The organism is Sarcina ventriculi (assembly GCF_900456775.1).
In the GTDB taxonomy this organism is placed as follows: Bacteria; Bacillota; Clostridia; order Clostridiales; family Clostridiaceae; genus Sarcina; species Sarcina ventriculi.
The window spans coordinates 115,343-228,832 of the sequence record NZ_UAUL01000009.1 but is presented as its reverse complement, the minus strand read 5'-3'; the positions used below and the strand labels follow the sequence as shown (position 1 = coordinate 228,832).

General features: G+C 27.9%; 101 protein-coding genes, 1 other RNA gene and 1 pseudogene (1 of these 103 running past the window's edge). 14 read left to right on the top strand and 89 right to left on the bottom strand.

Annotation, left to right across the window (positions count from 1 at the left end):
- The 22 genes from DR020_RS09340 to hflX form a co-directional block, all read right to left on the bottom strand.
- A partial coding sequence (locus tag DR020_RS09340; RefSeq protein ID WP_112365790.1) for an MBL fold metallo-hydrolase occupies positions 1–574 on the bottom strand: 574 nt, incomplete at its 3' end.
- A 24-nt stretch (positions 575–598) separates the two neighbouring features.
- The gene (locus DR020_RS09335; RefSeq protein ID WP_112365789.1) at positions 599–2,812 is read right to left on the bottom strand and encodes a RelA/SpoT family protein; all 2,214 of its coding nucleotides are present in this window, start codon (positions 2,810–2,812) and stop codon (positions 599–601) included.
- Positions 2,813–2,935: 123 nt separating this feature from the next.
- Positions 2,936–3,454, bottom strand: coding sequence for an adenine phosphoribosyltransferase (locus DR020_RS09330; RefSeq protein ID WP_112365788.1), 519 nt, complete (start codon positions 3,452–3,454; stop codon positions 2,936–2,938).
- Between the two features lie 39 nt (positions 3,455–3,493).
- Entirely contained in the window at positions 3,494–4,345 is an 852-nt protein-coding gene (locus tag DR020_RS09325; protein ID WP_055259241.1) for a DHH family phosphoesterase, read from the bottom strand.
- Positions 4,346–4,532: 187 nt separating this feature from the next.
- Positions 4,533–5,405 (bottom strand): protein translocase subunit SecF, encoded by an 873-nt coding sequence (gene secF / locus DR020_RS09320; RefSeq protein ID WP_055259243.1) that lies wholly within the window; start codon positions 5,403–5,405, stop codon positions 4,533–4,535.
- Entirely contained in the window at positions 5,398–6,657 is a 1,260-nt protein-coding gene (secD, locus tag DR020_RS09315) for a protein translocase subunit SecD (RefSeq protein ID WP_112365787.1), read from the bottom strand. Before secD ends, secF begins: the two co-directional genes overlap by 8 nt.
- Before the next feature lie 121 nt (positions 6,658–6,778).
- Complete coding sequence (scfB, locus tag DR020_RS09310) at positions 6,779–8,140, bottom strand: thioether cross-link-forming SCIFF peptide maturase (RefSeq protein ID WP_112365786.1); 1,362 nt, start codon at positions 8,138–8,140, stop codon at positions 6,779–6,781.
- Between the two features lie 78 nt (positions 8,141–8,218).
- Positions 8,219–8,359: a six-cysteine ranthipeptide SCIFF gene (scfA, locus tag DR020_RS09305; protein WP_055259249.1), complete on the bottom strand. Its 141-nt coding sequence runs from the start codon at positions 8,357–8,359 to the stop codon at positions 8,219–8,221.
- A gap of 202 nt (positions 8,360–8,561) precedes the next feature.
- Entirely contained in the window at positions 8,562–8,825 is a 264-nt protein-coding gene (gene yajC / locus DR020_RS09300) for a preprotein translocase subunit YajC (RefSeq protein WP_055259251.1), read from the bottom strand.
- A gap of 32 nt (positions 8,826–8,857) precedes the next feature.
- Positions 8,858–10,000 (bottom strand): tRNA guanosine(34) transglycosylase Tgt, encoded by a 1,143-nt coding sequence (gene tgt / locus DR020_RS09295; RefSeq protein WP_055259253.1) that lies wholly within the window; start codon positions 9,998–10,000, stop codon positions 8,858–8,860.
- A 39-nt stretch (positions 10,001–10,039) separates the two neighbouring features.
- The gene (gene queA, locus DR020_RS09290; protein WP_055259255.1) at positions 10,040–11,065 is read right to left on the bottom strand and encodes a tRNA preQ1(34) S-adenosylmethionine ribosyltransferase-isomerase QueA; all 1,026 of its coding nucleotides are present in this window, start codon (positions 11,063–11,065) and stop codon (positions 10,040–10,042) included.
- 20 nt (positions 11,066–11,085) lie between these two features.
- A complete protein-coding gene (gene ruvB / locus DR020_RS09285) occupies positions 11,086–12,114 on the bottom strand; it encodes a Holliday junction branch migration DNA helicase RuvB (RefSeq protein ID WP_112365785.1) in 1,029 nt (342 codons plus the stop codon).
- Between the two features lie 11 nt (positions 12,115–12,125).
- Positions 12,126–12,725 (bottom strand): Holliday junction branch migration protein RuvA, encoded by a 600-nt coding sequence (ruvA, locus tag DR020_RS09280; protein WP_112365784.1) that lies wholly within the window; start codon positions 12,723–12,725, stop codon positions 12,126–12,128.
- A gap of 153 nt (positions 12,726–12,878) precedes the next feature.
- On the bottom strand, positions 12,879–13,469 hold the full coding sequence (locus tag DR020_RS09275; RefSeq protein WP_112365783.1) for a hypothetical protein: 591 nt from the start codon (positions 13,467–13,469) through the stop codon (positions 12,879–12,881).
- A 107-nt stretch (positions 13,470–13,576) separates the two neighbouring features.
- Complete coding sequence (locus DR020_RS09270) at positions 13,577–13,837, bottom strand: hypothetical protein (RefSeq protein ID WP_055259263.1); 261 nt, start codon at positions 13,835–13,837, stop codon at positions 13,577–13,579.
- A gap of 178 nt (positions 13,838–14,015) precedes the next feature.
- Positions 14,016–14,324: a hypothetical protein gene (locus tag DR020_RS09265; protein WP_112365782.1), complete on the bottom strand. Its 309-nt coding sequence runs from the start codon at positions 14,322–14,324 to the stop codon at positions 14,016–14,018.
- A 38-nt stretch (positions 14,325–14,362) separates the two neighbouring features.
- Positions 14,363–14,671, bottom strand: a complete 309-nt coding sequence (locus DR020_RS09260; RefSeq protein WP_112365781.1) for a hypothetical protein — start codon at positions 14,669–14,671, stop codon at positions 14,363–14,365.
- A 27-nt stretch (positions 14,672–14,698) separates the two neighbouring features.
- Positions 14,699–16,132 carry a ComEC/Rec2 family competence protein gene (locus DR020_RS09255; protein ID WP_112365780.1) on the bottom strand — a complete coding sequence of 478 codons (1,434 nt, stop codon included), beginning with the start codon at positions 16,130–16,132 and terminating at the stop codon, positions 14,699–14,701.
- 282 nt (positions 16,133–16,414) lie between these two features.
- Positions 16,415–17,155: a YebC/PmpR family DNA-binding transcriptional regulator gene (locus DR020_RS09250; RefSeq protein ID WP_055259267.1), complete on the bottom strand. Its 741-nt coding sequence runs from the start codon at positions 17,153–17,155 to the stop codon at positions 16,415–16,417.
- A gap of 104 nt (positions 17,156–17,259) precedes the next feature.
- Positions 17,260–17,910, bottom strand: a complete 651-nt coding sequence (locus DR020_RS09245) for a YigZ family protein (protein WP_112365779.1) — start codon at positions 17,908–17,910, stop codon at positions 17,260–17,262.
- Positions 17,910–19,322: an aminotransferase-like domain-containing protein gene (locus DR020_RS09240; protein ID WP_112365778.1), complete on the bottom strand. Its 1,413-nt coding sequence runs from the start codon at positions 19,320–19,322 to the stop codon at positions 17,910–17,912. The genes DR020_RS09245 and DR020_RS09240 overlap by 1 nt, the downstream gene beginning before the upstream one ends.
- Before the next feature lie 217 nt (positions 19,323–19,539).
- Positions 19,540–21,327 carry a GTPase HflX gene (gene hflX / locus DR020_RS09235; RefSeq protein ID WP_112365777.1) on the bottom strand — a complete coding sequence of 596 codons (1,788 nt, stop codon included), beginning with the start codon at positions 21,325–21,327 and terminating at the stop codon, positions 19,540–19,542.
- 109 nt (positions 21,328–21,436) lie between these two features.
- Here hflX and hpt point away from each other — a divergent pair, with 109 nt between their 5' ends.
- Positions 21,437–21,961: a hypoxanthine phosphoribosyltransferase gene (gene hpt, locus DR020_RS09230; protein ID WP_058992194.1), complete on the top strand. Its 525-nt coding sequence runs from the start codon at positions 21,437–21,439 to the stop codon at positions 21,959–21,961.
- Between the two features lie 76 nt (positions 21,962–22,037).
- Here the strand turns inward: hpt and yunB are convergent, their stop codons facing one another.
- The gene (gene yunB, locus DR020_RS09225) at positions 22,038–22,700 is read right to left on the bottom strand and encodes a sporulation protein YunB (RefSeq protein ID WP_112365776.1); all 663 of its coding nucleotides are present in this window, start codon (positions 22,698–22,700) and stop codon (positions 22,038–22,040) included.
- Between the two features lie 158 nt (positions 22,701–22,858).
- Between yunB and DR020_RS09220 the strand changes: the two genes are divergently transcribed.
- A complete protein-coding gene (locus DR020_RS09220; protein ID WP_058992198.1) occupies positions 22,859–25,006 on the top strand; it encodes a transglycosylase domain-containing protein in 2,148 nt (715 codons plus the stop codon).
- A 55-nt stretch (positions 25,007–25,061) separates the two neighbouring features.
- On the opposite strand, the gene DR020_RS09215 is transcribed toward DR020_RS09220, so the two are convergent.
- On the bottom strand, positions 25,062–25,454 hold the full coding sequence (locus DR020_RS09215; protein WP_112365775.1) for a hypothetical protein: 393 nt from the start codon (positions 25,452–25,454) through the stop codon (positions 25,062–25,064).
- Positions 25,455–25,492: 38 nt separating this feature from the next.
- The gene (locus DR020_RS09210; protein WP_055259282.1) at positions 25,493–26,581 is read right to left on the bottom strand and encodes a GNAT family N-acetyltransferase; all 1,089 of its coding nucleotides are present in this window, start codon (positions 26,579–26,581) and stop codon (positions 25,493–25,495) included.
- Between the two features lie 211 nt (positions 26,582–26,792).
- Here DR020_RS09210 and DR020_RS09205 point away from each other — a divergent pair, with 211 nt between their 5' ends.
- The 3 genes from DR020_RS09205 (at position 26,793) to DR020_RS09195 (ending at position 29,367) form a co-directional block, all read left to right on the top strand.
- A complete protein-coding gene (locus DR020_RS09205; RefSeq protein ID WP_058992204.1) occupies positions 26,793–27,332 on the top strand; it encodes a helix-turn-helix domain-containing protein in 540 nt (179 codons plus the stop codon).
- Positions 27,333–27,478: 146 nt separating this feature from the next.
- Complete coding sequence (locus DR020_RS09200) at positions 27,479–27,751, top strand: acylphosphatase (RefSeq protein WP_055259286.1); 273 nt, start codon at positions 27,479–27,481, stop codon at positions 27,749–27,751.
- A 248-nt stretch (positions 27,752–27,999) separates the two neighbouring features.
- The gene (locus DR020_RS09195) at positions 28,000–29,367 is read left to right on the top strand and encodes a D-alanyl-D-alanine carboxypeptidase family protein (RefSeq protein WP_082412338.1); all 1,368 of its coding nucleotides are present in this window, start codon (positions 28,000–28,002) and stop codon (positions 29,365–29,367) included.
- Between the two features lie 96 nt (positions 29,368–29,463).
- Here the strand turns inward: DR020_RS09195 and DR020_RS09190 are convergent, their stop codons facing one another.
- From DR020_RS09190 to polA, 7 genes are all read right to left on the bottom strand, one after another.
- Positions 29,464–31,671 (bottom strand): type IA DNA topoisomerase, encoded by a 2,208-nt coding sequence (locus DR020_RS09190; RefSeq protein WP_112365774.1) that lies wholly within the window; start codon positions 31,669–31,671, stop codon positions 29,464–29,466.
- Between the two features lie 114 nt (positions 31,672–31,785).
- The gene (locus DR020_RS09185; RefSeq protein WP_112365773.1) at positions 31,786–32,283 is read right to left on the bottom strand and encodes a TspO/MBR family protein; all 498 of its coding nucleotides are present in this window, start codon (positions 32,281–32,283) and stop codon (positions 31,786–31,788) included.
- A gap of 98 nt (positions 32,284–32,381) precedes the next feature.
- Positions 32,382–33,311, bottom strand: a complete 930-nt coding sequence (locus tag DR020_RS09180) for a tetratricopeptide repeat protein (protein WP_112365772.1) — start codon at positions 33,309–33,311, stop codon at positions 32,382–32,384.
- An 8-nt stretch (positions 33,312–33,319) separates the two neighbouring features.
- Positions 33,320–33,907, bottom strand: a complete 588-nt coding sequence (locus DR020_RS09175; RefSeq protein ID WP_055259293.1) for a hypothetical protein — start codon at positions 33,905–33,907, stop codon at positions 33,320–33,322.
- A 142-nt stretch (positions 33,908–34,049) separates the two neighbouring features.
- Positions 34,050–34,604 carry a lytic transglycosylase domain-containing protein gene (locus DR020_RS09170; RefSeq protein WP_055259295.1) on the bottom strand — a complete coding sequence of 185 codons (555 nt, stop codon included), beginning with the start codon at positions 34,602–34,604 and terminating at the stop codon, positions 34,050–34,052.
- Between the two features lie 9 nt (positions 34,605–34,613).
- A complete protein-coding gene (coaE, locus tag DR020_RS09165; protein ID WP_055259297.1) occupies positions 34,614–35,216 on the bottom strand; it encodes a dephospho-CoA kinase in 603 nt (200 codons plus the stop codon).
- 17 nt (positions 35,217–35,233) lie between these two features.
- The gene (gene polA / locus DR020_RS09160) at positions 35,234–37,846 is read right to left on the bottom strand and encodes a DNA polymerase I (RefSeq protein WP_112365771.1); all 2,613 of its coding nucleotides are present in this window, start codon (positions 37,844–37,846) and stop codon (positions 35,234–35,236) included.
- 203 nt (positions 37,847–38,049) lie between these two features.
- Between polA and DR020_RS09155 the strand changes: the two genes are divergently transcribed.
- Entirely contained in the window at positions 38,050–38,550 is a 501-nt protein-coding gene (locus DR020_RS09155) for a hypothetical protein (RefSeq protein ID WP_112365770.1), read from the top strand.
- Positions 38,551–38,706: 156 nt separating this feature from the next.
- Positions 38,707–39,939: an aminopeptidase gene (locus DR020_RS09150; RefSeq protein ID WP_112365769.1), complete on the top strand. Its 1,233-nt coding sequence runs from the start codon at positions 38,707–38,709 to the stop codon at positions 39,937–39,939.
- Positions 39,940–40,027: 88 nt separating this feature from the next.
- Here DR020_RS09150 and DR020_RS09145 read toward each other — a convergent pair whose 3' ends face one another.
- The 6 genes from DR020_RS09145 to dnaG all read right to left on the bottom strand — a co-directional run bounded on the left by DR020_RS09145 (position 40,028) and on the right by dnaG (position 46,203).
- On the bottom strand, positions 40,028–41,062 hold the full coding sequence (locus tag DR020_RS09145) for a hypothetical protein (protein ID WP_112365768.1): 1,035 nt from the start codon (positions 41,060–41,062) through the stop codon (positions 40,028–40,030).
- 171 nt (positions 41,063–41,233) lie between these two features.
- Positions 41,234–41,577: RNase P RNA component class A (gene rnpB / locus DR020_RS09140), an RNA gene on the bottom strand.
- Positions 41,578–41,721: 144 nt separating this feature from the next.
- Positions 41,722–42,519 carry a Nif3-like dinuclear metal center hexameric protein gene (locus DR020_RS09135; RefSeq protein ID WP_112365767.1) on the bottom strand — a complete coding sequence of 266 codons (798 nt, stop codon included), beginning with the start codon at positions 42,517–42,519 and terminating at the stop codon, positions 41,722–41,724.
- Positions 42,516–43,208 carry a tRNA (adenine(22)-N(1))-methyltransferase gene (locus tag DR020_RS09130; protein WP_058992722.1) on the bottom strand — a complete coding sequence of 231 codons (693 nt, stop codon included), beginning with the start codon at positions 43,206–43,208 and terminating at the stop codon, positions 42,516–42,518. Before DR020_RS09130 ends, DR020_RS09135 begins: the two co-directional genes overlap by 4 nt.
- A gap of 68 nt (positions 43,209–43,276) precedes the next feature.
- Positions 43,277–44,389 (bottom strand): RNA polymerase sigma factor RpoD, encoded by a 1,113-nt coding sequence (gene rpoD, locus DR020_RS09125; protein WP_055259618.1) that lies wholly within the window; start codon positions 44,387–44,389, stop codon positions 43,277–43,279.
- 26 nt (positions 44,390–44,415) lie between these two features.
- Complete coding sequence (gene dnaG / locus DR020_RS09120; RefSeq protein ID WP_055259310.1) at positions 44,416–46,203, bottom strand: DNA primase; 1,788 nt, start codon at positions 46,201–46,203, stop codon at positions 44,416–44,418.
- Positions 46,204–46,757: 554 nt separating this feature from the next.
- On the opposite strand from dnaG, the gene DR020_RS09115 reads away from it, so the two are divergent.
- The gene (locus tag DR020_RS09115) at positions 46,758–47,795 is read left to right on the top strand and encodes a CotS family spore coat protein (RefSeq protein WP_112365766.1); all 1,038 of its coding nucleotides are present in this window, start codon (positions 46,758–46,760) and stop codon (positions 47,793–47,795) included.
- Between the two features lie 36 nt (positions 47,796–47,831).
- Here DR020_RS09115 and cls read toward each other — a convergent pair whose 3' ends face one another.
- The 26 genes from cls to gpr form a co-directional block, all read right to left on the bottom strand.
- Complete coding sequence (cls, locus tag DR020_RS09110) at positions 47,832–49,376, bottom strand: cardiolipin synthase (RefSeq protein ID WP_082663261.1); 1,545 nt, start codon at positions 49,374–49,376, stop codon at positions 47,832–47,834.
- Positions 49,377–49,609: 233 nt separating this feature from the next.
- Complete coding sequence (gene ppdK / locus DR020_RS09105; RefSeq protein ID WP_112365765.1) at positions 49,610–52,240, bottom strand: pyruvate, phosphate dikinase; 2,631 nt, start codon at positions 52,238–52,240, stop codon at positions 49,610–49,612.
- A gap of 71 nt (positions 52,241–52,311) precedes the next feature.
- A complete protein-coding gene (locus tag DR020_RS09100) occupies positions 52,312–52,944 on the bottom strand; it encodes a helix-turn-helix transcriptional regulator (RefSeq protein WP_055259318.1) in 633 nt (210 codons plus the stop codon).
- 172 nt (positions 52,945–53,116) lie between these two features.
- Positions 53,117–53,761 (bottom strand): DUF4342 domain-containing protein, encoded by a 645-nt coding sequence (locus DR020_RS09095; RefSeq protein WP_055259319.1) that lies wholly within the window; start codon positions 53,759–53,761, stop codon positions 53,117–53,119.
- A gap of 5 nt (positions 53,762–53,766) precedes the next feature.
- Positions 53,767–54,507: a DNA repair protein RecO gene (gene recO / locus DR020_RS09090; protein WP_082412340.1), complete on the bottom strand. Its 741-nt coding sequence runs from the start codon at positions 54,505–54,507 to the stop codon at positions 53,767–53,769.
- Between the two features lie 14 nt (positions 54,508–54,521).
- Positions 54,522–55,406 (bottom strand): GTPase Era, encoded by an 885-nt coding sequence (era, locus tag DR020_RS09085; RefSeq protein ID WP_055259323.1) that lies wholly within the window; start codon positions 55,404–55,406, stop codon positions 54,522–54,524.
- A gap of 10 nt (positions 55,407–55,416) precedes the next feature.
- Positions 55,417–55,815: a cytidine deaminase gene (locus tag DR020_RS09080; protein ID WP_055259324.1), complete on the bottom strand. Its 399-nt coding sequence runs from the start codon at positions 55,813–55,815 to the stop codon at positions 55,417–55,419.
- Between the two features lie 72 nt (positions 55,816–55,887).
- Positions 55,888–56,589, bottom strand: coding sequence for a diacylglycerol kinase (locus DR020_RS09075; RefSeq protein WP_055259326.1), 702 nt, complete (start codon positions 56,587–56,589; stop codon positions 55,888–55,890).
- Between the two features lie 17 nt (positions 56,590–56,606).
- Positions 56,607–57,110, bottom strand: a complete 504-nt coding sequence (ybeY, locus tag DR020_RS09070) for an rRNA maturation RNase YbeY (protein ID WP_112365764.1) — start codon at positions 57,108–57,110, stop codon at positions 56,607–56,609.
- Between the two features lie 5 nt (positions 57,111–57,115).
- Positions 57,116–59,200: an HD family phosphohydrolase gene (locus DR020_RS09065; protein ID WP_055259620.1), complete on the bottom strand. Its 2,085-nt coding sequence runs from the start codon at positions 59,198–59,200 to the stop codon at positions 57,116–57,118.
- 37 nt (positions 59,201–59,237) lie between these two features.
- Positions 59,238–60,365 carry a sporulation protein YqfD gene (yqfD, locus tag DR020_RS09060; RefSeq protein ID WP_112365763.1) on the bottom strand — a complete coding sequence of 376 codons (1,128 nt, stop codon included), beginning with the start codon at positions 60,363–60,365 and terminating at the stop codon, positions 59,238–59,240.
- Between the two features lies 1 nt (position 60,366).
- Positions 60,367–60,639 (bottom strand): sporulation protein YqfC, encoded by a 273-nt coding sequence (gene yqfC, locus DR020_RS09055; protein WP_070101196.1) that lies wholly within the window; start codon positions 60,637–60,639, stop codon positions 60,367–60,369.
- Between the two features lie 371 nt (positions 60,640–61,010).
- Entirely contained in the window at positions 61,011–61,187 is a 177-nt protein-coding gene (gene rpsU, locus DR020_RS09050) for a 30S ribosomal protein S21 (RefSeq protein ID WP_055259333.1), read from the bottom strand.
- A 153-nt stretch (positions 61,188–61,340) separates the two neighbouring features.
- Positions 61,341–61,685 carry a histidine triad nucleotide-binding protein gene (locus DR020_RS09045; RefSeq protein WP_055259335.1) on the bottom strand — a complete coding sequence of 115 codons (345 nt, stop codon included), beginning with the start codon at positions 61,683–61,685 and terminating at the stop codon, positions 61,341–61,343.
- A gap of 99 nt (positions 61,686–61,784) precedes the next feature.
- Positions 61,785–63,089: a tRNA (N(6)-L-threonylcarbamoyladenosine(37)-C(2))-methylthiotransferase MtaB gene (gene mtaB / locus DR020_RS09040; protein ID WP_112365762.1), complete on the bottom strand. Its 1,305-nt coding sequence runs from the start codon at positions 63,087–63,089 to the stop codon at positions 61,785–61,787.
- Positions 63,089–63,838, bottom strand: coding sequence for a 16S rRNA (uracil(1498)-N(3))-methyltransferase (locus DR020_RS09035; protein ID WP_055259339.1), 750 nt, complete (start codon positions 63,836–63,838; stop codon positions 63,089–63,091). The genes mtaB and DR020_RS09035 overlap by 1 nt, the downstream gene beginning before the upstream one ends.
- A gap of 23 nt (positions 63,839–63,861) precedes the next feature.
- A complete protein-coding gene (prmA, locus tag DR020_RS09030; protein WP_055259340.1) occupies positions 63,862–64,803 on the bottom strand; it encodes a 50S ribosomal protein L11 methyltransferase in 942 nt (313 codons plus the stop codon).
- A gap of 169 nt (positions 64,804–64,972) precedes the next feature.
- Positions 64,973–66,124, bottom strand: coding sequence for a molecular chaperone DnaJ (gene dnaJ, locus DR020_RS09025; RefSeq protein WP_055259342.1), 1,152 nt, complete (start codon positions 66,122–66,124; stop codon positions 64,973–64,975).
- 117 nt (positions 66,125–66,241) lie between these two features.
- A complete protein-coding gene (gene dnaK, locus DR020_RS09020) occupies positions 66,242–68,092 on the bottom strand; it encodes a molecular chaperone DnaK (protein ID WP_055259344.1) in 1,851 nt (616 codons plus the stop codon).
- A gap of 26 nt (positions 68,093–68,118) precedes the next feature.
- Positions 68,119–68,730, bottom strand: a complete 612-nt coding sequence (grpE, locus tag DR020_RS09015) for a nucleotide exchange factor GrpE (RefSeq protein WP_055259346.1) — start codon at positions 68,728–68,730, stop codon at positions 68,119–68,121.
- Positions 68,731–68,772: 42 nt separating this feature from the next.
- Complete coding sequence (gene hrcA, locus DR020_RS09010; RefSeq protein WP_112365793.1) at positions 68,773–69,795, bottom strand: heat-inducible transcriptional repressor HrcA; 1,023 nt, start codon at positions 69,793–69,795, stop codon at positions 68,773–68,775.
- A 175-nt stretch (positions 69,796–69,970) separates the two neighbouring features.
- On the bottom strand, positions 69,971–71,104 hold the full coding sequence (gene hemW, locus DR020_RS09005; protein ID WP_112365761.1) for a radical SAM family heme chaperone HemW: 1,134 nt from the start codon (positions 71,102–71,104) through the stop codon (positions 69,971–69,973).
- Positions 71,105–71,246: 142 nt separating this feature from the next.
- On the bottom strand, positions 71,247–73,046 hold the full coding sequence (lepA, locus tag DR020_RS09000) for a translation elongation factor 4 (protein ID WP_055259350.1): 1,800 nt from the start codon (positions 73,044–73,046) through the stop codon (positions 71,247–71,249).
- 129 nt (positions 73,047–73,175) lie between these two features.
- Positions 73,176–73,529 carry a hypothetical protein gene (locus DR020_RS08995; protein ID WP_055259352.1) on the bottom strand — a complete coding sequence of 118 codons (354 nt, stop codon included), beginning with the start codon at positions 73,527–73,529 and terminating at the stop codon, positions 73,176–73,178.
- 75 nt (positions 73,530–73,604) lie between these two features.
- Positions 73,605–74,663, bottom strand: a complete 1,059-nt coding sequence (locus DR020_RS08990) for a stage II sporulation protein P (protein ID WP_055259354.1) — start codon at positions 74,661–74,663, stop codon at positions 73,605–73,607.
- 56 nt (positions 74,664–74,719) lie between these two features.
- Positions 74,720–75,694, bottom strand: a complete 975-nt coding sequence (gpr, locus tag DR020_RS08985) for a GPR endopeptidase (RefSeq protein WP_055259356.1) — start codon at positions 75,692–75,694, stop codon at positions 74,720–74,722.
- A gap of 202 nt (positions 75,695–75,896) precedes the next feature.
- Between gpr and rpsT the strand changes: the two genes are divergently transcribed.
- Positions 75,897–76,151, top strand: coding sequence for a 30S ribosomal protein S20 (rpsT, locus tag DR020_RS08980; protein WP_112365760.1), 255 nt, complete (start codon positions 75,897–75,899; stop codon positions 76,149–76,151).
- Positions 76,152–76,189: 38 nt separating this feature from the next.
- On the opposite strand, the gene holA is transcribed toward rpsT, so the two are convergent.
- The 10 genes from holA to deoC all read right to left on the bottom strand — a co-directional run bounded on the left by holA (position 76,190) and on the right by deoC (position 85,569).
- A complete protein-coding gene (gene holA / locus DR020_RS08975; protein ID WP_055259359.1) occupies positions 76,190–77,233 on the bottom strand; it encodes a DNA polymerase III subunit delta in 1,044 nt (347 codons plus the stop codon).
- Between the two features lie 70 nt (positions 77,234–77,303).
- Complete coding sequence (locus tag DR020_RS08970; protein ID WP_207655894.1) at positions 77,304–78,515, bottom strand: ComEC/Rec2 family competence protein; 1,212 nt, start codon at positions 78,513–78,515, stop codon at positions 77,304–77,306.
- Between the two features lie 229 nt (positions 78,516–78,744).
- Complete coding sequence (gene spoVAE, locus DR020_RS08965) at positions 78,745–79,104, bottom strand: stage V sporulation protein AE (protein ID WP_055259362.1); 360 nt, start codon at positions 79,102–79,104, stop codon at positions 78,745–78,747.
- 18 nt (positions 79,105–79,122) lie between these two features.
- Positions 79,123–80,142 carry a stage V sporulation protein AD gene (gene spoVAD / locus DR020_RS08960; RefSeq protein ID WP_112365758.1) on the bottom strand — a complete coding sequence of 340 codons (1,020 nt, stop codon included), beginning with the start codon at positions 80,140–80,142 and terminating at the stop codon, positions 79,123–79,125.
- Positions 80,143–80,146: 4 nt separating this feature from the next.
- Positions 80,147–80,620 (bottom strand): stage V sporulation protein AC, encoded by a 474-nt coding sequence (gene spoVAC, locus DR020_RS08955; protein WP_058992697.1) that lies wholly within the window; start codon positions 80,618–80,620, stop codon positions 80,147–80,149.
- Positions 80,621–80,784: 164 nt separating this feature from the next.
- A complete protein-coding gene (gene sigF / locus DR020_RS08950; protein WP_207745303.1) occupies positions 80,785–81,534 on the bottom strand; it encodes an RNA polymerase sporulation sigma factor SigF in 750 nt (249 codons plus the stop codon).
- A 27-nt stretch (positions 81,535–81,561) separates the two neighbouring features.
- Positions 81,562–81,984 carry an anti-sigma F factor gene (spoIIAB, locus tag DR020_RS08945; RefSeq protein WP_055259369.1) on the bottom strand — a complete coding sequence of 141 codons (423 nt, stop codon included), beginning with the start codon at positions 81,982–81,984 and terminating at the stop codon, positions 81,562–81,564.
- 13 nt (positions 81,985–81,997) lie between these two features.
- On the bottom strand, positions 81,998–82,333 hold the full coding sequence (gene spoIIAA / locus DR020_RS08940) for an anti-sigma F factor antagonist (protein ID WP_055259371.1): 336 nt from the start codon (positions 82,331–82,333) through the stop codon (positions 81,998–82,000).
- Positions 82,334–82,448: 115 nt separating this feature from the next.
- Complete coding sequence (locus DR020_RS08935) at positions 82,449–84,731, bottom strand: AAA family ATPase (RefSeq protein WP_112365757.1); 2,283 nt, start codon at positions 84,729–84,731, stop codon at positions 82,449–82,451.
- Between the two features lie 181 nt (positions 84,732–84,912).
- On the bottom strand, positions 84,913–85,569 hold the full coding sequence (deoC, locus tag DR020_RS08930; RefSeq protein WP_112365756.1) for a deoxyribose-phosphate aldolase: 657 nt from the start codon (positions 85,567–85,569) through the stop codon (positions 84,913–84,915).
- A 204-nt stretch (positions 85,570–85,773) separates the two neighbouring features.
- On the opposite strand from deoC, the gene DR020_RS08925 reads away from it, so the two are divergent.
- Positions 85,774–86,181, top strand: a complete 408-nt coding sequence (locus DR020_RS08925) for a hypothetical protein (protein WP_055259377.1) — start codon at positions 85,774–85,776, stop codon at positions 86,179–86,181.
- A gap of 61 nt (positions 86,182–86,242) precedes the next feature.
- Here DR020_RS08925 and DR020_RS08920 read toward each other — a convergent pair whose 3' ends face one another.
- Complete coding sequence (locus DR020_RS08920) at positions 86,243–88,792, bottom strand: calcium-translocating P-type ATPase, SERCA-type (RefSeq protein ID WP_082412343.1); 2,550 nt, start codon at positions 88,790–88,792, stop codon at positions 86,243–86,245.
- A 309-nt stretch (positions 88,793–89,101) separates the two neighbouring features.
- Here DR020_RS08920 and DR020_RS08915 point away from each other — a divergent pair, with 309 nt between their 5' ends.
- Positions 89,102–90,751, top strand: coding sequence for a putative manganese-dependent inorganic diphosphatase (locus DR020_RS08915; RefSeq protein WP_055259381.1), 1,650 nt, complete (start codon positions 89,102–89,104; stop codon positions 90,749–90,751).
- A 45-nt stretch (positions 90,752–90,796) separates the two neighbouring features.
- Here DR020_RS08915 and DR020_RS08910 read toward each other — a convergent pair whose 3' ends face one another.
- The 11 genes and pseudogenes from DR020_RS08910 to DR020_RS08860 form a co-directional block, all read right to left on the bottom strand.
- Complete coding sequence (locus DR020_RS08910; protein WP_055259383.1) at positions 90,797–91,438, bottom strand: HAD-IB family hydrolase; 642 nt, start codon at positions 91,436–91,438, stop codon at positions 90,797–90,799.
- 53 nt (positions 91,439–91,491) lie between these two features.
- Entirely contained in the window at positions 91,492–91,851 is a 360-nt protein-coding gene (locus DR020_RS08905; protein WP_055259384.1) for a DUF1292 domain-containing protein, read from the bottom strand.
- 253 nt (positions 91,852–92,104) lie between these two features.
- On the bottom strand, positions 92,105–95,629 hold the full coding sequence (gene nifJ / locus DR020_RS08900) for a pyruvate:ferredoxin (flavodoxin) oxidoreductase (RefSeq protein ID WP_055259386.1): 3,525 nt from the start codon (positions 95,627–95,629) through the stop codon (positions 92,105–92,107).
- 167 nt (positions 95,630–95,796) lie between these two features.
- Positions 95,797–96,225: a flavodoxin gene (locus tag DR020_RS08895; RefSeq protein WP_112365755.1), complete on the bottom strand. Its 429-nt coding sequence runs from the start codon at positions 96,223–96,225 to the stop codon at positions 95,797–95,799.
- A 167-nt stretch (positions 96,226–96,392) separates the two neighbouring features.
- On the bottom strand, positions 96,393–97,466 hold the full coding sequence (locus DR020_RS08890; protein ID WP_055259390.1) for an undecaprenyldiphospho-muramoylpentapeptide beta-N-acetylglucosaminyltransferase: 1,074 nt from the start codon (positions 97,464–97,466) through the stop codon (positions 96,393–96,395).
- Between the two features lie 24 nt (positions 97,467–97,490).
- Positions 97,491–99,259, bottom strand: a pseudogene (gene recJ, locus DR020_RS08885) (single-stranded-DNA-specific exonuclease RecJ).
- Between the two features lie 13 nt (positions 99,260–99,272).
- On the bottom strand, positions 99,273–100,499 hold the full coding sequence (locus DR020_RS08880) for a M16 family metallopeptidase (protein WP_112365754.1): 1,227 nt from the start codon (positions 100,497–100,499) through the stop codon (positions 99,273–99,275).
- A 112-nt stretch (positions 100,500–100,611) separates the two neighbouring features.
- Complete coding sequence (locus tag DR020_RS08875; protein ID WP_055259396.1) at positions 100,612–101,172, bottom strand: DJ-1 family glyoxalase III; 561 nt, start codon at positions 101,170–101,172, stop codon at positions 100,612–100,614.
- Between the two features lie 11 nt (positions 101,173–101,183).
- Positions 101,184–104,120 carry a DNA topoisomerase IV subunit A gene (locus DR020_RS08870; RefSeq protein ID WP_112365753.1) on the bottom strand — a complete coding sequence of 979 codons (2,937 nt, stop codon included), beginning with the start codon at positions 104,118–104,120 and terminating at the stop codon, positions 101,184–101,186.
- 18 nt (positions 104,121–104,138) lie between these two features.
- Positions 104,139–106,088, bottom strand: a complete 1,950-nt coding sequence (locus tag DR020_RS08865) for a DNA gyrase/topoisomerase IV subunit B (RefSeq protein ID WP_112365752.1) — start codon at positions 106,086–106,088, stop codon at positions 104,139–104,141.
- Between the two features lie 210 nt (positions 106,089–106,298).
- Positions 106,299–107,699, bottom strand: a complete 1,401-nt coding sequence (locus DR020_RS08860; RefSeq protein ID WP_112365751.1) for a glycosyltransferase family 2 protein — start codon at positions 107,697–107,699, stop codon at positions 106,299–106,301.
- 479 nt (positions 107,700–108,178) lie between these two features.
- On the opposite strand from DR020_RS08860, the gene ytaF reads away from it, so the two are divergent.
- The gene (gene ytaF / locus DR020_RS08855) at positions 108,179–108,796 is read left to right on the top strand and encodes a sporulation membrane protein YtaF (protein ID WP_055259404.1); all 618 of its coding nucleotides are present in this window, start codon (positions 108,179–108,181) and stop codon (positions 108,794–108,796) included.
- 223 nt (positions 108,797–109,019) lie between these two features.
- On the top strand, positions 109,020–109,778 hold the full coding sequence (locus DR020_RS08850; protein WP_112365750.1) for an exodeoxyribonuclease III: 759 nt from the start codon (positions 109,020–109,022) through the stop codon (positions 109,776–109,778).
- A 137-nt stretch (positions 109,779–109,915) separates the two neighbouring features.
- On the opposite strand, the gene DR020_RS08845 is transcribed toward DR020_RS08850, so the two are convergent.
- Both DR020_RS08845 and DR020_RS08840 read right to left on the bottom strand, forming a co-directional pair.
- Positions 109,916–110,686, bottom strand: coding sequence for a hypothetical protein (locus DR020_RS08845; protein WP_055259408.1), 771 nt, complete (start codon positions 110,684–110,686; stop codon positions 109,916–109,918).
- The gene (locus DR020_RS08840) at positions 110,683–111,558 is read right to left on the bottom strand and encodes a hypothetical protein (protein ID WP_112365749.1); all 876 of its coding nucleotides are present in this window, start codon (positions 111,556–111,558) and stop codon (positions 110,683–110,685) included. The genes DR020_RS08845 and DR020_RS08840 overlap by 4 nt, the downstream gene beginning before the upstream one ends.
- A gap of 214 nt (positions 111,559–111,772) precedes the next feature.
- Between DR020_RS08840 and DR020_RS08835 the strand changes: the two genes are divergently transcribed.
- Positions 111,773–113,110, top strand: coding sequence for a lipid II:glycine glycyltransferase FemX (locus DR020_RS08835; RefSeq protein WP_112365748.1), 1,338 nt, complete (start codon positions 111,773–111,775; stop codon positions 113,108–113,110).
- Positions 113,111–113,206: 96 nt separating this feature from the next.
- Here DR020_RS08835 and DR020_RS08830 read toward each other — a convergent pair whose 3' ends face one another.
- Positions 113,207–113,490: the 3' end of a MutS-related protein gene (locus DR020_RS08830; RefSeq protein ID WP_112365747.1), read on the bottom strand. It continues 1,276 nt past the right edge of the window; the window shows 284 of its 1,560 coding nt (coding positions 1,277–1,560); the start codon falls outside the window, past its right edge — the gene reads right to left on this strand; it ends in the stop codon at positions 113,207–113,209.

The following is a 113,490-nucleotide window of genomic DNA, read 5'->3' as shown; positions in this document are numbered from 1 at the left end:
TTTCGTGTCCTATAGTTGAAGACGCATTATGTCCTGGATAAACAACTACATCATCTGGTAAAATCATAAGCTTAGTTTTTATTCCATTCACAAGTTGGCTAAAACTTCCACCTGGAAAATCACTTCTTCCTATAGATTCTCTAAACAATGTATCTCCTGAAAACAAATTTTTTTCTATAAGAAAGCACATTCCACCTGGAGTATGACCTGGTGTTTTTATAGCTTTTATCTCTATATTTCCTATCTTAAACATATCATTATCATGAATATATCCATCACTTTTTTCTAATGGTCCAAAAGCTGATTCCTTTTTATCTATCATTTTTTCATCATCTTCTGATATAAATGATTTTATACCATATTTCCCTTTAAGCTCATCTACTGCTCCTACATGGTCAAAGTGTCCATGAGTCAATAATATAAATTTAGGATTTGCCCCCATTTTTTCTATGGCGTCTACTATTTTATCAAAATTTCCACCCGGATCCATAATTACTGCTTCTTTTGTCTCTTCATCCATCGCTATATAACAATTTTCATCATATACTCCAGCTATAACTGTTTTTATTATCATAATTTAACCTCCTAAGCTATTTATTTAATTATTTACTCTATAAACATCCAATATTCCTTTTAAAGCTTTTATTTTCTTTATCAAAATTCTTAACTGCTCTATATCATCAATTTTTACTTGAAGATTAATACTTGCTGTATTATTTTTTTCTGTTTTAGCATTTAAAGAAACTAACGGAAGTCCTGCTTGAGTTATTATGACCATAACATCTGATAAAAGTCCCAATTTATCTTCAGCTCTTACCTGAAGCTCTGCCACATATGCTGTACCCTCAGCTTTCCCCCAACTAACTTCAACAACTTTTTCCTTTTGCTTTTCAATTATGCTTTTAAAATTGCTACAATCTTTCCTATGAATTGAAACTCCTCTTCCTTTTGTAACATATCCTACTATCTCATCTCCAGGAACAGGGTTGCAACACCTTGCAAATCTAACCATTATATTACTAAGACCTTTTACTGTTACACCATTATTCATAGTTTTATTACTAGCATTATTTTTTTCTGTTTTTGATATTTGTTCCTCAATATCTTTGTTAGTTTTTTCGTTTTGTAATATTTTATCTTGAGATGCATTCTCTCCTCTAAGCCTTAATATTATTACTGAAGCTGTTATAATGCCTTCTCCAACATTTGCATATAAATCTTCTAAAGAATTTAAATGATATTTTTTACATAATTTTTCATACTCTATCCCTTTACATATATCTGAAAAATTAACTGACTGTCTTTTACATTCTTTCTCTATAACATCTTTTCCTTTTTCAATATTCTCTTCTCTTTTAGCCTTTTTGAACCATTGTTTTATTTTAGATCTAGCTTGATTACTCTTTGCAATTCCAAGCCAATCCATACTAGGCCCTTTAGGAGTTGATGTCGTTAATATTTCTACTATATCTCCAGTTTTTAATTTATAATCTAAAGTAACCATCTTTCCATTAGCTTTAGCACCAATGCATCTATTACCTATATCAGTATGTATCTTATATGCAAAATCTATTGGTGTCGCTCCTGCTGGAAGACTTAATACAACCCCTTTAGGAGTAAACACAAATATCTCATCTGAAAATAGATCTAATTTAAATCCTTCCATAAATTCTTCTGCATCAGAGGCTTCCTTTTGCCATTCTAATATTTCTTTTAACCAACTTAATTTATTAGCTATTGTTACTTCTTTTCCTTGCCCTTTTTCCTCTTTATCATTAGAATTTACACCTTGTTTATACTTCCAATGAGCTGCAATACCATACTCTGCTGTTTCATGCATTTCAAAAGTTCTTATTTGTATTTCAAAAGTCTTTCCTTGTTTACCTATTACAGTTGTATGAAGTGATTGATACATATTAGGCTTAGGCATAGCTATATAATCTTTAAACCTACCTGGTATTGGTTTGTATATTGTATGCACTATTCCTAAAGCCTCATAACAATCCCTTACTGTATCAACTAATATTCTCACAGCTGTTAAATCAAAAATCTGCTCTATACTTTTATTTTTATCTATCATTTTTCTGTATATGCTATAAAAATGTTTAGGTCTTCCCTCTATATCACATTCTATATTAGCAGACTTTAATTTTTGCTTAAGTTCCTCTATAATGTATGAAATATACTTTTCCCTCTCGACTCGCTTTTCTGCAATGTCTTTAACCAAATTATAATACTCATCTGGATGCAAATATCTTAAACATAAATCCTCAAGTTCCCATTTAACCTTTGACATACCAAGTCTATGCGCAATAGGAGCATAAATGTCTAAAGTTTCTTGGGCTTTTTGCTTTTGTTTCTCAGGAGACATAAATTTTAATGTCCTCATATTATGAAGCCTATCTGCAAGTTTTATTATTATAACCCTTATGTCTTGAGCCATAGCTAAAAGCATTTTTCTTACATTATCAGCTTGTTGTTCTTCCTTAGTTTTGTATCTTATTTTATTTATCTTTGTTACTCCATCTACTAAATTTGCTATTTCTCTATTAAATATTTTAGCAATATCATCATAGGTATAATCTGTATCTTCAATAACATCATGGAGTAATCCTGCAACAATAGTATTGGTATCCATACCCATTTCAGTTAAAATAATAGCCACACTAACTGGGTGAATTATATATGGCTCTCCTGATTCTCTCTTTTGATCTTTATGGGCCTCAAAAGCTAAGTTATAAGCCTTTTTTATCATATCAACATCTGCATTATTGCCACTAGTTTTTATTTTAGATATCAAATTTTCCAGCATTTAGATGATTCTCCCTTTTCAATATTTTTATCTTTATTTTAGCATTTAATAAAGCCAATGGCTGGTTATTTAACCAGCCATTTTATCTAATTATATTATAATAATTTTATATTTTCAACAATATTAAACATCATATTTTAATAATGACATAACATCGTAGTCTTTAAGCTTTTCTCTTCCTTTTAATTTTTCAAGTTCTATAGCAAAAGATAGTCCTACAACTTCTCCTCCAACTTGCTCAACAAGCTTAGTTACAGCAGCAATTGTTCCACCAGTAGCAAGTAAATCATCAACTATAGCAACTCTTAAACCTGGCTTTATTGCATCTTTATGTATTTCTAAGATATCACTACCATATTCTAAATCATATTCAACCTTTACAGTATCAGCTGGAAGCTTTCCAGGTTTTCTAACTGGAACAAAACCAGCTCCAAGAGCATATGCAACTGGAACACCAAAAATAAATCCTCTAGCTTCTGGTCCAACTACAAGATCTATATTTTTATCTTTAAAAAACTCTGCCATTTTATCTACAGCTTCCTTTAAAGCTTCTCCATCACTTATTAAAGTTGTAATATCTTTAAAGCTTATACCTTCCTTTGGAAAATCTTCTATAACTCTAACCTTTTCTCTTAAATCCATTTTTAACCTCCAAAACATATAGACTTTATCTATAAAAATCTATCTTTTTTTTTCATTATAAAGATATTTAGTTATTTGTTCTGCTCTATCCTCATCATTTGTAGTTAAAAGTTCTACTATTATTTTAGCATTGTCCTTTTTACAAACTACACTATCTGCAGGAGTTATTTCTTCTATTATTTTATTAATGTTTTCTTTTTTTAATTCTTTAATTCCATGAAAAGATTTTATAGCTCTTAATCCTACACTATTTGTATTCTCAAGGTACTTTGTACCTTCCTTTAGTATTACTTTATTCTCTCCCACATCATTAACATTTTCTGACATACTACCTATTAATATTAAGTCTAAGTACTTATTTATACTTTTCATATTATAATATATGGCTATTCCTTGCATAAGCTTAAAAATAACACCACTTTTAGATAAATCTTTATACCTATAAAAACAATTCTTTTCACTTGGATTTATATATACAGAATCATAAATTGATTTTACTTTTTTATTTTCTGTTATGATTAAATCTATACCTAAACTATTACAAAGGAGTTCTTGCTCTTTTCCAATTAGTCCACACCCTACTGTAATTAAAACTTGAGCTCCTAAAAAAGATATATAATTTTTTATTATATTATCATCTATATCATAACTATCTCCAACTTTATAGCTAACACAATATTCTACATCAGCATTCAAATATTTTAATATTAATAATAGGGATGATATGCCACATATTGAATCTACATCACATCCACCATATATAACAATTTTTTCTCTGTTATTTATGGCAGTAACTAATCGTTCTATGGCTTTATTCATATTTTTTAAGTTAAATGGATTGTATCCCGATATGTAATTTGGGCAATAAATACTCTCCCAAGCCTTTCGCATGATTAACCCCTCCATAAATTTTAGAAAACACATATATTATAATTTAAAACTAAATATTTTACAAATATTTTTACAAAATTATATCTTTTTATCTTATAATCTATTATTTTTACTCATTTTTTTATATAAATTACTAACTTTAATTAAAAAAATCACCTTTTAAATCAATAAAAGGTGACTTTTTTCACTAAGCTTTTTTTATCTTTTTAGCTGATTTTCTGTTTTTAATTACACACCATACAGGAGTTGCTATAAATATTGATGAACATCCACCAGATACTATACCTATTATTAAAGGGAAAGCAAAATCTCTAATTGATGGCACAAAAATATACATAGCTACTATTGTTGTTAAAGTAGTAAGGGTTGTATTTATTGACCTTGACATAGTTTGAGATAAACTCTTATTAGCTATACTATCAAAACTTTCACCCTTCATTTTTTTTCTATTTTCACGTATTCTATCAAAAATAACTATTGTATCATTTACTGAATAACCAATTACAGTTAAGATAGCTGCAATAAATGGCGTATTAACTGGAATATTAAATATTGCATAAATACTTATTGTGATTAATGCATCATGTGCAAGAGCAATAATTGCTGATATTCCATATGCAAACTCAAATCTTATGGCAACATATATAAGCATACAAATAACAGCTATACTAAGAGCTATTATTGCGCCTTTTGTTAATTGTTGTCCAATTGATGGTCCTATTTCATTTTGAGAAACTAACGCATCACTTGATAGATTAAATGTACTTTCAATTTCCTTAATCATCTCATTAGTTTTTTCTGTTGAAAAATTTGTTGCCTTTATATCAAGTTCTGTTCCATTATTTGCTGTTGTTGTAATAGCATCTGGATTATATTTATAAATTATATTATCAACGTCTGCCTTATTAAACTCATGACCAAAGTTCATCGTTATTTCAGTTCCACCCTGAAAATCTATACCTATATTCAAGCCTCTTATTGATACAAATAAAAATCCAATTACTATTATTATTATAGATATTGAAAACCAAATTTTTTTATGCTCTATTATCTTAATCATTATTATCATCCCTCCTCTTTATTCTTCCGAACATTGAAGGTTTGTTAAATAATTTTGAATCCACAGCTAAATTCATAAAGAACCTAGTTATTATTATAGCTGTAAACATACTTATAAGAACACCTATTAATAATGTTAATGCAAATCCTTGTACTTCTCCTGAACCAAAATAATATAAAACTAAAGCTACAATGATAGTTGTTACATTTGAATCAATTATTGAACTTAATGCATTGTGAAATCCAAGTTTTACTGCAGCACTTACACTCCGTCCTTGCCTTAATTCTTCTTTTATCCTTTCAAATATTAAGACATTAGCATCAACTGCCATACCTATTGTTAAAAGAAGACCAGCTATTCCTGGAAGTGATAAAACAACACCTACACCAACATAAGCATAAAGAACTAATAATATAAATATACTAAGCGCCATAGATGATACAAATCCTGCCCATCTATAATTTAATATCATGAATAAGAATATTACTAAAACCCCTATTGCTCCTGCTTTCATAGCATTTGGAAGAGCTGATGCTCCAAGTTGCGCTCCTATAGTTTCTACTGAAACTACTTTAACTGGAACTGGAAGAGCACCTGCATTTATAATATCTGCTACCTTTTTTGCCTCTGCAAGTGATGAACTTCCTGTTATTGTTGCTTGACCATCACTTATAACTGATTGAACAGTTGGAGCTGTTAAAACTTCACCATCCATTTCAATTGCTATCTTTTTACCTAAGTAGGTCTTAGTTGCCTCTGCAAACTTTTCTGTACCACTTGAATTTAACTTAAGTGTTATTACTGGTTCACCATTGTTGTTTACATAAACACTAGCATTCCTTACATCAGATCCAGTTAATATAGTACTTCCATCTGGAGATACAAAGGTAAGCTGTCCTGTTGTGGTTAAAGTATCAAGAATAGAATTTGAATCATAATCTCCTGGAATATTAACTACAACTTTATTATTACCTTCTGTGGTAACTGATGTATTTGATACTCCAACTTTATTTACTCTAAGTGATAAAAGTTGTTGAGTTTGTTCAAGTTCCTTAGATGTTATATTGTCTCCTTCTAATTGCATTGTCACCGATACTCCACCTTGAAGATCTAACCCTTTTGTAATCATGTCATTAAAAGTTTTAAACTGATACCCATTTATCGTGAAACCTTTAAATCCTGCAAATGCTAAGAATACAATTATTGCTATGGAGATAATAAACACAGTAAAAGCTGTTACTTTTGTTTTCATCTTTCTCCCCCTCTGTAATTTATATACATATTATATCTTTTTTGTATATATTATGTATAGTGTAAATTATATTTTATTTGTTACCACATAGCAATATGTGGCAACAAAAATTATTTTTTAATTACATAGTTTTAGCTTTAAGAGCTATAGCACATTCTATTCTCTTCTTTTGCATTTCACATCCTATTTCATAAGGAACATGAATATCTCCATTAAAGTTAAAGTTATTTGCTTGACATCCTCCGCTACAATAGAACCTTGCCCAACATTCTTTACATTTTGGTTTATTGTATATGTGAGCATTTTTAAAGTCTTTAGATAAATTTTTATTTTTTATTCCAGAATTTATATTTCCAAGTAAAAACTCTTCATTACCTACAAATTGATGACATGGATAAATATCTCCATCTGGAGTTATAGCAACATATTCATGTCCTGCACCACATCCTGCTATTCTCTTATATACACATGGACCACCATTTAAATCTATATTAAAATGATAGAATTTAAATGGATTATCATTATTTTCTGCACGTCTTAACATTTCTTTATATAACATATCATATTGTTCATATATTTTAGGTAAATCTTCGCTTCTAATTGAAAGATTATGACTATCTGGAAGAACAACAGGTTCTATTGATATTTCGCTAAACCCTTCATTTGCAAGTGCCATAACATCCTCAAAGAAATCTGTATTTTCTCTTGTAAATGTTCCTCTAGCATAATATTGTTTTGATGGATCACGCCTATCAACCATTTTCTTTATATTAGGAAGAATTCTATCATAACAACCTGAACCATCAACCCTTATTCTAACATTATCATTAACCTCTTTTCTTCCATCTATAGATAAAATTATATTTCCCATATTTTTATCTATATAATCTATGATTTCATCATTTAATAATGTTGCATTAGTGGTCATAGTAAATCTTATATTTTTATTATATAGTTTATCTTTTTCTTTAGCATAATCAACTATTTCTTTAATAGTATCAAATACCATTAAAGGTTCTCCACCAAATAAATCTACTTCTATATTTTTTATATTTCCTGAGTTTTCTAAGACATAATCTATTGCTCTTTTACCCACTTCAGCACTCATAGGTTTTCTACAACCCTTATATTCTCCTTCATCAGCAAAACAATATTTACATCTTAAATTACAATCATGGACAACATTTAAGCAAAGAGCTTTTATGTAAGATTCTGATTCATCTCCCGCCATAGCTATCTCTTCATATAAATCTTTTGAATAAAGTACTTCTTCCTTCACAAGGTCTAATAACTCTTCATAAGCCTCTTCTATTTCCTCTTTAGACCATTTATCTTTAAGATTGTTTATAACATCTTCCTTATCTAGTAACTCATCTTCTCCTACCATATTATAAATAAGTTCATCTATAATATGAACACTTCCTGAATTTACATCAATTAAATAATAATCTCCATCTTGAATAAATTTATGAACTAAAGCCACCGCTTTTTCCTCCTAAATTAAAACTATGGCAGCAACTATAAGTTGCTGCCAACATTTAAATATTATTTTTATTTATAATTAATTTTCACAAGCTAAGTTTGCTACTGTAGCTGATGTTTTACATGCTGATTGGCATGAGTTAGCACATTCTCTACAGTCTGCTGGCTTACATAAGCTTTTCTTTAAACTTGACTTGTTTATTGTTTTTATACGTTTCATTAGACATTCCTCCATTTCCTAACTATACTTAAACATTATAGCATGTACTATATTTTTTTCAAAGTTTTTTTTCATAACATCAATTACAATATACATATAACTTTTTATTGAAAATTATTCCAATTAAATAACATTAATACTTCATATTATTTAAAATACTTATAAAAAAAGCCTTCTTTTTAATAAAGAAGACTTTAAAACATTATTTTTCTACTCTTGTACCAATTGCTTGTTTTGTTATTTCTAATTTTGTTCTATCTGAACTTGTTTCGATAACTACACTTTCGTCAGTCACCTTTATAATTTTACCGATTATACCACCTCTAGTTATAATCTTATCATTAGCTTGTAATTCATTTAACATTTCGCCGTATTTCTTTTTTCTCTTTTTTTCTGGAACTATTAAGATAAAATAGAATACAACAAACATAAGTATAAAAGGCCCTATTGTTTCTAGTATGCTCATTCTGCTCCTCCTTAAAATATTTATAAAATATGTTAAGCTCTTCTACTCCACTCTTCTAACTTCTTAGCCTTAAATTCTTCAAAATAATCACCGTCTATAGCAGCTCTTATATCTTCCATTAGCTTATTGTAAAAGTATAGATTATGAAGAACACATAACCTCATAGCTAACATTTCTTTAGCTTTAAATAAATGTCTTATATATGCCCTTGTATAATTTTTACATGCAGGACATTGACATCCCTCATCTATTGGGCTTTTATCAAGCTCAAATTTTGCATTCATAAGATTTATTTTACCATGACTTGTGAACACATGTCCATGCCTTCCATTTCTTGCAGGTAAAACACAATCAAAAAAATCTACTCCTCTTGAAACTGCTTCTAATATGTTTTCTGGAGTTCCAACCCCCATTAAATATATAGGCTTATCCTCTGGAAGATGAGGCACTACTGCATCTATTATTCTATACATGTCTTCATGACTCTCACCAACTGCTAAACCACCAATAGCATAGCCATCCAAGTCCATTTTTGCAATTTCCTTAGCATGCTCTATTCTTATATCCTCATAAGTTCCACCTTGATTTATACCAAATAATAATTGCTCTTTATTTATAGTTGTATCTAAAGAGTTTAATCTATCCATTTCCTTTTTACATCTTTCAAGCCATCTTGTCGTTCTATTTACTGAATTTATCACATAATCTCTAGGTGCTGGATTTTCTATACATTCATCAAAAGCCATAGCTATGGTTGAAGCTAAATTACTTTGAATTTGCATACTTTCTTCAGGCCCCATAAATATTTTTCTACCATCTATGTGAGAATTAAAATAAACGCCCTCTTCTTTTATCTTTCTCATTGAAGCTAAAGAAAAAACTTGAAATCCACCTGAATCTGTAAGTATTGGTCTATCCCAATTCATAAATTCATGAAGACCTCCTAATTGTTTAACAACTTTATCTGTTGGTCTTAAATGAAGATGATATGTGTTAGACAACTCTACTTGACATCCTATCTCTTTTAAATCCATTGAGGAAACTGCGCCTTTTATTGCAGCTAGAGTACCTACATTCATAAACACAGGTGTTTGTATAGTTCCGTGAGGAGTTACAAACTGACCTCTTCTTGCTTTACCATCTTTTTTAAGAAGTGTGTATCTTTTTATTGCCACTTTAAATTCACGTCCTTTACTTTTATATTTATATTATTTTTATCTTATAAACATTGAATCACCAAAAGAGAAAAATCTATATTTTTCTTCAACTGCCTTTTTATAAGCATTCATTATATTTTCTTTTCCAGCTAATGCTGAGACTAACATAATAAGAGTTGATTCTGGCAGATGAAAATTTGTTATAAGCGCATCAACTATATTAAACTTATATCCTGGAAATATAAATATATTAGTCCATCCACTTTGTGCTCTAACTTCTCCATTTTCATTTCCTATAGTCTCTAAAGTTCTTGTAGATGTTGTTCCAACAGCAATAACTCTGTTTCCTCTTTTTTTAGTGTCATTTATTATTTTTGCATTTTCCTCATCTAATTCATAATACTCTGAATGCATTATATGTTCATCAATAGATTCAACCTTTACTGGTCTAAATGTTCCAAGACCAACATGAAGAGTTACAAATGCTATATTTACACCTTTTTCTCTTATTTTTTCTAAAAGATCCTCAGTAAAATGAAGTCCCGCAGTTGGTGCTGCTGCTGAGCCTTTTTCTTTTGAATAAACTGTTTGATATCTTTCTCTATCATCTAGTTTTTCATGAATATAAGGAGGAAGTGGCATTTGTCCAAGTTCATCTAATATCTCTTCAAAAATACCATTATAAATAAACTCAATTACTCTATTTCCTTCTAAACCTATCTCTCTAACCACAGCTTTAAGTTTTCCCTCGCCAAAGGTAAACATAGCTCCTACCTTCGCCTTTTTACCTGGCTTTGCAAGACACTCCCATTTATCTCCTTCAATTCTCTTTAAAAGAAGAAATTCAATTTTTCCACCAGTTTCTTCCTTTTCTCCAATTAATCTTGCTGGCATTACTCTAGTGTTATTTAAAACTAAAGTATCCCCTTTTTCTAAATAATCTATCACATCATGAAATACCTTATGTTCTATTTCACCAGTTTTTCTATCTACCACCATAAATCTTGAAGAATCTCTTTCCTTTAAAGGACATTGCGCAATTAACTCTTCTGGTAAATAAAAGTCAAAATCACTTACTTTCATAAAATTCACCTTCTCTATTATTATTCAAACAAACCCACTTGTTCTGAATTTCCTTTTCCCCTAGTTTTTCCTAAATGCTTATAAGCTTTATCAGTTGCAACTCTTCCTCTTGGAGTTCTTACAATAAAACCTTTCTGAAGAAGATATGGCTCATAAACATCTTCAATGGTATCTAATTCTTCGCCTACAAAGTAAGCTAAAGTTTCTAAGCCAACTGGACCACCATTAAAATTATCTATTATGGTTTCTAATATTTTATTATCTAATCTATCAAAACCTTCTCCATCTACTTCTAACATTTCTAAAGCCTTCTTAGAAGCTTCTAAACTTATTTTATTGTTAAACATTACCTCTGCATAATCTCTGACCCTTTTTAAAAGCCTATTAGCAATTCTTGGGGTTCCCCTAGACCTTTTTGCAATTTCAAATGCACCATCTTCGGTTATTTCACATCCCAAAATGGTAGCACTCCTAACTATTATTTCTTTTAGCTGTTCTTCTGTATAGTATTCCATAGAACAAAGAACACCAAATCTATCCCTAAGAGGAGAACTAAGCATTCCAACTCTGGTTGTTGCCCCTATTAAAGTAAACTTAGGTAAATCTAATCTTATAGACTTACTAGATGCTCCCTTTCCTATTATAATATCTAAAACATAATCCTCCATAGCAGGATATAATATTTCCTCAACACTTCTGTTTAACCTATGAATTTCATCTATAAATAAAACATCGTTATTGTTTAAAGTAGTCAAAATTGCTGCTAAATCACCAGCTCTTTCAATAGCTGGACCAGATGTTATTTTTAAATTTCCACCCATTTCATTAGCTATTATATTAGCTAACGTTGTTTTTCCAAGCCCTGGAGGACCATATAAAATTACATGGTCTAAAGCTTCTCCTCTATTTTGAGCAGCCTTTATAAATACATTTAATCTCTCTTTTATCTTATCTTGACCTATATATTCACCTAATTTTTCTGGTCTTAAACTATATTCATTAATAGAGTCAAAAACTGTTTCATTTGAGGTTACTATTCTTTCATCCATTAACTAACCTCCTATCCCATAAGTATCTTTAATGCTTCTTTAATGATACCCTCTAACGATAAAGTCTTATCAATATTTTTAAGGGCATTTTCTGCCTCTTTTTCAGTATAACCTAAAGCTAATAAAGCACCTAGCGCCTCAACCACATTGTTATTTACACTTACACCCTGTGAACTTATTTCACTCAATTCACCCTGTACAAGCTCATCTGATTTAAACTTATCTTTAAGCTCTAGTATAATTCTCTGAGCAGTTTTCTTTCCAATTCCAGGAGCTCTAGTTATATGCTTTTCATCTCCTATCATTATAGCGTATTTAAGATTATTTACACTACTTATTGATAACATAGATAGTGCAGCTTTAGAGCCCACTCCATTTATTGAAAGAAGCATTTTAAACATTTCTAATTCTTCTTTAGTTGTAAAACCATAAAGACCTAAAAAATCTTCTCTAACTATTTGCTCTAAATATACAAATACCTCTTCATCAACCTTTGGCATATTAGCCATGCTATTTCCAGAAGTAAATATTTTATATCCTATATTATTATTTTCTATAATTACATAATCTTTATTTATACCTTTAAAATAACCTTTAATATATTCGTACACACAAACTCTCCCACTTCATAAAATTTTTATTAAATAAATTATGAACATTTTAAAATCTATATTATACTTTAACACGAACATATTATATTATCAATAATCTATAAGTTAGATTTAAAACTTAAAAAAGGAAAGAATTTAAAATCCTTTCCAAAATCAACTTATAAAATTACTTAAAGCTTCCTCACATTCTTCTTTTGTATCAAAAACCATTTCATAATTTCTTATCATATTCTGATCTATCTCCATTAAAAGACTTATTTCCCTTTGAGTTATATCATCTTCGTTTTCTATAACAGGAATTCCATTTACATCACTTTTATAAATAGCAATATATCCATCTTTATCACCTATGTAATATTTATTAGGCTCTAAAGTTCCAACTGCTCTTTCAAAAATCATTTGATAATCATCAGTTGATGATACAGAATATCCCTTTTGTTTATAAAGTTCTACAACTTGTTCTACATTTAATTCTCTTACATCAAGTTCTTTTTTTATAGTTTTAACATCAAGATTATTTTCAACAATAATATCATCATCAACTGTTCTTTTAGTTAATACAATTTTATAACTATCCTTTAAAACTATTGATTGTTTTTCATTTTCAATCTCTGCATTTGCTTCATGTATTTTTTCTCTATTATAAAAGTAAGATACTGTATAGCTTCCCGCAAAAAATAATGCACCTAAAGCTATAGATAGTAACGCTATATTCTTTTTACTAAACTTAAACTTTAATTTCATAAAAATCACCTCTTACTGGTGATTATTGACACAAAAAAATATTTATATTCAATTAAAGATAAAACAAAAAGGACTTTAAATAAATCAAAGCCCTTATATATATTATTTTATTTAGATTTTTTTTCATGTTCCTCTAAAGATTCTTCACATTTTACTAAAAACATTTCAGCTTCATCATCAGTTATATAGTTTCCAAAAGCACGACTAATACCACTTAATATCTCCCCTAAAATCTTTTCATCAATTCTAAGCCTTTTATAATGCTCACTTCTATGCTTTGGATTTTCTGGGTCTAACCCTTCATTTCTCATATGATGATGAACCCTATCTCTAAATTTTTCAGCTCTTTCTTTAACATCCTTCTTCAAGTTACTATCACTCCAATCATAAATTTTGTTATCGCATACATATTTCTAAATAATATAATCCATATAATATACATTATTATATGGATTAATTGCTTTTCTTATTTAAAATGATATCATATATGGTATTTTTTATCAATAAAATCGGTTTGTATCTAAATTTCTAATTTAACTTACAATATTATTTACATGATAAATCATGCGCAATAACATTTAACACAAATCTTTTACTTTTTTGCCTTGTTATTAGATTTGTTATGAATATCATAAATATAAGATATATAATATAAATACTTTCGAATGGAATTACATTGAAGACAGTTAATAGTATATATATTATTAATAATGCTACAGTTGATATATTCATATCTCTACTTAATAGATAATCCCTATTAGAAATAAATATCATTTTATCATCCTTGTGCTTCTTATATATATTATACCAGTTTTTATTTTCATAATTACACTTTTCTTTTTTTTCATTAGGCATATTATCATATATATCCTTATATTTGTTCTCTACATCTTCTAATGTAAAACGAATATCCTTATATTTTTTAAGTTACTAAAAACAACTTGTCCTGGCAGTTTAAATTTCAAATTTACTATATACTTTTTAGTAGTACTATCAAAAATTGAATCCAGTATAAAAACAAAAACATATATTATTCCTGAAAATACTGATATACCTAATACTTTATTAACTATTTCTGCAGTACTACTTACCTCTGAAGTAATATTTAGGTTAAATCCACTTAACATACAAAATAAAATTAATATGTTAGCTATTATATACCATGTTAATTCTTTATTCCTATAATCCTTAATATTTTCCATATTACTCCCCCTAAACTTATAATATATTTACACCCTTGATTTTATATAAAAAATCTTTGTTATTTTTTTATTTCTATCTCTATTTTCTATAGTGCAACGTATCATATGTAATCCGTTATAAACTAAGTCTCTTTGTATTGTAGCCGAATACGCTATTTTATTTTCTTGTTTTTTTCCTATAGTATATATTTCCTGATGTTCTATGTCCTTGTATTTCCCATTATTAGATACTTCCCATGTTACATAAATATTTTCTTTAATAGGATTATCAGCTATTTTACATATATTCATAGCTGTAAAATTTAATGAACTACCCATTTGTACCTCATCACCATTTAAAATTTCCATTTCTATCTCATCTTTTTTTGCCTTACATATTAAATCAAAGTTTAACTCAGGCTCACTTTTGTAATTATAAAAATTAGAAGTAGTTACTCCTATCTGTCCATTTTCCTTGATAAATCCAACAAAACTAGCATCCATTTCTTTAGTGGTATAGACTTGATCATTACATGTATTTTTCCTATATATATTAAGGGCTTGTTTATTAGGATGATGGTATTGTTCATAATTTCCACATGATATTAATGTTATTACTGGATTTATATAAGATATACTTTCTAAATAAGTTGTCTCTGGATTGCTATATATATCAATTTCTTTATTACTTTCATCTGTAAAGAATGACCTTGATCCATGATGACTTGCTATTAATATATCTGATTTCAAGAAATTATTTTCCTTAAACTTAGGTACTATATAATCTTTCCACGATTTCCAATCTGAATCACCAGTTAATATTATTTTTTTCCCATTATAATCTAATAATAATACTATACAATTTGTATGCTGCTTTTTTAATTTATAAGACTCTGATAGCTCTTTCTGCTCATCATTATCTAAAATATTAAAATTATAAAAATTATTAGCATCATCATTAGTGAAATCTTCTTTTGAATTTAGACAATAAACATTAACTCCACCTATATTTATAAATGGATCATTTGCTGGCTCAATTTTAGGTACAGACCTTTCCCCATATTTTGATTTAATCTCTCTTTTTAAATACATATAATATTTATAATCCTCATTGTTACTAGAAGCTCCCGTCCCATATTGCCCTGAATCCCATATTGACTTTATTGTGAATCTACTATTAATACTTTTTAATCCCTTATAATGATCTTCGTCTCTATGTGAATTAACGAAAATATCTATCCATTGCTCTTCCTCTAATTGACCATTTTTTCTATATAGAATATACTTATTTAAATATTCTAGTATTTTCTCCTCAGTGTCATTTTTTATATAACAATCAAATAACATTGTTGTTTGATCAGGAAATATTAATAATATCATAAGTCCCTGCCCTACATTTATTATATGGAACTCTAGTATTCTATCCCATAAATCAATATAATGCTTTAATGGTTCTTTTTTTATACTATTATTAAATCTCATAATGCTTCCCTCCTAAATAAATTTAATTATTAACTAAGTTTTATTAACCATTATATATTTACAGTTATATACATTCACCTTACCATTATACTATCATCATATAAATAATTCCAATAAAGCCTTGTTCTGAAAATTAAATAAGTTTACTCACCTTTTTATATAGATATAATTTAACTCAATTCTTTAATATGTAAAATAAAAATCCACTTTTCAAAATATTTCTCTACTTTGAAAAGTGGATTTAAGTAATCTTATATAAATTTTAATTCCATTTTAATAGAATTATTCTTCCCATCCTTCAGGGAATTCTGCATTGTGGTAAACTTCTTGAACGTCATCATCATCATCAAGTAAGTTAAGCATTTTTTGGAATTTCTTAGCTGCTTCTTCATCTATTTCAGTGTAAGTGTCTGGTATCATTTTTACAGCTGCTTCTAAAAATTCTAGTCCGTTAGATTCTAAAGCTTCTCTAACAGAACCAAAGTCTTCTGGAGTAGTTGTTACAACAAATACTTCTTCTTCATCAGCGTTGAAATCTTCAGCACCAGCTTCAAGAGCCATCATCATTACTTCTTCTTCGTCTAAATCACCTTTTTCTATGATGATTTCACCTTTTTCTTGGAACATAAAGCTTACACAGCCTGTAGTTCCCATATTTCCGCCACCTTTAGTAAATGCTGCTCTAACATTACCTGCTGATCTGTTTTTGTTATCTGTTAATGTTTCAACTATAACAGCAACCCCTGATGGGCCGTATCCTTCATAAACTATTGATTCATAGTTTACAGAATCTGCTTCACCAGCACCTTTTTTTAATGCTCTTTGTATGTTATCATTTGGCATGTTTGCAGCTTTAGCTTTAGCAACAACGTCTCTTAATTTAGAGTTTGCTTCTAAATTAGCTCCACCTTGTTTTATTGCCATTGCTATTTCTTTACCTATTTTTGTAAAGATTTTTCCTCTTTTAGCATCTACTTTACCTTTTTTAGCTTGTATGTTATGCCACTTTGAATGTCCTGACATTTAAAATCCCTCCCAATTTTTATGTAAAATCACACAAAAAATATTTCTAAATTTAACGCTATTTATTATTATAACATAGTAATATCAAGGCTTCAACTTAAGGGTTAATCAATATTAAGATACAATCTATTCTCTTCTTTAAAGTAAATATTTTCTTCATCAAAACCTATAATAGCTTTTCCATTTGTTAATTCTATAATTTTTGATTTTATATCTTCTGCTTTTTCTTTTTCAGATAAAATATATACTTTTACCTTATCAGTAAACTCAGCATCTTCTATATGCCAATTGTTCTCACCACATATATATTGTATTTTTCCATAAAGGTCATAATCAACATCTATTGCAATTCTAAGTCCCAAGACCTTTTCAACCGTACCTGCTGCATTAATTGCAATAACAGCGCCCTTAGTATATGCTCTAGTAAGTCCTGATGCCCCTAAAAGTATTCCTCCAAAGTATCTAGTTACGACAACAGCGCAGTCTGTTAAATCATTTTTCTTTATAACCTCTAAAATTGGAATACCAGCTGTTCCTTGTGGCTCTCCATCATCACTATATCTTTGAATATTTTTATTTTGCCCAATTATATAAGCCCAGCAGTTATGCCTTGCATCTTTATGTTTAGATTTTATTTCAGTTATAAATTCCTTTGCCTCTTCTTCTGTTGTAACTCTTTTAATATATCCTATAAACTCAGATTTTTTCTCTTCAAAACTATCACTTGTAGTTAGTTTTACCGTCTTATAACTCATTAAAGCTTTCTCCTTTTTAAAATTTCATATATACTATCTATTCCCTTATCTATACTTTCATAATCTGTTTGTGAAAAACCTATTCTAAAGCTTTTTTCACCATCTTTAAAGTTATTATAAAAAACTTCCCCTGGGGTTATTATTATATTTCTATCCTTTAACTTATAAAACAATTCTCTAGATGTTATATTTACATCTTTTTTTATGTTTAAAAATATATTTAATCCTCCCTTTGGTTCATTAAAATCAACTAAACCACAAAGTTTTTCTTTTAAAAGACTAACTATATAGTTATATCTTTTAGAATATTCACTATTTAAACATTTTATATGTTCTAAAAAATATCCTGTAGATATATACTTTTCTAAAGCCCTTTGCATAAGGCTAGATGTCGCAATATCTGTATTCACCTTAGAATTTTGAATGGTTTCACAAAGATTCTTCGGTGCTATTAAATATCCAATTCTAACTCCTGGCAAAAAAGTTTTTGAGAAACTTTTTATATAAATAACCCTATCCTTATCTAACTTTCTATAAGGGCAATATTCTATATTTTCATCATAAACAAGCTCTGATAAATAATCATCCTCTATTATGTAAAAATCATATTTATAAGCAAGTTCTATTATCTTTATCTTTTTCTCTTTTGAATAACTAACACCTGTTGGATTTTGAAAATAACTCATAGTATAAAAACATTTTATTTTATTTTTTTTTAGAATTCTTTCAAAAGCATCTAAATCCGCACCATCATCTAAAAGAGGTACTTCTAAAATATTTGCTCTTCTTAATTTAAAAACTCCAAGCGCTCCCCCATGGGTTGGTTTTTCAACTAAAACACTATCATTTACATTAACTAAAGTTTTAGCCGTTATATCAATTCCTTGCTGAGCACCAGAAATAATTAATACTTCATCTGAGTTAATTTTATTATCCCAAAAGTTTAGACTTATACTCTCTCTTAAACTTTTATATCCTAAACTGTCATTATACATTAAAGCTTCTACACCATCACGATTTAAAACATCATTTAAAACATCTCTAAGTCTTTCAATTTTAAAAAAACTTGCACTTGTAATCTCTCCTGCAAAATCAATCCAGTCCTTTGAATTTGATGCTGTCATCCTTCTTAAAATCTCATTGTAATCTTTTTTAAAATTAAAAAGTACATGTCGCTTTTTAACATATGTTCCACTACCTTGAATTTGTCTTACATATCCTTCTTGTTCTAATTTTTTATAAGTATTTATTATAGTTATCTTATTAACTTCTAAATATTTTGATAAATCCCGTATAGTAGGTAACCTTTCTCCATCCTTTAATTTATCTTCATCAATGAGATTTTTAATTTTATTATAAATATCGATATATTTAAATCCATCCTCAGAAAATTCCAATCTATACTTTTCCATAAAAACCCCTTTATATGCTATATCAACTCTTCATACCTTAGAAACTTAAAGGCATTGATATTCCAAAGTTTAAATTCATCTAATATTTATATTATATTATTCTACACTTTAATGGACAACTCTATTCTTTACACTACTTTAAAAGACTTATTATGATTTTTTATGCTAAACATAAAACAAACAAGCCTAAAACAAAACTGTCCTAGGCTCATATTTTTTATATTTCAAACTCTTTACACTTATTTAAAACTTCATCATCTACATCGGCTTTTACATACGTTCCATTATCTCTATAATCCTCCTCTAAAACCTTAGCGTTTCTATGTAAAAATGCTACTGTTTGTTGAGCAGTATATGGAATTAAATATTCCACTGTTTTTAAAGTATATGGAAGTTCCTCAGATATTAATTTTAAAAGTTTATCTAAATTTATTCTTTCTCTTGCTGAAATTTCTAAAACTTTATATCTAGTTGAATATTTCTCTTTTATTTCATCTAAAATTTTTCTATCTACTAAATCAATCTTATTTAAAACTAACATTTTAGCCTTATCTAAAGCACCAAGTTCATCTAAAACTCCTTCAACAGATTCTATTTGTTCCTTAAAATGGCTAGATGATACATCAACTACATGACATAAAAGATCTGAAAAAATTACTTCTTCTAAAGTTGATTTAAAAGCCTCTACAAGTTCATGAGGAAGTTTATTAACAAATCCTACTGTATCTGTTAAAGTTATTTGTCTATTATCTAAAAGATTTATCGCTCTAGTTGTAGTATCTAATGTTGCAAAAAGCATATCAGCCTCAAACACATTTTCTTTTCCTTGAACATCCTTTGATGATGCTATATCACATAAAGTATTTCTAAGAGTTGATTTTCCTGCATTAGTATACCCAACTAAAGATACCTGAGGTATATTTTGCTTTGTTCTCTTTTCCCTTTGAACTTCCCTTGTTTTTTTAATTTTCTTTAATTGTTGTTGAAGATCATAAATTGTTTCTCTTATATGACGTCTATCAGTTTCTAACTTTTTCTCTCCAGGGCCTCTTGTACCTATTCCACCACCAGTTCTTGATAAAACAGTTCCAAGCCCCATAAGTCTTGATGATCTATATTTAAGCTGAGCAAGTTCAACCTGTATTTTAGATTCTCTTGTTTTTGCTCTCCTTGCAAATATCTCAAGAATTAAAGTAGTTCTATCTATAACTTTAACTCCAAGGGCAGCTTCTAAGTTTCTAACTTGAGAACCTGAAAGTTCATCATCAAAAATTACAAGATTTGCTCTTAATTTTTGTCTAAGATTTGCAATCTCTAAAACTTTTCCTCTCCCTATATAAAAGGCTGGATCTATTTTACTTCTATTTTGAAAAACAGTATCTAAAACTGGTATGTCACACGCTTTTGTAAGTTCTTTTAATTCAACCAAACTCTCCTGCGTATCTGTTCCAACTAAAATAGCCTTTTCACTATTATCTTCAACTACATCACTTTGTTTTATTAAGCTTTCTATATGTTGAATTTTATCTAATATGTTTAAAGATAAACTTTGCTCTATTGATAAATTTGAATATTCTTCTGCAACTAAAGTATTATCTTGAACATAACAAAATCCTAAAGAAGCATCTGTTATATTACCATCCATAATTGCAACTGCCATTATAGAATCTAACTTAAGTTTTAAAAGTGCTGATAAATCTAGAGCTGAAAGATTTGCAATTCCATTTGGATGAGTATGAATTATTCTAATACCTGATAATTTTTTTTCATTTATATTTATTATTGGTATTTCAACACTATTAGAATCACCAATTGCAACACTTACAACTTTTCCTTTTCTATCTATTCCAACGCTTACTTCTTTTTCTATATTAGAAGAAATCCTACTTATTATATTTATTATATCTAAAGTGCATACAGTATACTTTGGAACTATCATATCATATATATTTTCTAATTCTTTTAAAATACTGTCTTTTATTCCATCAACATTTCCATATATCACGAAAAATCACCTCATATCTATACTATATTATTCTTGACAATTTTCATTTAATTTTATACTATAAATACAATATTGTAAACAAGAGTGATACTTTCCTAAGGAGGACAAAATGGAAGATAAAAACAGAAATATTTTGCTTACTGAAGAACAAATAAAATCTGAAATAAGCAAAATAGGTGAAATATTAACTAATGACTATAAAGATAAAAACCTTTATGTGCTTTCTTTATTAAGAGGAAGTTTTATATTTGCAGCTGACTTAGTTAGAGCAATAGATACTAAAACTCAAATAGGTTTTATGACTACATCTAGCTATGGTGCTTCTGAAGAAAGTTCTGGAACTATAAAAATAATAAATGATATACCAGATAATATAGAAGGTTTAGATGTACTTATAGTTGATGATATTATGGATACAGGTTACACAATGGAATTTATAGTAAACCACGTTAAAAAACTTGGCGCAAAATCCGTAAAAACTTGTACTCTTTTAGACAAGCCATCTAGAAGAAAGGTTGATTTAACTCCTGATTATTGTTGCTTCACAATTGAAGATTTATTTGTGGTTGGATATGGATTAAATTATGGTGATTATTATAGAAACGTTCCATACATATTTAATTGGGAAAAATAATTTTCAAAGCTTGGTTGTACCATTTGCGTATAAAACATTATAGATATCTGTTTTATACGCAAATGGTACAACCTTCTTATTTATTACTTAAAACATCACTTCCTAAGATAGTCCTTGGAATTTCTCCAACTATTATAGTTTCACATACTGGAACATTATTTACAACTTCTAAATCACGACTTTCAAATGGTAGTATTATTTGCATAGTGCTTTTTACATTCATGTAAATTTTAAGTCTTGTTTGATTTATTCCTGCTGATTCAAAAACGGATTCATATGATACTTCAACTCTCCCTATTGGTCTCATCTTTACTATTATATCTGGTCCTAAATAACTTAAAATTGAAACTTTACTCACATATCCTAGTGGTATTTTAAACCCTACTTTACCCATTTTCTCTAATTCATCTTGGCCTTTTAAAGAAATTTTAGTAGCTAAAGTATTTAACCTTACAGTATCAGCCTTTACCATAACTATTTTATCATTGGAATCCTTCTCTACACTTACTAAATCAATATCCTTAAATTCTTCATCATATATTGTCTGTATATTTGTATTTATTATGTCTAGCGTTCTAGCCCTAAGTTCTGAATCAGCAACTGCAATAATAGCTGGACTTAAATTTTTATTAATTGAGTAAAAAATAAAAATAATTAAAGTACATATAATAATTATCAAAAATCTTATTTTTACCTTTTTTAAACTTTTTCTTTTCTTTATAGGAGTTCTGTTATACAACTTTCACCTCATATTTTAAAACTAAATTACTTTTGAGTTATGTAAAATTTTATTTACTCATATAATTATTATGCTATAATAGAATATATTATTATATATGGTTATTTTTATATTTTTTGTTAAGAGTATTTGTTGTATAACAAAACTTAGGAGGAATTATGTCTGAAAAAAATAGTACTTTTGTAAAAAAAGACTCAAAACTCAAGAAAATTTTTAAAAAAATTTTTTTAACGTTTCTAATTTTTATTGTTATTTTAATTACATCTGTTAGTGGCTACGCCTTTGCTGTTATTAAAAGTGCCCCTGACCTTGATGTAAATGCTATTTTAGAACCTAGCGAAACAACAACTCTATATGATGATAAAGGCAATTTTATTACTAATTATGTAACAACTAGTCAACGTTATGTTATTGATTCTTCTGAAATTCCTAAAAACCTAAAAAATGCTTATGTATCTATAGAAGATGAAAGATTCTACGAACACAAGGGAATTGATGTTAAAAGAATATTAGGTGCATTGGTTAATAACGTAAAAACTAAATTACAAGGTAAATCAACATTTCACGGCGGTTCTACTTTAACTCAACAATTAATAAAAAATACACTTTTAACTGATGAAAGTACGATTACAAGAAAAATTAAAGAAGCTTACCTTGCTTTAGGTCTTGAAAGGGAACTAAGTAAAGATGAAATTTTAACTACTTACTTAAATACTATACCTTTAGGTGGCTCTGTATACGGTGTCCAAGCTGCCTCAATTAGATTCTTTAGTAAGGATGTATCAGATTTAAACCTTATAGAATGTGCTTATATAGCTGGTATTACTCAGGCTCCAACCACTTATGATGCTTTATCTTCTGCAAATCAAGAAAATCCTGAGCGCTATATTAAAAGAACTAAAACTGTTTTAGGCAAGATGCTAGAGCTTGGATATATAAAGCAAGATGAATATACACAAGCAATATCTGATTTGGACAATGGATTGCTTAAATTTACTCCAAGTAGTGTTAATAGTGAGATGCAATATGAATGGTTTACTCGCCCTGCTATTAATCAAGTAAAAGAAACACTTATTGAAAAATTAAAATATACAGAAGAGGAAGCTAATCGTCTTATTACAGGCGGTGGTTTGAAAATATATACAACTATGGATACAGACCTTCAAAATAATGTACAAGAAATTTTAGATAATTCTTCAAACTATACTATAGCTTTTAAAGGTGGCGTTGAAACCGTAGATGAAAATGGTATACCTAAACTTCAAGCAGCTGCATCAATTATGGATTATAGAACTGGGGAAGTTAAAGCTTTAATTGGGGGACGTGGAAACCAACCTCAAATGTCTTTAAATAGAGCATATGATACTTTAAAATCAATAGGTTCTACTGCTAAGCCACTTACAGCTTATGCTCCTGCAATTGACCTTAAAATATTAGGAGCTAGCAGTATTATAAGTGATTCACCTTTAACATCTGATGAAATAAAAAAAGCTGGATATGAACGTGGCTTTCAACCTCAAAATGAAAGCAGAAGTTATAATGGTAATTTAACAGTTAGAGAAGCTCTTAGGATTTCTAGCAATCTAGTTGCTATAAAAACTATAACAAAAGTTGGATTAAATAATGCTATATCATATGGAGAAAAATTTGGTTTAATCTATGGTGAAAACTCTAGATTAAATGCCTCATCTGTTGCTCTAGGACAATTTACAAACGACCCTAAAGACCCAGATGGAAGCAATGTATTTACTTTAGCTGCTGCCTATGGAGCTTTTGGAAATAATGGAGTTAAAACCGATCCTATTCTTTATACTAAAGTTTTAGATAGAAACGGTAATGTCTTAATAGATAATACTGCAAAAACAACTCAAGTTCTATCTCCTGAAACTGCATATATTCTTTATGATATGTTAAAAGGACCGTTAACTTATTCTGCACAAGGCGCTAAGGTTGCTAATATGCCTACTGCTGGAAAAACTGGAACTACAACTAGCAATAAAGATTATTGGTTCGCAGGGCTTACACCATATTATTCTGCAGCAGTTTGGATTGGTTATGCTAATAATGATATTAGTATGAATGGTGGTGCTGGAAAAGTTGCTGCTCCTCTTTGGGGCAAAATAATGAATGTTGCTCATGAAGGATTGTCTTACAAAGAAATAACTGGTCCAAATAGCACTGTATCAGTTAAAGTTTGCGATGAATCTGGATTACTTCCTACATCATCTTGTCTTCCAAATGTTCATAGTGAAGTATTTTCATCTGGAAATGAGCCTACAACCTACTGCACGGATGAGCATAATTAAAATATTATAAAAAAATACTACACATTAAATTCTTATGTGTAGTATTTTTTATGTCTTATAAAATTCTCTCAAATGCAACACTTTTGGATATGGATAAACTCTCTTTATCTATAATTGTCTTATATATTTTAGGACATCCATTCTCTATCCATTTATTCATATATTTTGAATTTGCCTTATGAGTATAATAAAAGTTTTCATCATATTCGTCTGAAAATTCCAAAAATGCATTTAAGCTACTTTCACTTATATTTAAATATTCCTTAGGAAAATTATTTAAAAGGGGTAATAAAAATTTCATAGGGATATTATATAGAGATTCTTTCTTTAAAAATTTACTTTCCATAAGGATTCTTTTTATTATTTTATTTTCCTTTAATTCTTCATCTATTTTAGCTTTAAATATTATATTTCCTTTTTTATCATTTTCTAAAAAAATATATATCATTATATTTTACTCCCCCTAATATTTTAAAACGTATAGTCTTATACTCCTGATAATAATGCTTTATACATTCCCTCTCCACATAATCTTTTTATCAAATATAAACAACCAGATGTTATATCATCATTTCCATTAAACAATATTATTTTACCATTATCAACTATATTTTTATCACTTATTATAGATGATGATAAATATTCCTTTAATTTTTCTTCATATTTCTTTGGAAGTGATACCATAAGACCACTTAAAAGGTCTGTTAATATAAGTGGAATCACTCCTTCATTACAGGCTAAAATTATATCACATCTATCCACAATGTTATGTAAATTATCAAAAATTATTTCATCATTAAGAAAGTCCATATTGTTAGTAGATGGCATTATAAGAATCTGAAAATCTTGTTTAAAATCTTGTGTTAATATTTCTTTTACATTAAGGTTTACAATATCTAATTTATCTTTAAATTTCTCTTTAGTTCCAATTGTTGTTATTGAAAATATCTCTTTATTCAAAATTTTATTTATTTTATCAAATAAATTTATAACAGTTGTAACATTGCTTGTACTTACTCCATCATAAAGCATAATTCCAACTTTTCTAGTTTTTATAATACTTTTTGCTAAGTAATTTCTTTTTGATAATCTATAAATACTTTCAACCTTATTTTTACTTACAAATTTAAAACCTTCTTTTTCGATAAATTCTTTATATGTATCATCTTTTAAACTTTCTAATATATATTCTCCTCCAAATTCTTGAAAGAAATAGTCTAAAATTAAATCTAATGCCTCCTTACCGTATCCTTTTCCCCTAAATACATTTTCTATTCTTATATTTAATCTTGCAGTTTTAGTTGGAATATCATATCCATGAAATCCAACTTCTCCAATAGGAGTATTATCATGAGTATATACGAGGCAATAAAAATTTTTTCCATCTGTCGGATTAACACTTCTTTTATAAAAGGTTTCCCATTTATATCTTGGGAAATCTACAACTTTTCCCACATCAGCCATAGTATCTGTATCATTCCAAAGCCTTTGTGTGTAACTAAGTTCTATTAAGTCAGGTTTTTTTATATATATTTTTTTACCATCTCTCCTATAAAATATGTCATTAATATTCATGTTATCACACCATTCTTTTAATTTAATTCTAAAGCTTACTTAGATATTATACCAAAAACATAAGATAGTAAAACATTTCAATCTTTAATTAATCACTTGAAAAACATATTATAATAATATAATATAATTAAATATACCTCTACACTTAATGCAAATTATTTTAAAGACTATTTAGTGTATTGTAGAACTACTATATACAAGGGGGATACCCATGCAAATCGGTGAAAAAATTAAAAGGCTAAGAGTAGAAAAACAGCTAACTCAAGAGGAATTAGCTAATAGATGTGAACTTTCAAAAGGATTTATATCTCAATTAGAAAATGACCTTACCTCTCCTTCTATAGCTACATTAATAGACATTTTAGATATTTTAGGAACAAATCTTAATGAATTTTTTAGCGAAGCTTCTAACGAAAAGATTGTATTCTCAAAAAATGATATGTTTGAAACTGAAAATACAGAATTTAAATATAAACTTATGTGGCTAATTCCTAATGCACAAAAAAATCAAATGGAACCAATAATGATTAATATAGAGCCAGGAGGTCATTATATATTAGAAGAACCCCATGAAGGCGAAGAGTTTGGTTATGTACTAAATGGAAGTATTTATCTTCACTTAGGTGATAAAAAAAGTAAAGTAAAAAAAGGTGAAAGTTTCTACTTTAAGCCAAAAGCTGACCACTATATATCCAATTGTGGTAAAGTGAATGCTAAAGTTATTTGGATAAGTACTCCACCTTCATTTTAATTTTTAGCGTATCAATTATTTTTTTGATACGCTTATTTTGCTTATTTTTATATAATATATGTATTATTACTTAAAAATTTCAAATTAAGTTTTAAGTTGTTTAAAAAAATTTACATTGTTATAATTATATAAAAGGAGGGTTTTTATTGATAAGAAAACGATTTTTAGTACAAGGAAAAGTTCAAGGAGTTGGCTTTAGGTTTTTTTGCCAAATGACTGCTAAATCATTAAACAATTTAACTGGTTTTGCTAAAAATTTAGATAATGGAGATGTTTTAATAGAAGTTCAAGGATCTTACGAAAAAATTATTGAATTTCGTTATTTAATATCTAAAGGAAATAGGTTTTGTAGAGTATCTAACATATTTGAAGAAGAACTTACCCTAATACCTAAAGAGAAAAAATTTTTTATACAATAACACCTAACACATTCTATATATAAGTTTCTTTTAAATATTTTGTCTTTAACAAACTTCATTAATAGTTGATTTTAGATAAAAACTGAAAATATGTAAAATTAAAATTTTTAAAAATAATACTAATTATTAAAAGTTATCTAAAATCAACACTTAATTTAAAATAGAATTAAATTTAATAATTGTAGCTATAAAATATTGATGTTATAATAGTCTACGAAATAAATAACTAAGATTGGAAGTGATAAAAGTTGAAGTTTAGGATAAAAATAATATCTACATTTTTTGCTTTAATTATCAGTATTTTTTTCATTTATCCTACATCACTAGCTTACGCTACAACTTTAAACAATTCAACTACGTCTAGTGACACTAGTAATACAACTATAGCGTCCTCAAATAACAATATGGAAACTACATCTGATAGTTCAAATTCGGCAGAACCTAGTATTATTGGTAAATCTGCTATTGTTATAAATTATAATACTGGTGAAATACTATATTCTAAAAATATGGACGCAAAAGAATATCCTGCAAGTACTACTAAGATAATGACATCTATTTTATTTGCAGAAAATAAAAATCCTAATGATACAATTACATATACGAAATCTGCTTCAGAACAACCTGCAAACTCATTGCTTGTGAATTATAATTTGCTAAACGTTGGCGATACAATGCAAGCAGGGGAAGTTATGAAAGCTATGTTTTTAATATCAGCTAATGATTGCGCTTACATGGAAGCAGATTCAGTAGCTGGAAATAAAGATGCATTTGCAGATTTAATGAATGCAGAAGTAAAAAAACTAGGATTAAAAGGCACTCATTTTACCAATCCTAATGGATTATTTAATGTAGATAATTATTCAACTGCTTATGATATGTCTGTAATTGTTAGAAAAGCATTCTCAATTCCTTGGATTAGAGAAGCCATGGGTACTAAAGAAGCTACAATAACTGCTAGTACTGGTAAAAGTGTAGTCTTAACTAGCGATAATAAAAATTTAGGCATTGATGGATGTATAGGCGGAAAAACTGGATATTTGCCAGACCATGGACGTGATTTAGTTAATGTTTATGAAAGAAATGGTGAAACTCTTATAGGTGTAATTTACAATGATATCTGGGGTAAAAATGATACCGATGTATTTAATGATATGAAAAAGATAATAAATTATGCTTATAGTGAAAAACAAACACTATATAAAGCTAAAGGCACTGTTGTTGATGGTAAGGTAACTTACAAACTTTTTGGATTCTTTGGACCTACAAAAACTATAAATGTTCCTTTCACACTTAATGAGGATGTTTATTATTATGCAATTCCAATTAATCAAAAAGATTTTACCATAAAAGCAGATACAAGTGATACTAATGCTTGGACTCTTGCAACTAATCCATCATCTGCAAAAATATTAGTTTCTGATGGAAGACAATATAATCAAACATATGCCTCTACGGCTAATATAACATTGTGGCAGATAATATGTGCTAATCTTGTTATATATATAATTAGTGCTATAATAGCGATTATTATTATTCTTATAATATTAGCTCTTATAATTAGAACTATAAATAAATCAAGAAGAAAAAAAAGAAAAAATAAAAACAGAAAATAAAGAACAAAAGTGATTAGATTCATCATCTAATCACTTTTTAATTATTAATTAAAAATACACTTTCATTAAATATTTTAAAGTTATTTTTTCTAAATTTTAATTTATAAAATCTAATTTCCAGTTATAATATCCTGTATTTTCATCTTTAACATATCTTAAATATGCAGAGAAACTTGTTCCTTTTCTACTTCTAAGATTTCTAAAACCAACTCGTCCCTTCTCTAAAAGTATTTTTACCATCTCAAAAGATACTTGTTTTCCTAATGAATTTATAAATTTATCATTTTTCCAGATAGTAAACTTACAACCATTTCTCCAATTTACACAACCAAAATTTTTTTCATTTTCTATTATAGCATTTCCACATACGGGACATTTTCCAACAACCTTAGCTTCTTTAGGGGTATCTACCTTAAATTTATATAAAAGAGAGGTATCATTTTTTATTTTTTCAACTGAAGTCTTTGTAAAATCACATATTAATTTCAAAAAATCTTCTTTGTTAAACTTTCCTTTTTCTATATCAGCTAATGTCTTTTCTAAACGTCCAGTATATTCTAAATCCAAAAGCTCTTTTACAGGAAAAATCTCAACAATAGTTCTTCCAAGTTCTGTACATATTAAACTCTTTCCCTTTGCTTTTATATATCCTATATCATTTAATCTTTTTATGGTTTCTGCTCTTGTTGCAGGTGTTCCTATGCTAAAACCACTAAGTATTACTTTCATCATTTCTTCTGTGGCTTCTTGATTATCTAAACTATCATCTACTTCTTCATCATCTATTTTACTTGATTTATTACCCTTGAAATTTTTTCCGCATGTTTCCATAACACTTAAAAGAGTCTTTTCTGTATGATGCTTTGGCGGTTTTTTAGTAACTTTACTCACTTTTCCATCCGCACTATTTAAAACTTCATCTAAATTAACCAAAGGAAGTATTACATCTTTAGTTTCTATTTTTTCAACTTTTCTCCATCCTTCTATAAGTTTAACTCTCCCTTTTGCTCTAAATTCTCCCTTTATTTTATCATTAAAAACCTTAATAGTTATTTTAGTTTCTTCAAATTCTGCAACAGGCATAAATTGCATTATAAATCTATTTTTAACAGCTTGATAAACAATCTTTTCATCATCTGATAAATTAGTTGGCTTTATGTAAGTTGGTATTATAGCGCTATGACTTTCAACTTTAGAATTATCAAATACCCTCTTTGATTTTATAAACTTAATTTCTTCTTCGTAAGGAAGACCTATTTTTATTTTTTCTAAAACATTTTTAGCTCTATCTACTAAACTTTCCTCAAGAGCCATACTACCTGTTCTAGGATAAGTTATAAATTTTTTTTCATATAAGCTCTGTGCTACCTTTAATACCTTATCAGACGTCCATCCCTTATATTTACTTGTTATATATCCTTGCAGATTTGAAAGATTAAATAATGCCCCTGGATATTCTTTTTTCTTTTCTACTTCTTTATTTACAATTTTACCCGTATTTTCTTTAACTATATTTTTAATTTCCTCTAAATATTTTTTGTCCTCAAACTTTTCATTTTCCTCATAATAAATAGTTTCAAACTCACTATCATCTTTTGTTTTAAAGTTTTGAATATACTTATAATAACTTGTTTCTTTAAAGTTTTCTATTTCCTTATCTCTATCATAAATAATTTTTAAAGTTGGAAGTAATACTCTTCCTATGTTTATTATCTTATTTTCTTCAAAACCATAACGTAAAGTGGCAACAGATGTTAAATTTATTCCTATAATCCAATCTGCCAATTGTCTTCCTATTCCAGCATCTTGAAGTGCCTTCATTTCACTGTTTAACTTTAAATTTTCCATACCCTTTTTTACTTCATTTTCAGTCCACTCATTAAGTAAAATTCTATAAATTGGTTTTTTAACATTTAGATAAATAAAAAGTTCATCTGAAATAACCTGCCCTTCTCTATCATAATCCGTAGCTGAAATTACCGATTCTACATCATTTCTTTCTATTAGAGATTTTATTATGTTTAGTTGCTTTAAAGCCCCTTTATCAACTTCACCTCTTTTCATAGAATCTTGTTTTACTTTATATTTAAATTCACTAGGAATAAAGGGAAACTTATCAACTTTCCACGACTTCATACTCTCATCATAATCTTTAGCATCTAAAAGTTGAAGAAGGTGACCAAAAGCCCAAGTTATTAAGTAATTTTCTCCTTCAAAATATCCATCTCTTCTTGTCTTTATTTTAAAAGAATCAGCTATATTTTTAGCAACTGATGGTTTTTCTGCAATTATAACTTTTTTCAATACCTCATCTCCTAAAAGAACAAACTCACAGTAATAATTACTGCGAGTTTACGTTTTTTATATATTTAATTATAATACATTTTTTTAATTCTTAATACAAATTATTTTTTTATTTTACATTTCATTTAATATCCAAACAAAATAACTTAAAACACTTGCATACGTTAGCCAAAAAACATAAGGAAGCATAAGCCATCCTGCAATTTTATCAACTTTAAAAAACTTTTTAGTTGTTATAAAAACTAATATTAATAAAATTACTGCTTCTATAAAAGCTATCCCATATAATCTAAAATTAAAAAATATAAATGACCATAAAAAATTAAAAATAAGTTGAATATAAAATAAAGTTAACGAACTATAAGTTTTTTTCCCAAGCTTACTTATTTGCAATATCCTATAAAATGCTATTGCCATTAATATATATAAAATAGTCCAAACTATCGGAAACACATACCCAGGTGGGAAAAAAAATAGCTTGTTTAAAGTTTTATAAATAGGTACATAAGGTTTTATAAACAATCCAACAATAAAACCTCCTCCAACTGTTATAAGTAAACTTATAATTAAATCCCCCAAATTAAATTTTCTGTTAACCTTAAAAATATTCATAAATACACCTCCAAAACATTATACGTTCTAAAGTGTATACTTATGTTACTATATTTCTTTAAATCATCATATTTTTATGTATTATATGATTTTAAATCTTATAAACCATAATTACTTTTTACATATTCTTTAAACTTTAAACTCTCTCTAACCATTTCAAGTTCATTATCCTTTTTTATATAATCTATAAATTTAGGATACAACTCTACAGCTTTTATTAAATCATCTATCGCGCATCCTATTTCCCCTTTTAATGCATTAAAACAACTTCTATTATAAAATAGGAACTCACAATCTGGATTAAACTTGATTCCTCTTGATAAAATCTCTATCGCTTTATCTATTTTCCCTTCATCCTTATAAATAATCGCCAAATTCAAAAAACTGTATGGATATCCTAAATTTTTTTCTATTGCTCTTTCATAATAAACTTTTGATTTATCTAAAACATTTAATTTTTTATAAATAACCGCCATATTAAAAAGTGCCATATAATGATTCGGGTCTATTTCCAATGCTTTTGAAAATCTTCTATATGCTTTATCTAAAACATTTAATTCTTCATAAATAGAGCCAAGATTTATATGTGCCCAAAAATCCTTACTGCATATCTCTAACAATTTTTCATAATATATTATTGCCTCTTCCTTTTCCCCTATTATATCTAAATCATTAGCTAAATAAAATAACGCTCTATCATATACTGGATTTATCTCAATTGCCTTTTTATAATGCTCTATAGCCTGTGTAAAATTTTCTCTTTCATCATATATAACTCCTAACCCATAATGAGCCCTTGAATCAAACTCATTTATCCCTAAAGCCTCTTTATATTTTTTTTCAGCATTCTCACTCTCACCCATCTCATCTAAGACCAAAGCTATATTTATAATAAGGTCTAAATCTTTAACACCATTTAAAAGTTCTTCAGCCATTAAATAATAATTTAAACATTTTATCATATTTCCATTATCATAAGCTTGATCTCCTTTTTTTATATAGTTGTTTACCAAATATTCTTTATCCATTTTAAAACCTACTTTTCCTTTATTTCCTCTTTATAGTTATCAAATTTATATTTCCAATAAATATAATTTCTAATATTTTTCTTTTCAACATAGTTTAAAAAATAATCTAATGCTCCTCTTTTTTCAAGTCCCTTCATAAGATGTCTTGGATATGGTACTATTTTTTTATAATTATTTTTAGGATCTATTATTCTTATAGAATAATCCTTTTGAACAAATAAATCTTTGCACCTTATATCTAATCTCGTAAAATTTAACCTTTCAAACTCCTTAAGCATATCATATAATTCTTCGCAAATTCTATTATTTATAGCATTATCACTTAAATATTTATCTAATCTTACTCCATCTACATACTCTCTTATTATATACTTAGGTCCACTCTCATATATTTTAGGGAAAAATTTAGACCTATGAACTCTTTTTAATATATCACTTTCATCTTCCCAAGCTGTTATTTTCCTAAAAAATTTAACTATCTTTTTATCAGATAACATAAAAATAATTCCATTATGTCCTTGCCCTATATACTTTGCATTTCTTAATTCTTTCTCTAAAGATTTTGGTATATCAAGACTATAATCAAAATTTTTCAATTAACTTCTCTCTTTATCATTGCTCACTATTATTTATATTTTAATAAACTAAAAAAATTACTACATTACAAAAATTGTAAATAGTAATTTTTCTAGTTTTTTATGCACTACATACCTTTATTATATGCACACATAATTATATTTAATTATTATTTCCATATAATGCAGTATAAATTTTTTCAAACACATCTACTCTCTTCACGTATTTATCAGTTTCACCAAAAGGTATATAATTTAAATTCCCATTTTTAGAGTAGTCTCCGCTACTAAGCCACGAATCAACATTACCACGACCAGCATTATATGCCGCAATAACTAAATCCCAATTTCCATACTGCTGATAAAGATCTTCTAAATACCAACATCCAAATTCTACGCTAGTACGTGGATCTTTTAACATACTAGAATTAAAATTAGTAACTCCCATTTGTTTTGCTATCCATTCTCCAGTACTGTCTGTTATTTGCATAAGCCCTTTTGCTCCAACATCTGATTGAGCATTTGGATCAAAATTACTCTCCGTTTTCATAACAGCATAAACTAAATTCGGATCCAAATCATATTTTGCGCTATATTCTTGTACATATGTTGAATATTCTCTAGGAAAAAACACATTTTTTAAAATTACTGTACTTCCAAAAAAAATCAAATATATAGCAAGTAATGCTACTATTACACGTGTTAAAACTTTCCTCATTAAAATCTCCTACTTTTCATACAAGTTTAACAATTCTATTAAATCATCAACTTGTTCTTTTGTTTTATTTAAATTTCCACTATTATCTATTATAAAATTTGCATATTCCCTTTTTTTATCTAAACTAAGTTGAGAATTTATTCTATTTATTGCTTCACTTTGTGTCAAATTATCTCTAAATTTCATTCTCTGTATCTGTGCATTTTGGTTTAACCAAACCAAGATTATCATATCCATTTCTTTATCCATTTTATTTTCTATGATGGTTGCACCATCTAATATGGCAATCTTTTTTCCCATTTTTTCAAGAGCATCAAATTTTTCTTTAATTTCTCTTTTTATATAAGGCATTATTATATTTTCATATTTTATTCTCTCTCCTTGAAATCTAAATATATGATTTCCAAATTCATGTCTTCTAAATTCACCTCTCCAATCAAAAAAATGGCTTCCAAACTCTACCTTTACTCTTTCTAATATTTCAGGGTATTTAATTAATACTTCCTTTGCAATATTATCAGCATCTATTATACTAAAGCTTGCATCTTTTAGCAATTTAGATATGGTACTCTTGCCAGAACATATGCCTCCAGTAAGCCCTATTTTTATCATTTTTATCATTTCCCCCTTTATTTTGCATCATACCAAGTGTCTCCTAAATTAATATCAACTTCTAAAGGAATACTTAAATCTAATACATTCTCCATTTCAGTTTTTAATAAATCCTTTATAACATCTATTTCCTCTTTAGGAACATTTAATATTAGTTCATCATGAACTTGAAGAATTATTCTACTATTTAAACCTTTTTCTTTTATTTTGTTATAAACATTAACCATAGCAAGTTTTATAATATCTGCTGCACTTCCTTGTATTGGTGCATTCATGGCTAATCTTTCACCTAAAGCTTTTACTATCTTATTTGAAGAATTTATCTCTGGTATAAATCTTCTTCTATTTAACATAGTTTTTACACTACCAGTAGTTTTAGCCTCTTCAATGATATTTTTTATATAATCCTTAATTTTAGGATATCTTTCAAAATATATATCCATATATTCCTTAGCTTCTTTTCTTGTTATGTTTAAATCCTTAGCTAGACTAAAATCTCCTATACCATAAACAATTCCAAAATTAACTGCCTTAGCTCTACTTCTCATAAGCCTTGTAACTTCACTAGCATCTACTTTAAAAACTTCTGATGCAGTTTTTGTATGAATATCTGAATGATGCTTAAATCCATCTATCATATTTTCATCATTAGATATATGGGCTAAAACCCTAAGTTCTATTTGAGAATAGTCGGCAGAAATCAACACATCTGTATCTTTTCTTGGTATAAATACTTTTCTTATTTCTCTTCCCATTTCATATTTTATAGGTATATTTTGAAGATTAGGCTCTGTTGATGATAATCTTCCTGTTGATGTTACTGTTTGATTAAAGTTTGAATGAATACATCCATCCGTATCTATAACATTTTTTAATCCTTCTACATATGTTGAATATATTTTAGCTAATTGTCTATAATATGTTATTTTCTCTATTATAGGATGCTTATCCTTTAACTTTTCTAAAACTTCCGCATTAGTTGAATATCCAGTCTTGGTTTTCTTTATAACAGGAAGATCCAATTTTTCAAAAAGTATTTTTCCAAGTTGCTTTGGTGAATTTATATTAAACTCTTCTTCTGAAAGACTATAAATTTCTTTTTGAGTTTTATTTATTTCTTCCTTAAATTTTATGGATAATTCATCTAACATATCTTTATTAACTTTAAATCCAATAATCTCCATATGTGATAATACATTGGCTAATGGAAGTTCTAAATCATACATTAATGTTTCCATATCAGCTTCTTTTATTTTTGTTTCTAATGTTTTTGTTAATTTCTCTATAAAATTAATAGAAATTATATCTTTATTTAATTCAGTTATCTTTGGATACTCACCTAAATATTTATTTATTAAATCAATTAAAGGATATTCTCCCTTTGATGAATCTATAAGATATACTGCAATTTCAGTATCAAACTTTATATTATTAAATTCAATATCTAATTTCCTTAATGCTGTTATTGCATTTTTTACACTATAACTATATTTTTTTATATTATAGCTTTCAAATAATTCTCTTAAAATTTCTATGCAATTGCTATCGTTTATTAATTCTTTCATATTTAAGATATAATTTTTATTATTAATACTCATTAATATTTGTTCTATCTCTATAGTTGAATATTTCTCTGCATTTTTTAAATTAAATATTAAATATATACTATCTTTGATAGTACTATAAACTTCTTTTAATTTACAAAAATCTTTTATTTCTTCAAAATCTACTTTTAATTCTTCACCTTCTTCCTCTGCATTTCCTTCTAGCCCTTCTATTTTAGTTATTAATGTTTTCATTTCAAGATTTATAAAAAAGTTTTTAAGTCCTATTTTATCAAAATTTTCATTAGATTTTATACTTTCCAAATCAAATTCTATAGGTACATCTATTTTTATAGTTGCTAAATCCTTTGAAAATATCGCCTGTTCTCTATATTCTATAAGATTTTCTTTTAGTTTTTTACCGCTTATTTCATCTACATGATTTAATACATTTTCCATGCTTCCATATGTTTTTATAAGCTTAAAAGCTGTTTTTTCTCCAACCCCTGGTACTCCTGGTATGTTATCTGATTTATCTCCCATAAGACCTTTAACATCTATAAACTGATTTGGGGTTACACCAAATTCACTAACCATTCTATCATAGTCATAAACCTCTTTCTCGCTAACCCCTTTTTTAGTTATACATACTTTAATATTTTTATCAGCTAACTGAAGAATATCTTTATCTCCACTAACTATGTAAACCTCAATACCTTTTTCTTGAGCATACTTAGCTAAAGTTCCTATAATATCATCAGCTTCAAATCCATCTATTTCATACATATTTATAGATAATAAATTTAACATTTCTTTTACAAGAGGTATCTGACTTGCAAGCTCATCTGGCATCTTCTTTCTACCAGCTTTATAATTATCATATTTTTCATGTCTAAATGTAGGTGCTTTTCTATCAAAAGTTGCAACGATATAATCTGGTGCTATATCCTCTCTCATCCTAAAAAGCATATTGGAAAATCCATATATAGCATTTGTATATATGCCATCTTTATTGCTTAAAAGAGGTAGTGCATAATAAGCTCTATTTAATAAACTATTACCATCTAATATAAGTAATCTTTTCATATTTATCCTCCAAACCGATTAACTATTAGTATTTAACTATTATTTCAAAATTAATAAAATATATTATACTACTAAAAATACTTAATATATTATACTATATCGTAAAATTCATTAATTTCAAAATTAAAATATAAAAATCAATTCACTTTTAACACTTTTATAATAAAATATATTATTAACAAATATCTGTCAGTGAGTTTTTCATGGATAACTTGAATTTTGAAAAATTTAATAATAAGTCATCTATAAATTACTTTAAAAAAAATTTAATATTTTTAGGTGAAGGTATTTCACGATTAACTTTTGCCCTTAATGATTATCTAGTTTTAAAGGTTGCTAAAAGCCCTGATGGACTTATGCAAAACTTTATTGAGAATTATATTTATAATTCGTGTGGCAATAATTTTAGAAAATATCTATGTCCTGTTATATTTTGTAACAATAAATATTTAATAATGCTAAGAGCACTTCCATATATTAATATCTATAATAAAGAATTTATTGATATTAAGGATTTAAGAAATGATGAAAACCTAGAATCTAACATTATACTCTTTGCAAATACTTTTGATTTATTTAAAAATGATTTAAAAAAAACATCATCTTGGGGCATATTAAATAACGAATACTACTTAATAGATTATGGTTGCAATAATCCATCTTCTGATGAATTTTACAAGAATTTAATGTTAAATAATGCTTAAATATTTGTTCTTATTTAATAACTCTATTATAATTAAATATATTTATACTTAAGATGATATTTATTTTGGACAAATAAAATTAAATTTTTAATACTTTTCTAAAATAACAATTGCTTAAGAAAAAAATACAAATATATATTTAAAGAAGGTGTAATAATGAATAAAGAAAATTTATTAAAAAAATACGCAAAGCTTGCTATTTATCAAGGAGTTAATGTGCAAAAAAATCAAACTCTTGTAATATCTTCTCCAATAGAATGTGCCAAATTTACAAGAATGCTAGTTGAAGAGGCTTATATTAAAGGAGCAAAAGAAGTCGTTGTTCAATGGAATGATGAATTAACTGGAAAACTAAAATATAAATATTCTCCTATGGAAGTTTTTGAAACTGTTCCTGAATGGGTTAAAGAATCAAGATTAAGTTATGCTAAAGAGGGAGCATGTTTTTTAAGTATATCAGCATCAGACCCAGAACTTCTAAAAGATGTTGATCCTAAAAAAGTAGCCACATTTAGAAAAGCATCTAGCATAGCCTCTAGAGAGTTTAGTAGTAGACTTATGAGCAACGAAAATGCTTGGTCTATTGTATCTATTCCAACTGTTGGATGGGCTAAAAAGGTCTTTCCAAACGTTTCAGAAGATGAGGCTGTTGAAAAACTTTGGGATGCAATATTTAAAATAGTTAGAGTTGATTCCCAAGATCCTGTAAAAGCTTGGGAAGAGCATAAAAATACTTTAAAGAAAAATATGGATTTTTTAAATTCTAAAAGATTTAAATCCCTTCATTACACAAACTCCTTAGGAACTGACTTAATCATTCAACTTCCTGAAAAACATTTATGGGCTGGTGGAGCTGAATTTACTCAAGATGGAACAGAATTTATAGCAAACATGCCAACAGAAGAAATTTTCTCTATGCCTAAAAAAACAGGTGTTAACGGTAAAGTTGTAAGTTCTATGCCACTTAACTATGGTGGTAATTTAATAAACAATTTCTCTTTAACTTTTAAAGATGGAAAGGTTGTTGATTTCTCAGCTGAAGAGGGTTATGAAACACTTAAAAATCTTTTAGATACTGATGAAGGAGCGAAATACTTAGGCGAAGTAGCATTAGTTCCTTACAATTCCCCTATTTCAAATTCAAATATTATATTTTTTAACACATTATATGATGAAAATGCATCATGTCATTTAGCTTTTGGTAAAGCATACTCCCTATGCATCAAAGATGGTGAAAAGATGAGCGAAGAAGAACTTCTAAAAGAAGGGGCTAATGATTCATTAACTCATGTTGATTTTATGATAGGAACAAAAGATTTACAAATAACTGGTACTACATATGATAACGAAAAATTTGATATATTTGTTAATGGTAACTGGGCATTTTAATAACTTTCAAACCATTTATCCATTATTTTAGCAATCGAGTTAAATAAAAACCACAATATATTTAAATATATTGTGGTTTCACTTTTATCTACTTTTTAACATTATTAAAAGCTCTAATAAAAGCCTTTTCATATGATTCATTCCATTTTAATTCAATTAATTGATTATCAATTAAGATATCGCTATCATGTAAAAATAATTTAATTGTACTTATAAATGGTTCCTCTAAAGTTGTAATTTCTAAAACCTTATTATCTTCATCTATATTATTTACAAATTTATCAAAATTATATTTTAATAATTCTATCCTATCTTCAACCGTTTTTACATCATAAAATTTTACAAGCTTCACAAAAATATAAAGCATGTAATTCATAACTTCTTCTCTAGAATTTTTATTTATTAAATTTTCTATTATGTTATTTACTTTAGATTTATATAACCATGTTTCAATTTTTGCTCTAAGATTGTAAATCATTATAATTCTACGTAAATTTATATTACTTTCATCATCAAACACTTTCTTTACTTCTAAATTATTATAATAATCTAGCTTTTCAAATTTATATATATCAATTACTTTTACAGCTTCATGAATAAATATAGCCCCTTCTTTATCAAAAACATTTATAGAATTTTCTAAAGCTTTCTTTTTTGAATAAGGACTTACATATCCATTTGTTAATAATACAAATTTTATTTTAATTTCTTTAAATTTATCCCTGCATTCTAAAAATCTTTTTTGCCAATAATTAATTGATTCATTACAATCTTTTATATATGGAAACTCCTTAAAATTATTTATAGTCTCATTCATATCTTCTTCTGTAAGTGAACATTTATTAAAAGCATTTATATATCTTGTTTTTATCAAATGAACTTCTAAAATATCACTATTTTCATCGTTCATATAAATTCCACAAATCCCCTTATCGTTTTCTCCTTTAGTCATGCTTTTTATAGTTTCTTCATCAGTTAATTTTTTTTCTTTAATATTCGAATATTTTGCCAAATAAAAAAATGTTAAAGCATTTCTATCGCTAACTTCTATTTTATCACTATATGTATAGTTTAAATAATTTCTAACTATACTAATATAATCCATTAAAAGCTCATTATTCACATATCTCACCTCTCAATATTAAATTTTAATTTATGGCTTTATTTTAATGCTGAATTTAATATTATTTAAAACTATCCTAACTTATTTAATCATAATCATTATATTATAATATCTATTTATATAAATAAAAAAGCTTCGAATCGAAGAAATTTCAACGATTTTAGAAGCTTTTATACGAGACAAGTCTATAAGCCGAGTTCTGTATTTGATAATCATCTATCTAGGCCTAACGTTACCATTAGGCTCAAGCGGCATACCCGAGGACGGGACGGGCAATCCCTATATGTCCTTCTATTTAGCCTTGCTCCAGGTGGGGTTTACATAGCCATATAGTCACCTATATGCTGGTGAGCTCTTACCTCACCTTTCCACCCTTACCTAAAAAATTTAGGCGGTATATCTCTGTTGCACTATCCTTAAAGTCGCCTTCACTGGACGTTATCCAGCACCCTGCCCTATGGAGCTCGGACTTTCCTCTCCTAACTTAAGTTAGCAGCGATTATCTGGCTTACTCGCAAAATTAATATTATCACATAGTCATAAATTTTACAACATATTTTTATTAAAATTTATGTTCATTATAATCTTTACACTCTTAATATTATCCAAAACACATTAGTTTTATAGCTAAAAATTTGATGCTAATTTCATTAAAATTTTTAAATAAAATTATATGGATCTTTTGAAACTTTTGAATAATAAAATTTAATATCTTGATTTTTGTGCCTTATTTTTTTTTCTAATTCTTTAACTATCTTTACAAAAACTGGCCATTCTGAATTAAAGTGTCCTAAATCTATTATATCTATTCCCATTTCAGTATAATCAGATGTAAAATGATAAGTAGTATCCCCTGTCATTATCAATTCTGCTCCTAAATTCCTAGATATTTCAAAAAAATCTTGACCACTACCATTTATTATAGCCACTTTTGTTACTTTATCATTTAAGTTCCCTGTATATCTTAAATCTTTAATATCTAATTCACTTTTAAATAAATTTATTATATCTTCTAAAGTATTTTCATTTTTCAATTTCAAGAATCTACCTATCCCACACTCTTTATCTTCGGTAGATTCATCTATTATACTGCAAGTTTCATATTCTAAAATTTGTGCTATTGTATCATTTATTCCTCCCTTTGCACTATCTAAATTAGTATGAGCTGAATAAACATTTATATCTGATTTTATAAGTTCTATTATTTTAGCGCCTAAGAGAGTATTATCTGTTACAGAATTTATCTTTCTAAATATAAGCGGATGGTGAGTTAAAATCAAATCAGCATTTATAGATTTTGCTTCCTCTATAACTTTTTTTGTACAATCTAAAGCAACTAAAACATTTTTTATATTGCTTTTATCACTTCCTACAATTAAACCAACATTATCAAAATTTTCTTTTAAATTTATTGGTGCTATCTCTTCAACATATCCTATAATATCCTTTAATATCAAGAAATCATCTCCTTAAGCTTATCTATCTTTTCATTTAAAATATCTTTTTTCTTTTTAGCAAGACTTGTATCATCTTTTATATAACTTATTATATTTTCGTACTTTTTTATTTTTGATTTTATATAATCTTTTACTAAACTATTATTGCTTTCTAGCAAAATAGAGCTTATCTCATAAGATATTTCATCCTTAATATTTATTTTTTTAGCATTTTCATTATATTTCACTTTAAAGAGTTCATAAAACTTTCCATCATCTAATATCAAATCTTCATTTAATATCTCAAAATTATTATTATATAAAAATTCCCTTAAAACTTCTGGATTTTGGGCAGGTTGTAGTATTAAAAAGTCATATAATTTAACCTTTTCTATATCTTCTAAAATAATATCTCTTATTAAATTTCCTCCCATTCCAGCAATTATAACTCCATTTACTTCTCCTACTTTTAGAGGTTTAAGCCCTCCCCCTAAAAGGCATTTAATCTTCTCAGAAAGTCCTTCAAATCTTATATTAGTTGATGCTTTCTCTATCGGCCCCTTGTTTATATCACTAGCAATAGCACTATTACATTTATTATTTTTCACAAGATATATAGGTATATATCCATGGTCTGTTCCTATATCCGCTATGGCTTCACAATAATTTACATAACTTGCTATTTTCATTAATCTTTTGCTAAGTTCCATAATCTCTCTCTTTCTTAATGCGTTTTATTTTTTTATTATTAAAGGAAAAGCACCTTATATAAAGGTGCTTAATCCAAATAATCTTTTAGTTTTTTACTTCTACTTGGATGTCTCAATTTTCTAAGTGCTTTAGCTTCTATTTGTCTAATTCTTTCCCTTGTTACGTTAAATTCTTTACCAACTTCCTCTAATGTTCTTGCTCTTCCATCATCTAAGCCAAATCTTAATCTTAATACTTTTTCTTCCCTTGGAGTTAAAGTATCTAAGACATTTATAAGTTGTTCTTTAAGCATTGTAAATGCAGCTGCTTCTGCTGGAGCAGGTGCATCATCATCTGGTATAAAATCTCCAAGATGTGAATCTTCTTCTTCTCCTATTGGTGTTTCCAAAGAAACTGGTTCTTGAGCAATTTTTAATATCTCACGTACTTTATCAACAGGCATATCCATATGCTTAGATAATTCTTCTGGTAGAGGATCTCTTCCTAATTCTTGAAGCAATTGTCTTTGAATTCTTATAAGTTTATTTATAGTTTCAACCATATGAACTGGTATTCTTATAGTTCTTGCTTGATCGGCTATTGCTCTTGTTATCGCCTGTCTAATCCACCATGTAGCATAAGTTGAAAACTTAAATCCCTTTCTATAATCAAATTTTTCAACAGCTTTTATAAGCCCTAAATTACCCTCTTGTATAAGATCTAAAAATAACATACCTCTTCCTACATATCTTTTAGCTATACTTACAACAAGTCTAAGATTGGCTTCTGCTAATTTTTTCTTAGCATATTGATCACCATTTTCGATTCTATTTGCAAGTTCTATCTCTTCCTCTGATGATAATAGTGGAACTTTTCCTATTTCTTTTAAGTACATTCTTACAGGGTCATCTATAGCAATTCCTTCTGGAACACTTAAATCTAAATCTTCTTCAACACTTTCTTGTTCTATATCACTTATAACTTCGATTCCCATAGATTCTAATACTTCATATATTTTTTCTATTTGATCTGGACTTAAATCTATTTCATCTAATTCATCCATTATTTCTTTATAAGTTAATGCACCACTTTTTTTACCTTTTTCTATCAGTTTTTTAACTAAAACCATTTTTGTAGATTTATCTTTCATATCAGCCTTATTATTTTTGTTTCCTTCTTTGGCTGTTACTTTAGTTTTCATATTATTACCGCCTTCCACCATATATCTTATTTGCTCCTTTCTAGTTCCTTAAGTTTATCACTAATATCTTTTGATTTTTTAACCAATTCCATAGCTTTTGCTATATTACCTTCTCTTTCAAAAACACCTAAACTTTTCTTAATATTTTTGTTTTCTTGCTCTAATTTATATTTATTTATTCTATACTTATAATCTTTTATAAAAATATCTATATCTGAAAAATTATCTGAAAACTCTAGTTCTCTAATATTTAACCATTCTTTTAAAAGTTTTGGATTTTCACATTTTATTTCAATTTTTTTATTTAAATTTTCAAAATCTGTATCATTTAAGGTATCTAAAATTAAGTCCATAATTTCTTTATGTTCTTCATCAATAAAATCATCTTTTGTCAAAGTATTTCTAATATCAACATGCCATTTTTCTTTACATAAAAGCTTAAGCATATTTCTTTCCCATTTTATGTAAATAGGTTCTATATTTAATTTTGTTCCATATTCTTTTATATTATTCATTTTATATTCATTTTTATAATCTATCTTAAGATTTCTATTTAATAAATCAATTAAAGCTTGCTCTGAAAATTTTGTATCTTCAGAAACTTTCTTTATATAAATACTTCTCTCTAATGGATCTAAAAATTTAAATATATCAACCAATCTTTGAGAATATATATCCACATCTTTAAAATTGTTAAAGTTTAACCCTTCCTTAGCTCTTCTAAGTTTATAATCCATAAGGCTCTCTGAATTTTTTATAAGAGTTAAAAAAGCATCCTTTCCATTTGCTCTTATAAATTCATCTGGATCTTTTCCCATAGGAATATTTAAAACTGCAACTTCAAGACCTGCTTCTCTTAAAATATCAAGCCCCCTAAGAGTTGCCATCTGTCCTGCAACATCTGCATCATATGCTATTATAACTTTATCTACATATCTTTTTAAAAGTCTACTTTGTTTTTCTGTAAGTGCAGTTCCTAAAGATGCTACTGAATTGGTAATTCCACATTGATGTAATGATATACAATCCATATATCCCTCAACTATAATTATTTCTTTATTTGGAAGACCAGCTTTAACTGCAAAATTTAATCCATAAAGATTTGTTCCCTTTTGAAATAATATAGTTTCTGGAGAGTTTAAATATTTAGGCTTAGAATCATCTAATACACGCCCACCAAAACCAATCACTTTTCCATTATGATCAAAAACTGGAAACATAACTCTATTTCTAAATCTATCGTATATTCTACCCTTCTCACTTTTTACAACAAATCCAGTTTCAAGCATTAAATTTTCACTTATACCTAATTTTTTTAAATAATTTACTGAATTTTGCCATCCTTCAAGAGAATATCCAAGCCCAAATTTTCTTAATATATTCTCATTTATACCCCTTCTTAAAAAATACTCCATAGCAATTTTATTTTTCAATAGATTGCTATAATAATATCTTCCCATTATTCGATTTATTTTATATATATTTTCTTTCTTTTTTTGAATTACAGATAATTTTTTATCTTCAAATTCTAAAGTAATGTTTGCTCTATCCGCTAGATATCCTACTGCTTCTGGGAAAGTCATAGATTTATTTTTCATAACAAAGCTTATAACATTTCCTGTTTCACCACATCCAAAACATTTAAATATCTGCTTATCCTGAGAAACACTAAAAGATGGTGTCTTTTCATGATGAAAAGGACACAACCCACTATAATTTTTTCCAGTTCTTTTAAGCCTAACAACATCTGATATAACATCAACTATGTCATTTTCTTCCTTTACTTTTTCTATAATATGCTCTGGAATAGGCAAAAAATCCCACCTCTTTTTTATATTTTCATTATACCTAATTCGACATCAAATGATAAATCCCTTTTAAGATTTAATAATTTTTTCAATTTATTTATTTTTATATTTTATGTATAGAGTATTTTAAAAAAAATTATTGATTTTAAATTTTAATATTGATTCTAAATTTGTTACATAATATTTAAACATATTTTATAACTTGTCCTTATATTCCATAAACTTATGAATTTTATTTAAAAACAATATAATATACAATCACTAACATAATTTTTATTTTTTAATTTTTCATATATTTTCAAAACAATCACCCACCTATATTAAATTATTTTAAATATAAGTTTATTAAACAATGTTAAATACAATGTATAATAAAATGCAATCAATATTTTATTATACATCATATTTATATTATATCAAAGAATAATTATTTTAATATATTAAGTTTATAGTAATATTTTCATAAATTTTAAAGTCAATCTAAATTTTTAAAGTATAATATTAAAAAAAAATTAATATGTTTAACCGTACAATAATTTATTAATATAGGAGAATCAAAAATGCCTACAAATTATAATAACTTCAATTTTTCTTGCAATGATTCTTTTAATCTGATAAAAAACAACATATTACCCTTATATAACATACATTCCTGTAACATAGAGCAGATTAAAGTAAAAAATACGAATAAAGACAGAGCTGTTTTTAAAATAACTTGTAATAATAAGTCATTTTGCTTGAAAAAGGTGTATTATGATGAAGGTAAACTTTTATTTATTTATTCTGCCTTAGAATGGCTATATCGAAACAATATAAATGTGCCAACATTAATCCCTTCAATATCTAAAAATAGATTTGTTAAATATAAAAACTTTTTATTTATATTAACCCCTTGGATTTACGGTAAAAAATGTGATTTTGATAATTTAGATAATATTTATATTGCATCTAAAAACCTAGCACTTTTACACAAATGTAGCAATAATTTTTTCCCTATTAATGGTAGTTATACAAAAGAAAACTACGAAGATATTTATACATCCTTTAAAAGTCGAACAGAAAAACTTTTATATTATTACAATGAAGCTATGAAAAGACATGATTACTTTTCAGAAATTTTTATTTCATCTTTTAGTGAGAACTTTTATTTAGCCCAAAATGCTACCATTATAGCCTCAGGTATTAATAATTTAAGTAAAACCTTATGTCATGGAGATTATGTGAACAAAAATATAATTTTTAAAGATAACAATATGTGGTTAATCGACTTTGATAACTGCGCATTTGATTATGCTTCTCATGACATATCTCATTTCTTAAGGAGACTTCTAAAAAGAAATTCTATAAATTGGAATGTAGGTTTAACTAAATCCATTATTTCTATATATGATTCTATAAACCCTTTAACTAAAGACGATTTAAAATATATTTTATCTTATATATCATATCCACAAAAATATTTTAGAATAAGTAAAGATTATTACAGCAAAAAACCTAAATTTACAAAAGAGGAATCCATCATAGCATTAGAAAAATTATCATTGACTACAAAAACTCAAATAAATTTTATAAAAGATTTAGAAAGAATTTATTATTAAAAAAACTAGCTGTATTATTTAATACAGCTAGTTTTTTTACATAAGTGGTGCAAATATTCTAAGCACACTTCCAATTGCTTTTTGTTTCAACGGTTGTCTCTTACATTTTTCTAAAGTAATTTTTTCACACTTTTCCAAAGTATTTTTAAAATCTTCTTCTATTTTAGATATTACGCTATTTTTATAAAAAAATACTCCACATTCAAAATGAAGATATAAACTTCTAAAATCTAAGTTTATAGTACCAACTACTGCCTTATCGTTATCTGACACAAAGCATTTTGCGTGAACAAACCCTGGAGTGTATTCATAAATCTGAACTCCTGCTTCTATAAGTTCTTCATAATAAGTTTTAGCTACCCAAAAAGCATATGGTTTATCTGGAATATGAGGCATTATAATAATAATTTCAACTCCTCTTTTAGCTGCATGAGTTAAAGCTGTTATCATTTCATTATCTAATATAAGATATGGAGTCATTATATGCACATATTTTGTGGCCTGATGTATAATATCAAAATATACCTCTTCACTAAGATTTTCAAAATCTAAAGGACTGTCTCCATAAGGTATTACAAATCCATCTGACTTAACTGATACATTTTCTTTTGATAATATATACTTTTCATAATCTTCCTTTTTATTTTCTGTTATATTCCACATCTGTAAAAACATCATAGTAAAACTTTTAACAGCATCACCTTCTAAACACACGGCTATATCTTTCCAATGACCAAAACGTTCTTTCACATTTATATATTCATCAGCTAAATTTACTCCCCCCGTAAATGCTACCTTCCCATCTATGACCAATATTTTTCTATGGTCTCTATTGTTTTGATAGGTTGATAGGGCTGGCTTTATTGGAGAAAACATCTTACATTTTATGCCCATTTTTTTTAATGTTTCAGGATATTTATATGGAAGAAGAGCCAAACAGCATAACCCATCATACATAACCCGAACTTCAACACCTTCTTTTACTTTTCTCTTTAATATATCTAAAATAGTGTCCCACATTACGCCTTCTTCTATAATGAAATATTCCATAAATATAAAATCTTTAGCTTTTTCCAACTCTTTTATCATTTTTTTAAACTTATCTTCCCCTAGCGGAAAGTATTCTACATTAGTATTCTTATAAACAGGATATACTCCATAATTTGATATGTATTTACCTATAGATGCCACATGTTTATCCAAACTATCTAATTCTTTTAAAACATCATTATCTTGTTCTAAATAACATCTAGTTTCTTCTAACGATTTATCATATTTTTTAGCAATTAATCTTGTTTCAATCTGTAAATGTATAAATATGTATAATAACGTTCCAAAAATAGGCATAAGAGCCACTGGAATTATCCATGATATTTTATACATTGGGTTTGTCCTATTATTTATTATATACAAGAGAACTATAGCACTTAAAACAGTAGATGCACCTACAATATATGTGACATATTCCATTAAGAATACATATATCGAAAAAAGTACAGCTAATTGAATTAATACTATTGCAAGAACTATTAAAGTTCTTCCATAAACAACCTTAACTAAACTTTTTTTTCCTTTACTCAAAATTTTAACTCTCCCTTTAATCTTAAGTTTAATACATAATAAGTTTTAACTTTAAAGTTAAAACGTTAATAAATACTTTTATTAATTATATTATTATATTTTTACATACATAATCAAATTTGTAAACATCATTAACTATACTTCTTGTTTAAACTTAGATTTTTAAATACATTTCAATAAAAAACTCCTTGAAAATAAATTTTCAAAGAGTCTCTTAATATTAACATTTAAACTTATCTTTTATTTTTAACCTGTGCTTGTGCAGCTGCAAGCCTTGCAACAGGTACTCTAAAAGGTGAACAACTTACATAATCTAATCCTACATTATGGAAAAATTCAACTGATGATGGATCTCCACCATGTTCTCCACATACTCCAAGTTTTAAATTTGGTCTTGTAGATTTTGCTTTTTCTATTGCTACTTTTATAAGAGAACCTACTCCTTTTTGATCAAGTTTTGCAAATGGATCTTGTTCATATATCTTTTTATCATAATAATCCTTTAAAAATTTCCCAGCATCATCTCTTGAAAATCCAAAAGTCATTTGAGTTAAATCATTTGTTCCAAAAGAAAAGAATTCTGCTTCTTTCGCTATTTCATCTGCTGTTATTGCTGCTCTTGGTATTTCTATCATTGTACCTATTTTATATTCTAAATCAATTCCACTTTCTTCTATTATAGAAGTAGCCTCTTTAACTATTAAATCCTTAACATATTTTAATTCTTTTATCTCTCCAACCAATGGAATCATTATTTCAGGCTTTACATCGTAACCTTTTCCTTTTTTAACACATATAGCCGCTTCAATTATAGCTCTTGTTTGCATTTTAGCAATTTCAGGATAAGAAACATCTAAACGACACCCTCTATGTCCCATCATTGGATTAAATTCATGTAAATCATTGATTGTATTTCTTAAATCATCTACTTTTATATTCATTTCTTTAGCTAAAGCCACTATATCTTGCTCTTCCGTTGGTAAGAATTCATGTAACGGAGGATCTAACAACCTTATATTAGCTGGTTTTCCTTGAAGTTCTTCATACATTTTTATAAAATCTTCTCTTTGCATAGGAAGTATTTTATTTAAAGCTTTTTCTCTTTGTTCTAAACTCTTAGCCACTATCATTTCTCTAACTGCTGCTATTCTATCTTCTGCAAAGAACATATGCTCAGTTCTACAAAGCCCTATTCCTTCCGCTCCAAAATGAATTGCTTGTCTTGTATCTTTTGAAGTATCTGCATTTGTTCTAACACCTAATTTTCTAATTTCATCTGCCCATCCCATAAATGTTGCAAAATATCCTGTTATTTCGGGTAAAACTGTTTTAACTTCTCCTGAATAAACATTTCCTGTTGAACCATCTATAGATATATAATCGGTATCAGTTAATAGATTTCCATTTATCTCTAGAGTTCTATTGTTTTCGTTTACTTTAATAGAACTACATCCAGCAACACAACAAGTTCCCATTCCTCTAGCAACAACTGCTGCATGAGAAGTCATACCACCTCTAACTGTTAAAATCCCTTCTGATGCTATCATCCCCTCTATATCTTCTGGAGATGTTTCAAGTCTTACTAAAACAACTTTTTCTCCATTTCCATTTCTTTCTTTTGCTTCCTCAGCAGTAAATGCTATCTTGCCACATGCAGCTCCTGGAGATGCTGGAAGTCCTTTTGCAACAGCCTTAACTGTTTTTAAATTTTCCATATCAAAAGTTGGATGCAAAAGTGTATCTAGTTGTTTTGGTTCAACTTTTAATATAGCCTCTTCTTTTGATAACATATTTTCATTAACTAAATCAACAGCTATCTTAAGTGCTGCTTGTGCTGTTCTTTTCCCATTTCTAGTTTGAAGAAAATATAATACTCCATCTTCTATAGTAAACTCCATATCTTGCATATCTCTATAATGTTTTTCTAATTTATTTACTATATTTACAAATTGATTATATATCTTAGGATTTTGCTCTTCTAATTTAGATATAGGCTGTGGAGTCCTAATTCCTGCAACAACATCTTCACCTTGAGCATTCATCAAATATTCTCCATATATTTTATTTTCTCCAGTTGCTGGATTTCTTGAAAATGCAACTCCTGTTCCTGAAGTTTCGCCTTTATTTCCAAATACCATTTGTTGAACATTAACAGCTGTTCCCCATTCTCCTGGTATGTCATTAAGCCTTCTATAAACTATAGCTCTTGGATTATCCCATGACCTAAATACAGCAGTTATTGCTTCTATAAGTTGAACCTTTGGATCAGTTGGAAAATCCTCATTTTTCTCTTTTTTATAAAGATTTTTAAATTCTAAAACCAATTCTTTTAAATCATTAGCATCAAGATCTGTATCAAAATAAACACCTTTTTTTGCTTTCACCTTATCTATAATATTTTCAAAAAGTCTTTTTTCAACACCCATTACAACATCTGAAAACATCTGAATAAATCTTCTATAAGAATCATATGCGAATCTTTCGTTATTAGTAAGCTTTGCTAGTGCTTCTACTGAATCATCATTTAAACCTAAGTTTAAAATTGTATCCATCATTCCTGGCATCGAAACCCTAGCTCCAGATCTTACTGATACTAAAAGTGGATTAGTTACTGATCCAAATTTTTTACCTGTTTCTTCTTCAAGAACTTTTAATTTTTCATAAATCTCATTAATAATATCTTGTGATATTAGCTTTCTATCCTCATAATATTTATTGCAAGCCTCAGTAGTAACTGTAAAGCCCTGTGGTACTGGAATCCCCAAAGAAGTCATCTCTGCTAAATTTGCACCCTTGCCACCTAGCAAATTTTTCATACTTGCATTCCCCTCATTAAAAAGATAAACAAATTGTTTTTCTTTCATCTCAACACTCCTTCATTCCATACTATAAATTATTTATATATTCTAACAGGCAATTTATCCTGATAGCTAACCTAATAATTTCCTAGATTCACAAATAATCTTGTTATGTTAGTTTTTGAAATCTTACCAACTATTAATAATTTCTCTTTACCAAGATCATCTTTAAGCTTTCTAACTACTGGAACGGAATCTATCTCATGTTCTATAATTCTCTTTGCAACATTATAAGCCGTTTCATCCTCTAGTGCATATATTATATTTGGCATTCTAGTCATTATTATGCCAACTGGTACCTTATATATGTCTGTTCCACCTATTGCTATTTTCAAAAAATCTTTTCTAGAAACAGCTCCAACTAAAACACCCTTATTTTCAACAAACATTGTACCCACATCATTTAGAAATAAATGTACTATAGCATCATAAACCATAGTTTCCTCATTTACAGTTATTGGTTTTGACATTATATCTAAAACCTTTGAGTTCATAATTTCTTCATATAAAATATTTGTTTTATTTCCTTCACAATAAACATAGCCAACTTTTGGTCTAGCATCTAATATTCCTATCATTGTTAAAATAGCTAAATCTGGTCTAAGAGCAGCTCTAGTTACTCCAAGTTTCGTAGCTAATGTTTCTGATGTAACAGGTTCCCCTTCTTTAACAAGTTTAACAATTTCCTCTTGTCTAGGTGTTAATTTCATTTTAGTTATTCCTTTCTAGATAAAAAGGAATATTCTATAAAATTTGTTTCTCTAATACCTACTAACTATTTTACCGTCATATGGTTAAAAATAGTACAATAAAAATTAAGAAAATTTTAACAAATTAAATGAATATCCCTTTTTTTACCTTATTTTTCCCTATTTTCATTTATTATTCGTTGTCGTTGTCATCAAATCTAACAGTATAAGTATAGTTAGACTCATTATCCATTTTATAATCTGTGTTTTGTTTATCCATTGATATGTGATTTTTCTTTTCTGAAACCACATCTTTAATATCTTGTGCCCTCTCTTGTGCTATATCTTTTACATCCTCAGCTACAACTTTAACTTTTCTTGTAAAATCTTTAGCTACACTTTTAATTGCTTTATTAACAATTTCAACAGAACCATCTGTTTTTTGTATTTCTATTGTTAATTTTGTTGCAACAGCTGTAACAACACCTATCGCTAACAATTGTGGCATTAAAATAGCTATAACACCAGCTGCTAAGCCAGCATTAACTGGTACATCAACTAAAACTTTATCATCTCTTTTAATTTTAATTCTAGACACAGTGCCTTTTTTAATCAAATTCTTAATCCATTCTTTAAAATCACTTATGGTTTCTGATTCCACAGCAGCTTCTTCAAAAGAAATTTCTTCTTCATACTTTTTCTTTTGATTTTTTTCAATATAAATTAAAGCTTCTAAAACATCACCATTTGAATGTTCTAACGCTTCCTTAGCCTCTAAATAAGTTACAAAAGCTCTTTCTTTAACTAAATCAACTTTTTCTAATGTTATTTCATTCATATTTATCACTCCTTAATAAAATTTAGCATCTCTAGACTTTTAGGTTTTCTTGAATAAACAGATGAAATTATATAGTGAGTTATTTTATATATCTCACTTTTTGTATCATCACTTAAATGAAGTTTGTATACTTTATCTAAAGTGGTATTGTTTAAAAATTTTAAAGATGCAAAGGTAGCTTTATCTATATAAATACCTCTTTCCCTCCTACATTTTTCACATACACCACCAAAATAAGCTAAATCCAAATAATTAGAATTTTGTATCTTTTCTTTACACGACACACAATTATCTAAGTTTAACCCATAGCCAGTTGCTTTTAATATCTTAAGTTCAAAGGCTCTTATTAAGGTTTCATAATCTATTGCATCAGTATTTAAAAGATACAAACATGTTATACATTCTTTATAAAGATATGAATTTTTCTCATTATCTTCAATACATATATCTATAAGTTCGCATATATATGAGGCATAGGTTAATTTTTCTAAATTATCTAAAAAACTTTGAAAAGACTTTCTGATTTTCCCCTCTGACAAAGAATATAAATTTTTTCCTTTAAACACCAGATAATCTCCATAACAAAAAGGAGTAGTTACAGAAAATAATTTATTTTTACTTTTTTTAGCCCCTTTTGCAATTACCGATATTTTCCCTAATTCTTGAGTGAAAATCCATAAAAGTTTATCATTTTCTTTGTATTCTTGAGTTTTTATAACAACTCCATTAACTTTAGTAAGTGACAGATTAAACTCCTCCTTTATTTTTTATATCCTAATTCTTTAAGATATAAGGAATTATCTCTCCACTCTTTTCTAACCTTTACCCATATTTTTATATTAACTTTGTTTTTTAGAAATCTTTCGATTTCATATCTTGAAGTTTCTCCAATTTTTTTAAGAGTTTGACCATTTTTGCCTATTATTATACCCTTGTGTGAATCTTTTTCACATATTAAATCAACTTCTATATTGTATTTTCCACTCTTATCTTGTTTCATTTGTATTATATCTACCGCTATTCCATGAGGAACTTCTTGTGACAAGTTTCTTAAAGCCTTTTCTCTAACAATTTCTGCTATTACAAATCTTTCTTGTACATCAGTTATCATATCATCTGGATAATATTTAGGTCCCTCTGGTATATATTTTACCATAAGTTCTAATAATTTATCAGTATTTTTTCCCTTAATAGCCGATATAGGAATTATTTCATTAAAATTAATTTCTTTAGAATAATTCTCAAGTGTTTTAGCTACTCTATCTTGAGTATTTTCATCTATTTTATTTAATACAAAAAATATTGGAGCCTTTTGTTGTTTAAGCTGTTCTATTATAAATTTATCCCCTCTACCAACTTCCACATCAGGTGTTGTTAAAAACAATACTAAATCAACATCTTTTATTGAATTTTTAGCACTATCTACCATATATTCACCTAGCTTATGCTTAGGCTTATGTATGCCAGGAGTGTCTACAAAAACAATTTGATAATTATCCCCTGTCAATATTGTTTGAATATTGTTCCTTGTCGTCTGAGGTTTGTTAGAAACTATTGATAGTTTCTCCCCCATAAGTAAATTCAAAAGTGTTGATTTTCCAACATTTGGTCTACCAACTATAGTTACAAATCCTGATTTAAACATGTACCCTCCTCTATTTTACTAAATCCTTTTTAGTAAAAGAACCTGGTAAAATTTTTTCTAATGTTGTTTCTATATAATCATTTTCATTTTTTACTATAAATATTTTTATATCTTGACTTTCTGCAAACTCACTTATTACCTGTCTGCATATACCACATGGATAGGTATAATCATCTGTATCTCCAATAACAGCTAATGCTTTTATCTTTCTAAGCCCTTTAGATACCCCTTTAAATATAGCAGTTCTCTCAGCACAATTGGTTGCACCAAAAGATGCATTTTCTATATTACATCCTGAATATATATTATTATCTTCAAAAAGTACAGCTGCTCCAACTTTGAAATTAGAATATGGACAATACGCTTTTTCTCTAGCGTCTATAGCCTCTTTTATAAGTTTATTATACAAACCAATTCCCCCTTTAGTTACATAGTATAATTATTAAATTATATCACTATTTATATTATTTACAAATATATTTTAAAAACTAAATATTTTAAATATAAAAATAGTAACTAAAACTCCAAATACTCCGCCAACTACAACCTCTAAAATACTATGAACCTCTGAATCTACTCTACTTTGAGCTGTTATAAAAGCCATTATATAACTTAATATTATAACTGTATGATACTGAGATATCAAAGATATTGCAGTAGCTATTGCAAAGGATATTGCACTATGTCCAGATGGCATTCCTCCTTTTAAAGGAGTGCCTTCTCCTAAATATGCCTTTGCCGCAATAGTTAATATACAAACCATTATAAGCATTATCAATACAGTGTATGGCTCCCACGCTTTAACATCACTTACAACCCTATAAGTGATGTTGGATATTTTATCCCAAAATATAAAATACCCAACTAAAATTGCATTTATAGCAGTAACTAACACCGCTCCAGCCGCCGTATTTTTAGCTATTTTGGCCAATGGATGATAATAATTAGCCGTTAAATCTATTGCACTTTCTATTGCAGTATTAAAAAGTTCTGCTGAAATGACCATAGCTATACATATACTAAGTGCTATTATTTCAATTATGCTAACATGAAATATAAAACAAGCTGTTAAAACCACAATTGTTGCTAGAAAATGAATTCTCATATTTCTTTGTGTCCTTAAAGCATGTATTATACCATCTATAGCATAATTGAAACTATCTAATAGCTTTTTAACCTCCATAAACCCTCCCTTTACTTTTACTCTCTAGGAATATTTAATTTATTTAAAATATATTCTTCCCTATTTCTCATAGTTCTCTTTTCTATTTCCTCCATATGATCGTAACCTAGTAAATGTAAAACAGAATGTATTACTAAATAACTTGCTTCTCTAAAAAATGAATGATTGAATTCTATACTTTGTTCTAACGCTCTTTCTAAAGATATAACTATATCTCCTAAAACTAAATTACCATTATCAAAAAACATAGAATCAAAATTAAAATTTAAATACAAATCTTTATAGACTTTCCCTTTCTTATAATCTATCATAGGAAATGATAAAACATCTGTAACTTTATCAATATTTCTTGTTTCTCTGTTTATATTTCTAATCTCATCATTATTAACAAATACTAGTGATACTTCGCACTTTTCTTTTACTTGCTCTTCTTTTAAAACAAACTCTATGACTTTTTCAAGATGAGATATAAAACTATCACTTACATCTATCTCCTTTTGCCTATTATCAATAAATATCATTAAACTTATTTCACCGTCTTTCTTTCATCTTTTGGATATTCTATTCTTTCATGATATATTCCATTTAAGGTTTTTAAAAAACATTTTTTTATTTTTTTCACATCACTTATCGTAAGCTGAGAATCATCTAATTGTCCTGAACTTAATTTATCTTTAACTATATTATCAACCATATTTTCTATTTTTTCCTTTGTTGGATTATTTATAGATCTTACAGCAGCTTCTACTGAATCTGCAAGCATTAATATGCATTGTTCTTTAGTTTTTGGTTTTGGTCCTGGATACATATAATCCTCTTCCTTTATATCATCTGGATTTTCCGCATTATTTTTAGCTGTTAAATAAAAATATTTAACTAAAGTTTTGCCATGATGAGTTGGAATAAAATCTTGTATCACTTTTGGAAGCTTATATTCTCTTGCAAGCTCTAATCCATCTTTAACATGAGATATTATTAAAAGTTTACTAAGTTCTGGAGTTATATCATCATGAGGATTTTCTTTTCCTAATTGATTTTCCTTAAAAAAGTAAGGTTTTTTTGTTTTCCCTATATCATGATAATAAGCTCCTATTCTAGCTAAAAGAGCATTTCCGCCAACAGCTTCTGTTGCAACTTCTGCTAAATTAGCAACTATAACGCTGTGATGATAAGTTCCTGGAGCTTCCATTAAAAGCTTTTTAAGTAACGGATTATTAGGATTTGAAAGTTCTAATAGTTTAACATTTGTAACAATATCAAACATAGATTCAAAAAATGGTAACAACCCTGTAGATAAAATCCCCGATAGAAGCGATCCTACAAGTATAAAAGCTGTATCTAATAAAATCTCTTTTAAGTTACTAGTTACTAAAGCTGATATACTAAGTGTCATTACTCCGTTTAAAATAGCTATATAAATACATGAATATACTATATCATTTCTTTGTTGCATTTTTTTTAAGAATGTAGCACCTACTATAACCGATACAATAGCTAAAATAATTATTTCTGTATTAAAGCTTACAGCTACTGCCATTAAAATTATATTAGTTATACTTACAACTAAAGATATTCTATAATTTAATAAAAGTGTAAGAAGTATTGGCGTACATGCTAATGGAATTAAATACGGTGAAGCTATGCTAAATACTCTTGCAAAAACTATGGTCATTATAGTTATTATGTTTATCATAATAAGCTTTGAAGAATTATTATATATATCTTTATAGTATTTTTTTAAATATCTATTTTGTATATACATAACAATTATAACCATGATAGCTAAAGCTAAATACAACGATATATTAAACTTAGAATTATTTAAAAGTCCGAGCTCATCTAATGCTTGAATTTGAGCTTCCGTTATTGGTTTCCCTTCCTCAACTATTGTTTGATTTTTTTTATAAACAACAGGAGTAACATTTTTTGCTGCTTCTTGCTGTGCCTCTTCTGTTTTTTCATTATCATAAAATAAGTTTGGTTTAACTAAAACATTTATAATCTTATCTGAAATTGATATTATATGTTCATCATTATAATTATTATAAACTACATCTTGTGCTATTTGTATTGCCTTATTTAACGTTTCTGTACTATCCTCATTTATTGATATATTATATGCATCATTTATTGCATTTAATAAAACATCATACATTTTATTTATCTGTTCCTCATTTAGAGTTAACAAATACATCTCTTCACTAGTTGTTAAATCAAAAGGATTATCTTCATTTAATATCTCAAGTTGTAATTTAGATGTCGTATTTCCATTTGAACTTTCTGTATCTTTTGTTGTTATGGCCTCTTTCAAATTCAGAAAAAACTCTTCTAGTGTTATCTGACTATTTTTTTGTATATCAGTTTGAAGCGAATATTGTTTTCCAACCTTTTCTATCGCTTCAATCTTTTTCGCTTCAGTTTCAACAGTGTTTACTACTTCCCTCGAAGCTTTTATATCTGTAGTTGCTATTTCTCCAACTCGCAAATCATATTTTTTAGTAACTACTGATGTAGCTAGTGTGGCAAATATAATCATAAAAGTAATTATAAACACAACTATTCTTTTGTAATCGCCAAGAAAATTCAATATTCTCCCACTCTTTTTAATAATCAACTCTCTTCTCCTCTTTTAGTTTATCTAAGAATAATTAGTTTGATGCAATATCTTGTTCTACCACAAAAAGAACTTTTAATAAAATTTTACCATTTTCAATGCTTTCTTTTGATATAATTTTATCCACAATTTGAGCCTTTCTCGTAATCTCTTTTTTAGTACTATTATATAAACGCTCCACAGCTTCATTTACTATTTCTTCTTCCGTTTCTTCTATACTAGATGATTTCTTTTCATAATAAATATTCTTGTGAATATATTTACCATCTTCCTCTATTTTATCATAATTATTAAAGTTTTTTGTAGACTTTTTAAGATAAATTTTTTTATCTGCAATCTTTATATATATTTCTGAATCCATATTACCTGTTCTATATATTTTTTCTCCACTTATCTGAAGTTCTATAACTTTTTCATAAAAAGTATTAGCTAAAACACTTCCCCTCGCAGCTACATCATATTGATATTCTCCTGTTCCTTCATATGGATAAACAAGAATATCCCCAGCCTTTACAACATCTCCAGCTTTTACAGCTGCTGTTCCAGATGTTGTATATATTCTCTTTACTTCTCCGTCCATTTTTGCTACAACACCTAAATCATTATCTTTTTCAACTTCTAATGGTGGAGTTATCTTTTCTTCTATTGTAACTTTTAATGTAGAACCTTCCACTCTTATATTAGACCACATTATATCGCTGTTTAAATTTTGAAGCTTTTCTTCTAGTTCATAAACATCTATTGAAGATTTACTTACCCCTTCTAAAACTCCAAGTTCTTTTAATTGAGCTCTTATCTCGTATGGTGATATATACATTTTAGTTTGAATATCTATACTCCATATAAAATTAGATAAAACATACAAAAAAATTATAAAAGAAAAAAAACCTATGACAATTCCAACTTTTCTTTTTACTCTCCCTAAAAAGAATATACCTCCCTTTGAAGAAATTATAGAAACCTTTCCTTGAATTTTTTTTACTACTTCTTTTACCGCATTATAATCTTCATAGTTTATCTCCATAATTATTGTGGATTTATCTATCTTTTTTATATTATGTATCCTAATACCACTATTCCAAAGAATATTTAAAAATTGTTCACTATTAAATAATTTAACTTCTATTTTTATAATACCGTTTTTAAAGAATTTAGAATTCATTTTATTCCACCCCATACCCTAGGGATTTAAATTTTCCTGAAATAGTTATAGTACTACCCCCTATAAATACTATTTCTATTTCTTCCCCTTGTATATCTAAAATTCCTATTACGGTTTTTATTTTTGTGTTATCTCTATCAAAACTTAATATTCCTTTATGATTTTCTATTGTTATTTCATTATCCCCTATTATATTTATTTTAGGAAGATTATCTATAACTTCAATTGGCAAATCTAATTCTTTAGTTATTATACTTTTTATTTTATTATCCATAAATAAACACCCCATAAAAATAATTTAATAATAATTTCTATGAAAAATTTACTATAAATATACTTTTAGAAGGTATTTTATGAAAATTAAAAGAGTTCACAAATAATTGTGAACTCTTGCTTATTTAAAAGTTTATTTAATATTTTGACTGATTTAGGTTATTTTATATGTTTTAAAAGCATTTAAAATAATCTATTAATGTCTTATTAATGATGTTATATGCCCATGCATCAGCCGTATATATTGTTTAGTTTATTATTTTTTCACTTAACTGCTGAGGAAGGTAGTAATAATTATATAACTAATCTTACCTAATATTATCATTAAGCTTATTATACCTTAAATAAGTTTTAAACTTATCTATTTATATATTATTTGAACTTTCTCTTTCTAGCAGCTTCTGATTTTTTCTTTCTCTTAACGCTTGGCTTTTCATAGTGTTCTCTTTTTCTTACTTCAGAAAGAACTCCAGCTCTTGCGCATTGTCTTTTAAATCTTCTTAATGCTTGTTCTAATGATTCATTTTCTCTTACTCTGATTTCTGACATTCTTTATCCCTCCCTCCGCTAGCGTAAATTATTATTTTAATTCACAGCTGTGGGTCTAAATAACACACGCTATATTATACAATATTCTTTTTAAACATGTCAACAACTTTAACTTATATTGTTTAAATTTTATAGTTAAATTTAGCTTATTATTTAGCCTGGAGGCCACTTTAAATCTCTACCACCTAAAACATGAAAATGCATATGATTTACTGTTTGCCCTCCATCTTTTCCACAGTTATTAACTATTCTATAGCCTGTTTCATCTATCCCTAGTTCCTTTACTATCTTATTAATAATTCTAAAAATATGTGCAACTATTTCGCTATTTTTCTCTGAAATATCATTTACACTTTCTATATGTTCCTTAGGAATTATTAGAAAATGCACAGGAGCTTCTGGGCTTATATCATTAAAAGCTAACACTTTATCATCTTCATATACTTTTTTACTTGGTATTTCGCCTTTTATTATTTTACAAAAAATACAATCACTCATTTTCCCACCTCCTACTCTAGTTTATTTATTAAATATATTAATATTTACATATTTATTATAACTCACTCAATAAAAATTACTAATACAAAATAAAATTTATTAAATTTCTAAAGTTCCTTTTGCTATTTCTCCTTGTGCATTCTCTATTTTAACATTTAATATTTTACTTGAAATATCACAATCTGCCTTAGCTATAACTCTTATATAATTTTTAGTATATCCCACATAATAATTTTCTTCTTTAGAATATTTTTCTTCAAATAAAACATCTAAAGCTTTTCCTATGTAAGATTTTATGAAATTTTCTTCATTTACTTTGTTAAGTTCTATTAAAATTTTACTTCTCTTATCTTTAGCAGTTCCATCTACCTGATTTTCCATAGAATATGCTTTTGTACCAGTTCTTTGACTATATTTGAATATATGTGTCTTTGTAAGCTTTATTCTTTTTAAGAATTCATATGTTTCATTAAATTCTTCATCTGTTTCTCCTGGAAATCCTACAATTACATCTGTTGTTATTGATACATCTTTTATTTTATCTCTTAAAAGATTTACTATTTCTTCATACTTTTTTGAAGAATACCTTCTATTCATTCTCTTTAAAGTAGCATCACATCCACTTTGAAGTGATAAATGAAATTGTGGGCATAGCTTTTTAAGACACACTATTCTTTTAACCACATCTTCTGTAAAAAATGTTGGATCTATTGAGCCTATTCTAACCCTCTCTATCCCATCTATATTTTCTATGGCTTCTAAAATATCAACGACTGATACTTTTTCTTCTAAATCAACACCATAGGATGCTGTATGAATGCCTGATAATATAATCTCTTTAAATCCATGACTTGCTAAATCTTTAATTTCTTGCATTACCTTATTAAAATCTTTAGAACAAACTGCACCTCTTGTGTATGGTATTAAACAATATGCACAAAATCTATTACATCCATCTTGAATCTTTAAAAAAGCTCTAGTTTTATCTTGATAATCAGCTATGCTTAAATCTTCAAATTCTTTATTTTTCAAAACTTCTGCAACTTGTATTTGCTGCTTTTGCTCATCCCTTGCTTTATTTACATAATATACTATATCACCCTTGTTTCTTGTTCCTAAAACTACATCAACACCTTCTATAGCACTTACTTCATCTGGTGCTATTTGCGAATAGCATCCAACAGCTGCAATTATAGCCTCTTCATTTAATCTTCTAGCTTTTCCTATTATTTGTCTTGATTTTTTATCCCCCATATTAGTAACACTGCACGTATTTATTACATAAACATCTGCCTTTTCACTAAAGTCTACAATTTCATAACCTTCTCTAACAAACTTTTCTGCCATAGCTTCTGACTCATAAGTATTAACTCTGCATCCTAATGTTGAAAATGCAACTTTCATTAAATATTTCCTCCTACATCTCCAAGCTCATATTGTAATATAGCTATACATGTAAACCCAGCAGTTTCTGTTCTAAGTATTCTAGGTCCTAAGGTTACAATATTTGCTCCTTTTGATTTTAGTATCTCTATCTCTTCTTCCTCAAATCCACCCTCTGGCCCTACCATTATGCCTATGTTTTTAACATTAGATAAATCTAAAGTTTTTACCATTGATTTAATTCCAAATCCAGTAGCATTCTCATAAGGTACAACTACTAAATCTAAGTTTTCCATAGATTTTATTGCATCTTCAAACTCCATGACATTTTCAACCGTTGGAATTATAGTTCTTTTACTTTGTTTAGAAGCCTCTAAAGCAATTTTATTTAATCTATCTAACTTTTTAAAATCACCTTTAATTTTTATATCAACCCTATTAGTTATTGTTGGAATCACTTGTGATACTCCAAGTTCCACACATTTTTGAACTATTAAATCCATTTTTGAAGCCTTTGGAATTCCTTGAAACAACGTTATATTTAATTTGCTTTCATTGTTTATATCTAATTTTTTTAATATTTTTATTAAAACCTCTTGCTTATTTACATTCTCTACTTCACCTAAAAATTCTTCACCATTTAGGTTATTTATAACTACTTTCTCTCCTTGAGTAACTCTTAAGACTTTATATATATGCCTTACATCTTCCCCTATTATAGTTGCGTGAGTATCAGTAAAAAGCTCAATAGGCGTAAAAAATTTATGCATTTAAAATCCCCTTTAAAAATAAATTATTTTAATCTTGCAACAATACAATTCCATTCCCCATCTTTATTAACTTCTATTATTTCAAAATCTTCTTTCTCTAAAGCATCAATAACCATTTGACGTCTATCATGAATTATTCCTGATGTTATGAATACTCCACCCTTATTTAATACCTTTTTAGCATCATTTATTAATACACAAATTATTTCAGCTATTATATTTGCAACAACAATATCTGCTTTTCCTTCTACAACTTCAACTAAATTTCCATATAAAACTTCTATATTATCTAAATTGTTAAAGCTTATATTTTCTTTAGCAGAGTCTACTGCAACTGGATCTAAATCAACTCCAACTACTTTTTTAGCACCAAGTTTTGAAGCAACTATTGCAAGTATTCCAGAACCAGTTCCTATATCAAAAACAGTTGTATCTTTCTCTATATACTTATCTAAAGCTTTAATACACATACTTGTAGTTTCATGATCCCCTGTTCCAAAAGCCATTCCTGGGTCAAGCTCTACAATCATCTCTCCATCTTTTGCTGTATAATCTTCCCATATAGGTTTTATAACTATATGTTCACCTATATGTATTGGTTTATAATATTTTTTCCAATTGTTTGCCCAATCTTCCTCAAACATCTTTTTAGAAGTAACCATTCCTTCTCCAACATCTAAACCAGAATCTTTAAGTTCTTGCACTTTTTCTTTTATATATTCTAATACTTCCTCGATATTGTCCTCTTCCGCAAAATATCCTTTTACACAAGCAACTTTTCCTTTATGTTCTAATATATTTATATCTGCAAAATCCCAAGTTAATGGGCCTTGTTCTCTAGTTAATATGTCATTTGGATCTTCTATCGCTACGCCTTTGCAATCTAAACTATAAAATATTCCTGATATAGGTTCTAACGCTTCACTTTTAGTTATTACATTAACCTCAATCCAAGTTCCTTCCATTATTTATCATCCTTCCTAATTTCTATTTTGACTAATAATATATTTTACACTTCATAATTATATCTGTCTACATTATTGTCCTTTTTTAAATTTATAAGCATAAAACTAATTGAGAGTTAAATATAAAAAATTAAGGACTTTAAATAAAGTCCTTAATTTTTAAAATTCATTATTTTTTCTTAAAAAATGATTTTAAACCACTCTTTTCTTCATGGTGTCCTGATTCAACTTCTCCCATTGTTGCCATAAATGCTTTTAAGGCTGCTTCTTGTTCCTTATTTAAATTTTTAGGAACTTCAACAATTATATTTACATATTGGTCTCCTCTGCCTTGAGAATTAACTCTTGGAACACCTTTTCCCTTCAATCTAAATCTTGTACCTGGTTGTGTACCTGCTGGAACTTTATACTTAACATTTCCATCAATAGTTGGAACTATTATTTCTTCTCCTAAAGTAGCTTTACCTATTGATATTTTATAGTCATAGTATATATCTGCACCATTTCTCTTAAATACTTTAGATTGTTGAACATTTATTCTTATATATAAATCCCCAGCTGGTCCTCCATTTACACCATCTTCTCCTTGACCTCTTAAAGGTAATACATTTCCTGTATCAACTCCTGCTGGTATTTTAACAGTTATTTTTCTGTGTTTTCTAATTCTACCTTTTCCTTTACAATCTGGACATGCTTCTTCTATTATTTGACCTTTTCCTCCACACGCATCACAAGTAGTATTAGATACAAAGTTTCCTAAAGGAGTTTGTCTTTGAACTCTTATTTGACCTGATCCACCACATTTTGAACATGTTTTTGGAGATGTTCCAGGTTTTGCTCCTGTTCCATTGCAAGTTGTACATTTTTCATTTCTTGATATTGAAATCTCTTTTTCAACACCACTCATAGCTTCTTCAAAAGATATAGTTAAACTATACTCTAAATCTGAACCTCTTTGAGGAGCATTTCTTCTTCTAGCAGATGAACCGCCTCCAAATCCACCTCCAAAGAAACTTTCAAATATATCTCCAAAGCCACCCATTTCTGAGAAGTCAAATCCACCATCAAATCCGCCTTGACCACCAAAGCCTTGACCATCTACTCCAGCATGACCAAATTGATCGTATCTAGATTTTTTCTCTGGGTCACTTAAAACTTGGTAAGCTTCATTTAACTCTTTGAATTTTTCTTCTGCCTCTTTATTATCTGGATTTCTATCTGGATGATATTTTAATGCTAACTTTCTAAAAGCTCTTTTTATCTCATCATCTGAGGCACCCTTTTTAAGGCCTAATACCTCATAATAATCTTTCTTCGCCACTGTTTCTACACCACCTATTTTTAAATATCCTAAACTTCAACAAAAGGGAAGACTAATTGGCCTCCCCTTTTGAATTAATTTTATTTTATCAAAGGTCTAATATTTTTACTAGATAAATTATTTATCATCTTGTACTTCAAAGTCAGCATCAACAACATTATCATCATGAGGTGCTTGCTCTTGTCCTGCTCCACCCATATTGTTTGGATCAAATCCTTGACCTTGTGCTGCTCCATTTTGTTGATACATTTTAGATGATACAGCATAGAATGCTTGATTTAATTCATCCATAGCTTTCTTTATAGCTTCTAAATCTGTTCCATCTTTAACTTCTTTAAGTGCATTAACCTTACTTTCAATATTTTGTTTATCTTCTGCTGAAACTTTATCTCCAAGTTCTTGTAATGTTTTTTCAGTTTGATAAACAGTTTGTTCTGCTGTATTTTTAACTTCTATTGATTCTTTTCTCTTTTTATCTTCTTCAGCATACTTTTCTGCTTCTTTTACAGCCTTATCTATTTCATCATCTGAAAGATTTGTTGAAGCTGTTATTGTAATATTTGCTTCTTTTCCAGTTCCTTTATCAACTGCAGAAACTTTAACTAATCCATTAGCATCTATATCAAATGAAACTTCTATTTGAGGAATTCCTCTTGGAGCTGGAGCTATTCCTGATAATGTAAATCTTCCTAAAGTTTTATTATCAGCAGCCATTTGTCTTTCACCTTGAACTACATGAATTTCAACTGATGTTTGACCATCTGCAGCTGTTGAGAATATTTGGCTCTTTCTTGTTGGAATAGTTGTATTTCTTTCTATTAAAGGAGTTGCAATTCCACCTAAAGTTTCAATTCCAAGTGATAATGGAGTTACATCTAATAATAATACATCTTTAACTTCTCCAGTAAGTACACCTGCTTGTATTGCAGCACCCATAGCAACACATTCATCTGGGTTAACTCCCTTTGAAGGTTCTTTTCCTGTAAAGTTTTTAACTGCTTCTTGAACAGCTGGTATTCTAGTTGAACCACCAACTAAAAGTATTTTATCTACATCATTCATTGAAACATTTCCTGTTTTTAATGCTTCTTTCATGATTGTCATTGTTTTTTCTACTAAATCACTTGTTAATTCATTGAATTTAGCTCTAGTTAAAGTCATGTCAATGTGTTTTGGACCTGTAGCATCAGCTGTTATAAATGGTAAATTTATTATTGTTTGAGTTGATGATGATAATTCAATTTTAGCCTTTTCAGCTGCTTCTTTTAATCTTTGAAGAGCCATTTTATCTTGTTTTAAATCAACTCCATATTGTCCTTTAAAATCTTGTGCTATATAATCAATTATTCTTTGGTCAAAGTCATCTCCACCAAGTCTAGCATCACCATTTGTTGATACAACTTCAAATACTCCGTCTCCTAAATCTAAGATAGATACATCGAATGTACCACCACCTAAATCATATACTAATACCTTGTGAGCATCTTCCATTTTATCTATACCATAAGCTAAAGCTGCTGCTGTTGGCTCATTTATTATTCTTAAAACTTCTAATCCTGCTATTTTACCAGCATCTTTAGTTGCTTGTCTTTCAGCATCATTAAAATAAGCTGGAACTGTTATAACAGCTTGAGATACTGATTCACCTAAATAAGCTTCAGCATCTGCTTTTAATTTTTGAAGTATCATTGCTGATATTTCTTGTGGTGTATAATCTTTTCCTTCTATTGTAACTTTATGGTCTGTTCCCATTTCTCTTTTTATTGAAATTATAGTCTTATCTGGGTTTGTTATTGCCTGTCTTTTAGCAACTTGACCTACTAATCTTTCACCATTAGCTTGGAAAGATACTACTGATGGAGTAGTTCTTGCACCTTCTGAGTTAGTTATAACTACAGCTTCTCCACCTTCCATAACAGATACACATGAATTTGTTGTTCCTAAGTCAATTCCTATTATTTTACTCATAATATATTCCTCCAAAATTTAAATTATTAATTAACTACTCTTACCATAGTATGTCTTATGACTTTATCGCCTCTTTTATACCCTTTTTGAAATACTTCAGCCACTTGATTTGCACCAAATGCCTCATCTTCATTATGCATTACCGCTTGGTGAACATTTGGGTCAAACTCTCCAGTTGCATCAATTTCTACAACATCAAGCTTTTCTAAGGCATCTATAAACTGTCTGATAGTCATATCTATACCCTTTTTAATATCATCTAAATCTCCTTCAACCACAGCAGCTCTTTCTAAATTATCTAAAACTGGAAGTATTCTCTTTAAGATATCTTCGCAAGCATTTGTATAAATTCCTTCTTTTTCTTTATCAGTTCTTCTTCTATAGTTTTCATATTCAGAAGAAAGTCTAAGCAATCTATCTTTTAATGCTTCTAATTCATTTTCTAATTTTTTATTTTTATCTTTAAAAGTCATATTTTCTTCTTTTAATTTTTTAAATTCATCTAAATTAGAAACATTGTTTTCTTCTATATTTTCTTCTACATTAGATTGTTCAGAATTTAAAGTTTCTGAATCTTGACTATCTAATTCTACTTTTTCATTAATTATTTCTTCTTGATTATCGTTAATATTATCCATTGCTAGAACATACACCTCACTTAACTTATTGCTTATAAAAAATTATCTTTGCTCTAAGGCATCATTTAATTTTTTCATGACTCCTGTCATAACACTTATTACCCTTGAATAATTAATCCTTCTTGGTCCTATTAATGCAATAGAGCCAATTGGTTTATTATCTAAATAATAAGATGCCGAAATAACTGAACACTCCTTAGCCTCTGGAATAAAGTTTTCATCGCCTATTTTTATAGTTATATTCTCATCACTGTCTATAAGTTTCTCAATAGAGTCCTTATCATAGAGCAACGACAATATTTTTTTCGCCTTCTCTATATCACTATATTCTGGATAGTCTAATAAATTAGTTGTACCCTCCATAAACACTTTAGAAGATTCATCATCTTTCAAGCTTTCATATAAAGTTGGAATCAAAGCATTAAATATATTTTCATAGCCAACTAAATCATTTCTTAAATCATTTATAACTTGAAGATTAATTTGTTCTATTGTAAGATTTTTTAATCTTCTATTTAACACTTGACTTATATAATTTAATACTTCTAAACTTGGAATATTATTCACCTTAATAACATTATTTTTTATTACTCCACTATCAGTTAATAGAATGCATATTATATCATTCCCATCAATAGGGACAAGTTGTATTGATTTAATATAACTCTTTTGCATAGAAGGTGGTGTAACTAAACATGTAAGATTAGTTAATTCAGATAAAAGTGTACCTGCTTGTTTTAAAATCTTATCAATTTCATAAAGAGCACCATCTAAGACAGCTTTTGTTATCATAGATTCTTCATCTAAACTAAGCTTTTCATATTCCATTATTCTATCCACATAAAGTCTGTAGCCCTTACTTGACGGTATTCTACCTGATGAGCTATGAGGTTGTTCTAAAAATCCCATCTCCTCTAAATCAGCCATTTCATTTCTTATAGTTGCTGAACTTATACCAAGGTCATGTTTTTTAGCGATAGTCCTTGAACCAACAGGCTCTCCTGTATTTATATAGTCATTAACTATAGCCTGCAAAATTTTTAATTTTCTTTCATCTATCACTATCTCACCTCTTTTATTAGCACTCATTAATATCGAGTGCTAACGACTACTTTTTTAATATATCGCTTTTTTATTTTTTTGTCAATACTTAAATTTATTAAATTTTAATATTTAACTTCAAATAGTGATGTATATTTAATTTTTACTTATTTTATTTTTTACTATATCTGATTATATTTTAAATCAAGAAATCAGCCATAATAATATTTGATATTAACATTCCCTTCTCAGTTAAATATAATCTTCCCTTATTTCTAACTAAAAATTCTTCTTTCTCATATTTTTTAATTACATTTTTGTATATATCATCTAATTTTTTATTAAATCTTTTATAAAATTCCATTTCATTTATACCTTCTACTTTTCTAAGCCCCATAAACATAAATTCTTCAATATTATCATTTTCACTATTTTCTATTACCTCTTCATAACACATGTCATCATTATTTATTTTTTCTACATATGTCTTTATATCTGATATATTTTTAATTCTTTTACTATTTACATATGATGAGCTACTACTTCCAACACCTATCCATTCTTCCATATTCCAATACTTTAAGTTATGCTTACATTCCTTTCCTTTTAAACTGTAGTTTGATATTTCATATTGCTCATATCCATATTTCTTTAATATCTTTTTACCCTCGTTATACATATCCCTTTCTACATCCTCAGAAACCACATCCAACTTATTTTTTTCATAAAGCCTATAAAAAACCGTCCCCTCTTCTATAATCAAACTATAACTTGATATATGCTCTGGTTTCATTTTGCATACAATTTCTAAAGTTTCTTTAAACTCATCTAAACTCTGATTTGGGAGAGCAAATATTAAATCTACATTTATATTCTTAAAACCTACTTTTCTTGCCAATTCAAAAGTATTTTTAAAATCATTAAATGTATGTATTCTTCCTATCGATTTTAAAAGTTTTTCTTGAGTTGTTTGAAGACCTATACTTATTCTATTTACTCCATACTCTTTCATAGTTTTTAATTTTTTTTCGTTTAAACTTCCAGGATTACACTCCATAGAATATTCTACATCCAAAGATTTATTTAATTTATCTATTTCATTAAATAAAATTTTCATATTTTCAACACTTAAAATACTAGGTGTGCCACCACCTATAAATATAGTATCAATAATATATTCATCTATTTCTTTAAATGTTTTTCTAATTTCTTTGCATAATGCTTCTATATAATCATTTTGCATACTCTCTTTTCCAGCAAAAGATGCAAAATCACAATAATAACATTTTTGCTTACAAAATGGTATATGCACGTAAAGCCCTAAATGTTTCATATTTACCTCCAATTTTTAAATATAATTTATTATTAAAATATTATTTAAGCATATTTTCTATTAAAATACCAAAAAATTTAAAATAAAAGCTATACTTATTGAAATCAACAAATATAGCTTTACTAAATAATATTAATAAACTCTAATCAACTTTTAAAACTGCCATAAACGCTTCTTGTGGAACCTCGACAGAACCTAACTGTCTCATTCTCTTTTTACCTTCCTTTTGTTTTTCAAGAAGTTTCTTCTTTCTTGAGATATCTCCACCGTAACACTTAGCTAATACATCTTTTCTCATAGCTTTTACAGTTTCTCTAGCAATTATTTTAGAACCCACTGCTGCTTGAATTGGAACTTCAAACATATGTCTTGGGATTATTTCTTTAAGCTTTTCAGCAATCGCTCTTCCTCTATGATATGCTCTTGACTCTGGAACTATCATAGATAAAGCATCTACAGTTTCTCCATTTAAAAGTATATCAAGTTTCACAAGCTTAGATTGTTCATATCCTTTAAGTTCATAATCTAAAGATGCATATCCTCTAGTTTTTGATTTTAAAGTATCAAAGAAATCATAAACTATTTCATTTAAAGGAATATCGTAGTTTATAACAACCCTTGTTTCCTCTATATATTGCATATCAATATATTTTCCTCTTCTCTCTTGGCAAAGTTCCATAATAGCACCTGTATATTCTGTTGGAGCTATTATTGATGCCTTAACAACAGGTTCTTCCATATAATCTATTTCAGTCATTGGCGGAAGATTAGTTGGATTTGTAAGTTCTATTTTTTCTCCATCTGTCTTTATTACTTTATATATAACAGATGGTGCTGTTGTAATAATATCTAAGTTAAATTCTCTTTCTATTCTCTCTTGTATTATTTCCATATGAAGAAGTCCTAAAAAGCCACACCTAAATCCAAATCCTAATGCAACAGATGTCTCTGGTTCAAAAGCAAGCGCTGCATCATTTATTTGAAGCTTTTCTAAAGCTTCTTTAAGCTCTTCATATTTAGCTCCATCAACTGGATATATTCCTGAATAAACCATAGGTATTGCTGGCTTATATCCTGAAAGTGGTTCTTTTGTTGGATTATCTGCATAGGTTACGGTATCACCAACTCTAGCATCTCTAACATTTTTAATTGAAGCTGTTATATACCCAACTTCTCCTGCACTAAGTTCCTTAACTGGCATTAAAGCTGGAGTAAATACTCCTACCTCCGTTATTTCATAAACCTTACCAGTAGACATGAATTTTATTTTAGTCCCTGATTTAATTTTTCCATCCTTAAGTCTAATATAACAAACTACACCTTTATAGCTATCATAATAAGAATCAAATATTAAAGCCTTAAGCGGTGCTTCTTCATCTCCCTCAGGACTTGGAATATTCTCTACAATTGTTTCTAATACATCTTCTATATTAAGTCCTGTCTTTGCAGATATTAAAGGTGCATTTTCAGCCTCAATTCCTATAACATCCTCAATTTCTTGCTTTATTTCATCTGGTCTCGCACTAGGTAAGTCTATTTTATTTATAACTGGAACTATCTCTAAATCGTTATCTAAAGCTAGATAACAGTTTGCTAGTGTCTGTGCTTGTATCCCTTGTGTTGCATCCACAACAAGAACAGCACCTTCACAAGCTGCTAGGCTTCTTGAAACTTCATAAGTAAAATCTACATGTCCTGGAGTATCTATAAGATTTAATATATATTCCTGTCCATCAGCTCTCTTATATATAAGTCTTGCTGCTTGAGATTTTATAGTTATTCCTCTTTCCTTCTCAAGTTCCATAGTATCTAGAACTTGCTGTTCCATTTCTCTTTCTGTTAATGTTCCCGTTTTTTCTAACAGTCTATCTGCTAATGTTGATTTACCGTGATCTATATGTGCTACTATTGAAAAATTTCTTATATACTTTTTTTTATCCATATTTCAACCTGCATTTAAATCTTATTTTTTAAGATTTAAGCAGCATTCACCCCCATGTAAAATAAGTCATGTTAGATTATATCATAGTTTAAAACAAATTGTTAATAATTAATTTTATCAAACAGTGCTTTATACTATATTATTTATTAAATTATTAAAATTCATTATAATATTATCTATAGAATTTACAATTAGTAATATAATTTTTCCTATTATTAATTCATCTAAGTCTATATCTTTTTCATTAATAATCATTTTTGTAGAATCATTTTCTTTATATATTTTAATTATACTTTTATCTTCATTGAAAATACTTAAATCTATACCCGTTTTTTGTGATAATTCTTTACTACTAAGCGAAGAATCATCATCTGTGTAACCATTATTAAATATAGCCGTATTTTGCATATTTATATTAACAGTTCCCCATAACAAAATTGATATAAATAAAAAAAATGGTATAATTCTTATGATTTTTCTCAAAAAAAACACCCCCTAGACTATATCTATAAGGATGTTCAAAATAATCTTATTTATTCAATAAAGATACAAAAAATTTTATCTGTTAAGCTCCTCAGCTATAAGACGAGCTAAATATCTTGCTGTATTATTAGATTCTTGTGGAGTATTACAATTTGCTCCAATTTCTACCAAAAGAGAATTAGCACTTAAATCTTGATTAAAATAATTACTTCCTCGATTATAAGTCATAAGTTTCCCTCTCCAAAGCCCTGGAAACAATTCTTCTGATTTTTCAGTTAATCTAGTTGCTAAACTCACTGATGCATCATAATTGGGATTATTCTTAGTTACTACAAACATAAATCTAGCCAAATCTTCCCCATTTATATTAGTCGTAACAGCTGATTTACTAGATTCAGAAACTGCATCTCTATGAAGGTCTATTATAAGTTTAAAATTTCCATACTTAGCTAGATAAGATTGGACAGTTTCTCTAGATCTTTTATAACTATCATTATAAGATATCGAATGCATAGTTTTATCATGTATAACGGATATTCCGTAATTTTCTTCTAGTTCTTTTGCTAAAGTATCACCAACTCCTACAACATTTAAATTTTCATCTGTAGTATCATTAATTGAATACCCCTCAGCTGTATGTGTATGGTATATTAAAACTTCGGGTACTGATTGATCTAACTCTTTCTTTAAACTTGAATCATAAACTCCACTAGACGTATCAGTAGTAGCAACCTGCGTTTGTTCCTTCATATCTATACTTTGATCATTTAAACTAAAAGAAACTATATCAGATATTTTATTTATATAACCAGGCTTTTCCACAGTTGAAATCCTACTTAGTGCATCAAAATAAGGAACCTCATTTAAAACTATATCTATCGGATGAAAAGATTTTATATTTAAGGCTTCTAAAGCTAAACTTTTTATTGTTACGTTACTTTCAACATAAGCATCTTTATCGTAATATGTAGCTTCAATTAATGGCATTCCTTTATTTAACAACTGAACATAAGATAAATTTCCTATTACATTTTTCTCTAATGTTACTTGTATAAATCTAAACATAAATATTACTAAAAATATTAAGAAAATTCCAAGTTCTATGGGAATCTTCTTTCTGCTTTTCACCTGCACATTATTCGCCCCCTCATATTTAAATTTATATGTAGGGGCAAGAAATATTATGTTACCTAATTTAAAAATTTATTTATATCTTCCATATCTAAACTAGGTTGAAGTGCTAAATTTATACCATCTGATATTATTTTTGACACTGAATCTATAACATCATCTACTTCCTTAGGAGTCACCATTAAATCACCTACATATGGGGCTAAAAGGCTTTTTATTAAAGAGTTCTTTTCATTTCTATTCACCGATTTTAACATTTTATAAAATTCACTGCCTTTAGTTGATTGATTTATCATTTCGTCTAATACTAAATCCATAGCATCATTTGCAACCGTAGCCGCATCTACAACAGTTGGCACTCCAATAGAAATTACAGGAACACCTAAAACTGCTTGATTTATTTCCATTCTATTATTACCAACTCCAGCCCCAGGTGAAATTCCTGTATTACTTATTTGAATAGTTCTTGCAACTCTTTTTAACCTTCTAGAGGCTAAAGCATCCACGCATATTACAATATCTGGTTTTACTTTATCTACTAAAGATTTTATTATTTCACCTGTTTCTATTCCTGTTATCCCTAAAACTCCAGGTGCAATAGCACAAACTGGTCTTACAGAATCGTCTATTTTATCTGGCATAACCTTCTTTAAATGTCTTGTTATCATAATTTTTTCAACAACATCAGGGCCTAATGCGTCAGGCGTCACATTCCAATTTCCAAGTCCAACTACTAAAGCCAAACTATCCTTTCCTACCTCTATAATTTTGGATAATGTTTCTCCTAGAATATGAGCTATTTTGTCCTTTATATCACCATCATAATGAGTATATTCGGGCATTTCTAACGTTATATATTTGCCCTTAGGTTTTCCCATTATTTTCTCACCTTGCTCATCTACAATATCTACTGTGGTTATTTTTATATCATTAATTTCTTGCTCATCTACTACAAGTCCATCAACTTCCTTACCAAACTCGAATTTATACATCTCACGTGTTTCTAAAGCTAAGTCTGTTCTTACATTAATCATAACTAATCCTCTCTATTTATAAACAATATTTATTAAGTATTAGTTTATCCTAAATATCATGAATTATGTTTCTATAACATTTAAAAAACACTTGAACTTATATTTTTATGATGTTATAATAACCTTTGTTAAATATGAACTCGTACGCAGATTCCCCAAAAACTGCAGATACGCTATAAAAGTTGAAGGGGGTGAAATAAAAATGGCAAATATTAAATCAGCAAAAAAAAGAATTAAAATTACTGAAACTAAGACTTTAAGAAATAAAATGATTAAGTCTTCTTTAAAAACAGCTATAAAAAAATTCGAAGTTGCAACTACTAAGGAAGAAGCTACTGTTGCTTTCGCTGTTGCCGCTAGAGCTTTAGATATGTCTGTTTCTAAAGGTGTAATACACAAAAACATGGCTGCTAGAAAAAAATCTAGATTAGCTGCTAGATTAAATAAAATGGCTTAATTATACGGTGCTAGATATTACCTAGCACCATTTTCTTTTTACATAACAGTTTTTATTATCATAATTTCTAACTCACTTTTTGCATTAACATTAGTACTTTTTAAAATTTTTTCAGTATTTGCACAAAGCTTTATACATCTTGCTAACTGCTCTTCATTAAACTTCTTACTCTGAGTTATCATTTTTTCCACTACAAAATTAGGCAAATTTACTCTACTAACCATTAAAAATTCTTCTTTTATATCCTCTATTTTATATCCTTTTGAAATTTTTATTTTAACTCTATAAAGTTTTTGAAATTGCTCTCTTATTTGACTTAAAATAACTATTGGACTTTCTCCCCTATTTATTAAATCATTTATAAGATCTACCGCTCTATCCACTTTTTTTACCGATATAAATTCTACTAAATCAAAAATATCTTGTTCTCCTTTTCTAGGAAGAAGAGCCTCTATATCATCTTTTGTTATCTCTCTGCCATGTGTATAGTTTAAAAGTTTATCAATTTCTCTTTCTATGATATCCATATTATTATCTACCATATCACAAAAATATCTCAACTGTATTCGTCCAATTTTTACCCCTTTTGAAGTAAATTTTTCATATACCCTATTATAAAGTGCAGCACCTCTTAACTTCTCTATATTTACAATTGTTATATATTTATCTAAAGCCATAAGTTTTTTTAATTTGGTAATCTTTTCTCTCTTATCTCTCAGAAGAATATATCCTATTATTACACATTGCTTTGGAGTATTTTTTAAATACTCTTTAATTTCCTCATATATTTTTTTATTATCATTATCTAATTTTTCATTTAAAAACTGTATTCGATATATGATAACTACTCTTTTTTCTCCCATAAAAGGAAATGTTTCAAACGCATCTTTTAATTTCTCTGCACTTAAATCATCACCATAAAATTTACTTATATTTAAATTTTCTAGTCCATCATCAACGAAATTTTTACTCAGCTTATCTATCGTTTCCTTCATAAGCATTTCATCTAATCCACATAATATATAACAATTACTCTCTTTTTTTTCTTTTATATTTTTATTCAAAGTCCCTAAATCTATCATGCTATCTGCGATATCCTTTCATAGATTTTATTTATAATATAAACTTATTTAAGTATTTAGCTAAAACATATTATAACATAGTTATTTTTAGATAAAATGAAAATAAAATTACCAAAGGAATCATTGAATAAAATACTATATTAAACTTCTTAAAACCACTATACGACATGTATATACATATAAACATCATCATATAAAAAACTGCATAAGCACTATGTATATATACACTCTCTAAAGATACCTTGCTTAAAAAGATTAAAATTCCATTTAAAACTACAAATAAAATATTTATCGGTATATATAAAAAGCTCATACTTTTTATTGTTAACCAAGATATTATTGTTAAAAATCCCAAGGGTAACATTATACTTATAATTGGTGCTAAAAGAAATCCTGCTAATAAAAAATTCATAGAAAAACTATTGAATTTTAAAACCATATATGGATAAATAAATACTTGGGCTGCTAATGTTAATGATAAAAATTTATTGATATAATTAGGTAAGATATAAAATGCTTTACTGAAAATTTTAGCAAATAATACTATTCCAATAGTTGCTAAATACGACAAGATAAAACCACTTTCATAAAGAATATATGGCTTATAAATAATTAATATTATAGCAGATAAACAAAGTGCACTAATTGAATCATAGTTTCTAGAGATTTTCTTAGATAATATCATTAAAAAAATCATAATATAGGCTCTAACAGCTGATATAGGACATCCTATTGAAATTATGTAAAATAAACAAATAATTAAAGAAAATTTAGTATTTAAAAACTTATTAATACACATAAATAATAAGGATATATGAAATCCTGATACACATATAAGATGTATTACTCCTAAATTAGACAAATTATTTTTCTGACTGTAAGATAAAAAATCTTTGTTTCCGAAAACTAAAGCCGTAAGAAAAGCACTTTTATTCTCTCCTAAACTCGTTTTGATATAACAAAAATATTCCTCACTAAATCTATTTATATAATATTTGTACCCTTTTTTTATTTTAATTTGATCTTTTACAAACAAATGTCCAACTATTCCACTTTTAACATCTATACTCTTTTTAAACTTTCCTTTAAAAGTTAAAATTTCTCCTGTTTTTATATTACTATCTATATTATTTATATAAACCTTTCTCCCTCTAAAGTTTCCTACAACTTCATTTTTCTTTATACTGTCTATTCGCACTGTATATATGCTAGCTTTATTTTCATAAATGGAATAATAAAATAAACAAGATACAAAAGAAAATAGGAAAAAAACTAATAACATCCCCCTAAAATTTTTCTCTATAAGGATAAAAGCGCAAAAAATAATAGATGTAATAAAAACTATTACACCTATATAACTATTTCTAGAAATTAAGTATGTTATATTACCACTAATTACTGATATGATTATAAAAAGCAGTGGTTTTTTAATCAAAAGCTTAGGTGTATCTTTATAATTAATCATATTTTACCTCCGCCTTTAATTTTATCCATAAGTTTTTATTTTATTCTTATCCTTTAGGCTTAGGATTAAATATAATCGCCATTATATAGCCAAAAAATATAGCTGCTGCAATTCCTCCAGCTGCTCCTTTTATACCTCCTGTAAAAGCACCTAATATACCATTTTCTATAACTTCTTTTTTTACAGCCTTAGATAAAGAATATCCAAATCCAGGAAGAGGAACAGTCGCTCCAGCTCCTCCTATTTGAACTATCTTTTCATAAATTCCTAACGCTCCTAAAATAGTACCTATTGTTATAAACGTAACCAATATTTTGGCTGGTGTAAGCGTGGTTTTATCTATAAGTATTTGAGCTATAACACATATAATTCCACCAACTATAAATGCACCTATATAACTCCCCATAAAATTCACTTCCTTTCTTTACATATATTCTATAGAAACTGCATGAGCAATACCTGGTATTGATTCTCCCTGAAGTGATGATGTAGAACTCATAAGAGCTCCTGTTGAAACTAACAAAACTCTTTTTAATTTTTTTGCCATTAACTGTTTATATAAGTACCCACAAAATACAACTGCTGAACATCCACACCCACTTCCACCAGATTTTACATCATTATCATCATTATTAAATATTTCTACACCGCAATCCGTATAAACTCCGCGTATATCATACCCATAGTCTAAAATAAGATTTTCTGTAAGTGATTTACCTATTTTACCTAAATCACCAGTAACAATTATGTCATAATCTTTGGGTTCTCGTCCTGTATCCTTAAAATGTTTATATAACGTGTCCACGGCTGCTGGAGCCATTGCTGCTCCCATATTGTCTGATTCTTTTATTCCATAATCTTTAACAACACCCGTTGTTACATGAGTTAAATAAGGCAAATCCCCATATCTTCCTAAAAGTATAGCCCCAGCTCCTGTTACCGTCCATTGTGCTTGCTCCTTCCTTTGAGAACCATACTCTAAAGGAAATCTAAATTGTCTCTCAGCAGCACTAAAATTAGATGATGTAGCTGCAATTACATGATTAGCAAATCCCCCATCTAATATAAGCCCAGCAAGACTTAATGACTCCGCCATTGTAGAACATGCCCCATAAAGTCCAAAAAAGGGAATATTAAATTCTCTTGCCATAAAGCTAGTTGATGTTAACTGATTCAATAAATCTCCCCCAAAAAGATAATCAATATCCTCTTCTTTAAGATTACCTTTTTTTATTACATTGCTAATAGCTTTTATCATCATGCTTGTTTCTGCTTTTTCAAAGCTCTTTTTCCCATTTTGATCATCTTTTACTACATCATCAAAATAATCTCTTAAAGGTCCTTCACTTTCTTTTTTCCCAACAACACTATGAGTTGCAATTATTTTTGGTTTACTCTCTAATACTACCGTTTGCCTACCTAAACGTTTTTCCAATTTACTCATAATCCTATACTCCCATAACACCTATTAAAATTAAAATATAATATATAATTCCAATAACTATAGATGTACTTATACCATATACCAAAACAGGCCCTGCTATTGTAAACATTTTTGAACCAATTCCCATTACAAAACCTTCTTTTTTAAATTCCATAGCTGGAGATACTATAGAATTTGAAAATCCCGTTATAGGTACAATAGTTCCTGCTCCAGCAATAGCTGCTATTTTATCATATACACCTATTCCTGTTAAGAAGGCACCTATAAATATCATTATTATTGGTAACCATGTAGTTGCATCATCTTTAGGCACTCCAAACCTTATAAGCATATTTAATATAAACTGACCTATAACACAAATCAGCCCTCCTATAATAAATGCCCTTACACAGTTTTTAAAAACTTTTGGTTTAGGCTTCATCTTATTTGATAAAATTTCAAAATCTTTTTTTATTTCTTTATCTCCTTTATATTGCATCTTATACCATCCTTCTTATAATAAATATTATGATTTGTATTTATTATTTCTTTATTTGATTGTATATATACAATGATTAAAGGTATATAAAAATAAAAGTTGTTTAAAAAGATAATAATTTTATTATCTAAATTAAACAACTAAAAATTATATGATTATTAAACTTATTCATCTTCTAAATATTTCCTCATAAGAACTAAGACTTTTTTCTCTATCCTAGAAACTTGCACTTGACTTATACCAAGCATTTTAGCAACTTGAATTTGAGTCTTGTCCTTAAAATATCTAAGCATTATTATTTCCTTAGATTTTATATCTAAAGAATTTATGGCTTCTTTTAAAGCTATCTTATCTATCATATTATTATCTTCATCTGGACTTTCACTTAACTTATCTATTAAAAGTACAGGAGTTCCCTCATCTTGGTGTATTGTATCGTAAAGGTATTGCATATTATTAACCGATTCTAAAGCAAAAACTATATCCTCTTTATCTACATTTGAAAATGCTGCTAACTCATCAATAGTTGGTTCTCTATTTAACTCTTTAACTAGAGTTTCTTTATCATAATGAAGCTTTTTAGCCAAAATTTTAGTATTTCTACTAACCTTTATCATCCCATCATCTCTTAAAAACCTCTTAATTTCTCCTATTATCATAGGAACTGCATATGTTGAAAACTTTACATTAAAAGATGAATCAAAATTATTTATAGCCTTTACAAGCCCCATGGAACCTATCTGAAATATATCTTCATACTCATAACCTCTATTCATAAACTTTTTGCAAATAGAAGATACTAAAGGTGTATTCACTTCTACTAGTTTATTCATAGCTTCATCATTGCCACTTTTAGCTAACTTTATTAGTTCAGTGTTATCGTTATAATTAAAATCTTCTTTCCTTACCTTCATTATATCCACTAAAACATACCACCTTAACTATTGAAAGCTTTTTTTCATTACCACCTTAGTTCCCTTTCCAAATTCACTAAACACTTCTATAGAATTCATAAATGTTTCCATAACAGTAAAACCCATTCCTGAACGCTCAAGCTCTGGTTTTGATGTATATAGAGGCTCTCTAGCTTCCTCAATATCCTCTATTCCTTGCCCATTATCTTCAACAGTTATTATTACTTCTTTATTTTTTATTATGGTTTCTATTGAAACTATGCCATTTTCATCATTATCGTATCCATGTATTATTGAATTTGTAACAGCTTCTGAGACTGCTGTTTTTACATCATTTATTTCCTCTAAAGTTGGGTCTAACTGTGCTATAAAAGAAGCTACTGAAACTCTTGCAAAACTTTCATTTTCAGATTTAGCTAAAAATTCTACCTTCATTCTATTATGAAACATATTAATCCCTCCACTAACTAAAATTTAAAGCATCTTCTATTTTATCATAAGTTTTTATTATTCTAAAAATTCCTGAAAGTTCAAATACTCTTTTTATATTACTATTAATAGATGTAATTGCTATTTGTCCTTTTTTTGAATTCATTCTCTTGTACCTACCTATAATAACGCCGATACCCGAACTATCCATAAAGGTTACCCTTGAAAAATCTAACACTAAATTACTTATAGCATCTTTATCAATAATATCATCTATCTTATGCCTAACTTCTTGTGCACTATGGTGATCTAATTCTCCTAAAAGATGCACAATTAAATTAGAATCTATTTTTTCAAATTCAATATACATGAAATTCCTCCTATCTTCTTATCTCTTTTTCCATATTTTAACATATATTATGTAAATTTGTCAATTAATACTGATAAAGATGATTTGTATTTTACAAATCATCTTTATCTAAACATTAGTTTTTATACTTTTTAATCTCCCTATCAATAGAAGCTGCTATGTCCTCAAAACTAGTTTCATTATCGCCTAATAAAACCATTATTGCATCACTTATATTTTCCATTGTATATATAACAAAATCTCCATTATTTATAGCCTCTTCTACATTTGGATTTAAAATAACCTCATCTAAATTACTTTCTGGTATCAATACTCCCTTACCTTTATAAGTATCTATAGAATTACATACATTAAAAAATCCCTCTATTTTGTCATTGACTCCACCTATTGGTTGAACATCTCCAAATTGATTTATAGACCCTGTAACTGCTATATTTTGATTGACAGGTATTTTGCTTAAAGCTGAAATCATAGCTATTACTTCTGCAACTGAAGCGCTATCCCCTTCTACTTTTCCATACACCTGTTCAAAACTCAAATGAAAATCTATTGATGCTATTTCATAACTATTTAAAAACTTGCTTAAAAATCCTTTAAGTATACTTAAAGATTTATTGTGTATACTACCACTTAAATTACTTTCTCTTTGAGAGTCAACTATTCTACCCATGCCTTTTGAACAAACACAAGATATTCTAAGCGGCTTTCCAAAGCTTACATAACCTAAATCTATAACAGCAAGCCCATTTACACTTCCTACCACCTTATTTTTAACATCTACTATCATTTTATGTTTTTTATACATATCTATATACTCTTCTTCTACATTAGAAATAGTATATATGCTATTTCTAATTTCCTGTACATCTATAATTTTTTTCTTACCCTTAATGGCTAATCTTTCTGCTTTAATTAAAACTTTTTCAATTTCTGAAACATCCCAATATATTTTATTTTTATCTGATGCCTTTCTTGATAAGTATTTTCCTATTTCATTTATTCCATTTTGTGATAAATTCATTAGCTTATTTGTTTCTATTATTTCTCGTATAGTATTTAATAAAATTCCTTTAGTTTCATCATTTATGGTTTTATAAGGATTAAATTCTAATCTTATTTTGAACATATTCTTAAAATTTTCATCTTGATTATAAAGAATATCAAAACTTGCATAATCTCCTATTAATATAACTTTAGTATTTAAAGGTATTGGTTCTGGAGTTAAACCATTTAATGATAGTACTTCTAAATAACTTTTATTAAAATCATAGGTAACCTTTCCTGTAAATAAAGCTTTCATTAAATAGTAGTATACATTTACCCCATTAAACAAAGAATTAAGCCTTAAAATTAAACATCCCTCATTAGCCATGATTAATGAGCCAGCTTTAATTTGAGTAACATCTGTTACATATGTGTTACCTCTATTTTCATAATCTATACTTCCTAAAAGATTATTAATTGTTGGATCCTCTTCAAATATAACCCTTGGAGCTGTGTTTTCACTATTATCAACTAATATATTTACTACATACCTTGATAATATTTCAGAAATCTTATCTTCATCATCTTCAAAACTCATGGAATAATTATCTATTACAGAACTTTCTAAGTCATTAAACAAATCATCAAAACATTCTAAAACTTTATCTACACCATTAAAATTAAGATATAAATCATTTTTAAACTCACGTGTTTCCTCTTCAAGATAATCTTCTAATATTTTTTTTAATCTATCAACTGCTTTTATTTCCATGTTTTTTAAGTCTTCTAAAATTTTTTCAGCTTCCCTTTTAAGTTCATCAGCCTTTAAATTTATATTATCCTTAGACTCGCTTTCTAACAAATCATATTCATCTTCATCCACTGTTTTTCCATCTATTATAGGAATAAAAGCGAATCCCGCCGCTGTTGCTTTTAAATCAAATCCCTCATCTTTTGCTTTTTTTATTAACCCACTTATATAAGAGTTTCTCTTATCGTGAATATCATTTATTATCATTTCTTTTTCATTACTTACAGATGAATTATAAAAACTAAATATCTTATCATAATATAATTCTTTTATCTGCTCAACCTTTTCTTTTAAAACAATACCTGTACCATTTTCTATGACAACAGATTTGGGGCATTTAGGATTATCAGTTATAATATAGCATATATCTTTAGGTTTTTCTTTTTGAGAAAGAATCTTTTCTATATACTTAGTTATCTTATTTAACTTTTCTTTTGAAAATTCATCTACTAAATAAACATTGTATCCTTCTTTATTTATATTTAAAGCATCTTCAATAGAATTGCATATATCAGCATATTCTAATATATTATTTTTTTCCCCTCTAACCTTTGTAAAATCTTCTTTATATATTATTTCCTGTGGAGTTATTTGTTTTCTCATAAAACTAAATCTGCTTAAAATTTTTATAATTCTAAGCCTTATCCTCCTTTTACATACTTATTATATTAATATTCTAAAAATATTATTTTAACCATACTTTTTTATTTATTAATATAATTTTCTTCGACAAAAAAAGCCTATGACTCTTCATAGGCTCTTGATTTTTTTAATATTTATAACATTATTTTTCTGTACAAATTTTTATAGATGCTGATGCACCTATCCTATTTGCCCCATTTTTTATAAGCTCTTTGGCCTCCTCTGATGTCCTAACCCCACCTGATGCTTTAACACCCATATTTTCTCCCACAGTTTCTCTCATAAGTTTTACATCAAAAGGAGTTGCTCCACCTGTTGAAAATCCAGTTGATGTTTTTACAAAATCAGCCTTTGCTTCACTTGCAAGTTTACAAGCTATAACTTTTTCTTCATCAGTTAAAAGACATGTTTCTATTATAACTTTAATTAATGCCTTTCCTTTTACCTCATTTACCACAGCTTCTATATCTTTTTTTACATAGTCATAATCTTTATCCTTAATTCTTCCTATGTTTATCACCATATCAACTTCTGTTGCACCATTTTCTACGGCATCTTTAGCCTCTAAAACTTTAATTTTAGTTGTATTTGCACCTAAAGGGAAACCTATAACAGTACATACTTTAACTAAGCTTCCATTTAAAATTTTTGCTGCAAGCTCTACATTAGTAGGATTTACACAAACAGATGCAAAATTATATTCTAACGCTTCTTTACAAAGCTTTTTTATTTCTTCACTTGTTGCATCTTGTTTCAACAAAGTGTGATCTATCATCTTATATATATCTTTATATTCCATAAATTTCTCCTAAATCAATTATTTATATTGCATATAATTACTATATATTTTATTATATAAATTATTCATAAATATGTAAACATTACAAAACATTTAAAAATTTATTTTCATTAAATTCATTATATGCTATAATACATGTTAGCTTTACAAATAATATATTATCAATAATATATTATTTAATTATAAGGTGAAGGAGTTTTAATAATGGGAGTTAAAGACAAGTTATCAAAATATTATACAGACTCTTACTTAGAAAAATACGGCGATAGAATGGCTCAATTTCAAGGAAATATAATTTCTGTTAAAGTAGAAGAAAAATCAATACTTTGGTTATTTCATAAAATTATAGCTACTGTAATAATCAAACCTGATAGATCAAAAGCTGTAATAAAATGTGTTTATAAAAAAAATAAATGGTTTAAAAAGCCTCAATTTATTCAATTAAATAGAGGAAATACAGTTATTATTCAAGGTCTTAAATCAAACAAAGAAAATGAAAAAGAATACATTGAAATTAGCAATATTTTAAATCTAACAACTAAAAAAGATTTAATACCTGTTGATCATTCTCAAATCAAAAGAGTTCAACAACCAACTTATAGAAACAAATAATAAAAAAGCTATGGAAAATTCCATAGCCTTTTTTATTTTAAAAAATTTCAAAATCAAAATACTATTTTTTAACCTTTATAAAAAGATAAACACTATTTATAAAAAATATTACAGATGAACAGAATAAAACTAAAAGCCAATTATTTATTCCTAAAGCTGTTGTATGGAAAATTTGTCTTAAAAATGGCACATAAATTATTGATAGAAGCATAATAACAGATGATAATACTGCCAAAACCAAATATGGATTACTAAATAATTTTATTTCAAATATTGAGTGTCTCTCTGATCTACATTCAAATACATGAAATAATTGTGACATTACTAAAGTTGCAAGAGCCATAGTTCTGCATGTTTCTAAACTCATTCCGTAATACATTCCACCTATAAATGATAAAAGTGTACAAATTCCAATTAAGCATCCCCTAACTAGTATCTTCTCTGTAAGCCCCCTTGCAAATACACCTTCTTTTTTATCCCTTGGTTGTTGATTCATTATGTCCTTATCAGCTGGATCCACCCCAAGAGCAATTGCAGGAAGTCCATCAGTTGCTAAATTTACAAATAAAATTTGTATAGGAAGCATAGGAGTTGGAAGATAAAATAATGATGCTAAAAACATCGTTAAAACTTCTCCTAAATTACAAGATAATAAATATCTTATAAACTTTCTTATATTATCGTATATAGTTCTTCCTTCCTCTACTGCCGATACTATAGTACTGAAATTATCATCCATAAGTATCATAGCTGATGCTTCTTTTGTTACATCCGTTCCTGATATTCCCATAGCGATTCCAATATCAGCCTCCTTGATAGCTGGAGCATCATTTACGCCATCTCCAGTCATTGCAACAATATTGCCTGTTTGCTTAAATGCCCTTACAATTCTTAACTTATGTTTAGGTGTAACCCTTGCAAAAATTCGTATATTCTTAACTTTTTCTTTAAGCTCCTCATCATTTATTTTTTCAAGTTCCTCACCTGTTATAACTTGATCCTTTGAAGTTACAATATTTAAATCCTTCCCTATTGCATAAGCTGTATTTTTATGATCTCCCGTAATCATAACTGGTCTTATTCCAGCTAGCCTACATTTCTTAACAGCTTCTTTAACCTCTGGTCTTGGAGGATCTATAATACCTGCTATTCCAAGAAATATTAGATTATTTTCTAAAGTTTTTTCATCTCTAGTTAAATTGTTCTCTTTATAAGCTCCACCAATACACCTTAAAGCTCTATTACTCATATTCTCTACTGAATCTAGTATCTGAGTCTTTTTTTGATGAGTTAATGGTTTTATAGTTCCATCTTCATATATATGTGTACACTTGTTTATAAGACGTTCTGGAGCACCTTTTACATAACAAATTTCTTTACCATTTTCTTTAACAATTACAGACATCATTTTTCTTATCGAATCAAATGGTATATCAAAAACTCTGTCTATTGATGCTACTTTATTTTTTAATAAATTTACATCATTAAAATACAACTTTATTAAAGCTGTTTCTGTTGGATCTCCGTAAAGTGCCTCCTCTATATTTTCTTTAGAAAAATTATAATTGCAATCATTACAATATACAAAAGATTTCATTAGAGCATTATTTTCAGGAAGTTTTTCATCATCAATTTTATAAATTTTACCATTCATAAAAACTTCTTTTACTGTCATTTTGTTTTGAGTTAATGTACCAGTTTTATCACTACATATTACAGAAGTACATCCTAAAGTTTCAACAGCTGGAAGTTTCCTAACTAAAGCCTTTCTCTTAAGCATTCTAGACACTCCAAGAGCTAAAGAAACTGTAACTATCGCCGCTAATCCTTCCGGAATTGCAGCAACTGCTAAACTAACACCTAAAAGGAACATTTCTCCTAAATCATTTCCTCTTAAAACACCTAAAACTGTAACAAGAACACAAACAATAATGCATAGTACAACTAATATTTTCCCAAGACTATCTAATCTTTCTCTAAGCGGAGATTTTTCATCTTCTATATTCTGAAGGTCATCAGCTATTTCTCCCATTTTAGTTCCCATACCAACTTGTGTTACTCTAAAACTTCCTTTTCCTTTTAAAACAGTAGTTCCCATGAATATGTTTGAGCTATTCCCAATTAACCCCTTGTTCACCCCTACTGATTCACCTGTCAAAAGTGATTCATCCACCATAAGATTGTTGCATTCTATAATAGCTCCATCCGCTGGAACTCTATCTCCTGTTTCTAATATAATAACATCTCCTATAGTAACTTCTGAAGCATTTACAATTTTTATATTTCCATCCCTCAAAACTTTACATGTTGGAGCTGCTAATGATTTTAAAGCATCTAAAGATTTCTCTGTTTTAAATTCTTGAATAAAGCCTAAAAAAGCATTTATAACTACTATAATAGATATTGTTACGGCATCAGCAATATCACCCATAAACCCTGAAATTATTGTTGCACCAATAAGCACCCAAACCATAAAATCATTAAATTGCGCTAAAAATATCTTTATGGGAGATATTTTTTTCTTTTGCATAATTTCATTAGGTCCATATTTTTCAAGCCCTTTTTGAGCTTCACTTGAAGTTAAACCTCTAATAACTTCTTTTTCCTGTATCACTTTTCATCCTCCTTTTTACAAATATATTGTAATATATGTGCTAAGATATTAAATTTAGAACCTAATTTATATTATGTATACAAAAATAACCATAAAATTCTATTATTTTTTATTAATAATCAATACTTAAATTAATAAACTTTACTTTTGTTTATGTAACATTTAAAATAATTATTAGAGATATTACAACACTTTTTTTATTTTGTTATGAACATATTTTAGAATAAACATTATAAAAAATACTGTATATAAGAAAGTGAGGTGAATCGCTAAAAACATAAATTAAAGTTTTTAGCGGTAATTATTATGAAAGATATTATATATGTAACAGGTCATAAAAATCCTGATTCTGATTCTGTATGTGCTGCTATATCATATGCAGAATTTAAAAACAAAACTCAAAACACACCAGCTATACCTGTTGTTTTAGGAAAAGTTAATCAAGAAACTCAATATATTCTAGACTATTTTAACGTTTCAAACCCTAGATTATTAGAAACAGTAAAACTTAAAATAGAAGATTTAGATATTGATAGAATGAATCCTATAACTTCTGATGTTTCTTTAAGAAAAGCTTGGGCAATCATGAACGAAAAAAATCTTAAATCAATACCTGTAGCAAATTCAAAAAACCAATTAGTTGGTATGCTTTCAACATCAGATATAACAGGAACATACATGAACACATGGGAAAAATGTATTTTAGCTAAGAGCAATACTAGTTTAAAAAATATAGTTGAAACTCTAGATGCTAAAACTATTAATGTGAATAATGAAATAACAGTTTTCCCTGGAAACATAGTAGTAGGAGCAATGAGTTCTAGTTCTTTAATAAACTTTGTCTCTGAAGGAGATATTGCTATAGTTGGTAACAGAATTGAATCTCAAAAGAAGCTGTTAAATCTTAATATTTCTTTAATGGTAATAGCAGGAGGTCTTGATCCATCTGAAGAAGTTGTTACTTTAGCAAAAGAAAAAAATATTTCAGTTATAGTAACTCCTTATGATTCATTTACAACTTCTAGACTTATAGTTCAAAGCCTACCTGTTGAATTTGTAATGGCTAAAGAAAACATAATTTCATTTTCAACTGATGAACTTGTTGAAGATGTAAAAGTAAAAATGTCAGAAACTAGATATAGTAATTATCCAGTTATAGATGAACATAATAGAGTTATTGGAACTATTGCTAGATTCCATTTAATTTCTAATAACAAGAAAAAAGTTATACAAGTTGATCATAATGAAAGAGGTCAATCTGTAAATGGTCTTGAAGATGCTGAAATTTTAGAAATAATAGATCATCATAGAGTAGCTGATATACAAACTGGAAATCCAATATATTTTAGAAATGAACCTCTTGGAAGTACTTCAACTATAGTTGCTAAAAGATTTTTTGAAAATGGATTAACTCCATCTAGAGAAGTTGCTGGTCTTTTATGTGGAGCTATAATATCAGATACTTTATTATTTAAATCTCCAACTTGTACTCCAGAAGATATAGAAATGTGTAATAAATTAGCAGAAATAGCTGGAATAAACCCAGAAACATTTGCAAAAGAAATGTTTAAAGCTGGTACTTCACTTAAAGGAAAATCAGTTGAAGAAATATTCAACCAAGATTTTAAACCATTCACTATTGAAGGAGTTAAAATAGGTGTTGCTCAAGTAAACACAATGGATATCGAAGGATTTATGCCTTTAAAAGAAGATATGCTTAGTTATATGAAAGAAAAAGCTGAAAATATGGGACTATCAGTTATAATGTTATTACTTACAGATATTATAAATGAAGGCTCTCAACTTCTAGTTGCAGGAAACACTCCTCAAATAGCTGAAGAGGCATTTAAAGTTACTTTAGAAGATTCAACTGTATTCTTACCTGGAGTTTTATCTAGAAAGAAACAAGTTATCCCACCAGTAACAGCTACAATCATAGAAAGAATTAGCAAATAACAAAAATAAAGGTATCCTTAAAGTCTAAAGACTTTAGATACCTTTTTATTTCCATTTTAATATTTTATATTTTTCATGATTTTTTTTATAGTTTATAAGATAACCATTACCTACTAAATCTAAAAGTGGTGTATCTGATAAGGAATCTGAAAACATAAGTGAATTTTTAAAATCTACTCTTATATTTTTTTCTTTTAATACACTCATTAATCTTTTTACTTTTTCCTCACCCTTACAATTTGCTCCTAGCATTTTTCTTGCAAATTTTCCATCATTAAAATGAAATCTAGTACCTATTATCATATCTACTTCTTTTATAGCATAAAATTCTTTTAAATAAAATTCTGGTGAAGCAGATATAAGGTATATTTTATATCCCTTTTGTTTTAATTCTTTTATTTTATCTATGGCATCTTTATAGAAAATGTTAGTTAATCGTTCATCATAATAATTTTTAACTAAATTATTTAAATCTTTTTCATTAATACCATCTATAAACTTTAAAAAACATTCCTTTACTCTTTTTTCATCATAAACCTTTATACCATATAAAATTCCTGATACAATAACTCGTAACAAATATTTTATATTCTTCTTATCTTTTTTTAACATAAATTTAAAAAACTCTAATAATGTTTCTTTATTAGTTATCGTAAAATCCACATCAAATATAGCTAGTTTTTCCATATATTCTCCTTAGAATTTAAAAAGATGATGCAAGCACCATCTTTTTATTTATATTATTCAGATAATTCTTCTTCATAATATTTTGTTACTTCAGCAAATTCTTCTTCTGAAGGAACCACAAGTTCTCCTTCTTCCCCTTGTGATCTGAAAAGGTATATTGAATTATCTTGCGGATTTTCTACTAAAACATATTCTGAATCTTTATATTCAAATGCTTCTACAACGTCGCAAGAAACTATATTTCCATTTTCATCTTCTAGGTCTACCACAAATGTTTCATAATGCTCTTCACCACATCCACATTCATTTCCATGATCGTGGTTATGACCTCCGCATCCACAACTTCCTTGATTATCTTCACCTTCGCATCCACAGCTTCCGCCGCAGCATTGATTTAATTCTTTTTCTGACATAAAACTTTCCTCCCTTACGGAAATACTTATCATTTATGCACCCTTAATTTTAAGGGGCTTTTATAAATTTTAACATCATTTTTGAATATTAACAACATGTATTTAAATATATTTTCATATAAATCTATTTTTTAGATAAATAATTTTTTATAAAAAAATTAAAATCATATAAAAAATGCTTAGAAAACAAAGTAGTTTTCTAAGCACTTTTGTTGTTACTTCAATCTTAATCTATAATTTATGCTAAAAAATATTATTTAGCTGCTAATTTCTTATAGCCTTCTAATCTTGCTTTAGCATCTCTTTCTGTTTTTTCAAGTAAAGCTTCAGCAGCTTCTGGGAATGCTTTAACTAATGAAGCGTATCTAACTTCACCCATTAAGAATTCTCTGAAATCTCCTGTTGGTTCTTTAGAATCTAAAACAAATCCGTTCTTTCCTTGTTCAGCAACTAATGGATTGTATCTGTATAATGCCCAGTATCCACAGTCAACAGCTTTCTTCATTTCTAATTGAGAGTTAGCCATTCCTGATTTTATACCATGGTTAATACATGGAGCATAAGCTATTATTAATGATGGTCCTTTATATGCTTCTGCTTCTGCTATAGCCTTAAGAGTTTGATTTTTATCAGCTCCCATAGCTATTTGAGCAACATATACATAACCATAACTCATAGCTATCATACCAAGATCTTTCTTCTTAGTCTTCTTACCTGAAGCTGCGAATTTAGCTATAGCAGCTGTTGGTGTAGACTTAGAACTTTGACCACCTGTATTTGAGTAAACTTCTGTATCAAATACAAATATATTTACGTCTTCTCCTGAAGCTAATACGTGGTCAACTCCACCAAATCCGATATCGTAAGACCATCCGTCTCCACCGAATATCCATTGAGATCTCTTAACTAAGTAATCTTGATCTTTTAAGATTTCTTTAGCAAATTCGTTAGTTTCTGATTGTAAAGCAGCAATAACATTTTCAGCTCTTTGTCTTGTTCCTTCACCATCATCCATTTTATCTAACCAAGCTTCTAAAGCAGCTTTAGCATCAGCGCTTACTCCAGCTTCTATTGCTTTTCTTGCATTATCAGCTAATTTTTCTCTTATTGCTTTAACTCCTAGATACATACCAAATCCAAATTCAGCATTATCTTCAAATAATGAACTAGCCCAAGCTGGTCCATGACCATCTTTGTTTGTAGTGTATGGAGTTGAAGGAGCAGATCCTCCCCAAATTGAAGAACATCCTGTTGCGTTAGCAACCATCATTCTATCACCAAATAATTGAGTTATAAGTCTTGCATAAGGTGTTTCTCCACATCCTGCACATGAACCTGAGAACTCTAATAATGGTTTTTCAAATTGGCTTCCTTTAACTGTATTTTTGTTCATTGGATTAGCTTTTGGAGCTATATCATGTTCACAATAATACCATGGTTCCATTTGTTCACTTTGAGTATCTTGTGGTTTCATAACTAAAGCTTTTTCCTTAGCAGGACAAACTTGAGCACAGTTTCCACATCCAGTACAATCTAAAGTACTTACTGATATAGTGAAGTTTAATGGAGATTCTGATTTTAATCCCTTAGCTGCAACTGATTTTAATGCTGCTGGAGCATTTTTAACTTCTTCTTCTGTTAATAAGTGTGGTCTAATTGTAGCATGTGGACATACATATGAACATTGGTTACATTGTATACAATTTTCTGGTATCCATTCTGGAACGTTAACTGCTGTTCCTCTTTTTTCAAATGCAGCTGTACCATTTTCGAAAGTACCATCTTCCATTTCCATGTTAACAAAAGCTGAAACTGGAAGTGAATCTCCTTCTAATCTGTTCATAGGGTCAACTATTTTCTTTATAAAGTCTGATTTTGCTACTCTATCAGCTTTTGGAGCTTCATCTTGAGCATTTTTCCATTCAGCAGGAACTTCTATCTTAACTAAAGCTTCTATTCCTTTATCTATTGCTGCATGGTTCATGTTTACAACTTTTTCACCTTTTTTACCGTATGAAGTAACAACAGCTTCTTTTAAGTATTTAACAGCATCTTCTACTGGAATTATGTTAGCTAGCTTGAAGAATGCAGCTTGCATAATCATGTTGATTCTTCCACCAAGACCTATTTCTTGTGCTATTTTAACAGCATTTAATGTATAGAATTCAACATTATTTTCTGCTAAATATCTCTTATATTTTGCTGGTAAACTAGCAGCTACTTGTTCTGGAGTTTCTATAGTGTTTAATAAGAATTTACCACCATTTTTTAATCCATCAAGTACAAAATATTTATGAACATATGATTGGTTATGACAAGCTACAAAATCAGCCTTATTTATTAAGTATGGTGATTTTATTGGTTGTTTACCAAATCTTAAATGTGATACAGTTACACCACCTGATTTTCTTGAATCATATGAGAAATATCCTTGAGCATACATGTCAGTATGGTCTCCGATAATTTTTATAGCACTCTTGTTAGCACCAACAGTACCGTCTGATCCTAATCCCCAGAACTTACATGCTGTAGTTCCTACTGGAGTTGTATCAACATTTTCTCCTGCTTCTAATGAAGTAAATGTTACATCATCAACTATAGCTAATGTAAATCCATCTTTTGGTTCTGCTTTAGCTAAGTTATCATATACTCCGATTATATGAGCTGGAACTGTATCTTTTGATCCAAGACCGAATCTTCCTCCAACTATTAAAGGAGCATTTTCTTTTCCATAGAATGCATTTTTAACATCTAAGAATAAAGGTTCTGCTGCTGATCCTGGTTCTTTTGTTCTATCTAAAACAGCAATTTTCTTAACTGTACTTGGTATAGCTTTTAATAATCTTTCATTTGAGAAAGGTCTATATAATCTTACTTTAACTAAACCAACTTTTTGTCCGTTTGCATTTAAATAATCTATAGTTTCTTCTATTAAATCTGTTACAGAACCCATAGCAACTATAACTCTATCAGCATCAGCTGCTCCATAGTAGTCAAAACAGTTGTAAGTTCTTCCTGTTAATTTAGTTATTTCAGCCATGTATCCTTCAACTATTTCAGGTACTGCATCATAGAATTTGTTAACTGCTTCTCTTTCTTGGAAGTAGATATCAGGGTTTTGAGCTGTACCTCTTGTTACTGGTTTGTTAGGATTTAAAGCTCTTTTTCTAAATGCATCAACAGCATCCATATCAACTAAACCTTTAAGATCATTATAATCTAAAAGTTCTATTTTTTGTATTTCATGTGATGTTCTAAATCCATCAAAGAAGTTTACAAATGGTACTCTTGATTTTAATGTAGCTAAATGAGCTACTGCTGATAAGTCCATAACTTCTTGAACTGAACCTTCTGCAAGCATTGCAAATCCTGTTTGTCTTGCAGCCATAACGTCTTGGTGATCACCAAAGATGTTTAATGCTGATGTTGATAATGCTCTTGCAGCTACATGGAATACTGTTGGAAGTAATTCACCTGCAATTTTATACATGTTTGGTATCATTAATAAAAGACCTTGAGAAGCTGTAAATGTTGTTGTTAAAGCTCCTGCTTGTAATGAACCATGAACTGCACCTGCTGCTCCTGCTTCTGATTGTAATTCGATTACTTTAACTTGTTGATCAAAAATATTCTTTTGTCCTTTTGCACTCCATTCATCAACGTGTTCTGCCATTGGTGAAGATGGAGTTATTGGGTATATAGCAGCAACATCTGTGAATGCATATGATACGTATGCCGCAGCCGTATTACCGTCCATAGTTTTCATTTTTTTTGACATATTCGTGACACCTCTTTCTAAAAGTATGTATATAAAACATATATATAATGCGCTTACTCATTTATGATAATACATATTTTATATAATTATTATTACTTTTTAATTACATATTATACTTTTTAAAATTTTTTTATCTTTCTTTTAATATAATTAATTAAATCTTAAAATTATTCTAAATTTATTAAATTTTTAGATAAATCTTTTAACGCTTCTATCTGTTCATCGTTAGTTGCTTCCCCTATAGCCAATTTTCCAATTACATTAAATCCATATGAATTCATTCTCTTTTCCCATTCATTAATAAATCCCGCTTGCCCCCATCCATAACTTCCAAAAAGAACAACTTTCTTATTCATGTTTAAATTCTGCAATTTATCTATAAATGGTTCCATCTCATTTTGCTCTATTTTATTTTCATCCATAGCAGGGCTTCCTAAAGCTATAGCATCTGCTTCACTTATATCACTTATATCTGCATCAGAAACTTGTTTTAAATTAACCTCTACTCCACTTTCCTCAAGTTTATCTGAAATTATATTTGCTAAAGTTTCTACATTTCCACCTTTGCTCCAATAAATAATTGCCACTTTTTTCATCTTTAAGCCACCTCATTATTCCTTTAACTTTATAATACTTCATTAAAATAATTTTAAACCATTTATATAAAAATTTTCAAGAACTAATAATATAATATTCCTTTATTATCTATAAATAAAGGAATATTGTAAAATTGCATCGTTTTTTATTATATATTTTGTTATTATTACTTTTTTATATTATCCATTATAACTTTTATGATATTATCTACACCATTTCCCATAGAACTTTTATTCATATTCTCTATATATCTATCTTTTTCTACAACTACTTCTTTTAAAACTTTAAGTAAAACTTTTCCTGTAAATTCCTCTTCTTTTACAACTTTAGAGTAACCTGATTTTTCAAATGACCTTGCATTTAAAACCTGATCCCCTCTTGATGCTTGTTCTGATAATGGAACTAATATATGTGGTTTTTTCAATGTTAAAAGTTCAAAAATCGTATTTGCACCTGCTCTAGATAAAACTATATCTGCTAGTGCCATAACATCTGGAAGCTCATCTGATATATACTCATATTGTCTATATCCTCTTATATTCTTTAATGATTCATCAATATTTCCCTTACCACAAATATGAACAATATTAAAATCTTTAACAAGCTCATTTATAACCAATCTAACATTATCATTTAATACCTTAGCTCCTAAGCTCCCCCCTATAACCATAAGAACCATTTTATCATCATCAAATTTACAAAAGTCTTTTCCTCTTTTTTTATCCCCATTTAAAAGACTTTCTCTTATAGGTGTTCCTGTAAGTATCGCCTTATCAGCCTTAACATGCTTTAAACTCTCTGGAAATGTTACGCATAATTTATTACAAAACGGAGATGCTATTTTATTTGCAAGTCCTGGAGTCATATCTGATTCATGAGACACAACTGGTATTTTTTTTATTGAAGCTGCTATAACTACTGGTACAGTTACAAATCCCCCTTTTGAAAATATTATATCTGGTTTTTCTTTTGATAGAATTTTCAAAGCATCAGTTACACCTTTTAAAACCTTTAAAGGGTCACTAAAATTTTTAACATCAAAATATCTTCTCAATTTCCCTGAAGATATAGAATAATAGGGTATATTTTCCTTTTTGATTATACCTTTTTCTATACCATCTCTGCTTCCTATATATTTAATTTCAAACCCTAATTCTTTAAGCTTTGGAACCAATGCTAAATTTGGAGTTACATGTCCTGCTGATCCTCCACCAGTCATTATCATTTTATATTTACTCAAAATAATCATCTCCTTAAAAATAAATTATATCCTTATATTTTTTATAATTAGCTGTATACTTTTTGTGTCATTATATTCATTTATTTTAGGAACGTATACTAAATCAATTCTAAAATCAAAATCAAATTGCCCACAATCTAAGACCTTTAAATATCTCTCCTCACCATATTTATCAATAAACATATCTTTAAATCTATCTAAGCCTTTAAAGGAAACAGCGTCTATTTTTCTATAACTATTACCTATATCACATCTTAATCTAAACATATCTTTATTTTTTCCCATAACAAAAAATCTGCTTACCTTTATATTTTTTTCAGCAAATATTGGAGATGGATTTCCTTTTCCAAATGGTTCTAAAATATTTATATCTTCTATAATTTTTTCATTTAAATATTCTAAAGGTATTCTACAATCTATTCTAACCTTTAGTAAAAATCATCATAGTCTAAAGTGCAATTATCAATAAGTTTTTCCCTTAAAATACTTATATTTTTTTCCTCTATAGATAAACCAGCTGCCATTTTATGTCCGCCAAATTTACTTAAAAGTTTTTTACATTTAGATAATTCTTCAAATATGTTGTACTCTTCAATAGAACGTGCAGAACCTTTTGGCATTTCATGCCCCTTTGTTAATATAATAGTTGGAACATTGTAAATTTCTTTAACTCTTCCTGCAACTATTCCTGCAATACTCTCATGAATGTTTGGATTATAAACAACTAATATTTTATCATTTTTCATATGTTCTTTTTCTATTTGTTCTAAGACTTGTTCTACACTATCTGTTGTCATCTCTTGTCTTCTTGCATTAAGTTCATAAAGTTCTTTAGCCAAAATTTTAGCTCTTTCTATGTCTTTAGTTGTTAGAAGTTCTACCGAAAGCTTTGCTGTTTCCAATCTTCCCGTAGCATTTATGCATGGTCCTATTACAAAACCTAAATGATAGGAGGAAATAGTCTTATCTTGTAAATTATTAATCTTTAACAATTCTTTAATTCCTAAATTATCTGTATTGTTTATAAGTTTTAATCCTTCTTTTACAATTATTCTATTCTCTCCTAAAATATCAACAACATCACAAACAGTCGCAATAGCACAAAGCTCTACTAATTTTAAAGCTTTATTTTTATCTATTCCTAAAATTTCATATAAACACATCACAAATTTAAAGGCTACCCCTGCTCCACATAAATCTTTAAAATTATAGTGACATTCATCTTGTTTAGGATTTATTACTGCATAAGCATTTGGCACTCCATATGAATCTCCCTCTGAAATTTTTATGGGCACATCATGATGGTCAGTTAAAATAACATCAATTCCTATACTATTAGCATAGTCTATCTCTTTATGAGCTGCTATACCATTATCACAAGTTAAAATTATATCACAACCTTCATCTTTTAAGGATTTTATAGTATCTATATTCATACCATATCCTTCATACTCTCTATGAGGTATATGATAAGTAAAGTTTGCATTACATTCCTCTAAAGCTTTGTATAATATAGCTGTACTTACAACACCATCACAGTCATAATCTCCGTATATAACTATTTTCTTATGATTTTTTATAGCATCTACTATTTTTTCTATACCTTTTTTCATGTCTTTCATTTGAAAGCCATCTAATAGATTGTTTAAATCACCATATAAAAAATTTTTACAATCCTCAATACCTTTTATATTTCTATTGGCTAAAAGCCTTGTGATCAGTGGTGTTACATTTAGTTTTTCATGCAATGTTTTATCCATGTTTCTATTTATTAAAACCCACTTTTCTTCCATCTAATCACCATCCTTATAACAATACCTCAACAACAGGATTTTTTAATACCTTATTAACTACTTCTTTTATTTCTTCAACTGTATAATTATATATCATATTTAATTCATTAAAAACCATATTTCCATCATTATATAAAATTTCATAAATAGCCATCCTGTTTGCTAAAACTATACTTTTTTCTAACTCTAAAGACATTTTAAGCTTAAATCTTTTTATCAGCTTTTTTAACTCATAATCATTTAATATCTCATCTAATTTTTTACCTTTTTCTATACAGTTATCAACTATATTTAAAGCTTTTTTATATGAATCTTTATCAGTGCTTAAAGCTATTTTAAAAATTTCTATTCCTTTTTCCCACTTTACACTGCTATAAACTTCATATGCAAGTCCCATTTTTGTTCTTATATTATCATACAAAATTGAACTTACACCTTCACCAAACCAAAGATTAAAAAGCTTCAAAGCTGTGACTTCTCTTAAATTTAAAGCAGATATATCAAACCCATATGATATTTTACACCCATTATTTCCTTTCGCAACATCTTTAAATATACCAGAATTTATTGTTCTTTCTCCATTGAATCTATCATTTTTAATATTTATATCTAAAGATGAATTTATTGATAATAAATTTTTTTCTATTATACTTTTTACATAGTCATATTCCAAAGAAGTTACAACAGAAACAACTATGTTTTCCCCTTTATAGAATTTATCGTAAAACTCTTTTAAATTATCTACTGTTATTTTTTCTATATCACCTCTATTTCCTATTATTATTTTGCTTATTCTTTCATCTCTAAATCCATTATAGAGCATTAAATCTTCTGAAAGTTGCTCTAAATCCTCTTTCCATTCTACACTTTCTTGTTTTATAACATTTAACTCTTCACAAAATCCATAGTGTGAAATTTTTTCATTAGTTAACATTTGACTATATAAAGAAAAACCTTCATTAAAATCATCATTATACAAAGTGCCATAATATATTACATACGGAAAATTAGTCATAGCATTATTCATACCAAAAAGTTCATCTAACTTTCTATTTATCTCATCTTCATTTAATGTAGATGTTCCTTTAAAAATCATATGTTCTAAAGCATGAGCATAACCTATCTCTCCTTCATTTTCATTATTTGCCCCAGCTTCCAATGCTATAGAAAAAGATGTATGACTTACTTCTCTATATTTATATAAAAATCTTATTTTATTTTCTAATGTTTCTTTTTTCATAACATCCGCCTTTATTTTGTTAAAATATTTTACTTAAAATAAAAATAATCATAAAAATGTATAAACATCTTTATGATTATTTTTTATTATATATTAACTTTTAATTTATTTTTTATATAAAGTCAAGCATTATCGCTTTTTTAATATTTGTAGCTTCTTCTTTATAACCTAATTGTGTTATTATTTTAAGTCCAAAGTCAAAAGCTGTCCCTGCCCCTCTACTTGTTATTATATTTTCAGATACTACAACTTTTTTATCTTCTATATAATTTGAATCTTTAAATTCATCTTTAACACTTGGGTGACTTGTAACATCTTTTCCATTTAAAATTTCTGCTTTATTTAAAACTATAGGTCCTGCACATATTGCAGCTACTATTTTTCCTTTATTATTATAATCTTTTATAATATTTATAACATCTTCGTTATCCCTTAGATTGTATGTCCCTGGAATTCCACCTGGTATAACAATTGCATCATACTCTTGATTTCCTGCTATATCTTTTAAAAGTTTATCAGCCTTTATTATAACTCCATGAGAACTTTTAACTTCTCTTGAATTGCTTATAGATGCTGTATCACATTTTAATTTTGCTCTAACACACACATCAATTACAGCCAAGCCTTCTATCATTTCAAAGCCTTCAGCTAAAAGAACTAATACTTTTTTCATAAAATCACTCCCTATTGTATAAGCACTTCTTTTATATAGTCATCCATATTAATAACCATTATACTATTTCCTCTTCTCGCTCTGTTTTGAAGCTTTATATCACTTATTGATATTTCTTTTTCTACATTTTCTTTAGATATTAATATTATCTTAGAAATTTCAGAAGTTATAGCAACTTCATTATATTCCTTTAAAATACTATTATCAACAAAATCAACTAAGCATGTACTAAACATAGCCTCATCTTCTTCTCGTAAGCTTATCGCTGTAACTCCTGATGCATTTTTTCCCATTTGACTAACAGATTGTGCTGAAAATAATATATAAAATCCTTTTTTAGTTATAAATAAAATATTACATGTTCCTATATTTATATTTATATTTAATAATTTATCGGATTGATTTTTAAATTTATAAACAATTTGATTATTAAACGAACCATAAAGTTCTTTCACATCCATCTTCTTCACAAAGCCTTGTTTAGTTGAAAAATATACATAAAATTTTCCTTCTATTCTTTCTTCTTCCTTCGGCAATGATATAACCTTTATTATATTTTCATCATCATCAAAATTATCTACAAGATTGTCTAAATGATTTTCAGTTAAATTATCTAAGAAATAACTTGGAAATTTAAATGCCTTACCCTTATCAGAAAAAGCTACAATATAGCTTAATGAATTTGTTTTAACTTTTTCGTATTTTTCCGTAGATTTTGAATAATTCTTATAAATTTTTATATTTCCTTTTTTATTTATTCCACAAACAAATTCTTTATATTCCATGCTATCTACATATTCAACTAAAATTATCTCATCTTTAGAATTTAAAGGACATAAATTTTCACCTAAAATAATTCTATCTACAAACTCTAATTTAGGCTCTTCTACTATAAACTCAAGTCCCATTAAAGTTTTTACTTTTATAAATTTTTCCTCTTCTTTCGAATCCATAATAACAGCACTTATCAATTTTTCTTTGTCCTTCAATTTTAATGCCATAAGCTTAGAATATGCTGTAATAAATTTATCTAAACTTGTTTTTTTAATTAATCCATTTGAAGTTATAAATTTTATTACTTTGTTTGGCATAAATTCTGAAATTGATATAGCTGAAATTATATTTTCATTTTCTAAATTTAAATTTTTAATTAAAGTATCTAACTTTTCACCTTTTTCTTTCCATTTAGCTTCTAAAATATTATTAACCTTTATCTGATACATATTTCCTTTGTCTGTAAATAGAATTAAATTATCTCTTGTATTAGACCTTATTAAGGTTTTTAAATAATCTCCATCTCTATACTCTATATCATTTTCATCAGAATTTAAACGATTATAATTTTTTAAAGGTAACCTCTTTATAAATCCATCATTAGATAAAGTTATAACGACATCTTCAACTACTATCAATTCATTTAAATCGATTTTAGCTTCTTTCTCATCTTCAACTATTGTTGTTCTTCTATTTTCTCCATATTTCTCTTGAATTTCCTTAAGTTCTTTTGTTATAACTTTTAAAAGTTCTTTTTCACTTCCTAATATTTTCTCTAAAGCTCTAATTTTCTTTAAAAGTTCTTTATATTCCTTTTCAAACACTTTAATTTCAAGACCTGTAAGTCTGTACAACATAAGCTCTAATATAGCTTCTGCTTGAATAGTAGTAAAATCATATATATCGACTAGTTTTGCATTAGCGTCTTTTTTAGATTTTGCACCTCTTATAGTTTCTATAATATCATCTAAAATACCTATAGCCTTTATAAAACCTTCAACTATATGAAATCTTTTTTTACAAGATTCAAGTTCTATTTGAGTTCTTTTAGTTACAACATCTTTTTGATGATTTACATAATGAGTTATTATTGTTTTAAGTCCCATAGTTTCTGGCTTTCCATTAGCCAATGCAACCATGTTAAAACTTAAATTACATTGAAGGTCTGTCTTTTTAAATAAATATTTAAGTACCTTATTAACAGTAACTTCATCTGCTGCCTTTTTAAACTCTATAACAGCCCGTACTCCCTCTCTATCTGATTCATCTCTAATATCTGTAATAGATTCTAGTGCTTTACTATGTTTTTTATCAGCTGTCATCTCTGATATCGTTTGAAGTATTTTCGCCTTATTTCTCCTAAAAGGAAATTCAGTTATAATTATCGCAAGTCTTCCATTTTCTAATTTATCAATAGAAGTTTTAGCTCTTAAAGCAACTTTTCCTTCTCCAGTTTCATAGGCAGTCCTTAAAGAGTTCTTACCCATTAAAATTCCACCAGTTGGAAGATCTGGTCCCTTTATAAATTCCATGAGTTCTTCTGTTTTTATATCATTATTTTCTATATATGCTAACGTTCCTGAAATTACTTCATTTAAATTATGAGGTGGTATATTAGTTGCAAGTCCAACTGCTATACCAAAAGTTCCATTTACCAAAAGATTTGGATATCTAGCTGGCAAAACTTTTGGTTCTATATCTGAATCAGAGTAATTTGGAACCATTTCAACTACTCCTTTTTCTATATCTCTAAGCATTTCCATAGAGATTTGAGACAATCTAGCTTCTGTATAACGCATTGCAGCTGCACCATCTCCATCAATTGAGCCCCAGTTTCCGTGTCCATCAATTAATGGCTGTCTTGTTGAAAAATTTTGTGCTAAAATTACCATTGCATCATAAACTGATGTATCGCCATGCGGATGATATTTACCTAAAATATCCCCAACTATTCTAGCTGATTTATAATATGGTTTATCTGGAAATGCTTTTAACATATACGCCCCATAAAGAATTCTTCTATGAACTGGCTTTAGTCCATCTCTAACATCTGGCAATGCTCTATCTTTTGCAACTTCAACAGCATAAGGAAGATAATTATCGGGCATTACCTCTTCTAAAGGCAATCTTATTATATTATTATCTTTAGGAATTATAATTTGTTTTTTAGCCATGTTTATCTCATCTCCTATCTAAAATTCAGCATACTTATACATATAATTTTTTCTAGGCTCAACTATATCTCCCATAAGAAGTGAAACCATTTTTTCAGCCTTCGCTGCATCATCTATAGTTACTTGAATTAATGTTCTAGTTTCAGGATTTAAAGTTGTTTCCCATAATTGATCTGGATTCATTTCTCCAAGTCCTTTAAACCTTTGAATTAACGCTCCTTTTCCAAGTTCTTTTTTAGCACTCTCTAATTCCTCATCTGAATAAGCATAAACCACTTTATCCATACCCTTAGATGATTTATACACCTTATATAAAGGAGGTTGTGCTAAATACAAATGTCCATTTGCTATTAATGGTCTCATATATCTATATATATATGTCATCCATAGAGTTCTTATATGGAATCCATCAACATCTGCATCACTCATAATTATTATTTTATTATATTTTAAATCCTCTTCTTTATAGTTATCTAAAGTTCCTGTTCCTATAGCAGTATTAAATATCCTAAGTTCTTCTGAAGCAAGTACATTTTCTATCTTTTGCTTTTCTGTATTCATAATTTTTCCCTTTGACGGCATTATAGTTTGGAACCTTCTATCTCTAGCTTGTTTTGCAGACCCCCCTGCACTATCTCCTTCAACTACTATAAATTCCATAAAATCCTTATTTTTAAGCGTGCAAACAGCTACTTTTCCTGCAAGAGGTGCTGTTCCCTTACCTATCTTCTTTTTTTCTGCTTCATTTATTTTTTTAATTTTTTCTCTTCTTGAAGCTGCATCTAATGCATTATTTATTATCATAGTAGCAACTTGTTTATTATCTTCTATCCATTCACAAAACTTACTATAAGATAAATCATTCATCATAGTGTATGCTTCATTGTTTCCAAGTTTTGTTTTTGTTTGACCTTCAAATACTGGATTTGTAAGTTTTATTCTAACTATCGCAGTCATACCTTCTCTAAGGTCATCACCTTCAAATTCTTTGTCTTTTTCTTTAATTATGTTAAGCTTTTTTCCCCACTCTTTAAAAGCTCTTGTCATTCCTGTTTTAAATCCTGCTTCATGAGTCCCTGCTTCTGTTGTTGGTATGTTGTTTACATAACTTGCTATATTCTCTGTCGTTGAATCTGTAAACTGTATACATACTTCTCCATACATATTTACATCCCCTAAAGTTCTTTCCCCTTCAAAAGATATCGGTGTTTCATGTATAGGAGTTTTACTTTCATTTAAATAATCTATAAAATCTAATAATCCTCTTTCAGAGAAGTATTCTTTTCTCACCTCTTCATTTTTTCTTTTATCTATAAGTTCTAAATGTATTCCTTTATTTTGAAACGCTAATTCTTGTAATCTTTCATCAATAACTTCAAATTTAAAATCCGTAGATGAAAAAACATCTTTATCTGGTAGAAATGTTACTTTGGTTCCAGTTTCCTTTGAATTTCCTATAATCTCAAGAGGAGTTACAGGAGTCCCTGGCATAACTTTACTTAATTCTTTATCTAGTGCATACTCAAATCTTTGTCTATATACTTTTTGATTTTGATTCACACAAACTTCCAACCATTTTGAAAGTGCATTAACAACAGCAGCACCTACTCCATGTAGTCCTCCTGATGTTTTATAATTCTTATTGTCAAACTTTCCACCTGTATGAAGTTCTGTAAACACCATTTCAACGCCTGATTTTTTCTTTGTAGGATGTATACCAGTTGGAATACCCCGTCCATTATCAATAATAGTTACACTTTTATCGTTATTTAAAATTACTATAGCTTTATCTCCATATCCATTAGATATTTCATCTATCGAATTATCCAATATTTCCCATATACAATGATGCAGACCCTTTATACCTGTTGAACCTATGTACATACCAGGTCTAACTCTAACAGGTTCTAATTTTTCTAGAGATGTCAAATCCGTAACATCATAAGTAAATTTTTTTTCTTCTTTCATAGAACTCCTCCCAAAAGTTACATAATTATTTATACTCTATTTTATCAATTAAACAATATTGTATACCTAAGAAAAACTATAATATCACATTATAATGTCTTTTCCAAATTACTAAAATAGTATAATTCCTTTAACTTTCCTTGTCAAACAACATATATTAGGTAATTTTTTATATATAAAAAGACACTCAATCTCTTGAGTGTCCACTTTTTATACTTCATATATTCCTATTTGTCTAACATGTTTAGTATGTGACCATTCTTTTTTATCTTTATCTATAATTCCTTGGATTGTGATTGGAACCCAAGTTAATATAAATATTGGATAAAGAAGATATCTATAAAACAATTTAAAGCTTGATTTTCCACCAACTAAAAATGTTAATAATAAGAATCCACCAATAAATGCTACATTAAATGCACCTATAACAAAGACATTAGAGAAAATAGAATAAGTGTCTATTAAATATGGTTGTATAAAATAAGTTGTTGAATATATAGCTAAAACTACAAACAGTTTTCTACTAAACTTATTATCTATCATTAAAACTAATGGTACCAATAAAAATTGGAATACGGCATATATTTCCCATATATTATTATCTAACAAATGTGTCATGACAAATATTCCTGTTTCATTTGGAATCATTCCAGCTATAAGAGTTAATACAGCAGCAACACCAAGACCTAATGTTAAAAATGGCTGCATCATATATATAGCACAATCTAAACATAATAAACTTTTATCTTTCCATGCTTTTTTAAGAAGCTTCATACCATATCTTGTAGATACATCAGCAAAACCTTGCATCCATCTCTTTCTTTGCTTCCATGAAGCTTTTAAAGTTAATGGTTTTTCATCATATATTATAGCATCATGAGCCCAACCAACTTTTTCACCACTTAAAACTAATTTTACACTAAATTCTAAGTCTTCTGTTAAACATGTAGCACCCCAACCTAACTCTTTTAAGGTTTCTGTACTTATTGCAAAACCAGTTCCTCCAAGTTGATTTGATAATCCTATATTATTTCTTGCTAATTGAATCATTCTATTAGAACTTGTAAATGCTATGGCATAACTTTCTGTTATCCATGAATCATGAGGATTTTTTGAATCTAAATATCCTTGTATAACCTTATATCCTTCACACATTTTATTATTCATAGCATTTAAAAAATTTTTATCGACTAAGTTGTCCGCATCAAATATGCAAATTCCATCATAATATGTTTTCATCTTAAAAATTTTCCCAAACATCCATTCAAGCGCATAACCTTTTCCACGTTTATCTTTATCAAACCTTTCAAATACATTTGCTCCAGCTTTTCTAGCTACTGCTGCTGTACTATCTGTACAATTATCAGCAATTACAAATATATCGTATAGTTCTTTTGGATAATCTAAATTTTTTAAACTCTCAACCATATTGGCAATTACAACTTCTTCATCATGAGCTGCAACCAACATAGCAAATTTTTTTTGAGGTGCAAATTGTTTTTCTTCTTTTTTCTTATAAAATCCAAAGAATGCAATTGCTAGATAATACAACGCCCCAATAAAAACTAATATTTGAAAAATGGCGGTTATCCAAAATATAAAATCCTTCATAAAATTTCACTCCTATTCTAAATTACCAACTGAAATTATAACAAGTGTTTAAGGCTTTGCCAAACATTATTTTTTAAATTCGCACTTTTTATGTCATTTTTTAATTTAATTTCTTTTTTATTAAAACTTTTACTGTTTTCATGATAATGACTCATAGATATTACTATGAGTCATTATTAAGTCATTTGTGTTACAAATATAAAATTAAATTATATTAACTTAGTGTATACGATATTTTTGCTAATATAATTTTGCCACAGTACAAATTATTAATTATTACGAATTTATTAATTTGCTTTATAAATTTTTGAATTTTTTGTGAATTCATCTTGCAAATTTTCTCATTCATTTAATAATTATAATACATTATATATCATACATTGATATTCTTCATCATATTAAGATAAAAATTTTAAAAAATCACATTCTTTCTCCAAGTTTAATATATTAATATGAACCATACTTTAAGGAGAAAAATCATGAATCTATTAGCTACTATATTATTTGTTTTATCTGCAAGTTTTGATGTATTTGTTGTAGCTATGTCATATGGATTTAAGAACATAAAGATAAAACCATTTATTAATTTTGTAATTTCTTTTATATCTTCATTAGGAACATTTATTTCTATGGAAATTGGTTTAGCTTTAACTAATATAATTCCTTTATCAGTTGTTAATATTTTAGGCTCTATAATAATGTTATTACTTGGGTTATATTGCTTGTTGGATTATAGAAAAGTTTTAAAAAAATCTACTAATCATAAAGATAGAAACTTAAATCCATCATCTCCAATAGTAATACTTGAAAAACCTGAAATAGCAGATACTAATAAATCTGGTACTATTGAATTTAAAGAATCCATACTTCTTTCAATAGCATTAGCACTTAATAATGTCGGACTTGGCATAGGAGCTAGTATTGCAGGGCTTCACATTATTTTAACAACAATTGTTACTTTAATTATAACAATTATCCTTATACCTTTAGGATTTTTATGTTCTAAAAAATTACTAAACACATGGATTGGTAAATCTGGAAGCTTAATATCAGGTATTTTACTAATCATTCTAGCTGTTATAACTTGCTTATTCTAAAACTTAATTATAATTTTTAATATAGGTTATATTTTTAGCAACTACAACTTTGAACATAAATAATATTTCTAGTTTTACTTAAAGTTAATACTTTACTAAAATATGACCTATAATATATTAACACTATTTATTATTTCAATAAAAATACTATTTTATAATCTAGATTATATCTAATTATTAATTTATAATAATTCTAAAATACATACTTAGGAGGAATTATTTTATGAAATTAATCTCTTGGAATGTTAATGGAATAAGAGCCTGTGTAAAAAAAGGATTCTTAGACTATTTTAATGAGCAGGATGCAGATATATTTTGTATACAAGAAACTAAATTACAAGAAGGGCAAATAGATTTAAATTTAGAAGGATATTATCAATATTGGAACTACGCTAAAAAGAAAGGCTATTCTGGAACTGCTATATTTTCAAAAAAAAAGCCACTTTCAGTTTCTTATGGGCTTAATATAGAAGAGCATGATCAAGAAGGTAGAATTATAACTTTAGAATTTGAAAACTTTTATATGATAACTGTATACACTCCAAACTCTCAAACAGGACTTGCAAGACTAGATTATAGAATGAAATGGGAAGATGATTTTAAAGCTTATTTAAAAGATTTAAACATTAAAAAACCTGTTATTTTATGCGGTGACTTAAATGTAGCTCATAAAGAAATAGACCTTAAAAATCCTAAAAATAATATTAATAATCCGGGATTTACTGTATTTGAAAGAGAAAAATTAACTAACCTTTTAGATGAAGGTTTTATAGATTCATTTAGATATCTTTATCCAGATAAAGAATTTATTTATTCTTGGTGGTCTTATAGGTTTAATGCTAGAAAAAACAATGCTGGTTGGAGAATCGATTATTTTTTAACATCTGATAAACTGCAAGACAAAATAGAAGATGCTTTAATAGACACAGAAATTCTAGGTTCTGACCATTGTCCTGTTATATTAATATTAAAAGATTTCTAAAATAAAAATTTAATTATTAGTTTATAAATATTTTTAATATAGTGTTGATTTTTTGTTAATTTTTAACCTTTTAAAATCAACACTTAAACTAAAAAAATTTACTAATCCTATTAAATATTAATAAAAAATATATACACCTAAATTTGCAGATATTTTTTAGTTTTTTCGTTTAATTTATACAAATATTTTCCTCCTTGACATGTAACGCTTTGAAGAACATATGCTGATACTTTTGAATGTTTTTTTCTATATTTATTTAACTTATCTATTATTTTTTCTCCTGACATTATACCAAGTCCATGCCCAAAATATGTTCCATCCCCTAAATCTATTGTGTTTTCTCCTTGCCATTCTGGAGTTTTGGGATTTACATCTGGATTTTTAAAATATATGCAATCTCCAGGCATAAAGTCAGATACACTATCATAATAATCAACACCTAATTTCTCATCGATGTTTGACCAATTCATAAGTTCAATTTCCGTATATATTGAATTAAAAACATCTCTACTCATAAGTTTGGTCAATGCTCTATAATACACTATTATCATTGCTGTTGCGCATTCTGTACCATATTTTGATCCTTTATTAAAAATATCCATTATAGCATCATAAGAACTTACATTTTCTTTTAAAGAAAATCCCCCATCTTTATTTTTTATCCAATATTTACTATTGCATTTAGATTTATAAAATGTTTTAAATTCCACATCGCTATCATATAATTCTCTTGAACTTTCAACTATAGCATTCTTTAAATCTAAATCAAATTTCAATTCTTCAAAAGATGAATATACATACTCCATATTACTTTTAAACATAATATTTAAAACTTTATTTTGAATACTAATGGTTTCATAATTGAATTTTTTATTATTATTTATAAGTTTTCCGTTTACAATAATCATATAAGTATACCTCTTTTAGCTATTGCTATTTGGTCATTCATAGAATAATTTATCCATTTTAACCATTTGTCTAAATTTAATTTTTTTAATTTAAAAGAATAACTAGAAAGAATTATTTTTTCATCTTCATCTAATTTTTTAAATTCCTTCAATCTCTTTTTGTCATCATTTTCTAAATCAGAAATTATTTTTCCAGTTTTTTTATTAACTATTTCTCCTAAGTACTTTCCATCTAAATTTAATTTACAATAAACGGGCTTACTTCTTGCATGTTTGCTATCATCAGTAAAAAATATATAGTCTTTATTATTATCTATCCATTTTTTCGCATAAAATGATTTATTATTATTTGCATACTCATTTATATTGGGAATAAAACTTAATAAGGCACACGCTAATTCTTTAGATTTTTTATCATTTGATGATAACCTATCACATATGAACTTTAAACTATCCACATCATAACTTTGGAAAAATGCCCAAATGAGTTCGTGAGCATATAAATCATTTTTATTTCTTTGAAAAATTAACTCTGCTACCACTGGAAGCATTTCATAATCTCTATAAACCTTAATTAAAAAAATAGCTACTATATCTATAACCTCACAATATTCATTCCCCATATCTTTAGCATATAATGCACTATTTAACATCCATCTCATAACACTGTTTGTTTCCTCTATATAGTTTAAAATGGAAAATTCATCTGCACCTGCTCTCATATCTTGTTTTAATACATCATCCATTATCTCTATAGCTATTTTATTTTTATCGTCTAAATTATTTTGTATATTATTATCATCTAAATTATTTCTCAATGAAAACATCTTATTAAAATCTAATCCCATTGATTTTTTATTTATTTTTTTCATAATATTTCCCTTTAAATTAATAATAACTATAATAATTATATGATTTAATATTGATTAATATTTTTATATTTATTGCCCAATTAATACTATAAAACCAAATTTTAATTCTATATTCCCTTGAAGAAACATATCTTTCATATTAAAATATATTTATGCTTTTTAATAGTAATAAAAAATTCAATAGGAATTGTTAAAATATAAGGAGGACCCTACATTGTATAAATTTATGGAAGTTAATTCATCAGAAGTTGATAAATTTAATCTTACTTCTGATAAAGGTCATATATTACAAACATCTTACTGGGGTAAACTAAAAAAAGATTGGAAATCTAAATTTATTGGTGGCTATGACCAAAATGAGAATATGGTTTTATCTGCTTTAATTCTTATTAGAAAAGCACCATATTTAAATAAATATATGGGATACATACCAAGAGGATTTGCATGTGATTATAAAAACAAAGAATTATTAATAGAATTTACCGAATATCTAAAACAATTTGCAAAAAAGAATAATATTAGTTTTGTAACTGTTGATCCAGATATTCATCTTAAAGAAAATGAAAAGCCAACTGAAGATGGTGAATCTATAAAAACTTTCTTAAAAAGTTTAGGCTTTAGAAATTCTGATTCAAAAAACTTTGAAGCTATTCAACCAAACTTTGTATTTAGATTGCCTCTACCAACTGGAGAAGATAAACAAGCTATAAAAGACGAAGTATTTAAAGTTTTCTCTAATCCAACAAGACGTAACATAAAACTTGCAGAAGAAATTGGTCTTACTGTGGAAACATATGATAAATCTAATCTAGATGAAGATGTGTTAACTAGATTCCATGAAATAATGGTCACTACAGGTAAAAGAGATAATTTTATAGTTAGACATAGAGGTTACTTTAAAGACATGCTTGAAGACTTAGCCCCTTATTGTAGATTATATATGGTTAAATATAGTTATGAGAAGGATTTTAAAAGATTATCTGATAAGTTAAAGAAACAAGAAAAGGATAAAGAAAGAATACTAGCTAAAATTCCTGAACTTGAGAAAAAATTTGAATCTGAAGAAGATGCTGATAAGAAATCTAGAGTAGAAAAGAAACTTAATGATCAAAAAAATAGATTAAAAGAAGCTGATAGACAAATAGAAAGTTTTAATAAAAAAATTAAAGATATAGAACCTTACAAAGGACAAGAAATCTATTTATCTGGCTCAATTTATATGTACTATGGTAACATTGCATGGTACCTTTATGGAGCATCAGAAAATATCTTAAGAGATACAATGCCAAACTTTGCTATGCAATGGGCTATGATAAAAGATAGTATTGATCTTGGTTGTAATGTCTATGACTTTAGAGGAGTTTCTGGAGATTTAAATCCTGATAATCCACTTTACGGTCTTTATAAATTCAAAAAAGGATTTAATGGAAATTTTGTTGAATTTCTTGGTGAATTTAACTTAGTTACAGATCCACTTGTATTCAATTTATATAAAAAGGCTTTCCCAAAATTCAAACAAATTAGAAATACACTTATGAATAAAAGACAATAAATAAAAAACATAGGGATTAATAAATCTCTATGTTTTTTATTTAGATTCTCTCTTGTACTTATAATTTTAAGATATTATAAGTAGTAAAAATCCATATTAAATAAATCCGTCTACTTTTTCAGCTCTCTCAAAAGATTTCTTAATTATCTCTTTAGGATATCCTATAAAATCTAAAAGTTTAATAGCATTTTTAGTTTTTGATACACCATCTTTAAGTTTATAATCAAAATTTAATCCATTTTTCTTACTAACGCTCTCACTAAAGTAGTGGAATTCATAATTATCCTTTAATATATCAACAAGTTCCCTATCATGTGTTGTTACAATTGATATTGCATTTCTTTCATTAATATATGTAAGTATTTCAGCTGATGCTGCTA

Coding starts and splice junctions, on each gene's coding strand:
- DR020_RS09335 (WP_112365789.1), bottom strand. CDS start 2,812: ATGCTGGAAAATTTGATATCTAAAATAAAAACTAGTGGCAATAATGCA.
- DR020_RS09330 (WP_112365788.1), bottom strand. CDS start 3,454: ATGGATTTAAGAGAAAAGGTTAGAGTTATAGAAGATTTTCCAAAGGAA.
- DR020_RS09325 (WP_055259241.1), bottom strand. CDS start 4,345: ATGCGAAAGGCTTGGGAGAGTATTTATTGCCCAAATTACATATCGGGA.
- secF (WP_055259243.1), bottom strand. CDS start 5,405: ATGATTAAGATAATAGAGCATAAAAAAATTTGGTTTTCAATATCTATA.
- secD (WP_112365787.1), bottom strand. CDS start 6,657: ATGAAAACAAAAGTAACAGCTTTTACTGTGTTTATTATCTCCATAGCA.
- scfA (WP_055259249.1), bottom strand. CDS start 8,359: ATGAAACGTATAAAAACAATAAACAAGTCAAGTTTAAAGAAAAGCTTA.
- yajC (WP_055259251.1), bottom strand. CDS start 8,825: ATGAGCATACTAGAAACAATAGGGCCTTTTATACTTATGTTTGTTGTA.
- queA (WP_055259255.1), bottom strand. CDS start 11,065: ATGAAAGTAAGTGATTTTGACTTTTATTTACCAGAAGAGTTAATTGCG.
- ruvB (WP_112365785.1), bottom strand. CDS start 12,114: ATGGATGAAAGAATAGTAACCTCAAATGAAACAGTTTTTGACTCTATT.
- DR020_RS09275 (WP_112365783.1), bottom strand. CDS start 13,469: ATGAAATTAAAGTTTAAGTTTAGTAAAAAGAATATAGCGTTACTATCT.
- DR020_RS09265 (WP_112365782.1), bottom strand. CDS start 14,324: ATGCCTAATGAAAAAAAAGAAAAGTGTAATTATGAAAATAAAAACTGG.
- DR020_RS09260 (WP_112365781.1), bottom strand. CDS start 14,671: ATGGAAAATATTAAGGATTATAGGAATAAAGAATTAACATGGTATATA.
- DR020_RS09255 (WP_112365780.1), bottom strand. CDS start 16,132: ATGAGATTTAATAATAGTATAAAAAAAGAACCATTAAAGCATTATATT.
- DR020_RS09250 (WP_055259267.1), bottom strand. CDS start 17,155: ATGTCAGGACATTCAAAGTGGCATAACATACAAGCTAAAAAAGGTAAA.
- DR020_RS09245 (WP_112365779.1), bottom strand. CDS start 17,910: ATGAGTTATAAGACGGTAAAACTAACTACAAGTGATAGTTTTGAAGAG.
- DR020_RS09240 (WP_112365778.1), bottom strand. CDS start 19,322: ATGGAAAAGTATAGATTGGAATTTTCTGAGGATGGATTTAAATATATC.
- hpt (WP_058992194.1), top strand. CDS start 21,437: ATGGAAGATAAAAACAGAAATATTTTGCTTACTGAAGAACAAATAAAA.
- DR020_RS09220 (WP_058992198.1), top strand. CDS start 22,859: ATGTCTGAAAAAAATAGTACTTTTGTAAAAAAAGACTCAAAACTCAAG.
- DR020_RS09215 (WP_112365775.1), bottom strand. CDS start 25,454: ATGATATATATTTTTTTAGAAAATGATAAAAAAGGAAATATAATATTT.
- DR020_RS09210 (WP_055259282.1), bottom strand. CDS start 26,581: ATGAATATTAATGACATATTTTATAGGAGAGATGGTAAAAAAATATAT.
- DR020_RS09205 (WP_058992204.1), top strand. CDS start 26,793: ATGCAAATCGGTGAAAAAATTAAAAGGCTAAGAGTAGAAAAACAGCTA.
- DR020_RS09185 (WP_112365773.1), bottom strand. CDS start 32,283: ATGAATATTTTTAAGGTTAACAGAAAATTTAATTTGGGGGATTTAATT.
- DR020_RS09180 (WP_112365772.1), bottom strand. CDS start 33,311: ATGGATAAAGAATATTTGGTAAACAACTATATAAAAAAAGGAGATCAA.
- DR020_RS09170 (WP_055259295.1), bottom strand. CDS start 34,604: ATGAGGAAAGTTTTAACACGTGTAATAGTAGCATTACTTGCTATATAT.
- coaE (WP_055259297.1), bottom strand. CDS start 35,216: ATGATAAAAATAGGGCTTACTGGAGGCATATGTTCTGGCAAGAGTACC.
- polA (WP_112365771.1), bottom strand. CDS start 37,846: ATGAAAAGATTACTTATATTAGATGGTAATAGTTTATTAAATAGAGCT.
- DR020_RS09155 (WP_112365770.1), top strand. CDS start 38,050: ATGGATAACTTGAATTTTGAAAAATTTAATAATAAGTCATCTATAAAT.
- DR020_RS09150 (WP_112365769.1), top strand. CDS start 38,707: ATGAATAAAGAAAATTTATTAAAAAAATACGCAAAGCTTGCTATTTAT.
- DR020_RS09130 (WP_058992722.1), bottom strand. CDS start 43,208: ATGGAACTTAGCAAAAGATTAATGAAAATAGCAAGTTATGTAAATTAT.
- rpoD (WP_055259618.1), bottom strand. CDS start 44,389: ATGAAAACTAAAGTAACAGCCAAAGAAGGAAACAAAAATAATAAGGCT.
- DR020_RS09115 (WP_112365766.1), top strand. CDS start 46,758: ATGCCTACAAATTATAATAACTTCAATTTTTCTTGCAATGATTCTTTT.
- ppdK (WP_112365765.1), bottom strand. CDS start 52,240: ATGAAAGAAAAACAATTTGTTTATCTTTTTAATGAGGGGAATGCAAGT.
- DR020_RS09100 (WP_055259318.1), bottom strand. CDS start 52,944: ATGAAATTAACACCTAGACAAGAGGAAATTGTTAAACTTGTTAAAGAA.
- DR020_RS09095 (WP_055259319.1), bottom strand. CDS start 53,761: ATGAATGAAATAACATTAGAAAAAGTTGATTTAGTTAAAGAAAGAGCT.
- era (WP_055259323.1), bottom strand. CDS start 55,406: ATGTTTAAATCAGGATTTGTAACTATAGTTGGTAGACCAAATGTTGGA.
- DR020_RS09075 (WP_055259326.1), bottom strand. CDS start 56,589: ATGGAGGTTAAAAAGCTATTAGATAGTTTCAATTATGCTATAGATGGT.
- ybeY (WP_112365764.1), bottom strand. CDS start 57,110: ATGATATTTATTGATAATAGGCAAAAGGAGATAGATGTAAGTGATAGT.
- yqfD (WP_112365763.1), bottom strand. CDS start 60,365: ATGAATTCTAAATTCTTTAAAAACGGTATTATAAAAATAGAAGTTAAA.
- yqfC (WP_070101196.1), bottom strand. CDS start 60,639: ATGGATAATAAAATAAAAAGTATAATAACTAAAGAATTAGATTTGCCA.
- rpsU (WP_055259333.1), bottom strand. CDS start 61,187: ATGTCAGAAATCAGAGTAAGAGAAAATGAATCATTAGAACAAGCATTA.
- DR020_RS09045 (WP_055259335.1), bottom strand. CDS start 61,685: ATGAGTGATTGTATTTTTTGTAAAATAATAAAAGGCGAAATACCAAGT.
- mtaB (WP_112365762.1), bottom strand. CDS start 63,089: ATGAAAGTTGCATTTTCAACATTAGGATGCAGAGTTAATACTTATGAG.
- DR020_RS09035 (WP_055259339.1), bottom strand. CDS start 63,838: ATGCATAAATTTTTTACGCCTATTGAGCTTTTTACTGATACTCACGCA.
- prmA (WP_055259340.1), bottom strand. CDS start 64,803: ATGGAAGGAACTTGGATTGAGGTTAATGTAATAACTAAAAGTGAAGCG.
- dnaK (WP_055259344.1), bottom strand. CDS start 68,092: ATGAGTAAAATAATAGGAATTGACTTAGGAACAACAAATTCATGTGTA.
- grpE (WP_055259346.1), bottom strand. CDS start 68,730: ATGGATAATATTAACGATAATCAAGAAGAAATAATTAATGAAAAAGTA.
- hemW (WP_112365761.1), bottom strand. CDS start 71,104: ATGAAACATTTAGGGCTTTACGTGCATATACCATTTTGTAAGCAAAAA.
- lepA (WP_055259350.1), bottom strand. CDS start 73,046: ATGGATAAAAAAAAGTATATAAGAAATTTTTCAATAGTAGCACATATA.
- gpr (WP_055259356.1), bottom strand. CDS start 75,694: ATGATTAATGTAAGAACAGACTTAGCTTTAGAAACACGTGAGATGTAT.
- rpsT (WP_112365760.1), top strand. CDS start 75,897: ATGGCAAATATTAAATCAGCAAAAAAAAGAATTAAAATTACTGAAACT.
- holA (WP_055259359.1), bottom strand. CDS start 77,233: ATGATAGATTTAGGGACTTTGAATAAAAATATAAAAGAAAAAAAAGAG.
- DR020_RS08970 (WP_207655894.1), bottom strand. CDS start 78,515: ATGTTATTAGTTTTTTTCCTATTTTCTTTTGTATCTTGTTTATTTTAT.
- spoVAE (WP_055259362.1), bottom strand. CDS start 79,104: ATGGGGAGTTATATAGGTGCATTTATAGTTGGTGGAATTATATGTGTT.
- spoVAD (WP_112365758.1), bottom strand. CDS start 80,142: ATGAGTAAATTGGAAAAACGTTTAGGTAGGCAAACGGTAGTATTAGAG.
- spoVAC (WP_058992697.1), bottom strand. CDS start 80,620: ATGCAATATAAAGGAGATAAAGAAATAAAAAAAGATTTTGAAATTTTA.
- sigF (WP_207745303.1), bottom strand. CDS start 81,534: ATGAAGGTAAGGAAAGAAGATTTTAATTATAACGATAACACTGAACTA.
- spoIIAB (WP_055259369.1), bottom strand. CDS start 81,984: ATGTTTCATAATAGAATGAAGGTAGAATTTTTAGCTAAATCTGAAAAT.
- spoIIAA (WP_055259371.1), bottom strand. CDS start 82,333: ATGTATATTGAATTTGAAAAAATAGATTCTAATTTAATTGTGCATCTT.
- DR020_RS08935 (WP_112365757.1), bottom strand. CDS start 84,731: ATGAGAAAACAAATAACTCCACAGGAAATAATATATAAAGAAGATTTT.
- deoC (WP_112365756.1), bottom strand. CDS start 85,569: ATGGAATATAAAGATATATATAAGATGATAGATCACACTTTGTTGAAA.
- DR020_RS08925 (WP_055259377.1), top strand. CDS start 85,774: ATGGGAGTTAAAGACAAGTTATCAAAATATTATACAGACTCTTACTTA.
- DR020_RS08915 (WP_055259381.1), top strand. CDS start 89,102: ATGAAAGATATTATATATGTAACAGGTCATAAAAATCCTGATTCTGAT.
- DR020_RS08910 (WP_055259383.1), bottom strand. CDS start 91,438: ATGGAAAAACTAGCTATATTTGATGTGGATTTTACGATAACTAATAAA.
- DR020_RS08905 (WP_055259384.1), bottom strand. CDS start 91,851: ATGTCAGAAAAAGAATTAAATCAATGCTGCGGCGGAAGCTGTGGATGC.
- nifJ (WP_055259386.1), bottom strand. CDS start 95,629: ATGTCAAAAAAAATGAAAACTATGGACGGTAATACGGCTGCGGCATAC.
- DR020_RS08895 (WP_112365755.1), bottom strand. CDS start 96,225: ATGAAAAAAGTGGCAATTATTTATTGGAGCAAAGGTGGAAATGTAGAA.
- DR020_RS08880 (WP_112365754.1), bottom strand. CDS start 100,499: ATGAAAAAAGAAACATTAGAAAATAAAATAAGATTTTTATATAAATAT.
- DR020_RS08875 (WP_055259396.1), bottom strand. CDS start 101,172: ATGAAAAAAGTATTAGTTCTTTTAGCTGAAGGCTTTGAAATGATAGAA.
- DR020_RS08870 (WP_112365753.1), bottom strand. CDS start 104,120: ATGGCTAAAAAACAAATTATAATTCCTAAAGATAATAATATAATAAGA.
- DR020_RS08865 (WP_112365752.1), bottom strand. CDS start 106,088: ATGAAAGAAGAAAAAAAATTTACTTATGATGTTACGGATTTGACATCT.
- DR020_RS08860 (WP_112365751.1), bottom strand. CDS start 107,699: ATGAAGGATTTTATATTTTGGATAACCGCCATTTTTCAAATATTAGTT.
- ytaF (WP_055259404.1), top strand. CDS start 108,179: ATGAATCTATTAGCTACTATATTATTTGTTTTATCTGCAAGTTTTGAT.
- DR020_RS08850 (WP_112365750.1), top strand. CDS start 109,020: ATGAAATTAATCTCTTGGAATGTTAATGGAATAAGAGCCTGTGTAAAA.
- DR020_RS08845 (WP_055259408.1), bottom strand. CDS start 110,686: ATGATTATTGTAAACGGAAAACTTATAAATAATAATAAAAAATTCAAT.
- DR020_RS08840 (WP_112365749.1), bottom strand. CDS start 111,558: ATGAAAAAAATAAATAAAAAATCAATGGGATTAGATTTTAATAAGATG.